The sequence below is a fragment of the Mesorhizobium sp. B2-6-4 genome (assembly GCF_006441495.1).
In the GTDB taxonomy this organism is placed as follows: Bacteria; Pseudomonadota; Alphaproteobacteria; order Rhizobiales; family Rhizobiaceae; genus Mesorhizobium.
On record NZ_VFUE01000022.1, the window covers coordinates 1 to 106,193 of the forward strand.

General features: G+C 64.3%; 122 protein-coding genes, 3 pseudogenes and 1 riboswitch. Of the genes and pseudogenes, 38 read left to right on the forward strand and 87 right to left on the reverse strand.

What is annotated here, in order from left to right:
- From FJ426_RS25255 to FJ426_RS25285, 7 genes are all read right to left on the reverse strand, one after another.
- Nucleotides 1-755 (reverse strand): fatty acid desaturase (locus tag FJ426_RS25255; RefSeq protein WP_140825567.1); only part of this gene is annotated, 755 nt, incomplete at its 3' end.
- Nucleotides 756-840: 85 nt separating this feature from the next.
- Complete coding sequence (locus FJ426_RS25260; RefSeq protein WP_140499885.1) at nucleotides 841-2,022, reverse strand: aldose 1-epimerase family protein; 1,182 nt, start codon at nucleotides 2,020-2,022, stop codon at nucleotides 841-843.
- A 4-nt stretch (nucleotides 2,023-2,026) separates the two neighbouring features.
- Entirely contained in the window at nucleotides 2,027-2,803 is a 777-nt protein-coding gene (locus FJ426_RS25265; protein WP_140499887.1) for an ATP-binding cassette domain-containing protein, read from the reverse strand.
- Between the two features lie 2 nt (nucleotides 2,804-2,805).
- Nucleotides 2,806-3,825: an ABC transporter permease gene (locus FJ426_RS25270; protein ID WP_181172780.1), complete on the reverse strand. Its 1,020-nt coding sequence runs from the start codon at nucleotides 3,823-3,825 to the stop codon at nucleotides 2,806-2,808.
- A gap of 43 nt (nucleotides 3,826-3,868) precedes the next feature.
- On the reverse strand, nucleotides 3,869-4,813 hold the full coding sequence (locus tag FJ426_RS25275) for a substrate-binding domain-containing protein (RefSeq protein ID WP_140561048.1): 945 nt from the start codon (nucleotides 4,811-4,813) through the stop codon (nucleotides 3,869-3,871).
- 55 nt (nucleotides 4,814-4,868) lie between these two features.
- Nucleotides 4,869-5,783 carry a sugar phosphate isomerase/epimerase gene (locus tag FJ426_RS25280; RefSeq protein WP_140561049.1) on the reverse strand — a complete coding sequence of 305 codons (915 nt, stop codon included), beginning with the start codon at nucleotides 5,781-5,783 and terminating at the stop codon, nucleotides 4,869-4,871.
- A 42-nt stretch (nucleotides 5,784-5,825) separates the two neighbouring features.
- Nucleotides 5,826-6,923 (reverse strand): Gfo/Idh/MocA family oxidoreductase, encoded by a 1,098-nt coding sequence (locus tag FJ426_RS25285; RefSeq protein ID WP_140561050.1) that lies wholly within the window; start codon nucleotides 6,921-6,923, stop codon nucleotides 5,826-5,828.
- A gap of 459 nt (nucleotides 6,924-7,382) precedes the next feature.
- Here FJ426_RS25285 and FJ426_RS25290 point away from each other — a divergent pair, with 459 nt between their 5' ends.
- On the forward strand, nucleotides 7,383-8,411 hold the full coding sequence (locus FJ426_RS25290; protein ID WP_140561051.1) for a LacI family DNA-binding transcriptional regulator: 1,029 nt from the start codon (nucleotides 7,383-7,385) through the stop codon (nucleotides 8,409-8,411).
- A gap of 51 nt (nucleotides 8,412-8,462) precedes the next feature.
- Here FJ426_RS25290 and FJ426_RS25295 read toward each other — a convergent pair whose 3' ends face one another.
- The 16 genes from FJ426_RS25295 to FJ426_RS25370 form a co-directional block, all read right to left on the reverse strand.
- Nucleotides 8,463-9,482 carry an aliphatic sulfonate ABC transporter substrate-binding protein gene (locus FJ426_RS25295; RefSeq protein WP_140561052.1) on the reverse strand — a complete coding sequence of 340 codons (1,020 nt, stop codon included), beginning with the start codon at nucleotides 9,480-9,482 and terminating at the stop codon, nucleotides 8,463-8,465.
- 36 nt (nucleotides 9,483-9,518) lie between these two features.
- A complete protein-coding gene (locus FJ426_RS25300) occupies nucleotides 9,519-10,418 on the reverse strand; it encodes an ABC transporter permease (protein ID WP_140561053.1) in 900 nt (299 codons plus the stop codon).
- Nucleotides 10,419-10,430: 12 nt separating this feature from the next.
- Entirely contained in the window at nucleotides 10,431-11,267 is an 837-nt protein-coding gene (locus tag FJ426_RS25305; RefSeq protein ID WP_140499899.1) for an ABC transporter ATP-binding protein, read from the reverse strand.
- A 13-nt stretch (nucleotides 11,268-11,280) separates the two neighbouring features.
- The gene (locus FJ426_RS25310; RefSeq protein ID WP_140561054.1) at nucleotides 11,281-11,607 is read right to left on the reverse strand and encodes a ferredoxin family protein; all 327 of its coding nucleotides are present in this window, start codon (nucleotides 11,605-11,607) and stop codon (nucleotides 11,281-11,283) included.
- Entirely contained in the window at nucleotides 11,604-13,229 is a 1,626-nt protein-coding gene (locus FJ426_RS25315; protein ID WP_140561055.1) for an FAD-binding protein, read from the reverse strand. The genes FJ426_RS25310 and FJ426_RS25315 overlap by 4 nt, the downstream gene beginning before the upstream one ends.
- Before the next feature lie 26 nt (nucleotides 13,230-13,255).
- Nucleotides 13,256-13,852, reverse strand: a complete 597-nt coding sequence (locus FJ426_RS25320; RefSeq protein WP_140515885.1) for a thioredoxin family protein — start codon at nucleotides 13,850-13,852, stop codon at nucleotides 13,256-13,258.
- A gap of 243 nt (nucleotides 13,853-14,095) precedes the next feature.
- Entirely contained in the window at nucleotides 14,096-14,545 is a 450-nt protein-coding gene (locus tag FJ426_RS25325) for a DUF126 domain-containing protein (RefSeq protein ID WP_140561056.1), read from the reverse strand.
- A complete protein-coding gene (locus tag FJ426_RS25330; protein ID WP_140561057.1) occupies nucleotides 14,542-15,792 on the reverse strand; it encodes an aconitase X in 1,251 nt (416 codons plus the stop codon). Before FJ426_RS25330 ends, FJ426_RS25325 begins: the two co-directional genes overlap by 4 nt.
- 58 nt (nucleotides 15,793-15,850) lie before the next feature.
- A complete protein-coding gene (locus tag FJ426_RS25335) occupies nucleotides 15,851-16,915 on the reverse strand; it encodes an ABC transporter ATP-binding protein (RefSeq protein WP_140561058.1) in 1,065 nt (354 codons plus the stop codon).
- Nucleotides 16,915-17,703 (reverse strand): ABC transporter permease, encoded by a 789-nt coding sequence (locus tag FJ426_RS25340; protein WP_140499911.1) that lies wholly within the window; start codon nucleotides 17,701-17,703, stop codon nucleotides 16,915-16,917. Before FJ426_RS25340 ends, FJ426_RS25335 begins: the two co-directional genes overlap by 1 nt.
- On the reverse strand, nucleotides 17,703-18,572 hold the full coding sequence (locus tag FJ426_RS25345) for an ABC transporter permease (protein ID WP_140561059.1): 870 nt from the start codon (nucleotides 18,570-18,572) through the stop codon (nucleotides 17,703-17,705). Before FJ426_RS25345 ends, FJ426_RS25340 begins: the two co-directional genes overlap by 1 nt.
- 65 nt (nucleotides 18,573-18,637) lie before the next feature.
- On the reverse strand, nucleotides 18,638-19,699 hold the full coding sequence (locus FJ426_RS25350; RefSeq protein WP_140561060.1) for an ABC transporter substrate-binding protein: 1,062 nt from the start codon (nucleotides 19,697-19,699) through the stop codon (nucleotides 18,638-18,640).
- Between the two features lie 40 nt (nucleotides 19,700-19,739).
- Entirely contained in the window at nucleotides 19,740-20,723 is a 984-nt protein-coding gene (locus FJ426_RS25355; protein ID WP_140561061.1) for a PfkB family carbohydrate kinase, read from the reverse strand.
- Complete coding sequence (locus FJ426_RS25360) at nucleotides 20,720-21,772, reverse strand: ADP-ribosylglycohydrolase family protein (RefSeq protein ID WP_140561062.1); 1,053 nt, start codon at nucleotides 21,770-21,772, stop codon at nucleotides 20,720-20,722. Before FJ426_RS25360 ends, FJ426_RS25355 begins: the two co-directional genes overlap by 4 nt.
- A 3-nt stretch (nucleotides 21,773-21,775) precedes the next feature.
- Complete coding sequence (locus FJ426_RS25365) at nucleotides 21,776-22,501, reverse strand: GntR family transcriptional regulator (RefSeq protein ID WP_140561063.1); 726 nt, start codon at nucleotides 22,499-22,501, stop codon at nucleotides 21,776-21,778.
- A gap of 480 nt (nucleotides 22,502-22,981) precedes the next feature.
- Nucleotides 22,982-23,146, reverse strand: coding sequence for a DUF3309 family protein (locus tag FJ426_RS25370; RefSeq protein ID WP_023757858.1), 165 nt, complete (start codon nucleotides 23,144-23,146; stop codon nucleotides 22,982-22,984).
- Nucleotides 23,147-23,568: 422 nt separating this feature from the next.
- On the opposite strand from FJ426_RS25370, the gene FJ426_RS25380 reads away from it, so the two are divergent.
- On the forward strand, nucleotides 23,569-25,971 hold the full coding sequence (locus FJ426_RS25380; RefSeq protein ID WP_140561064.1) for a tetratricopeptide repeat protein: 2,403 nt from the start codon (nucleotides 23,569-23,571) through the stop codon (nucleotides 25,969-25,971).
- Nucleotides 25,972-26,138: 167 nt separating this feature from the next.
- On the opposite strand, the gene FJ426_RS25385 is transcribed toward FJ426_RS25380, so the two are convergent.
- From FJ426_RS25385 to FJ426_RS25400, 4 genes are all read right to left on the reverse strand, one after another.
- Nucleotides 26,139-27,161 (reverse strand): ABC transporter substrate-binding protein, encoded by a 1,023-nt coding sequence (locus FJ426_RS25385; RefSeq protein ID WP_140825556.1) that lies wholly within the window; start codon nucleotides 27,159-27,161, stop codon nucleotides 26,139-26,141.
- Entirely contained in the window at nucleotides 27,154-27,921 is a 768-nt protein-coding gene (locus tag FJ426_RS25390; RefSeq protein WP_140500163.1) for an ABC transporter ATP-binding protein, read from the reverse strand. Before FJ426_RS25390 ends, FJ426_RS25385 begins: the two co-directional genes overlap by 8 nt.
- Nucleotides 27,918-28,673: an ABC transporter permease gene (locus tag FJ426_RS25395; RefSeq protein ID WP_140521594.1), complete on the reverse strand. Its 756-nt coding sequence runs from the start codon at nucleotides 28,671-28,673 to the stop codon at nucleotides 27,918-27,920. The genes FJ426_RS25390 and FJ426_RS25395 overlap by 4 nt, the downstream gene beginning before the upstream one ends.
- A gap of 98 nt (nucleotides 28,674-28,771) precedes the next feature.
- On the reverse strand, nucleotides 28,772-29,380 hold the full coding sequence (locus tag FJ426_RS25400; RefSeq protein ID WP_140561066.1) for a YkoF family thiamine/hydroxymethylpyrimidine-binding protein: 609 nt from the start codon (nucleotides 29,378-29,380) through the stop codon (nucleotides 28,772-28,774).
- A riboswitch (TPP riboswitch) is annotated at nucleotides 29,371-29,484 on the reverse strand. Its footprint overlaps the gene before it by 10 nt.
- A 218-nt stretch (nucleotides 29,485-29,702) precedes the next feature.
- On the opposite strand from FJ426_RS25400, the gene FJ426_RS25405 reads away from it, so the two are divergent.
- Nucleotides 29,703-30,020 carry a hypothetical protein gene (locus FJ426_RS25405; RefSeq protein ID WP_140515911.1) on the forward strand — a complete coding sequence of 106 codons (318 nt, stop codon included), beginning with the start codon at nucleotides 29,703-29,705 and terminating at the stop codon, nucleotides 30,018-30,020.
- Between the two features lie 139 nt (nucleotides 30,021-30,159).
- Here the strand turns inward: FJ426_RS25405 and msrA are convergent, their stop codons facing one another.
- From msrA to FJ426_RS25435, 6 genes are all read right to left on the reverse strand, one after another.
- A complete protein-coding gene (gene msrA / locus FJ426_RS25410) occupies nucleotides 30,160-30,678 on the reverse strand; it encodes a peptide-methionine (S)-S-oxide reductase MsrA (RefSeq protein WP_140561067.1) in 519 nt (172 codons plus the stop codon).
- A gap of 182 nt (nucleotides 30,679-30,860) precedes the next feature.
- The gene (locus tag FJ426_RS25415; RefSeq protein WP_140561129.1) at nucleotides 30,861-31,172 is read right to left on the reverse strand and encodes a hypothetical protein; all 312 of its coding nucleotides are present in this window, start codon (nucleotides 31,170-31,172) and stop codon (nucleotides 30,861-30,863) included.
- A 100-nt stretch (nucleotides 31,173-31,272) separates the two neighbouring features.
- The gene (locus FJ426_RS25420) at nucleotides 31,273-31,473 is read right to left on the reverse strand and encodes a hypothetical protein (protein WP_140561068.1); all 201 of its coding nucleotides are present in this window, start codon (nucleotides 31,471-31,473) and stop codon (nucleotides 31,273-31,275) included.
- Complete coding sequence (locus FJ426_RS25425) at nucleotides 31,458-31,697, reverse strand: ABC transporter permease (protein ID WP_140561069.1); 240 nt, start codon at nucleotides 31,695-31,697, stop codon at nucleotides 31,458-31,460. The genes FJ426_RS25420 and FJ426_RS25425 overlap by 16 nt, the downstream gene beginning before the upstream one ends.
- Nucleotides 31,694-31,894: a hypothetical protein gene (locus tag FJ426_RS25430; RefSeq protein WP_140499933.1), complete on the reverse strand. Its 201-nt coding sequence runs from the start codon at nucleotides 31,892-31,894 to the stop codon at nucleotides 31,694-31,696. Before FJ426_RS25430 ends, FJ426_RS25425 begins: the two co-directional genes overlap by 4 nt.
- A gap of 2 nt (nucleotides 31,895-31,896) precedes the next feature.
- A complete protein-coding gene (locus tag FJ426_RS25435; RefSeq protein WP_181172781.1) occupies nucleotides 31,897-32,634 on the reverse strand; it encodes a glycoside hydrolase family 108 protein in 738 nt (245 codons plus the stop codon).
- 182 nt (nucleotides 32,635-32,816) lie between these two features.
- On the opposite strand from FJ426_RS25435, the gene FJ426_RS25440 reads away from it, so the two are divergent.
- The 4 genes from FJ426_RS25440 (at nucleotide 32,817) to FJ426_RS31630 (ending at nucleotide 35,215) form a co-directional block, all read left to right on the forward strand.
- Nucleotides 32,817-33,644, forward strand: a complete 828-nt coding sequence (locus tag FJ426_RS25440; protein WP_140561070.1) for a class I SAM-dependent methyltransferase — start codon at nucleotides 32,817-32,819, stop codon at nucleotides 33,642-33,644.
- 38 nt (nucleotides 33,645-33,682) lie between these two features.
- Nucleotides 33,683-33,805 (forward strand): hypothetical protein, encoded by a 123-nt coding sequence (locus FJ426_RS32080; RefSeq protein WP_263486362.1) that lies wholly within the window; start codon nucleotides 33,683-33,685, stop codon nucleotides 33,803-33,805.
- 349 nt (nucleotides 33,806-34,154) lie between these two features.
- Nucleotides 34,155-35,039: a hypothetical protein gene (locus tag FJ426_RS25445; RefSeq protein WP_140825557.1), complete on the forward strand. Its 885-nt coding sequence runs from the start codon at nucleotides 34,155-34,157 to the stop codon at nucleotides 35,037-35,039.
- On the forward strand, nucleotides 35,039-35,215 hold the full coding sequence (locus FJ426_RS31630) for a hypothetical protein (RefSeq protein ID WP_181173420.1): 177 nt from the start codon (nucleotides 35,039-35,041) through the stop codon (nucleotides 35,213-35,215). Before FJ426_RS25445 ends, FJ426_RS31630 begins: the two co-directional genes overlap by 1 nt.
- Here FJ426_RS31630 and FJ426_RS25450 read toward each other — a convergent pair whose 3' ends face one another.
- Nucleotides 35,216-37,624, reverse strand: a complete 2,409-nt coding sequence (locus FJ426_RS25450; RefSeq protein ID WP_140561072.1) for a hypothetical protein — start codon at nucleotides 37,622-37,624, stop codon at nucleotides 35,216-35,218. It abuts the gene before it with no gap.
- Nucleotides 37,625-37,958: 334 nt separating this feature from the next.
- Here FJ426_RS25450 and FJ426_RS31505 point away from each other — a divergent pair, with 334 nt between their 5' ends.
- Entirely contained in the window at nucleotides 37,959-38,147 is a 189-nt protein-coding gene (locus FJ426_RS31505) for a hypothetical protein (protein ID WP_140557899.1), read from the forward strand.
- 713 nt (nucleotides 38,148-38,860) lie between these two features.
- Entirely contained in the window at nucleotides 38,861-39,031 is a 171-nt protein-coding gene (locus FJ426_RS31885) for a hypothetical protein (RefSeq protein ID WP_246675597.1), read from the forward strand.
- A gap of 160 nt (nucleotides 39,032-39,191) precedes the next feature.
- On the opposite strand, the gene FJ426_RS25460 is transcribed toward FJ426_RS31885, so the two are convergent.
- From FJ426_RS25460 to FJ426_RS25505, 10 genes are all read right to left on the reverse strand, one after another.
- On the reverse strand, nucleotides 39,192-39,716 hold the full coding sequence (locus FJ426_RS25460) for a helix-turn-helix domain-containing protein (protein WP_140561073.1): 525 nt from the start codon (nucleotides 39,714-39,716) through the stop codon (nucleotides 39,192-39,194).
- 338 nt (nucleotides 39,717-40,054) lie between these two features.
- Entirely contained in the window at nucleotides 40,055-40,285 is a 231-nt protein-coding gene (locus FJ426_RS25465) for a hypothetical protein (protein WP_140561074.1), read from the reverse strand.
- 28 nt (nucleotides 40,286-40,313) lie between these two features.
- Nucleotides 40,314-40,787: a hypothetical protein gene (locus FJ426_RS25470; RefSeq protein WP_246675598.1), complete on the reverse strand. Its 474-nt coding sequence runs from the start codon at nucleotides 40,785-40,787 to the stop codon at nucleotides 40,314-40,316.
- Complete coding sequence (locus FJ426_RS31510) at nucleotides 40,784-43,423, reverse strand: hypothetical protein (RefSeq protein ID WP_181172782.1); 2,640 nt, start codon at nucleotides 43,421-43,423, stop codon at nucleotides 40,784-40,786. The genes FJ426_RS25470 and FJ426_RS31510 overlap by 4 nt, the downstream gene beginning before the upstream one ends.
- Complete coding sequence (locus FJ426_RS25480) at nucleotides 43,423-43,926, reverse strand: hypothetical protein (protein WP_140557893.1); 504 nt, start codon at nucleotides 43,924-43,926, stop codon at nucleotides 43,423-43,425. The genes FJ426_RS31510 and FJ426_RS25480 overlap by 1 nt, the downstream gene beginning before the upstream one ends.
- A gap of 2 nt (nucleotides 43,927-43,928) precedes the next feature.
- Complete coding sequence (locus tag FJ426_RS25485; RefSeq protein ID WP_140623034.1) at nucleotides 43,929-44,582, reverse strand: hypothetical protein; 654 nt, start codon at nucleotides 44,580-44,582, stop codon at nucleotides 43,929-43,931.
- Nucleotides 44,583-44,875: 293 nt separating this feature from the next.
- On the reverse strand, nucleotides 44,876-47,332 hold the full coding sequence (locus FJ426_RS25490; protein WP_140561077.1) for a hypothetical protein: 2,457 nt from the start codon (nucleotides 47,330-47,332) through the stop codon (nucleotides 44,876-44,878).
- On the reverse strand, nucleotides 47,332-47,943 hold the full coding sequence (locus tag FJ426_RS25495; protein ID WP_140561078.1) for a hypothetical protein: 612 nt from the start codon (nucleotides 47,941-47,943) through the stop codon (nucleotides 47,332-47,334). The genes FJ426_RS25490 and FJ426_RS25495 overlap by 1 nt, the downstream gene beginning before the upstream one ends.
- A gap of 177 nt (nucleotides 47,944-48,120) precedes the next feature.
- Entirely contained in the window at nucleotides 48,121-49,110 is a 990-nt protein-coding gene (locus FJ426_RS25500) for a Coat protein (RefSeq protein ID WP_140515933.1), read from the reverse strand.
- 45 nt (nucleotides 49,111-49,155) lie between these two features.
- Nucleotides 49,156-50,067, reverse strand: a complete 912-nt coding sequence (locus FJ426_RS25505) for a hypothetical protein (RefSeq protein WP_140561079.1) — start codon at nucleotides 50,065-50,067, stop codon at nucleotides 49,156-49,158.
- Between the two features lie 304 nt (nucleotides 50,068-50,371).
- Between FJ426_RS25505 and FJ426_RS25510 the strand changes: the two genes are divergently transcribed.
- Nucleotides 50,372-50,686, forward strand: a complete 315-nt coding sequence (locus FJ426_RS25510) for a YMGG-like glycine zipper-containing protein (protein ID WP_140521524.1) — start codon at nucleotides 50,372-50,374, stop codon at nucleotides 50,684-50,686.
- A gap of 258 nt (nucleotides 50,687-50,944) precedes the next feature.
- Here FJ426_RS25510 and FJ426_RS25515 read toward each other — a convergent pair whose 3' ends face one another.
- Nucleotides 50,945-51,268: a hypothetical protein gene (locus FJ426_RS25515; protein ID WP_140561080.1), complete on the reverse strand. Its 324-nt coding sequence runs from the start codon at nucleotides 51,266-51,268 to the stop codon at nucleotides 50,945-50,947.
- A complete protein-coding gene (locus FJ426_RS25520) occupies nucleotides 51,265-53,043 on the reverse strand; it encodes a portal protein (RefSeq protein ID WP_140561081.1) in 1,779 nt (592 codons plus the stop codon). Before FJ426_RS25520 ends, FJ426_RS25515 begins: the two co-directional genes overlap by 4 nt.
- Before the next feature lie 259 nt (nucleotides 53,044-53,302).
- Between FJ426_RS25520 and FJ426_RS25525 the strand changes: the two genes are divergently transcribed.
- Nucleotides 53,303-53,917 carry a methyltransferase domain-containing protein gene (locus FJ426_RS25525; protein WP_224519113.1) on the forward strand — a complete coding sequence of 205 codons (615 nt, stop codon included), beginning with the start codon at nucleotides 53,303-53,305 and terminating at the stop codon, nucleotides 53,915-53,917.
- Between the two features lie 143 nt (nucleotides 53,918-54,060).
- Here FJ426_RS25525 and FJ426_RS32085 read toward each other — a convergent pair whose 3' ends face one another.
- Together FJ426_RS32085 and FJ426_RS25535 are read right to left on the reverse strand one after the other, a co-directional pair.
- Nucleotides 54,061-54,186 carry a hypothetical protein gene (locus tag FJ426_RS32085; RefSeq protein ID WP_263486360.1) on the reverse strand — a complete coding sequence of 42 codons (126 nt, stop codon included), beginning with the start codon at nucleotides 54,184-54,186 and terminating at the stop codon, nucleotides 54,061-54,063.
- Between the two features lie 4 nt (nucleotides 54,187-54,190).
- Nucleotides 54,191-54,724 (reverse strand): hypothetical protein, encoded by a 534-nt coding sequence (locus FJ426_RS25535; RefSeq protein WP_140521522.1) that lies wholly within the window; start codon nucleotides 54,722-54,724, stop codon nucleotides 54,191-54,193.
- Between the two features lie 150 nt (nucleotides 54,725-54,874).
- On the opposite strand from FJ426_RS25535, the gene FJ426_RS25540 reads away from it, so the two are divergent.
- Nucleotides 54,875-55,246, forward strand: a complete 372-nt coding sequence (locus FJ426_RS25540) for a nuclear transport factor 2 family protein (protein WP_140521521.1) — start codon at nucleotides 54,875-54,877, stop codon at nucleotides 55,244-55,246.
- Nucleotides 55,247-55,350: 104 nt separating this feature from the next.
- Here FJ426_RS25540 and FJ426_RS25545 read toward each other — a convergent pair whose 3' ends face one another.
- The 5 genes and pseudogenes from FJ426_RS25545 to FJ426_RS25575 form a co-directional block, all read right to left on the reverse strand.
- Nucleotides 55,351-56,106, reverse strand: a complete 756-nt coding sequence (locus FJ426_RS25545) for a terminase family protein (RefSeq protein WP_140561083.1) — start codon at nucleotides 56,104-56,106, stop codon at nucleotides 55,351-55,353.
- 346 nt (nucleotides 56,107-56,452) lie between these two features.
- A pseudogene (locus FJ426_RS25555) lies at nucleotides 56,453-57,112 on the reverse strand (terminase family protein); the annotation flags it as partial.
- Nucleotides 57,069-57,464 (reverse strand): hypothetical protein, encoded by a 396-nt coding sequence (locus FJ426_RS25560; protein WP_140561085.1) that lies wholly within the window; start codon nucleotides 57,462-57,464, stop codon nucleotides 57,069-57,071. The gene FJ426_RS25560 and the pseudogene FJ426_RS25555, both read right to left, overlap by 44 nt.
- Entirely contained in the window at nucleotides 57,457-57,837 is a 381-nt protein-coding gene (locus tag FJ426_RS25565; RefSeq protein WP_140561086.1) for a hypothetical protein, read from the reverse strand. Before FJ426_RS25565 ends, FJ426_RS25560 begins: the two co-directional genes overlap by 8 nt.
- 695 nt (nucleotides 57,838-58,532) lie before the next feature.
- Nucleotides 58,533-59,180, reverse strand: a complete 648-nt coding sequence (locus FJ426_RS25575) for a glutathione S-transferase family protein (RefSeq protein WP_140499977.1) — start codon at nucleotides 59,178-59,180, stop codon at nucleotides 58,533-58,535.
- A gap of 252 nt (nucleotides 59,181-59,432) precedes the next feature.
- Here FJ426_RS25575 and FJ426_RS25580 point away from each other — a divergent pair, with 252 nt between their 5' ends.
- Nucleotides 59,433-59,738, forward strand: coding sequence for a hypothetical protein (locus tag FJ426_RS25580; protein WP_140499979.1), 306 nt, complete (start codon nucleotides 59,433-59,435; stop codon nucleotides 59,736-59,738).
- Here FJ426_RS25580 and FJ426_RS25585 read toward each other — a convergent pair whose 3' ends face one another.
- On the reverse strand, nucleotides 59,739-60,167 hold the full coding sequence (locus FJ426_RS25585; protein ID WP_140499981.1) for a DoxX family protein: 429 nt from the start codon (nucleotides 60,165-60,167) through the stop codon (nucleotides 59,739-59,741).
- 395 nt (nucleotides 60,168-60,562) lie between these two features.
- On the opposite strand from FJ426_RS25585, the gene FJ426_RS25590 reads away from it, so the two are divergent.
- The 3 genes from FJ426_RS25590 (at nucleotide 60,563) to FJ426_RS25600 (ending at nucleotide 61,603) form a co-directional block, all read left to right on the forward strand.
- Nucleotides 60,563-60,742 carry a DUF3606 domain-containing protein gene (locus FJ426_RS25590; RefSeq protein WP_115144153.1) on the forward strand — a complete coding sequence of 60 codons (180 nt, stop codon included), beginning with the start codon at nucleotides 60,563-60,565 and terminating at the stop codon, nucleotides 60,740-60,742.
- A gap of 81 nt (nucleotides 60,743-60,823) precedes the next feature.
- On the forward strand, nucleotides 60,824-61,264 hold the full coding sequence (locus tag FJ426_RS25595; protein ID WP_140499982.1) for a GFA family protein: 441 nt from the start codon (nucleotides 60,824-60,826) through the stop codon (nucleotides 61,262-61,264).
- 87 nt (nucleotides 61,265-61,351) lie between these two features.
- Nucleotides 61,352-61,603 carry a DUF982 domain-containing protein gene (locus FJ426_RS25600; protein WP_140499984.1) on the forward strand — a complete coding sequence of 84 codons (252 nt, stop codon included), beginning with the start codon at nucleotides 61,352-61,354 and terminating at the stop codon, nucleotides 61,601-61,603.
- 60 nt (nucleotides 61,604-61,663) lie between these two features.
- Here the strand turns inward: FJ426_RS25600 and FJ426_RS25605 are convergent, their stop codons facing one another.
- Together FJ426_RS25605 and FJ426_RS25610 are read right to left on the reverse strand one after the other, a co-directional pair.
- Nucleotides 61,664-61,960 carry a hypothetical protein gene (locus tag FJ426_RS25605; RefSeq protein WP_140499986.1) on the reverse strand — a complete coding sequence of 99 codons (297 nt, stop codon included), beginning with the start codon at nucleotides 61,958-61,960 and terminating at the stop codon, nucleotides 61,664-61,666.
- A 74-nt stretch (nucleotides 61,961-62,034) separates the two neighbouring features.
- Nucleotides 62,035-63,012 (reverse strand): SDR family oxidoreductase, encoded by a 978-nt coding sequence (locus FJ426_RS25610; protein WP_140557876.1) that lies wholly within the window; start codon nucleotides 63,010-63,012, stop codon nucleotides 62,035-62,037.
- A gap of 194 nt (nucleotides 63,013-63,206) precedes the next feature.
- Here FJ426_RS25610 and FJ426_RS25615 point away from each other — a divergent pair, with 194 nt between their 5' ends.
- Together FJ426_RS25615 and FJ426_RS25620 are read left to right on the forward strand one after the other, a co-directional pair.
- A complete protein-coding gene (locus FJ426_RS25615; RefSeq protein ID WP_140561087.1) occupies nucleotides 63,207-64,139 on the forward strand; it encodes an alpha/beta hydrolase in 933 nt (310 codons plus the stop codon).
- A 154-nt stretch (nucleotides 64,140-64,293) separates the two neighbouring features.
- Complete coding sequence (locus FJ426_RS25620) at nucleotides 64,294-64,608, forward strand: plasmid stabilization protein (RefSeq protein ID WP_140515975.1); 315 nt, start codon at nucleotides 64,294-64,296, stop codon at nucleotides 64,606-64,608.
- A 27-nt stretch (nucleotides 64,609-64,635) separates the two neighbouring features.
- Here the strand turns inward: FJ426_RS25620 and FJ426_RS31515 are convergent, their stop codons facing one another.
- Entirely contained in the window at nucleotides 64,636-64,788 is a 153-nt protein-coding gene (locus FJ426_RS31515) for a hypothetical protein (RefSeq protein WP_181171916.1), read from the reverse strand.
- A 227-nt stretch (nucleotides 64,789-65,015) separates the two neighbouring features.
- On the opposite strand from FJ426_RS31515, the gene FJ426_RS25625 reads away from it, so the two are divergent.
- Both FJ426_RS25625 and FJ426_RS25630 read left to right on the forward strand, forming a co-directional pair.
- Nucleotides 65,016-65,306, forward strand: a complete 291-nt coding sequence (locus FJ426_RS25625) for a hypothetical protein (protein ID WP_140547516.1) — start codon at nucleotides 65,016-65,018, stop codon at nucleotides 65,304-65,306.
- 109 nt (nucleotides 65,307-65,415) lie between these two features.
- Nucleotides 65,416-65,622, forward strand: coding sequence for a hypothetical protein (locus tag FJ426_RS25630; protein ID WP_140515979.1), 207 nt, complete (start codon nucleotides 65,416-65,418; stop codon nucleotides 65,620-65,622).
- A gap of 58 nt (nucleotides 65,623-65,680) precedes the next feature.
- On the opposite strand, the gene FJ426_RS25635 is transcribed toward FJ426_RS25630, so the two are convergent.
- Nucleotides 65,681-66,745 (reverse strand): PAS domain S-box protein, encoded by a 1,065-nt coding sequence (locus FJ426_RS25635; protein WP_140561088.1) that lies wholly within the window; start codon nucleotides 66,743-66,745, stop codon nucleotides 65,681-65,683.
- 282 nt (nucleotides 66,746-67,027) lie between these two features.
- The gene (locus tag FJ426_RS25640; RefSeq protein WP_140499998.1) at nucleotides 67,028-67,273 is read right to left on the reverse strand and encodes a hypothetical protein; all 246 of its coding nucleotides are present in this window, start codon (nucleotides 67,271-67,273) and stop codon (nucleotides 67,028-67,030) included.
- Between the two features lie 257 nt (nucleotides 67,274-67,530).
- Here FJ426_RS25640 and FJ426_RS25645 point away from each other — a divergent pair, with 257 nt between their 5' ends.
- Both FJ426_RS25645 and FJ426_RS25650 read left to right on the forward strand, forming a co-directional pair.
- Nucleotides 67,531-67,821 carry a hypothetical protein gene (locus FJ426_RS25645; protein ID WP_224519116.1) on the forward strand — a complete coding sequence of 97 codons (291 nt, stop codon included), beginning with the start codon at nucleotides 67,531-67,533 and terminating at the stop codon, nucleotides 67,819-67,821.
- A gap of 144 nt (nucleotides 67,822-67,965) precedes the next feature.
- The gene (locus FJ426_RS25650; protein WP_140500000.1) at nucleotides 67,966-68,973 is read left to right on the forward strand and encodes an aldo/keto reductase; all 1,008 of its coding nucleotides are present in this window, start codon (nucleotides 67,966-67,968) and stop codon (nucleotides 68,971-68,973) included.
- Between the two features lie 26 nt (nucleotides 68,974-68,999).
- On the opposite strand, the gene FJ426_RS25655 is transcribed toward FJ426_RS25650, so the two are convergent.
- The 8 genes from FJ426_RS25655 to FJ426_RS25690 all read right to left on the reverse strand — a co-directional run bounded on the left by FJ426_RS25655 (nucleotide 69,000) and on the right by FJ426_RS25690 (nucleotide 76,531).
- The gene (locus FJ426_RS25655) at nucleotides 69,000-70,151 is read right to left on the reverse strand and encodes a GNAT family N-acetyltransferase (protein WP_140500002.1); all 1,152 of its coding nucleotides are present in this window, start codon (nucleotides 70,149-70,151) and stop codon (nucleotides 69,000-69,002) included.
- Nucleotides 70,148-71,140 carry a sterol desaturase family protein gene (locus tag FJ426_RS25660; RefSeq protein ID WP_140500004.1) on the reverse strand — a complete coding sequence of 331 codons (993 nt, stop codon included), beginning with the start codon at nucleotides 71,138-71,140 and terminating at the stop codon, nucleotides 70,148-70,150. Before FJ426_RS25660 ends, FJ426_RS25655 begins: the two co-directional genes overlap by 4 nt.
- A gap of 326 nt (nucleotides 71,141-71,466) precedes the next feature.
- On the reverse strand, nucleotides 71,467-72,231 hold the full coding sequence (locus FJ426_RS25665) for a slipin family protein (protein ID WP_140500005.1): 765 nt from the start codon (nucleotides 72,229-72,231) through the stop codon (nucleotides 71,467-71,469).
- The gene (locus FJ426_RS25670) at nucleotides 72,228-73,601 is read right to left on the reverse strand and encodes a nodulation protein NfeD (RefSeq protein ID WP_140825558.1); all 1,374 of its coding nucleotides are present in this window, start codon (nucleotides 73,599-73,601) and stop codon (nucleotides 72,228-72,230) included. The genes FJ426_RS25665 and FJ426_RS25670 overlap by 4 nt, the downstream gene beginning before the upstream one ends.
- Nucleotides 73,602-73,791: 190 nt before the next feature.
- Complete coding sequence (locus FJ426_RS25675) at nucleotides 73,792-74,151, reverse strand: SPW repeat protein (protein ID WP_140500009.1); 360 nt, start codon at nucleotides 74,149-74,151, stop codon at nucleotides 73,792-73,794.
- A 149-nt stretch (nucleotides 74,152-74,300) separates the two neighbouring features.
- Nucleotides 74,301-74,723, reverse strand: a complete 423-nt coding sequence (locus FJ426_RS25680; RefSeq protein ID WP_140500011.1) for a VOC family protein — start codon at nucleotides 74,721-74,723, stop codon at nucleotides 74,301-74,303.
- Nucleotides 74,724-74,792: 69 nt separating this feature from the next.
- On the reverse strand, nucleotides 74,793-75,878 hold the full coding sequence (locus FJ426_RS25685) for a D-alanine--D-alanine ligase family protein (RefSeq protein ID WP_140500012.1): 1,086 nt from the start codon (nucleotides 75,876-75,878) through the stop codon (nucleotides 74,793-74,795).
- Between the two features lie 35 nt (nucleotides 75,879-75,913).
- Nucleotides 75,914-76,531, reverse strand: a complete 618-nt coding sequence (locus tag FJ426_RS25690) for a C39 family peptidase (RefSeq protein WP_140500014.1) — start codon at nucleotides 76,529-76,531, stop codon at nucleotides 75,914-75,916.
- 217 nt (nucleotides 76,532-76,748) lie between these two features.
- Here FJ426_RS25690 and FJ426_RS25695 point away from each other — a divergent pair, with 217 nt between their 5' ends.
- The gene (locus FJ426_RS25695; protein ID WP_140500015.1) at nucleotides 76,749-77,219 is read left to right on the forward strand and encodes a nucleoside deaminase; all 471 of its coding nucleotides are present in this window, start codon (nucleotides 76,749-76,751) and stop codon (nucleotides 77,217-77,219) included.
- Nucleotides 77,220-77,352: 133 nt separating this feature from the next.
- Here FJ426_RS25695 and FJ426_RS25700 read toward each other — a convergent pair whose 3' ends face one another.
- From FJ426_RS25700 to FJ426_RS25730, 7 genes and pseudogenes are all read right to left on the reverse strand, one after another.
- Nucleotides 77,353-77,901, reverse strand: coding sequence for a YbhB/YbcL family Raf kinase inhibitor-like protein (locus FJ426_RS25700; protein WP_140500017.1), 549 nt, complete (start codon nucleotides 77,899-77,901; stop codon nucleotides 77,353-77,355).
- Between the two features lie 134 nt (nucleotides 77,902-78,035).
- The gene (locus tag FJ426_RS25705; protein ID WP_140500019.1) at nucleotides 78,036-78,827 is read right to left on the reverse strand and encodes a hypothetical protein; all 792 of its coding nucleotides are present in this window, start codon (nucleotides 78,825-78,827) and stop codon (nucleotides 78,036-78,038) included.
- 114 nt (nucleotides 78,828-78,941) lie between these two features.
- Nucleotides 78,942-79,106: pseudogene (locus FJ426_RS25710) on the reverse strand (PLP-dependent aminotransferase family protein); the annotation flags it as partial.
- A gap of 11 nt (nucleotides 79,107-79,117) precedes the next feature.
- Complete coding sequence (locus tag FJ426_RS25715) at nucleotides 79,118-79,498, reverse strand: ester cyclase (RefSeq protein WP_140500021.1); 381 nt, start codon at nucleotides 79,496-79,498, stop codon at nucleotides 79,118-79,120.
- 110 nt (nucleotides 79,499-79,608) lie between these two features.
- Entirely contained in the window at nucleotides 79,609-80,808 is a 1,200-nt protein-coding gene (locus FJ426_RS25720) for a PLP-dependent aminotransferase family protein (RefSeq protein ID WP_181176990.1), read from the reverse strand.
- 148 nt (nucleotides 80,809-80,956) lie between these two features.
- On the reverse strand, nucleotides 80,957-81,409 hold the full coding sequence (locus FJ426_RS25725; RefSeq protein ID WP_140500024.1) for a GNAT family N-acetyltransferase: 453 nt from the start codon (nucleotides 81,407-81,409) through the stop codon (nucleotides 80,957-80,959).
- A gap of 216 nt (nucleotides 81,410-81,625) precedes the next feature.
- On the reverse strand, nucleotides 81,626-81,913 hold the full coding sequence (locus tag FJ426_RS25730) for a GIY-YIG nuclease family protein (RefSeq protein ID WP_140825560.1): 288 nt from the start codon (nucleotides 81,911-81,913) through the stop codon (nucleotides 81,626-81,628).
- Nucleotides 81,914-82,199: 286 nt separating this feature from the next.
- Between FJ426_RS25730 and FJ426_RS25735 the strand changes: the two genes are divergently transcribed.
- Nucleotides 82,200-82,802, forward strand: coding sequence for a DUF922 domain-containing protein (locus FJ426_RS25735; RefSeq protein ID WP_246675599.1), 603 nt, complete (start codon nucleotides 82,200-82,202; stop codon nucleotides 82,800-82,802).
- 17 nt (nucleotides 82,803-82,819) lie between these two features.
- On the opposite strand, the gene FJ426_RS25740 is transcribed toward FJ426_RS25735, so the two are convergent.
- The 3 genes from FJ426_RS25740 to FJ426_RS25750 all read right to left on the reverse strand — a co-directional run bounded on the left by FJ426_RS25740 (nucleotide 82,820) and on the right by FJ426_RS25750 (nucleotide 85,269).
- Entirely contained in the window at nucleotides 82,820-83,878 is a 1,059-nt protein-coding gene (locus FJ426_RS25740) for a Gfo/Idh/MocA family oxidoreductase (RefSeq protein ID WP_140825561.1), read from the reverse strand.
- 94 nt (nucleotides 83,879-83,972) lie between these two features.
- Nucleotides 83,973-84,677, reverse strand: coding sequence for an SDR family oxidoreductase (locus tag FJ426_RS25745; RefSeq protein ID WP_140500029.1), 705 nt, complete (start codon nucleotides 84,675-84,677; stop codon nucleotides 83,973-83,975).
- A gap of 124 nt (nucleotides 84,678-84,801) precedes the next feature.
- Nucleotides 84,802-85,269, reverse strand: a complete 468-nt coding sequence (locus tag FJ426_RS25750; protein ID WP_140516010.1) for an Lrp/AsnC ligand binding domain-containing protein — start codon at nucleotides 85,267-85,269, stop codon at nucleotides 84,802-84,804.
- 131 nt (nucleotides 85,270-85,400) lie between these two features.
- Here FJ426_RS25750 and FJ426_RS25755 point away from each other — a divergent pair, with 131 nt between their 5' ends.
- Nucleotides 85,401-86,396, forward strand: a complete 996-nt coding sequence (locus FJ426_RS25755; RefSeq protein WP_140516012.1) for an ornithine cyclodeaminase family protein — start codon at nucleotides 85,401-85,403, stop codon at nucleotides 86,394-86,396.
- 44 nt (nucleotides 86,397-86,440) lie between these two features.
- Here FJ426_RS25755 and FJ426_RS25760 read toward each other — a convergent pair whose 3' ends face one another.
- The gene (locus FJ426_RS25760; protein ID WP_140516014.1) at nucleotides 86,441-87,058 is read right to left on the reverse strand and encodes an XRE family transcriptional regulator; all 618 of its coding nucleotides are present in this window, start codon (nucleotides 87,056-87,058) and stop codon (nucleotides 86,441-86,443) included.
- A gap of 131 nt (nucleotides 87,059-87,189) precedes the next feature.
- Between FJ426_RS25760 and FJ426_RS25765 the strand changes: the two genes are divergently transcribed.
- From FJ426_RS25765 to FJ426_RS25780, 3 genes are all read left to right on the forward strand, one after another.
- Complete coding sequence (locus FJ426_RS25765) at nucleotides 87,190-88,323, forward strand: FAD-binding oxidoreductase (protein WP_140557854.1); 1,134 nt, start codon at nucleotides 87,190-87,192, stop codon at nucleotides 88,321-88,323.
- A gap of 50 nt (nucleotides 88,324-88,373) precedes the next feature.
- Nucleotides 88,374-89,978, forward strand: a complete 1,605-nt coding sequence (locus tag FJ426_RS25770; RefSeq protein ID WP_140825562.1) for an ABC transporter substrate-binding protein — start codon at nucleotides 88,374-88,376, stop codon at nucleotides 89,976-89,978.
- A 183-nt stretch (nucleotides 89,979-90,161) separates the two neighbouring features.
- Nucleotides 90,162-91,283, forward strand: a complete 1,122-nt coding sequence (locus tag FJ426_RS25780) for a serine hydrolase domain-containing protein (RefSeq protein WP_140557849.1) — start codon at nucleotides 90,162-90,164, stop codon at nucleotides 91,281-91,283.
- Here FJ426_RS25780 and FJ426_RS25785 read toward each other — a convergent pair.
- Both FJ426_RS25785 and FJ426_RS25790 read right to left on the reverse strand, forming a co-directional pair.
- Complete coding sequence (locus tag FJ426_RS25785) at nucleotides 91,246-91,800, reverse strand: cytochrome b (protein ID WP_140500038.1); 555 nt, start codon at nucleotides 91,798-91,800, stop codon at nucleotides 91,246-91,248. The two genes, FJ426_RS25780 and FJ426_RS25785, sit on opposite strands and share 38 nt — an antisense overlap.
- A 147-nt stretch (nucleotides 91,801-91,947) precedes the next feature.
- Complete coding sequence (locus tag FJ426_RS25790) at nucleotides 91,948-92,667, reverse strand: 3-keto-5-aminohexanoate cleavage protein (protein WP_140825563.1); 720 nt, start codon at nucleotides 92,665-92,667, stop codon at nucleotides 91,948-91,950.
- 205 nt (nucleotides 92,668-92,872) lie between these two features.
- On the opposite strand from FJ426_RS25790, the gene FJ426_RS25795 reads away from it, so the two are divergent.
- Nucleotides 92,873-93,070: a hypothetical protein gene (locus FJ426_RS25795; protein WP_181165267.1), complete on the forward strand. Its 198-nt coding sequence runs from the start codon at nucleotides 92,873-92,875 to the stop codon at nucleotides 93,068-93,070.
- A gap of 121 nt (nucleotides 93,071-93,191) precedes the next feature.
- Here FJ426_RS25795 and FJ426_RS25800 read toward each other — a convergent pair whose 3' ends face one another.
- Nucleotides 93,192-95,288, reverse strand: a complete 2,097-nt coding sequence (locus FJ426_RS25800) for an EAL domain-containing protein (protein WP_140825564.1) — start codon at nucleotides 95,286-95,288, stop codon at nucleotides 93,192-93,194.
- Between the two features lie 216 nt (nucleotides 95,289-95,504).
- Here FJ426_RS25800 and FJ426_RS25805 point away from each other — a divergent pair.
- Together FJ426_RS25805 and FJ426_RS25810 are read left to right on the forward strand one after the other, a co-directional pair.
- Nucleotides 95,505-95,955: pseudogene (locus tag FJ426_RS25805) on the forward strand (ester cyclase).
- 243 nt (nucleotides 95,956-96,198) lie between these two features.
- Entirely contained in the window at nucleotides 96,199-97,290 is a 1,092-nt protein-coding gene (locus tag FJ426_RS25810) for a phosphatase PAP2 family protein (RefSeq protein ID WP_140561097.1), read from the forward strand.
- A 55-nt stretch (nucleotides 97,291-97,345) separates the two neighbouring features.
- Here the strand turns inward: FJ426_RS25810 and FJ426_RS25815 are convergent, their stop codons facing one another.
- Nucleotides 97,346-97,882, reverse strand: a complete 537-nt coding sequence (locus tag FJ426_RS25815; RefSeq protein WP_181172783.1) for a hypothetical protein — start codon at nucleotides 97,880-97,882, stop codon at nucleotides 97,346-97,348.
- A gap of 121 nt (nucleotides 97,883-98,003) precedes the next feature.
- Nucleotides 98,004-98,330, reverse strand: coding sequence for a DUF1330 domain-containing protein (locus FJ426_RS25820; RefSeq protein ID WP_140500048.1), 327 nt, complete (start codon nucleotides 98,328-98,330; stop codon nucleotides 98,004-98,006).
- Between the two features lie 174 nt (nucleotides 98,331-98,504).
- Here FJ426_RS25820 and FJ426_RS25825 point away from each other — a divergent pair, with 174 nt between their 5' ends.
- Nucleotides 98,505-99,197, forward strand: coding sequence for a helix-turn-helix domain-containing protein (locus FJ426_RS25825; RefSeq protein WP_140561098.1), 693 nt, complete (start codon nucleotides 98,505-98,507; stop codon nucleotides 99,195-99,197).
- A gap of 14 nt (nucleotides 99,198-99,211) precedes the next feature.
- Here FJ426_RS25825 and FJ426_RS25830 read toward each other — a convergent pair whose 3' ends face one another.
- Nucleotides 99,212-99,610, reverse strand: coding sequence for a type II toxin-antitoxin system HigA family antitoxin (locus FJ426_RS25830; RefSeq protein WP_140561099.1), 399 nt, complete (start codon nucleotides 99,608-99,610; stop codon nucleotides 99,212-99,214).
- Nucleotides 99,611-99,733: 123 nt separating this feature from the next.
- Here FJ426_RS25830 and ada point away from each other — a divergent pair, with 123 nt between their 5' ends.
- The 4 genes from ada to FJ426_RS25850 all read left to right on the forward strand — a co-directional run bounded on the left by ada (nucleotide 99,734) and on the right by FJ426_RS25850 (nucleotide 102,499).
- On the forward strand, nucleotides 99,734-100,813 hold the full coding sequence (gene ada, locus FJ426_RS25835) for a bifunctional DNA-binding transcriptional regulator/O6-methylguanine-DNA methyltransferase Ada (protein ID WP_181176988.1): 1,080 nt from the start codon (nucleotides 99,734-99,736) through the stop codon (nucleotides 100,811-100,813).
- A gap of 12 nt (nucleotides 100,814-100,825) precedes the next feature.
- The gene (locus FJ426_RS25840) at nucleotides 100,826-101,056 is read left to right on the forward strand and encodes a hypothetical protein (RefSeq protein WP_140500055.1); all 231 of its coding nucleotides are present in this window, start codon (nucleotides 100,826-100,828) and stop codon (nucleotides 101,054-101,056) included.
- 157 nt (nucleotides 101,057-101,213) lie between these two features.
- Complete coding sequence (locus FJ426_RS25845) at nucleotides 101,214-101,759, forward strand: methylated-DNA--[protein]-cysteine S-methyltransferase (protein ID WP_140825566.1); 546 nt, start codon at nucleotides 101,214-101,216, stop codon at nucleotides 101,757-101,759.
- Nucleotides 101,756-102,499, forward strand: a complete 744-nt coding sequence (locus FJ426_RS25850; protein ID WP_140561102.1) for a 2OG-Fe(II) oxygenase — start codon at nucleotides 101,756-101,758, stop codon at nucleotides 102,497-102,499. The genes FJ426_RS25845 and FJ426_RS25850 overlap by 4 nt, the downstream gene beginning before the upstream one ends.
- A 151-nt stretch (nucleotides 102,500-102,650) precedes the next feature.
- Here the strand turns inward: FJ426_RS25850 and FJ426_RS25855 are convergent, their stop codons facing one another.
- Nucleotides 102,651-103,238 (reverse strand): dihydrofolate reductase family protein, encoded by a 588-nt coding sequence (locus FJ426_RS25855; protein WP_140561103.1) that lies wholly within the window; start codon nucleotides 103,236-103,238, stop codon nucleotides 102,651-102,653.
- A gap of 140 nt (nucleotides 103,239-103,378) precedes the next feature.
- Here FJ426_RS25855 and FJ426_RS25860 point away from each other — a divergent pair, with 140 nt between their 5' ends.
- A complete protein-coding gene (locus tag FJ426_RS25860) occupies nucleotides 103,379-103,795 on the forward strand; it encodes a helix-turn-helix domain-containing protein (protein ID WP_140521490.1) in 417 nt (138 codons plus the stop codon).
- A 144-nt stretch (nucleotides 103,796-103,939) separates the two neighbouring features.
- Here the strand turns inward: FJ426_RS25860 and FJ426_RS25865 are convergent, their stop codons facing one another.
- Complete coding sequence (locus FJ426_RS25865; protein ID WP_140500063.1) at nucleotides 103,940-104,176, reverse strand: hypothetical protein; 237 nt, start codon at nucleotides 104,174-104,176, stop codon at nucleotides 103,940-103,942.
- Nucleotides 104,177-104,317: 141 nt separating this feature from the next.
- On the opposite strand from FJ426_RS25865, the gene dinB reads away from it, so the two are divergent.
- The gene (dinB, locus tag FJ426_RS25870; RefSeq protein WP_140500065.1) at nucleotides 104,318-105,559 is read left to right on the forward strand and encodes a DNA polymerase IV; all 1,242 of its coding nucleotides are present in this window, start codon (nucleotides 104,318-104,320) and stop codon (nucleotides 105,557-105,559) included.
- Between the two features lie 47 nt (nucleotides 105,560-105,606).
- On the opposite strand, the gene FJ426_RS25875 is transcribed toward dinB, so the two are convergent.
- Nucleotides 105,607-106,140 carry a sterol desaturase family protein gene (locus FJ426_RS25875; protein WP_140500066.1) on the reverse strand — a complete coding sequence of 178 codons (534 nt, stop codon included), beginning with the start codon at nucleotides 106,138-106,140 and terminating at the stop codon, nucleotides 105,607-105,609.
- Nucleotides 106,141-106,193: the final 53 nt, after the last annotated feature.

Consider the following 106,193-nt stretch of genomic DNA (forward strand, 5'->3'; position numbering starts at 1 on the left):
GCCAGCCCGATATGCTGCAGCAGGCCGGTGGTCACCATGTGCCAGGTGCCGTAGAGGCGCGGCAACCCAATCAGCACCACCGGTATCCATGACCTGAGGACGACCGCGACAGCGATCGTCGCAATGTACACGGCAACATGCCACCGCGCGGCCGTCACGGCCTTTGCCCATTCCATTTCCGGAACATAGCTCTTTTCCTCGTCGGACAGCTTGCCGAACGCCTGGCGCACGAGCGTCGGCAGCGAGTAGCGGAAATCGAGGATGCCGGTGAAGGCCAGCGCCGCCTTCAACAGGTCCGGCGGCCGCATGACGGCGATCTCGGCATCGCGGCCGACGATGATGGTGTCGGTGTGGTGGCGGGCATGGCTCCAGCGCCACTGCACTGGATTGCGCATCAGCATGAAGGAGGCGATGTGGTACACGACATCGTTCATCCAGCGCGTGCGGAAGGCCGTGCCATGGCCGCATTCGTGCCAGCGCGAGTCGCTAGACGAGCCGTAGAGCACGCCGTAGATGAATAGGAACGGCACCACCCACCATGAGCCCCAGAACCATATGATGCCGGCGGCCGAGGCCAGGATCGCAACAACCCAGATGATGGTGTCGCGGATCGCCGGCCCGTCGGAACGCTGCATCAGCTCCTTCATCACCTTGCGGGGGACATCGGTGTGGTACCATTCGGCGGAGGCCAGGCCGGTCTCGATCGCGGCTCTGGTGCTTTCACCGACCAGGCTGTAATCCCGCTTTTTTGCCATCGTCTTCACACGGGCCTCCAAACTTCTCGCACCGCTCGCAATCCGGTCCGCCGGCCGGAGGGCTTGCTTTGAATACATGTCGCGCTCATGCCGGGCCCGCCAGTCTCCGGAAATTGCCGGAAGGCCGAGGATAATCCTGTTCGGGCTGGCGGGCGATCGCCGCAATCCTGGCTTCGGCGCCGGCGATCGCTTCCCTGCCGTCCAGGACCCGGAACACGGCATCGTAGGCGCGGCCTTCGTCATGCTCCAGCCAGATCATCTCGCCGCGTTCGCGCGCGGCGAGATCGCCGAGCACATGATGCGTCGATGGCTCGATGCCCAGCGCATAGTGTCCGGCCTGGAAATTCTGCCATTGATAGGCGCAAGGCAGCTGGTCTTTCCGCGTCACCATTTCGAAGCCGAGGCCGAGCCGGTCGTTGACCACCGCCACTGGTACCTCGCCCTTTCCATCGGCGTCCATTTCATGCTGCCAGACCTGTTCGCTGAACCCCATTCGCGGTTCCGGCACGGTGCGGTAGCCGACCTTCTGCGCCTCATAGCGCTCGCCGGCATGGCCGGCCCACACCACGTCGCGGATTGGCGCGAGGTAGCGTGAGCCCTCGTCAAGCAGGGGATGACTGACATTCACATGGTAGAAATACATATGCGGCGTGCGATTGAAGCCATGGTTCACGACGCGGTCGGACAGCCGGATCTCGTTGCCGCCGACATCCGCCTCGATCCGCCGGATCAGATGCAGATCCTCGCCGAATACCGCCGATTGCTGGACGATGCCTTCGGCCCACAGCACGCAGCGGTCGCCGTCCCACGCCTCACCGTAGCCGGTCAGCCGCGCCGGGATGGTGCCGACACGGCCATGCAGCGAATGGATCACGGTCTTCTTGCCGGGATAGTTGTAGTTCTCGGCCGGCACCTCTTCCCGACCCAGTATATGGTCGAGGCCGCAGGTGACCAGCAAACCGGAAAAGGAGCGCGCCCAGGCCAGCCCCCCTTCCCCCTCATAGTCGTGAAGACCGGGGTTGCGAAAACCGCCCGGCGAGTGCCAGCCGATCGCCTGGCCCTTGAAGTCGCAATCGGCGATGTCGAGCGCGCGGTCGACGAGTGCGGTGAAGCGCAGGCCGGAGCCGGTGCGGAACTCCAGCATGCGGACACCGCGCTCCACCCCGTCGCCGAGCGTCATCAGCCGCACGCCGGCGAACTGCGACAGCATGCCGGAGCGTTCCGAGACCTGCCGGCGCGAGAGCGTCTTGCCGTAAAGCTCTACCATGCCGTCACTGCGCCCTCTTCATCAGAGCCGACAGGTCGGCGCCGGTGATGATGCTTTCCACGGTCAGCAGATCGGTATCGGCGACCGTCTGCTCGGCAACGATCTCGCCGCGGCGCATGACGATGATGCGGTCGGCAACCTCGAACACGTGATGGATGTTGTGGGTGATGAGCAGCACCGAATGGCCGGCCTGACGCATCTCCTTGACGAAGCGCAGCACGCCATGGGTTTCCTCGACGCCGAGATTGTTGGTCGGCTCGTCGAGGATGATCACCTTGGCGGCGAACTGCATGGCCCGCGAAATGGCGATCGACTGGCGCTCGCCGCCCGACAGCGTTGAGACCAGCGCGTCGGCGTCGAGTTTCTTCGAGATGCCGACGCGCTTCAGCAGGGAGGAGGCAGCATCGCGCAGCTTGGCGAGATCGAGCGGCGCAAACACGCCCAACCATTTGAAATTGACCGGTTCGCGGCCGAGGAAGAGGTTGCGCGCGATACTGAGATCCGGCGCCAGCGACGTATCTTGGTGGATGGTCTCGATGCCGAGATCCATCGCGTCGCGCGTCGAGCGGATCGAAACCTTCTGCCCGCGCACATAGATGTCACCGCGATCGACCGGGAAGACGCCGGAGATCGCCTTGATCAGCGTCGATTTGCCGGCGCCATTGTCGCCGAGCAGGGCCACTATCTCGCCTTCTCTCAGCGTCAGCGAGGCATTCTTCAGCGCGCGCACGCTGCCGAAGGATTTTTGCAGGTTCTGCAGCCGAAGCACTTCTTGCATCATAGTCAGCTCCTTGCCGCGTTTTTCTGCAGCAAAGCATGCAGGATGAGCATGGCGAGGATGATCACGCCGACGAAGATGTTGTAGGCGAGGCCGGGCACGCCGACGAGCACGATGCCGTTACGGATGGCGCGCAGCATCAGCGCGCCGACGATGGTGCCCAGGATGGTGCCGCGTCCGCCGGTCAGCGCCGTGCCGCCAACCACCACCATGGCGATCACTTCGAGCTCATAGCCTGTGCCGGCCACCGGCGAAGCGGCCGAAATACGAAAGGCGCTGATCATGCCGGCAAGCCCGGCCAGCACCGAGGTGGCGATGAACAGCCATATCTTGACGGCGTCCGCCGGCACGCCGCGGGCCACTGCCGCGTTGCGGTTGGAACCGATGGCGCTGATCCAGTTGCCGAGCTTGGCATAGCGCAGGACGTAGATTGCCAGCAACGACAGGCCGACGAACCACCACAGCGAGGTGTAGAAGCGGAACGAGCCGATATTGAAGCTGCCGGCAAGCAGCGTCACGAAGAAGCCAGGCTGGTCCCACGACTTCAGCGGGAAACCCTGCGTGATGTAGAGGGCCGCGCCGCGCACGATCAGCAGCATGGACAGGGTCACCAGGAATGACGAGATGCCGATCTTGGTGACGATCACCCCATTGATCGCCCCAATCGCGATGCACAGTAAAAGTCCAGCCAGAAGGGCGACGCCGATATCCACCCCGCCGTTCTGCACCAGAAGCATCACGACCACTGGCGCCAGGCCGAATACGGCACCGACCGACAGGTCGAACTCGCCGGCCGTCAGAAGCAGCGTCATGCCGAGCGCGATGATGCCGAGCTCGGGCAGGAACGCCATCATGTTGGAGATGTTGAGCGGCGACAGGAAATTGCCGTCCGCGACCGCGAACACCACGAGAAGGACGACGAGGATGATGAACGAGGAAAATTGCGGCGAGCGCATCAGCCTCGACCTGCTCCTGGCGCTTGCTGCGCCCTCTTCCGCGGTGACTGCCATGACGTTCTGAACCATGCTGTTTGCAGGCGCCCGCCGCCGGCGCGGCGGGCGTCCATTTTCACTTCTTGTCGTAGAGTTTGAGGATCGGCTCGACGCTCGACGCGTCGTAGAGACCGAAGGTATGGATGTCGTAGCCGATCGGCTCGCCCGAGGCGGCAAGCCCGAGCAGCGCCACCGGCATGAAGCCCTGTGCCGATGGGTACTGCCAGGCGGCCGCGTTGACGAAACCGTCCTTGACGGCTTGCGCCGTCTCCTTCGAATTGCCCCAGCCGACGACCGGGATCTTGCCGGCCGGCACGCCGGCGCCGTCGAAGACCCGCTTGACGCTGGCCGCCACGGAATCGCCGAGCGCGATGATCGCCGGCGGATTGTTGGCAACCATATAGTCGGTCATCTTGGCGATGATGCCGGCCGGATCGGTGCCGCAATCAACCACGTCGTACTTGATGCCGAGCGGATCAAAGACGCTGGCGATGCCTTCGGTCTCGAGCTGCTGATAGCTGGCGCCGGGGACTTCGACCGGCAGGAAGACCTTGTCGCCCTGCTTCACCATCTTGTGGTCGACAAGATACTTTGCCCAGATCGCCCCTGCCTCCTTCAGGTCGGCGCCGACATAGGCCTGCCGCCCCGTCGCCGGGTCGTCGGTGTTGAAGAACACGATCGGGATGCCGGCGGCCTTCGCGGCCTTGACCTCCTCGGTCCACAGGCCGGGCTGCGCCGAGGTGGTGGCAATGCCGTCGGGCTTGGCGGCAAGCGCGGAATTGAAGGCTTCCTTCTGCGCCGCCATGTCGCCGCCGCTGAAGGAGATCTTGCAGGTCACCTTGAGCTGGTCGCAGGCCTTGGTAGCGCCGGCGTTCCAGTCGATCCAGAAAGCGTCCGACGGACCGCCATGCGACAGCAGATAAAAGGTCTTCTGGCCGTCCTGTGCCTGCGCGGCCGACCCGAACGCGATGCCGGCAAGCACAGTCGCGGCGGCCGCCAATTTCAATGCAAATTTCAACATTGCTTTCCTCCTTGTTTGGAGCCGTGCCGCCATGCACAGGCGGCGCGGCCGGCCGTCACAGGCCGTTGGCGCGGAACTTCCCGTCGAGGAATGTCTTGGCGCGCGGCACGTCGTCTTCCGACAGGTGCTCGATGATGACCGGAATGTTCGGGTGCTTCTCGGCAAGTCGCTGAAGATAAAGGTCGTAGTTGAGCGAGCCGAGGCCGGGCGCCGGCAGTTCGATCTCGCCGACGCCGCGGAAGGTGTGGCTTTCCATGGCATCCTCATCGCCGATGTCGGCGTGCTTTTCCGACTTGTCGCTGCCCGAGCGCTTGACGTCCTTGGCATGCGCTATCTTGATTTTGTCCGTCAACGTGTCGAACACCTGGTTCAGGATCTGGTCCATCCTGTCGATGTTGTGCGTCTCGAAGTAGTTGGTCGGGTCCATCAAGAGGCCCAGGCCGGGATGGTCGACCTGCGCGAACATCTTGACCGTCTCCTCGACCGAGCCGACGACGTTGTTGACATAGGTTTCGAGCAGGAAGACCGCGCCATGGTCATAGGCCGTCTGGGCAAGATCTGATATCACCTTGCGGCATTCCTCGAACCCCTCCTCGGTCTTGTTCTTGGGGTGGTGCACCCAGTCGGATTCGGTGTTGTAGGTGCCGGTTTCCGAGATCACGTAGGGCGAGCCGAAATGGCGGGCGTTGCGGATGATCTCCTTGAGGTAGCCGACGCGCTTGTCGCGCTCTGCCTTGTCGGGATGGATGATGTTGGTGTAGCCCGACACGCAGCAGACCGGCAGGTTGTGGTCGCGGAAGACATCGCGCACGGTCTTGGCCTTGTCCTTGGTGATCTGCCCGGCCGACAGGTCGATATCCCTGAAATGCAGGTCGAGCTGCACCGTGTTGAAACCGAGCCCGCGGATCTTCTTCGCCGTCTCTTCGAGGCCGTACGGGAAATAGCCCGTGAAAATACCTGCCTGCATCATGGTGTGAATTCCTCCCTGTAAGCGATTCAGTTACCAGTGATTTCAATTGATCGGGTTTGTCGAGATTTCGGAAAGCTTGACCGTGCGGCCCGAAGCGATCGAGCGATAGCCCGCCTCTACCAGCGCCATGGTCTTGACGTTGTCGGCGACGGAAAGCGCCGGTGGCGTGCCTGTCTTCACGGCGTGCTGGAGTTGTTCCATCACGCCGATGAAAGCATGCGGGAACCACATCGTGTCCCAGCTTGGGCTCACCCACTCGCCATCCGTCGTCTCGGCCGAGGCATAGGTGAGCGTCGAGGCCGCACCGGTCGGCCAGCCGATCGTGCCCTTGGCGACGCCCTTGGTGCCGTCGACGCGCCAGTTGATGTGCTGGTCGTCCTTGTAGCCTTCTTGCCGCGGACCGGACCAGACATCCTCGAGCGACACGGCAAGCACGCCGGACGGGAAGCGCAGCGTCGAGACGGTGATGCCGTCGGTGTGTTCGAAAGTCGTGCGCGGGTCCTTGCGCGTCAGCGTGGTGATCTCATCGGGATCGCCGAACAGGAAACGCAGCACGTCGAGATGATGCACGCTCATATTGGCCAGCGTCAGCCGGTCGTACTCCTCGAGGAAGCCTTGCCAGTGCGGGATCGCATGCATGTCGATCTGCGCGAAGACGACCTCGCCGAGCGCGCCGCTGTCGATGATCTGCTTCAGCACGCGCATCGACTGGTCGTAGCGCATGTTCTGGTTGACCGAGAGGATCTTGCCCGCCTTCGCCGCCTCGTCGCGCAGCTTCACCGCTTCCTCGACCGACAGCGCCAGCGGCTTCTGCGCCAGGATCGCCTTGATGTGCTTCTGCTCCAGCGCGTGGCGGATCAGCGCCGGCTGCTGGTCCGGCGGGAAAGCCAGGTCGATGATCTCGACTTGCGGATCCTCGATTAGTCGTTCCGGCGTGTCGTGGACGGTCGGAATGCCCCAGCGCGTGGCGACCTTCTGCGCATTCGCCCTTGTACGCGAAGCGATCGCCACGACAGGAAAGCCTGCTTCCTTATAGGCCGCGAGATGGCATTCGGCCATGATCATGCCGGCGCCGACGCAGCCGATCTTGAATTCCCTGGTCCGAACCTTCACGTCCGGCTCGAAGCCTTTGCCTGCCATCTCTTCCTCCCAGAATTCTGTCTTCGCGGCCGTCGTCATCTCGCCAACGCGCCTCCAGATGCTGGCAACCGGAGCCGCGGCATGCGGATCGGATCAGGCATTGGAATTCCCTCCCTCGGGGCCAATGTTTCCTCCACGAGCCCATGAGGGATATTGACGGCAGTCACGGAAGGCTGTCAACATCATGAATAATCAAAACACCTCACAATCTAGCAGAAAGGCGAAGGAATGCGTCATACCGGAATCCATACACCGCTCCTGATGCCTCGATTTGATGGGAAATCTATTTTCCCATGCCGACGCGATCCTGCCGGGCGATCTGATTTAGCCTGGCTGCTTGCGCATCGGCCAAGGCCGGATACATCATTTCCCATCAGAATCGCGGATGGCGAAGAGCAGTCGCCACCCGGCCGGCGGTCGGCATTGCGTGATCCTGATGCATTGAGGAGATGAAAGACGGTGCGTTCCACCCTGACTGACATAGCCCGGCAAGCCGGCGTTTCCGCCGCCACCGTCGACCGTGTTCTCAACAACCGTCCGGGGGTGCGGGCGCGCACGCGCGAAATCGTGCTCGAAATGGCGCGGCGTCTTGGCTACATCGCCGAAGGCGCGAACGGGGCGCCTCTCAAGCCCTTGTCCGGCGATGTCATCCGGCTCGACTTCGCGCTGCCGGCCGGCACCAATTCCTTCATCAAGATGCTGCATCGCCACATCGAAGCCCAAGCCTTGGCGCGGCCGGATCTCGATGTCCATATCGCCACCATTGAGGGTTTCAATCCCGACCGGCTCGCACGCCTTTTGCAGGATCTGCGCGGCCAGACGCAGGGCGTTGGGGTCATCGCGCTCGACCATCCAACGGTGCGCGAGGCCATCCGCTCGCTGTCGGCCAACGACGTCAAGGTGGTGACAATCGCCTCCGACATCCTGCATGTGCCAAGGGTCGCGTATATCGGCATCGACAACCGCGCCGCCGGGCGGCTGGCCGGCTACCTGCTCAACCGTTTCATGGGCTCGGAACGTCCTGGCAAGGTGGCGCTGTTCGCCGGCTCGCTCTCCTATCGCGGCCATGAGGAACGCGAGATGGGATTCCGGCACATATTGGCCGAGGAATCGCCCAATCTGGAGATCGTCGAAATGCGCGAGATGCTTGACGACCGCGAAAAGGCCTATTCGGAGGCATCAGCCCTTCTGGAGCGGCACCCCGACCTGGCCGCGATCTACAATGTCGGCGCGGGCAACACCGGCATTGCCCGCGCGCTCAAGGAGCGCGGCCGTGCGATATCGATGGTTTTCCTCGGCCATGAGGTAACCGAAGGCACCAAGGAGCTTCTGCTCGACGGCACGCTCGACGCGGTCATCGACCAGAACCCGCGCGTCGAAGCGCGCGAAGCGCTCAACACCTTGACCCATGCGGTCCGGAGACTGCCTTACGAATTGCACCAGCCGAGGCTCCAGGTGATCTTCAAGGAGAACATCCCGGAGATCTGACACTCTCTGAAATGGAGCGGCGCCGGAACCCCTGCCCGTTCAGCACGCCCGCTACTGGACGGCCGCGACTTCCGCGCCGGCCGCGTCGACAAAGCTCTTGTCGATCCATTTGCCGTAGTCGATCGAGCCCTTCAAAAGCCCGGCACCGGCCATGAATTTCTCTTCGCCCTTGAGCGCCTCGATCGCATCGTCGGTCAGCCTCGGATCCTGGTGGAAAACGCCGTCCGCATAGGTCTTGCGTACCGATTTCTCCGACGACTTGGTCGCCTCGACGAATGTCTTGATCGTCTCGTCGGGATGGGCATCGGCCCAGCGCGAAATCTCGATGTCGACCTTCAGCAGCCGCTTGACCAGGTCGGGATATTTCGCCGCGAAGGCACCGTTGACCGAAATAACGTTCGGCACGTTCCATTCCGGATGGGTGCTGGTGTCGAAGAGCACCCGTGCCTCGCCGGTGTCGACCAGCTTGGCCGCGGTCGAATCCGTTTCGACGAGGGCGTCGATGTCGCCGCGCAGCAGTGCCGGGCCGGATGCCTCGAAAGGCAGGTTCAATCCCTCGACATCACCGGTCGTCAGGCCGACGCTGTTCAGCGCCTTGCTGAAATTCGAGTGCCGCACCGTACCGGTGAGATAGGCGACCTTCTTGCCTTTGAGGTCCTGCAGCGTCTTCAGTGGAGAGTCGGATTTGACCACGATATACGAGCCGCCCGACCGCACATAGCTCGACAGGCCAATCAGCTTGACATCGGCGCCGGAGGCGGCGACGCGCAACGCGGGATTGTTGCCGGTATAGGTGAATTCGATGGCGCCTGTCGCAAGCGCCGTCGTCGCCTCGGAGCCGCCATTGAAGGTGACAAGTTCGACCTTGATGCCGTCCTTGGCGAACTCCTTTTCCCACCAGCCGTCCTTCTGTGCGAGGACGAATTTGAGGTGCCCCGGCGCGGTGCTGCCGATGCGGATGAATTCGGGCTTGTCCTGCGCGAAGGCGGGCATGCCGCCAAGGCCGATGACGACGGCAATGGCGCCCTTCAGGAGCAGCCGGCGAAATCCGTCGAATGCAATGTTGGACATGAGGAAAATCCTTGCTGATTGGAATGAGTGAACGGCTCAGATGAGCGAGGACTCGGACTGGCCTTTCCAGGCGGTCGCCCAGCGCTCGAACCAGACGAGCAAATAGTTGACGGTGAGCCCGATGACGGTCAGCGTCAGGATGCCGGCATACATGTCCGCCGTTTCCATCATCAACTGCGAGTTCTGAATAAGGAAACCGAGGCCGGATTTGGCCGCCAGCATCTCGGCGCCGATCACCGCGAACAGCGACGACTTCACCGCCAGCCTTGCGCCGGCGACAACAGAGGGGATGCTGGCCGGCAGGATAACCTTCCGGAACAGGTCGAAGTCGGACGTACCCATCGAGCGCGCCGCCTTGATCAGCAGCGGATCGACCGACTTGACGCCGCTGATCGTGTTGACCAGCAGAAAGAAAACCGAGGAGTAGAAGGTGATCGCCACCTTCGATTCCTCGCCGATGCCGAGCAAAAGGATGAACACCGGAAGCAGCGCGAATTGCGAGGTGTTGCGCAGCGTCTGCACAAGCAGGTCAGAGACCTTCTCGAACAGCGAGTAGCGCCCCATCAGCAGGCCGAGCGGAATGGCCACCACCACGCCGAAAGCGAAGCCGATCGCAGCGCGCTGCAGGCTGATGCCGATATGTTCGACCAGAACGCCCGAGGCGAGCAGGTTCCACCAAGCGACCAGCACCTCGCTCAGCGGCGGAAAGAAGATGCGGTTCAGCCAGCCGAGCCGTGGCGCGATTTCCCACACGAGAAAGAACAGGCCGAGCAGCGGCAAGCCGTAAAGGAAAGTCCCGTGGCTCGTCCCTTTGCGCCGGACCTTGGCACTGTGGGCGGTGATGGCCGGGACTCTTGCGGCGGCCGCCGTCTCGCCGGCGCCGGCAAACAGATGAAGAGCGCCGGCAGGGCCGAACTTTTCGGTAAGATAAGCCATGGCTCTACCTCCTCAATGACTGAAGGCTGGCGACAGCGTCCAGTCCTTTTGCGCCTTGTTGACCTCATCGCGCAGCGCGTCCCAGACGCGGCCGCGGTATCCGTTGAATCCGGCGCTGGCGCGGATGTCCCCGTCGCGCGGCCGTGGCAGGTCGATGTCTATGATCTCCTTCACCGCGCCCGGCCGCGCCGTCATCACCACCACGCGGTCAGCGAGGAAGATTGCCTCGTCGATCGAATGGGTAACGAAGATCACTGTTGTCTTGATCTTGCCCCAGATCCGCAGCAACTCGCCCTGCAGGAGCTCGCGCGTCTGCTGGTCGAGTGCGGCGAAGGGTTCATCCATCAAAAGCACTTCCGGGTTGCTCGCCAAGGCGCGGGCGATCGCCACGCGCTGCTGCATGCCCCCGGAGAGCTGGTTGGGGAAACGGTCCTCGAAACCGGCAAGACCGAACAACGACAACAAATGGCGCGCCGTCACCGTGCGCTCGGCCTTGGCGACGCCACGCACCTCCAGCGCGTATTCGATGTTGGCCAGCGCCGTGCGCCAGGGAAACAGCGCATATTGTTGGAAGACATAGCCGGTCTTAGGATCCGGCCTGGTGATGCGCCGGCCGTCGAGCTGGACATCGCCGCCGCTCGCCTGCGTCAGCCCGCCGATGATGTCGAGCAGCACAGATTTGCCCGAGCCGCTCGGGCCGACCAAAGTGATGAACTCGCCTTTGCGGATCGAAAGATCGACACCGTCGAGCACGGTGACGCGGTCGGTCTCCTCGCCGTCGACGGTGACGAACTGCCCCGGCTTGAGCAGAAAGGTCTTCTTGATATCGCTGACGACGATGCGGTCCATGTCCTGTCGCTTCCTATTGCGCCACGCGGATGCGGTGCGTCGGGTCGATTTCAGAGCCGCCGGCCTTGCCGCGCTTCCAGCCGAGTGCGCGGGCGTAGCCGCCGAACAGTTGACGTGCCTCGACCTGCGCTTCCGTGATGCCGGTCGGCCCCTCGGCGAACTCGGCCACGTAAAGCGCGTCGGTCGGGCAGTAGATTTCACAGAGAAAGCAGGTCTGGCAGTCGTCCTGACGGGCGATCACAGGCGCGCCGTCCTTGGTGGCGTCGAACACATTGGTCGGGCACACCTTGACGCAGATGTCGCATTCGACGCAGCGCGCGGCCGAGACGATCTCGATCATGACGCCAGCTCCGCCAGGCGCACCGGCGCCCCGGCAATGCGGAAATCGTCGACGCCGGTGATGACCAGCCGATGCGCGAGGGCCGGGTTCTTGCCCGGCTGATCGGTGCGCCGATGCATGCCGCGGCTTTCTGTCCGATGCAGCGCGGCCGCCACCGACCAGCGCCCCGCGGCGACGATCGACGCCGCCTCGCGCGCGCGGACCCGGTCCACCCCTTCGCCCCGCAGATGGTCGCGCACGTCGCGCCAGACACTCTCCAGCCGCCCCCGGCTTTTCTCCAAGCTCTCGCCGTTGCGGAAGAAATTTTTGTCGAGCGGCGTCACCTCGTTGCGCACCGCCTCGATGACCTCGCCTGCAGCGATGTCGGCACGCGGCGAGGCCGCCGGGCGCAGGCCGGCCTGGCCGAGTGGTTCGACGGTGTCGCGGAACGCCCTGCCGCCGCGACGCTTCGAATGGGTCGAGGCGCCCTTGCCCGCCCACCAGCCGCTGGCCAGCGCCCAGGAGGAATTGACGGCGCCGCCGCCCGATACCGCTCCGGTCATGATCTCGCGGCTGGCGGCGTCGCCTGCGACATAGAGGCCGGGCACGCCGGTGGCGCAGTCGTCGGAGACGATGTCGATGCCGCCGGTGCCGCGCACCGTGCCTTCGGCGCGCAGGGTGATGCGGAACAGCTCGGTGAACGGGTCGACACCGGCGCGGTCATAAGGCACGAAGCAGTTCGGCTGCCCTTGGCGCAACCAGCCTTGCAGCGCCGGCTCCGCCTGATCGAGCCGCGCATAGACCGGTCCCTCGATCAATGCGCGCGCCACCTCGTCCTCGCGGTCACCGATACCGTTGCGCAGCGGCTCACCGGTAGGGCCCAGGATCGGCGATCCATCCTCGCGATGGAATGAGGCCCAGCGGAACGGCAGCCCCTTGTTCAGCGAAGACCCAAAGGGCGCCAACGTGTATTTGCCGGTAAACTCCATGCCCGACAGGCTGGCACCGGCCTCCGCCGCCATCAGATAGCCGTCGCCGGTCAGTCCAGTCCCGCCGAGGATGCGCTCACGGAAAGCGCAGCCGCCGGTCGCCAGCACCACTGCGTTGGCGTCGACGCGCCAGTCCTGGCCGGCCTGCCGGCCGATACCGGCCGCGCCTACGACGGCATCGCCATCCGACAGGAGTTCCAGCGCCGGATGATGGTCGAGCACGGTAACGCCAGCCAGAAGCACACGGCGGCGCATGAAGCGCATGTAGTCGGGCCCGCGCAGATTGGCGATGTAGAGCCGGCCGTCATCCTCGCTCGGGAACGGATAGCCCCACTCGGAAAGCCTGAGCAGGTTGCGATAGGCCGTGTCGACGCAGCGCAGCATCCAGCGCTGGTCCGCAAGCTCGCCGGTGCGCTGCCAGCGTCGCTCGACCACCGCATGCCTGTTGTCGCCCGGCGGTACGCACCAGGTACCCGTATTGGACGGCGCGGTGGCGCCGCTGGTGCCGAGATAGCCCTTGTCGGCCAGCACCACCTGCGCGCCGCTTTCGGCAGCGGCGACCGCCGCCCAGGCTGCGGACGGGCCTCCGCCCAGCACGAGCACGTCGGTCTGGAGTTGCAGCCTGTCGGACGCGGATCTTTGAGACATGGACATGGATGCTCTGCGAGGAGTGCGAGGCGCTAAGCAGCGCGCGCAGCGCCCGAGAACCACGCCGGCTCATTGCCGGCGCTCCATTTGATGTTGCAGCCGATCGACGGCACCTGGCCGGCGGCGGGCCTGCCGCCCTCCAGCACCGCGTCGACCGCCGCGCGCAGGTCGTTACCCGTCACCGCCTTGCCATTGCCCGGCCGCGCATCGTCGAACTGGCCATGATAGGCAAGCCGCCGGTCGGCGCCGAACAGGAAGAAGTCGGGTGTACAGGCCGCGCCATAGGCTTTCGCCGTCTGCTGCGAGGCATCCTTGAGATAGGGGAAGGAATAGCCGAATTTCTCCACTTCCTCGCCGATGCGGGCCAGCGTCTCTTCGGGATGCGCCTCATGGTCGTTGGCATTGATGGCCACCACTTGCAGCCCCTTGCCCGCATATTCCCTGGCGAAAGCGGCAAGCTGCTCGCGGATCAGCACGACGAAAGGGCAGCGGTTGGAGATGAAGGCGACGAGCAAGGCGGGCTTTGCATCGAAATCGCCGAGCCGGTGCAGCACGCCTTGTGCGTCGGGCAGCAGGAAATCGGCCGCTTTGGTGCCAAGCTCGATCGAGTTGGATTCTGTCTTCGGCATCGATGCGCTCCCTTCTTGCTGCCGCTCAGACGGACCATGCCGTGCAGCGCCGGACGAAGTTAGTCTATGAATTTAGTAGAATTATAGGCTAGACAACCCGCCTCCGGTCAACCGCGCCGCTTGGAATATCGTGCCAATGTTTCGGGCCGGGCGAAAAGTTTGTTCGAACGGAAGGCCGTTTTGAAAGAAATGAGATTTGGCGGGGAGCGAAGCCGCAACTGCCTTCGTCCGCGTCGAGCTTGGTCAGGAAACGGTTTCCTTGCGGACAATTGCCCTGTCATCCCCGCCGACATCGATCGCGATCCGCTCGCCGGAAACAATGCCGTCAATGTCGCAGACCACCAGCGGCATGCTGATCCCGTAGAGAAATTCCGCGACGATGGCGCCCACTGCCAGGATCGGGTCAGGCCGTTCCAGGAGGATGCCGGCCGGAGCCGTGCCCCTGCGGATTGCCTCGGCCAGCACCGAGGATGAGGACGAGGAGCCGCGCCCGCTCGGCATGATCAGGATTTTCCCGGCGACGTTCTGGCCGAGGCCAGGATGCGAGTGATCCGTTATGTCGCCTGTCGTGGCATCAACGCCGCCCCAGAAGCTCAGCGGTTGCGAGAATACCAACGCCCGGCCCTCGGCACTCCCGGCCAGTTGGAAGGTGCCGGATCGCTGGACGACGCCCGGTTCCACCGGCGCGGTCATGACGCGCCCCGCACGACATGCCCCACCGCGGCGGAGCGGATGCAATCCGCCATATCCGCGAACGCAACCGTCACGCCGATATTGCCCGGAGCGTAATGCGCCCATTTGCCGGAATTAGTCATCACCACGCCGTCGAGCCGTTCCAGAATCGCAGTGACATAGGTGCAGGTGTCGGCGACGGGGATCAGGCCGAACGCCTGTGTGCCATCAAGCGCGCCCTCCTCCTGCAATCGCGTCAGCGTCGCGCGACCGGTGTTGACATAGATCGGGATGCCCCTGCCCGGCGCGATGGCACGCAGCAAGGGCAGCAGGCGCATCCATTCCGCATGCGAGAAATGCGGAGTGCCCAGCGACACGGCCGCCAGCGGCGCCCCGTCGGGTACGCGCGACAGCTTGGCCAGTGCATGATCGATATCGGCGCGCGTGATGCGGATCGTCTCTTCCGGCGCTTGACCATGGAACGCCTCGTCGAGCATTCCCGCTTCGGGCGTGATGCCGACCGCATGGAACAGCGCCACGGCGCCGGTAGTCGCTGCTGCCGCGCCCAGCGCCTTCAGCTGGTCCTCGTCGCGCGGCCGTGGCAGGCCTGTGACAACCGGAACGCGATCGCCGCTGGCTTGCCCGATGATCAGTCCGACGCCGACGAACAGGGCGTCGCTCGGCTCTGGCTCAGCAAAGTCCAGCTCGAACAGGATGCGGCCGCGCCGGTTCTCGCTCAGATGCAGGCCCCAGGCCGGCGCGCGGCCCGTCATGGCGCAGCACAGGTCGATGAAATCGCCATAGCGGTTGGTGCGCGCGCCGATCACCGAATTTGCAAACACGATGGCGTTGGATTCGCCCCAGGCGATCTGCTGCCCGAAACCTGGCCGGAACCGCGTCTGGTAGGGCGCGCAGGTGAAGGTCGCCTGGCAGCCGAGCTCGATATGCGCCTTCATCAGCCGCCGGGCCGGCGCTTCCTCCGCCGCCGGCATCTTCACCATGCCGGGATGGATGAGATCGAATGAGCCGACATTGAGCGTCGTCGGCACCTGCACGCGGCCGCCGCCCTCGACCAGCCGTTCGACGAAATCGAGCCCTGCCGTGCCATGGTAGAGGCAGCCATCGATATGGGCGCCGGCAATGTCGAGGAGGCTGTCCGCTCCGACGGCTTTGGAAAAGGCGACGAGGATCTTCATGGCCGCGGCCGCCGACGGCCCTTGCTCGCCGTCGAGCATGGATTGGTCCTCGGCAGTCAATTCCAACGTCATTGCCGCTCTGGCCCCTACTCGATCTTATGGCGCGAAGGAACGCCAGCAGTTCAGTGAACTACCCCGCAGGGATCAACACCGTGCTCTGCGGCGACCAGCGTAGTACGACATGCTGACCTTCCGCCAGCCTGTCAGCGCCGGTGTTCTGGACGATGACCTTCAGCGTCTGGCCGGCACGCTCGACAAAGTAGGTGCTGTTGTTGCCGGCGAAGATGCGTTTGCAAACCTGGCCCTTCAGTATGTTGGCATCGCCGTCCGAAGTGCCGGCATCCAGGGCAATCCGAATACGCTCCGGACGCACGGCGCAGCTTGCCTTTGCGCCGGCGGCAAGCCTGGCGCCGGCCCCGGCGGCGATCGTCGTGCCGTCCGCCAAGCGGATGCCGTTGCCGGTGGTATCGCCGCGAAAGATGTTGGCATCCCCGAGGAAGATGGCGGCGAATTCGCTTTTCGGCCTGTCGTAGATCTCCTCCGGCGGCCCTTCCTGCACCAGCCGGCCATCGCGCAAGATACCGATGCGGTCGCTCATCGTCAGCGCCTCTTCCTGGTCGTGGGTGACGAAAATGGTTGTGATGCCGATCTCGCGCTGGATGCGCTTGAGCTCGATTTGCATGTCGACGCGCAGCGCCTTGTCGAGCGCGCCGAGCGGCTCGTCGAGCAAAAGCACGCGTGGCTTGGTGACGATGGCGCGCGCCAGCGCGACCCGCTGGCGCTGGCCGCCGGAGAGCTGATGCGGCTTGCGACCGCCGAGCGAGCCGAGCTGAACGAGGTCGAGCGCGCGTTGCACCTCGGTGGCAATCGCCGCCTTGGCCTCGCCGCGCACCGACAGGCCGAAGGCGACATTGTCGGCGACGCTCATATTGGGGAACAGCGCGTAGTTCTGGAACACCATGCCGATGCGCCGCTTCTCGACCGGTACCCGCTCGACGCTCTCGCCGCCGATGGCGATGCGGCCGCTGTCGGGAAAATCGAAGCCGGCGATTTGCCTGAGCAGCGTGGTCTTGCCGCTGCCTGATGGCCCAAGCAGCGCGTAGAAGCCGCCATCGACGAAATCGATCGAGACGTCGTCCAGCGCCTTGTGCGCGCCGAAGCTGCGCGAGACGTTTGATACCTGGACGCCCGCCATTATTTCTCTCCGCCGAATTTGAAGAAGCGTGCTGTGAGCAGCATCAGCGCCATCGACACCACGATTATGATGGTGGAGACCGCGTTGATCTCGGGCGTGAAACCCTTGCGGATCGCGGCGTAGATCTCGACCGGCAGCGTCGTCTGCCCCGGCGTCGCCAGGAAGTAGGACACCACGAATTGGTCGAAGGACACGGCGAACGCAAACAAGCCGCCGGCGATCACACCCGGCATGATCCAGGGCAGCGTAACGCGGTTCGTCACCTGCCACTGGTTGGCCCCCAGCGAGCGCGCCGCCTCTTCCAGCTCCGGTGCGAAAGTTTGCAGCCGGGCCGAGACGACGACGATAACATAGGGCAATGCCAGCGCGACATGGCCGAGCAGGATGGCGAACAGGCCGCGTCCAATGCCGATGCCGAAGAAGAAGATCAGCATCGCCGTGCCGGTGATCAGCCAGGGAATGGCGATCGGTGGGAACAACAGCGCCTGCAGGAATTTCTTGCCGCGGAATTCATTGCGGTAGAGCGCCAGGGACGCGGCCGAGCCGAGCACGGTCGAGATGACCGTGGTGATGACGGCGATCTCGATGCTGTTCCAGGTGGCGGCGATGAGCTGGTCGTTCTGCCACAGCGAGGCGTACCATTCCGTCGTCCACTCGAACGGCAGCTGGTAGAATGGCGAGACGTTGAACGACATCAGCGCCATGATAATGATGGGCAAATACAGGAAGGCGAGCAGCACCGCGATATAGAGGCGGCCGAGCCACTCCAGGATACGCGTCGTCGCCATCACGCCACCCTCCGCAGCACCGGTGCGGCCAGCGCCAGAATGATCAGCACGACGGCCAGCAGAATGAAGGAGAGTGCGGCCCCCAGCGGCCAGTTGAACACGGCGACGAACTGGTCCTCGATCACCGTGCCGTAAAAGGTACCGCTGCGGCCGCCGAGGATCCGCGGCTCCATGAAGGAGCCGACGACGGGCACAAATATGAGGGCCGCGCCCGCCACCAGGCCCGGCATCGATAGCGGGACAATGACCCGCTTCAGCACCTGCAGCCGCGAGGCGCCGAGCGAGCGTCCGGCCTCGAGCAATGAATCGTCGATCGCCTGCAAAGTGAGATAGCAGGTCAGCACCATGTAGGGCACATAGGAGTGCACCAGTCCGATGATGATCGCCGGATAGGAATACATGAGGTCGATGTTGATCTTGAACGGCAGCACAGCGTTGAGCGCGGTGTCGAGAATGCCGCCTTCGCGCAAAACCATCGCCCAGGAGAAGATGCGCACCAGCCCGTTCGACCAGAACGGCAGGATGACGAGCAGGAAGATCGCCTCGCGGCTGCGCCCCTTCAGCACCTTGGCCAGTACATAAGCCGCGGGATAGCCGATGACGATGCACCACAAGGTCACCTCGAGGCCGAGGCGCAGCGAGGCAAGCAGCAGTGTCAGGTACAGGCTTTGCGAGAAGAAGGCGGCGTAGTTGCCAAGCGTGAACGCCCACGGCTTTCCCGTCAGCGGCAGGTCGGTCATGAACGAGAAGAACACCATGGCCGACAACGGCAGGAAGATCGCCAGCGTCAGCCAGAGATAGGCGGGCGCCAGCAGCGGCAGTGCCGACCTCAGCCCGCCGCGCACTGCGACCGCACCCTCTGCTGCCATGCTATCCTCCTCCCCGGATTGGAAGGGCCAACCGGCGCGAACGCCGGCTGGCCCTGGCGCGGGTTTTACTTCACGTCGACCTTGAGCTGCTGCCAGAGCGCCAGATAGGCCTTGCGCTGCGCATCGGTGATCGGAGCCTGGAACTGGATGCGCTTGGCGACTGTGGGATCACCCATCACCTTGCGGTTGAACGAATCCTCGGGCAACGCTTCCACCGCCTTGGTGTTGGCCGACACCGGTGCACCGACCTTGGTGACCCATTCGACATAGAATTTCGGATCGATCATGTAATTGATGAAGGCTTCGGCGCCCGCGACATTCTTGGAGCCAACCGGGATGGAGAAGGCGTCCAGCCAGGCGACGGCGCCTTCCTGCGGGATCACGAGCGAGACCGGCAGCTTGAAATGCGTCTTGGCGCGGTCGGCCGAACCGCTCCAATAGGTGCCGATGTCGATCTGGTTGGAAGCCACCATCTGGTTCCAGTCGTTCTCCGAGCTCCAGAAGGTCTTGATCTGCGGCATTAGCGAGGTGAGCTTCGTCTTGACCGCGTCCATATCCTTGATGTCGTTGATGTTCTGGCCCGTCGCGATGGCGCCGAACTGCACCGCCTCGACGGCGTCGTCGCGGATGACGACGCGGCCCTTGTGGGCGGGGTTCCACATTTCGGCGATCGACGTCGGCGGCTTGTCGAAGGACTTTTCGTTGATGGCAAGGGCGGTCAGGCCCCACACCCACGGCACGCCATAGACCTTGCCGTCATGGTCGAGCATCGGCGAGCTCGCCTTGTCCTTGCTGATGTCGGCATAGTTGGGCAGCTTGGAGGTGTCGATCGGCTGGATCAGCTTTTCAGCCATTGCCTGGTCGTTGAAGGCGGCGTTGATCATGACGACGTCATAGAGGCCGGGATTGGTGCGGATCTTGGTCAGCATTTCCTGTTCGGAATTGAAGAAGTCGTTGACCACCTTATGGCCGGTCGCCTTCTCGAAGGCGGCGATCGCCCATGGCTCGTCGGCGCCGTAGCCCTTCCAGTTGAGCACGTGCACTTCATCGGCCTTGGCGGCAAAAGTAAGTGCGGAGGTGAAGACGGCCGTCGCCGTCAGCAGGGCAGTGAAGTCAGGCATGCGCATGTTCGTTCCTCTCTTTTGTTTGCCCGCTTCCCGGGCTTAGTCAGGCTGTCTGATGGGCCTTCCGGTTCTGGCCTCGCGCGCCGGTCGAGCCACCGTCGGCATGACTCAGGAAAGTCTGGATTTCCGCGTCTGTGGGCGCGGAGGAACCGCCATGGCGAGTGACCGAAATGGCCGCCGCCGCATTGGCGTAGCGCGCCGCCTCGAAAGGCGGCATGCCGCGCGCGAGCGCACTTACGAAGGCGCCAATATGAGTGTCGCCGGCGCCGTTGGTATCGACCGCCGCCACCTTGAAACCGGGAATGGTCCCGGCGGAACCGTCCGCCAGTCGGATATGGCAGCCCCTGGCGCCGCAGCGGATGACGACGCCGTCGGCCTTGGGACAATGATCGGCAAGCAATCGCGCCGCAAGGGCGTCGGCATCGCCCGGGCCGGCAATGTCGGCGGCTTCCGTCGTATTGCAGCTCAGCCAGGTCGTGCGGGCGAGCACCCGCGACAGGGTGGCGCGCGAAATGTCCGAAACGACCGGCGTCGGGTCGAAGACAAGTGGAATGTCCGCCGGCAGCGTCTCGATCCAGTCGGTGAGCGCGTCGCGGCTGCCGGGATAGCTCAGCGTATAGCCTGACGTGAACACCCAATCCTCGGTCGAGACCAGCACCGGAGCCATCATGTCGAGGCTGAGCACGCTCTCCGCCCCCGGCCACGACACGAAGGTGCGTTCGGCATCGCTGGAGATCATGGCGACGCAGTTGCCGCTATCCATCAGAGGCGAAGGCTGCGTCAGAATGTTGATATCTTCGACGGCGAAGGCGGCGCGCAGGAAGTCGCCATTGGGTCCGCTGCCGAGTTGGCCTGCGAATACCACCTTCATCCCGGTGCGGATTGCCGCGACCATCATGTTGAAACCGCCACCGGCGACCTGCGCATAGCTCGAAGCCGTCTTCTCCGTGCCCGGCGCCGGCAAGGCATCGATACGGTAGACATAGTCGACCACCGCGCTGCCGATATGGACGAGACGCGCGCTCATGCCGCCGCGTCCTTGCCGGGGCCGGCCTGCTCCAGGCGGCTGTTCGAAGTCCGCGCCGCGACGAGATCGGCGGCGAGCGCACGAACGCCCGCCATGTCAAAGCCTTTGAGGCGGGCGATGCGGTCCTGCGGCAATCGTGAAAGGCCGGTGCAGGCGCCGGCCATGCCTGCGGCGATGGCGCCGATCGTGTCGGTGTCGCCGCCGAGATTGGCGCTGATGACCGCCGCTTGCCAAGCATCGCCGCCGGCGACCTCCAGCACCGCAAAGGCGGCCGGAACGGACTCCTGGCTGGCAACGCCGGTGCCGACCAGATCGGTGATCAGCCGGACCGCGTCTCGTGGCGCCTTGCCGCGGATCAGATCCTGCGCCCAGGCGACGCGCGCGGCGATGTCGCCGCCGGTCACCCAGTGGCCGTGTGTCGCCCCCCGCCTCGCCGCCGCGACGGCGCTGTCGGACGCGGCGCGCCAGTCGCCGCCGGCGATGCCGCGGCTGACGGCGGCCGCGACCGCCGCGGCGGAGGCAATGGCGATCGAGGTGTTGTGTGTCGCCCGGCAGGTTTCGGCCACCTTGTCGACGAGCGCATCCAGCGGCTCCGGCTGCATCATGATGCCGAGCGGCGCGATGCGCATGGCCGCGCCGTTGGTGTCGCCGCCGCGCCCAGCCTCCTCGGCCGGCACGCCCTTGTTGATGGCGTCGATGGCACGCTTGGTCGACGGTCCCAACAGATCGTAGCTGCCGCGCGCCTTGACCTCGCGCTCCCAGTCGAGCAGCGCGTTGACCCAGCGCGCATGCTCAAAGCGGCCGCCTGAGGCAACCAGGATGCGGCCGAGCAGCAGCGCCTGCTCGGTATCGTCGGTGATAGTCCCGGCCGGCAGCCCTTTCGACACCGGATGATCGGCAAAGGGCGCGACGAAATCCTCGACATGGCCGTAGAGTTCGGCGATGCGCTGAGGCGACAGAAGCTGCGTCGGCATGCCGAGCGCGTCGCCCAGCGCCCCGCCGACGAGCGCACCCATGGCGCGGTCCATCTCAAGCTCGTTCTCCGGCATCGCTCAGAACCTCATATGCAGCGCGAAATGGGCGGGATTGAGCAGGCTGGTGACATATTCGACCGGCCGCTCATCGGCCGCGCGCGTCAGGCGACGGCCACGCAGGAAGGGTGTGCCTTGCGCGCAGCCGAGGATAGCGGCGTCATGGGCGTTCAACATCTCGATGTCGACCCACTCCTCGCCATGGTCGGGTACAAGCCCCGCTTCGCGCAGCGTCTGGTGCAGCGAGCCTTCGCGCAGGCCGCGCAGCGGCACGTCCTCCAGCTCGGGCGACAGCGGCAGGCGGCTGCGTTCGATGGAGATGGCATGGCCGTCGCTGGCATTGGTGCGAACCCGGTCGACGGCGATGAAGAGGGGGCTTTCGATGCCTAACAGCACGGCAAGCTCGGGGTCCTCGATCACCTCCAGTCGCAGCGTCCGGGTATCGGCGTTGGCGCCGGCATTGGCCAGCGCGCGCGACCAGCCGATCGCATCATCGACCGGCTTGCCGTCAAAGGTGACGAAGGAGCCGATACCGACCTTTGTGGTGATCAATCCGCGGCTGGAAAGTTCCTCCAAGCCTTTGCGCACCGTGTTGCGGCTGACGGAGAAACGCTGCACGAGTTCGTTTTCGCTTTGCAGACGGTCGCCGAAACCCAGCACGCCGGAGCGGATCTCGTGTTCCAGAACGGTGGCGATCTGCTCGGGCTTGCCCGTGCCGGGAGACAGTTTGATCGCGCTCCGCTTCATATTCGTACCTGTATAGTGAACCTGTCTAGTCCTGTTTAATCTCTCCTCGTATAGCGGACTTGTCAATGGGACGGGTCATGTGCCCCGATGCACTGCTTTCGACGATCCGCCGGCCGCAGGCGGCAACGAAGAAGGAATTTCCCCAGTGCTGGACGCGTCGCACCGTGTCGCGATCCTGCTGCGGTGACCCTACCGGCAGAAGAACGAAAGCCCGCTCCGGGAACCGGGGCGGGCCTTGGAGGAGGACAAGGGGTGGGACCTCTCCTCTTGCTTTCCACGGGGGGTGTGGACCGAAATCACCTTACGGGAGTTTCGCCAGAGGCCCGATCACAAGCCTGTTTGCCCGCATCACGATCCGGTGCGCACCGGCATCGACATTGGTCACGGGATCGCGATTAGCGACCAATGCATGTCGCCCAAACGATGCATGTCGCCCAAAAGCGGGCTCTCGCCTTGTGAGAACGACGTGCACGACGCGCTTTAGATGCGTCCGAGCACGACCAGAATAATGACGATCAGCAACACAAGCCCCAGCCCGCCGCCACCATAATAACCGGTTCCGTAGAACGGACCGCCGCCGAGGCCGCTGAAGCCGCCGAGCAGGGCGAGGATAAGGATGATGATAAGGATGGTTCCAAGACTCATGGCTTCCACTCCCGCAGGCACTTGCGCGCCGGTTCGGCACTTCTGGGTTGAGAATGTTGCTCACAGACAACGCTTTGAACGCGTTCGCGTTCCACCTAATGCAGGACGTCGAGAAGGCGACGGCGCAATTCGTGCAGCAGTCTTGCCGCAACGGCGGGCTTTCCGACCGGCCACCGCGCAGGATACGATACAGCTGAAGGTACGTGATCACGACGTGGACGGCGAGATTGTAGAAGGAAAAAGCCGACAGCAAAAACAGGCAGTTGAGCGTCAAGATCGGATCCACTTCGACTTATCTCGATCTTGCATCGTCAGATCTGTGAGAGCGGATTTGCAATTCATGCTTGCATTTCTGGAACAAATAAGGAACAGTAGGGAACCTAGCTGCCAAGGCGGATTAAAGTTTTGGGGGGACCAGCGATATGATGAGGTGGAAGGATGCGCGGCTCCTCGCCGCCGCGATCGCGATGACAAGCCTTGCGCCCGACCGGTGGCCCTCAGCCGGGCTTGGCGCCGCTCTCGCCCGGAACACGCCTGCGCTCGCAGCCGAGAAGGATTATGCAACCTGCTTCGGCGAGGACATCGAGCCGGACAAGCGCATTGTTGCCTGCTCCGCGATTGCGGAGGACGCCGCAGAGCCGGCGCGCAGCCGCGCCACAGCCTATTTCCAACGGGGCGTCGCTCTCGGCGACCAGAAGCAATACGACCGATCGATCGCCGACTACAGCGAGGCGATCGCGCTCGATCCGAACGACGCTTCCGCGTATCTCAACCGCGGCGCCGACTGGTTCAGCAATGGAGACGACGACCGTGCGATCGCGGACTTCAACATCGCCATCAGCCTGGAGCCGTCTTCCAGCGATGCCTACAGCAACCGTGGCCTCGCCTTCCTGCACAAGGGCAAGATCGACGCGGCCATCATCGATTTCCAACAGGCAATCGAGGCGGACCCTCAGAATGGCAAGGCGCATGCGGGCCTGGGCATCGCCTGGGACAGGATGGGCGACCCGAAACAGGCCCTGGCCGAGTATGACGAGGCGGTCCGTATCGATCCCAACAACATATTGGCCAATGTCAAACGCGGTATCGCCCGCGCCGCCGAGAGTGAGTTCGATCCCACTGTCACCGATGACGATGCTGAACAGGCGCCCGGCGAGGACTTATCCGCCGCCAAGGATACGACCAGCAATCGCGCAGCCGCAAAGACCTTGATCGAGCGTGCGGGGATGCGGCTGTCGAAGTATGGCCTCGAGGGCGCGCTTCTCGATTTCGACAAGGCGATCAGCCTCGATCCCGACAATGCGGACGCCTATCTCGGGCGCAGCCGCGCAAGGACACTCAAGGGAGACAGCGCCGGAGCGGCGGCGGATTGCCTGCGCGCCATCGAGCTTGATCCGACGCGGGCAGGAAGCTGCGGCGCTCAGCTTGCCGCCGACCAAAGCAAGCCGGCACCGTTGCCGGACACCCAACAGCAAAAGCAGCGAGCCGTCGTTCCGGATATCACTGCCACCCAAGACACGCTGGCCGCAAGGGTTCTGGAGGCGACCGATCCGCGCGCCCTCGAAGCGATCCTTGGCGGCGATGCCTTCCTGGACATGGGCAAGTACGATCAGGCGATCGGCGCCTACAACAAAGCGATTGCGCTCGATCCGAACAACCGGTTCGCCTATTACGGCCGCGGCAAGGCCCAGGCCGCCAAACGCGTTTACGAGCAAGCGATCGCCGATTACGACACGGTCATCCAGCTCGCCCCCAATTTTGCTGCGGCTCATTCTCGCCGGGGCCTCGCCAAGATCACGTCAGGCGATGCCGAAAGCGCTCTTGCCGATTGCAGCCGGGCTTCAACACTCGATCCAAAGGCGCGCGACGCCTACTTCTGCATCGGCATGGCCTGGCACGCCAAGGGCGACGCGGGGCGCGCGATTGCCGCCTATTCGATAGCCATCGAGATCGATCCGAAAGACGACGCCAGCTATTATGGGCGCGGCATGGCGCGTGCTGACATGAAGGACTATGACGAGGCAATCGCCGACTTCGGCCAGGCGATCAAGCTCGATCCCGACAATCGCGATTACGCGGTCGCCCGCAAGGCGGCTGTGGCTGCGAAGGGACAGGGCGATATGGCGGCCGCCACGCTCGGCGCCGTCAGCTCGGCGGCGGCCACCGCCAGTTCAGCCGCCGGTTCGGCCGCACCGAGCGATACTGATTCGGCCGCCAAGGCGCTTTTCGCCAAGGGTCGGAGGCTGTATGAGAAAAATGACTATGACGGCGCCATAGCCCTGTATGGCAAGGCGATCGCACTGGTCCCGGCATTTCATGACGCCTATCTGGCCCGGGCCATGGCTTGGGAGGCGAAGAACGATTATGCTCATGCTGTTGCCGATTACACGCAGGCGATCGCGATCAATCCGAAGATAGCCGAGACCTACTACAGTCGCGGCCAGAACCTCAGTTTCCAGGAGAACTACGACGGGGCGTTTGCCGACTTCGAAAAGGCCATCAATCTCAACCCCGCGGACGCAAGGGTCTATGCCGATCGAGGCCTCCTGTGGATGGGAGGGCACGAGGACGTCGCCGCGCTGCGCGATTTCGAAAAGGCCATCAGCCTCGATCACAAGAACCCCTTTGGCTATTTCGGTCGAGGCGTGATCCGAACCAGCAGAGCGGACTATGAAGGGGCCATCGCGGATTTCAGCCAGGCGATAAGGCTCAAGCCGGATTTCGCAACCGCCTACGAGGCGCGGAGCCGGGCGTGGGAAGCCAAGGGCAACCGCAAGCGTGCTCAGGCCGATCGCAAGAAGGCACTGAGCCTTGGGGTAGATTAGACGGGCTTTTCGGGAGGGTGCGGATTTTTCGTTGGAGTGGTTTGGGCGTAATGGCAGTCGCCGCTCTGTGCTTTATTGCCTTAAAGGTTTGCCTTGGGCGCAGCTCTGACGAGACTGACGAAAGGCAATCAGCTTGAGCAGCGCTGGCGCCCGATGCGGTTTGATCCCTACCCCAGATAGAAGTTACTGAAATAGTTGCCAAAATCCGGTTGCCGGGCAACGGGCTCGCCGTCCCCGTTCCGGAGGATGCCGGCGGCGAAGAGATAGGAACCGATCGCTTCCATCTTGGCCGGGTCCATGCTGCCTATGGCGCCGTTTTGCCGGCGCAGATAGTGCCCGTCGATCAGCGTCTTCAGCGAGGCGTGGATCAATGCCGGATTGGTCAGGGCACCCTTGTTGGCCGCGATCAGCAGTGTGGCCGCTTCTTCGGGATGATCGACGGTGAACTGGTAGCCGCGCCGCGTTGCCCGTATGAAGCCCGACGCCAATTCCGGATTTGCACGCAGATACGCATCGCTAGAGGAGATCAGCGTGGTGTGCTCGTCGGGCACGCCGTAGTCGGCATAGACGAAGCTTCGCTGTTTGACGCCTTTCAGTTCTGCCTCGACGCCTTCCCAGGTCGAGACCTCCAACGTGAAGTCGACCGAACCGTTGGCCAGCGCCTCATAGGCGGACGTGCCGAGCGTCACCGTTTCGAAAGCCCCCTTGCCGCCGTCGTGACGGATGATGGTCGAGATCAGCGCGTTTTCCCAGGCACTGCCGAAACCGCCATAGGTCAGGCCGTCAAGATCCCTGGGGGTTTTGATCTCGTCACGCGCTGCATTGAACACCAGCCGTCCGGTTTCGGACTGCACCACGGCATAGACCGCCTTGAGATCGGCGCCGGCGGTTTTCTGGGTGAAGAGGCCGATGGAGCCGTTGATGCCGAAATCGGCAACGCGGTTGGCAACCAGCGTGCCTGCACCGGTATCGCTGTAGGGCAGGATGTCGACCTCGAGGCCGGCCTCGCTGTAAAACCCTTTGTCGCGAGCGACGAACAGGCCGATATGGTTGGTGTTGACCGTCCAGTCCAGCGCCACCGTTACTTTCCGGGCGGCCGCCTGGGCAAGAGATCGGCCTGGCCGGGCTACAAGGGGAAGGCCGGCAGCGGCAGTAAGCAGCAAGGCTTGCCGGCGCGTCAGGTCAGTCATGGTCCGTGTCCTTCTGGTGGCTCGGGTTGAGGAGGATGTCGAGGATCTCGGCTTCGAGGGTGCCGGCCTGCCGTGCAGCGCCGCCGGCCAGTTCGCGTGGACGCGGCAGCGGCACGGTGATCTCAGCGACGACGCGCGCCGGCCGCGCCGAAAGCACATAGATGCGGTCGGACAGGAACACAGCTTCGCGCACGTCGTGGGTGATCAGCAGCGCCGTCCAGCAGTGGCGCCGCCACATCTGTTCCAACCAGCGTTGCATGGCGGCGCGGGTCAGGGCATCGAGTGCGCCGAATGGCTCGTCGAGCAGCAGCATATCGCGTTCCTGCACCACGGTGCGCAGCAAGGCCGCGCGCTGGCGCATGCCGCCGGAAAGCTGCGCCGGAAAATGCCGTTCGAAACCGGCAAGCCCGAATTCCTCGAACAGCGGAGCAACGCGAGCGCGGGCAGCCTTGCGCCTGACACCTTGCACCTCAAGCCCGAGTGTGGCGTTGTCAAGAATGCGCCGCCAAGGCATCAACGCGTCGCGCTGCGGCATGAAAGCGAAATGCCGGCCGTGGTCATCGAGCGGCTTGCCGTCGAAGAATATCTCGCCCTCGCCGTGAAGCGCGCCGGTCAGAAGCTGGAACAGCGTCGACTTGCCGGCGCCGGAGGGGCCCAGAATGGAGACGAATTCGCCGGCGCCGACGCTGAGCGAAATGTCGGCAAGCACGTCGAGTCCTTCGAAGGCCTTGCGCACATGTCGCAGTTCGAGCCGGTTCATCGCCACGGCCCCTTTCCTGCGGCCCGCCCGCCGGCGGTCCGTTCCCATGGCATGGCAAGGCGCTGGACCAGCATCGTCAGCCCGAACAGGACGAGCGTCAGCACGGCGCTGACGGCGACGGCGGCCAGCACCAGGTCCGGGCGGAAGTTGTTCTTGGCGTTGAGCATGTAGATGCCGAGGCCCTTCGCCGCGCCCGCATATTCGGCGAAGATGGCGCCCACGACAGCATAGGTGATCGAGATCCTGACACCGGCGAAGAAGTAGGGCAGCGCCGAGGGCAGCCGCGCCAGGACGAAGACACGCCAGCGCCCTGCCCCCATGGCGCGCAGCATTTGGCCGATCTCAGCCTCCGTCGCCTCATATCCTTCGGCCAAAGCCACCAACATCGGAAAGAAGGTGACCAGCGCCACCAGCATGATCTTGGGCATCAGCCCAAAGCCGAACCACAGCACCACCAGCGGTGCAATCGCCACCAGCGGCAAGGTCTGGCTGACCACGAAGACCGGAAAAAGGGCGCGCCGCAATGGCTGGGAGAAGTCGATCAATATCGACATCGCAAAGGCACCGCCGAGCGAACAGGCAAAGCCTGCGAGCGTGGCACGGAGGGTTGGCACGGCGTTATCGGCCAGCGCGTGCCGGTTGAGCATTGCCTGAGCGAAGACGCGCGATGGCGCCGGGAGGATTGTCGGCTTGATGCCACCAAAGCGCGCATAGAGTTCCCACGCGGCTAGCAGCAGCCCCACCGAAAGCATCGCCGGAGCGGTTCTGGCGATGAGGTCCACGATCGGACGCGAAGGGGCGGACGGGGAGGACACGCAGGTACCCGGAGCGGATGGCGCGGGGCGCGCCGTCAGACGGCGGTGGGGCTGTTGGCCGAGACGGTGACGTCGAGCGTTACGTGACCGGCACCCGGCCCGAAGCGGCAAAAGGCCTCGTTGAGTGCGGTAAAAATGGCGCCTGCGTCGCCGCGCAACTTTGTGCAGAAATGCTTGGAGCGCTCATATACGCCCGACTGCTTCAGGAAGTCGATGCAGCCATAGATCTCGTCCATGTGGTCGCCGGTGCCCATGACGTAAAGCGAGAACTGCGCCGCCGCCGGCTGGCCGGTGACGGCCACGCCGCGCACGGCGGCGATAGCCGCTTCCTTGCGCGGGCCGAGCGGCCCGGCAGGTCCGCCAAACGCGTCGGAGCGGCAGATCGGATCGTCCGGCTCGCCCGGGCAGCCGCGCGAGATGGCGGCCGAAAGCACGCAATGCTTGCCGCTGCGCGCTGCCGCCACGAACAGGTCGCGCATGGCAGGAAACAGCACCTCGGGCGGCCCGACAAGCAAGGTCGAGATATCGTCGGTCTCGATCCGCAGTCGATCACGATAAGGGTCCAGTGCCCCGAGCGCGCCAAGGATGACGCCGACAAAATCGCCGGACATGGGATATAGGGAAATCTGTGCGCCTGAAAACATCGCCCGCCTCGCTCCGCTGGTATTACCCAGATCAGCTTCTAGGGTCTGTGGGCTTGCCGCCCCCGTCTCAGCCCCGACCGTACGGAGCACCCCTGTGGATGGACGCGTTAAAGCACCAATCGGGCGGCTATGAAAGCTGTTTTTTCAGGACCATCGCCGGAAATGCATTGCGCCAGGCCTGATTTATGGGCGGTTCCGTCGGGCCCGGTCTTGAGGGAAATTTGTCCGGAACCTTAGCCACGACGAGTGGTTGTCCCTATAGTCGCAAACGCGACGAACTTCGTGGAAACGAGCGAAGACTTCACAGAAATGGAGACAAACCATGCTCATGAAAATCCTCGCAGCTTCGGCTCTTACCATTGGTCTCGCGACTTCGGCGATGGCGCAAAGTGCTGGCGGAAACGGCGCCAATAATGGGCCCGGCAGCGGCCAGTCGGTCACGGTCGACCCGAACACGCCGGCATCGCCGAACACGGTGGATCCTGGCACGACCGGCAGCACGACCGTCATGCCCGACGGCATGAATTCGAACGCGGACCGGAACTGTCCGGCCAGCCCACAAGGTGCTCAGCCGGATGCCAGCCACACCGCTCCGGGCACCGCTTCGCCGACCGTCAATGACAAGCATTGCGGCAAGTAGCCATTCGCCGAAACTGCTGGAGAACGCCACGGGGCGTCTGTTCCGTGGCGTTTCCGTCTCTTTATGTTTCACCCTCGCCGAACAGGCAGGCGCCTGAGACGTAAACCGCCATCGGCCTTCGTCTCGGTTCGGGCGCCGTCTACGAAACAGCCTTTTCGCGAACCGGCAGCTTCCAGCCCGGCCTGACGAAATGACAGGTGTAGCCGTTCGGGTATTTCTGCAGATAGTCCTGATGCTCGGGTTCGGCTTCCCAGAACGCGCCGGCCGGAGCCACCTCGGTGACCACCTTGCCGGGCCACAGGTCCGAGGCGTCGACGTCGGCGATAGTGTCTTCGGCGACGCGCTTCTGCTCATCGGTGGTGTAGTAGATCGCCGAACGGTAGCTCATCCCCACATCGTTGCCCTGGCGGTTGCGTGTCGTCGGATCATGAATCTGGAAGAAGAACTCCAGCAGCGTACGGTAGCTCACACTGGCGGGATCGAAATTGATCTCGATGGCTTCGGCATGGGTGCCATGGTTTCGGTAGGTGGCATCAGGCACGTCGCCGCCGCTGTAGCCGACGCGCGTGGACAGGACGCCCGGGATGCGTCGGATCAGATCCTGCATGCCCCAGAAACAGCCGCCGGCAAGCACCGCGCGTTCGCTTGCAGTCGCCATATCAAATCTCCCCAAAGCAACTCCGGGAAAGGTTGTAGCCGTTTCCGTCGGAATTGCGCACGATAAAACTGGAGGCCCGGCGCTATGACAGCCGCTCCAGGATTTCCCATAGATGGGCATTGTCGTCGGCTTCGTCCAGTCGATGGGCGCGTCCTGCTGCCGATCACCACGGACGCGCGGCGTCACTCCCCAGGCTTGAACCTGCGCACCACGACCTCGAATACGATATCCGAGATCCACATCGCGCAGACGCCGATGAGGAATGCGGCCGCCAGCGTCGTGGTGTCGTCATTGGCCATCGGCAGGCCCATGGCGCGGGAATACTGGACCACGGGCAGCGTCAGATAGGCGGCGGCTAGCGCGCCGCAGATCGGCGAGGCCACCATCTCGCGCGGTTTGTAGCGGTGGCGCGACAGCGCGCGCAATATGCCGCCGGAAAGGCCGGCGACCACCACCGGCACCTTGATGCCGAGCAGGTCGAAAATATCATGCATCATTTCATTGTCTCGCGATCAGGAAACAGAATGACCGATCCGGCACCGAAGATGAGCAGTCCCGGGGCAGCAGGGCCCGAATCGAGCGGCAATACGATCGTCATGGTTTCCACCCGCACAGTTTCTCGCCCTTGCGGTTGTGCGCCAGCAGCATCCGGACTTCCGCATCCGACAGCGCTGCAACGGCGGATGCGGACAAGCGCATCGGGCTCGAGACCGCGCAAAATCCGCCGGTGACGGTGGTGCAGCCGGCTACCGCGACAAGTGCTGCGGCCGCTGCGACAATCAATCCCTTGCCCATGACCTGAGCTCCTTTCGGGCAGTGGCGGCGGGCAGCGCGCCGATATCGTTGTCAACCTGATCGGCGACGTCGCGCGCCGCCGCCTCGGCCGCAGCCTGCCGGCTGCGTTCGGCGCGTTCCCCGGCAAGCCGCTGGCGAACACCCCAGCCAAACGCAGCGATGATGGCTGCGCCGATGCCGAAAACGGTCGAATTGCTGAGCAGGAAGGAGAGGAGCGCGCTCATTGGTTTGGCGCGTCCTTGACGAGATAGCCGACGGCAAAGACGGCCAACGGCAGCAGCGTGGCCCATGTCTCGGCATCGTACCAGGACGGCCAGACATTGCGTACGAAGACGCCCGAAATCGAAACGGCGGCGGCGGCGATGGTCGCGGCCGTCAGCTTGTTGGTCGGACGGATGGTCGGCTGGGTTGTCGTGGCCATGATCAGAACATTCTTTGCAAGGCGGCGGCGACGTGGTGCCAGGCGGCGTAGGCGACGAGCAGGCACGCGACAATGATCCCGCCCGCCTTGGCGGCGGCTGGGATGTTGGCGCCGGCAGGCGCCGCCGCGACCGGTTCGACGGCACCTGTGGCAGCAGCGCCGCCCGGCGCCGCCGCAGCAGCGGTCGGCGCAGGATCTGGCCGCGTGGCCGATGCCTCGCCTGCCCCGACAGCCGTCAGCAGCAGCGCCTGTGCGCGGACGGATCCGACCCGGCTCGACCAGCCTTTGCCGAAAGTCGGCCAGGTCGGAAGCCGCTTCAGGAAATCCAGGCGGGCATCGCAGAGATTGTCGATGACGACGGCGGCCGGTCGGGAACCGACGGCCGCGAGCGTCTCGGGCCCGATGCGGCCGTCCTGGGCGGTGCCGACCACTGCTTGAAGATATTTCGCCGCCCTGCTTGGCCCACTGTTCACGGCATAGTCGAACACCGCGTAGTCCACGCCGTCGGGCAACTCGGCGCCAGCCACCGCATCCCAGTAGAAGCGGCGGTACACCGTGGCGAGCTGGGCATCGCTGATCTTCCTGAGATCCGCCTTGACGGCGTCCGCCTTCACGTAGCGGCGGAAATTGGCGAGCGTGACGCCCTTCATGGTGGCGCCGCCCGGATCGGCCGGATTGTCCGACCAGCCGCCTTCGGATTTGAGGACGAGCGCAAGCGCCCACGTAAAATTGCGGTCCATGATATCCCTTTCGATTTCTGGTGGATGGGTGAGTGGGTGATCGCCGGCAGCACAGGAGTGCGGATAGTCGCCGTTGCGCGCGCCTCGGTGCCTACTTGCAGTGCGTCAAAACCGGAGGTCGCCTTGCGCGCCGGCCGGCGCATGGTTAGAAAAAATACAATTTTGGGACGAACAGGTCTGGGATGAGAGACTTTGTTGGCGCCGCGCGGCGCCTGGCCTTCAACAGCCTGTCGGCCGCCATCGATCGCCGCTGGAACGTCGACCCGCTGGGCTCGGCGCCGCGTGCCTCGAAAAAGGAATATCTGAGGCTGTTCGAAGCCACCCGGCGCGTCTCATTCGCTGAGATCGACAGGCTCGAGGCCGAAACCGGCTTTGCCGTCGATCGCGACTGGCTCGACGAACTGGCCCTCCACACCCAGATCACCATCAAGACCAGCGCGCTCGCCTACCCGCACGGGCGGGTGCTCTACAGTCTTCTTCGCCGCCAGCTGGCCGACAGCCCAAGGCCGTTCACCACCGTCGTCGAGACCGGCACCGCGCGTGGTTTCTCCGCGATCTGCATGGCCAAGGCACTCGCCGATGCCGGCGCCTGCGGGCATGTCGTCACGCTCGACGTCCTGCCGCACCATCATCGCTTCTACTGGAATTGCATTGACGACCATGACGGCAGGAAGTCGCGCGCCGAACTGCTTCGGCCGTGGCAGCCGCTGGCCGACCGGATCGTCTTCCTGCAGGGCGATTCACTCCTTCAATTGCCCAGGGTCGGCGTGAACCGGATCCACTTCGCCTTCATCGACGCGCAGCACACCAGGAAGAACGTGCTGGCCGAGCATCGCTGCGTTTCGGGCGTTCAGCGCGAGGGCGACATGGTCGTATTCGACGACGTCACGCCGGGGTCCTTCGACGGCGTGGTCGAAGCGGTCGCCGAGATCGAGCGGCAGGGCCGGTACGAGGTGCGCCGTCTGAACGCGTCCAAGCAAAGAACCTATGCCTGGGGCATCAGGCGGTGACGAGACGACAGCCCGGATAAACCATCGGAGGCGAGACCTTGCTCAGAAATATCGCCCGCAGGCTTTATCTCGGCATGCGCCGGAACATCGATATCAGCCCCACGGCGGCCGATCACTACCTGAAGGTGCCGTACTTCCCGATGGCGACGAAGCATTGCTGATCCTGCGCAAGAAACCGACCTAGCGCGCCACCCAGCGATTGAGCCTGACCGCGCGGCCATGGGTTTCAATCGCCGGCTCGGCTTGGTTTAGGTTGGAAAGCTACCGCTCTGTCGACCAGCGATAATTGTCGATGTGTGTCAAACTTAAGATCGCCTTGCGCGCCTGACCGCACATGGTTAGAAAATTGCAACTCAAGATGAACACTTTGAGAGAAGACTATGCTGGCGCGTCGGGCATGAAATGTGGGTGAACCAATCGTATGCCTCCCAGACTCGTCAGACTATGGGGAAGCTACAAAGACTGACAAAGCCCACGATCGGCGTAGCGGTTGCCCTGTGCATATGGATGGTGAACTGGGTGATGGTCAGAGGAACGCCATTTCCCGATCTGCAGAACTACATCCAGAATTTCGACAAAAGGGCATACTATGTTTCTCCTGATACCGCTTCACTGATCGATTGGTATGCCCAAGAATACCTTTGGCGGAAGGGTATCTACGCTCTCAAAGAGAGCTTCGAACTAGCCAGCATCTTTTCTACCCTGACCTTAATCTCCTTGGTAGTCATCAGCGTCTACGTGTCAGTCAAGGCCTCGTCCCCAGCCTACATCCTTTTGCTAATCCACCCTCAGTTAATCGATCTCGTATTCTCTCAAGTACGGTCGGCTGTCGCCATGGCCGCAATCTATCTGGCCCTCCTATTGCCATGGCGCCTGGTCAAATATGCATTGGTGGGAATTGCACCCTTTATTCATTCTGCGGTTCTGGTCTTTGCCGGCGCGTTCGCAGTGGGCCAAATTATCACGGGCTCCGATATTTGCGGGCGCCGACATGTGCTAATTTCGACATGCTATATAGCGGCCATAGTTGTCGCCGTGACCATCCTCAAAAGCTACCTTCTGGGCTCGATCGGCGACAGGCGAGCGACGATAGAAATTGCTACGAGCGGATTCCTGCTGACGATGATGGTAACGGCGTATGCTGTCCCTTTCCTCTTCTTTGATCACCTGTTCAGCAGGAAGTTTGCCGCGTTTGTTGTAGTTCTCGCTTCATCACTCTGCTTCGGGATGTACCTCTACAATCAGAATGGCATCCGGTTCGTCGCTCTTGCGATTCCAGCGCTTGCGGTTGCAATCTCCAGCATTCCCGATCTTCACTGGCGCCGCCTTACACTAATTGCGGCTCTCGCGTCACAGGTTGTTTTCTTCGGCTATTGGGCCAAAGGTATTCTCTAATGAAAACCTTGCGATGGATGGCCCACCAGTATCTTGCCGAAGGAGATCGTTGGCGGATTGCATGTGTCGAGGTGTTCGGCTTAGTCTGGAGGAACGCGTTTTTCCAAGCCTTCTTCTGGTTGATGGTCGCCGGCAACCTCCTGGCTATGTTCTTTGGTGATTCGTTGATCCGTTGATTAGCCTCCGAACTGCCATTTGCGGACCACAACAGTCATCACGCCGCTGCCAGGGTCCTTCGTTACCCCTGTATCGTTTGCAATGATTATGTCGACAATGTCAGCGGTGACGACCCCGGCGTACTTAATCGTGCAGCCCAGCAGGTCGGCGCTAAATCCAATGCCCGTTACCAAGTCACCACGAACGGCACCTGGTACGGCAACCTGCACAGTCAGACTTGTCCCCGTCGGGATGCCTGGCGTCGGATTGAGGAATACCTGTCCAATGGTGCGGAGCTCGCTTTCAGATATGCCGTTGAAGGGCGTGGTGATCGTGCCCAGGCTAAGGTTCATCGCATTGCCCGCGAGCCAGTTCTTGCCGCCATCGGTGACGTTGGCAAAGCGGATGCCGTTGGTGAACGTCACTCCGTTTGTGGCATCGAAGACGTTGTTAGCAATACGACACCCGATAAGCTTGGCATTCTCCACAAGAATGCCGTTGTCGACGGTGAGGCCGGAGCTCGGTGGGAGGAAGCCGCCAAAGACGTTCCCCTCCACAATCAAGCCGCTGAACAGGCGATTGCCTGAAGGTGCCCCGATGCGAATGAAGGACGAGATACCCATGCCTGGAGAGAACGTAAACTGGTTGCCGCGCACCGATCCGCTCACCGGGTCGTTGGCCTGATCGTTGGTGATCTGAATGCCCTGGTTTTTCTGACTAGCCACATAGGTAGACTGAGACATCGCGAACGTATTGTTGTCGCAAGAGAAGCCAGTCGTCCTATGGATGATGATGCCGTTGTGCGGCACATCGTTGAGCATGTAAACTTGGAGCCAGTTTTTATCGACCTTGATGCCAGCCCCGTGGACGACATAAATCTGGCAGTTGCCACCGGCCCCCTTCGTCTTCACCCCTTCGATGATCGTCCCATTGCCAAAGAAAGAGATAATGTTGGCGCAGGGCATCGCCTCTGGAACGGCCAGATTTGTGCCGTCGCCACAGCAGTCCTGCACGTCGCCGTTCTGAATACGAAGTGATGCCGCACGGTAATCGAGAATGCCGAAACGGTCGATCTGGGAGAAGAGCGGGCTGTCGATGAGGCAATTTTGGGTGTAGCCCATGTACATGCCGCCGCCACACCGAAGTATCTCGATGTCACGGAACGTGCAGCCGAGGCCGCCCTTGTTGTTGACACCACAAGCCGCGATGGTGCCCAAGCTGTCGAGCGGCCCCCCCTCTGGCCCAGTGCCACGGAAGCCGTCGATGCAGATGCGCTCCATGACGACGCCCTGCGGCAGTGCAGAGCCGCTTTGAAAACCATCCGTATCCCATAGCGCGAAGGCATGGCCGTTGCCGGCGGCCCCGGTCAATTGATTGCCAAGCGCTTTAAAATCGCGAAATCCGAGCCGCAATGTGTGGCCGACCAGACGGAACAGCGGCGCGCCATTGATCATTGCGCTTGTGATGGTCGAAACGTCCCGGCCGAAGCCTTCAACATCGAATAGTCCGAGAGCGATGTCGATCGTTTGGTTGATCGTGATATTCGTTGGTGGCAGGCGGATTGTGCCGCGATCCTTGCCGTCGACGATCTGGACCGCCGCAATCAGCGCCGCGGTGTCGGCCGCTGCGTTGCCGAACCCGCTGCCCAGTTGACGTAAGTCAACGACGCTTTCATTCAACACCCAAAACCCGCCATTGACCGCATCGGTCGTCCCGTCCGGCATGAAACGGTCGGCGGAGCGGAAATAGGCCAGCGCCGGGTAGCCGCCGGCGGTGATCGCCGCGCGCGACATGCGGGCATAGTTGGCGCCGCCCACCAGGGTTGCCGGGGTCGTGAAGACCGGGGCGTAGAATTGGGTCCTGATGCTCTTGACGCCGGCAGCAATCGTCGAGCCCGATGCTGTCGCCACGGATGCGTAGATCGGCACGTTGACGCCCGAAACCTGCGCGGCGTCGGCGGCATATTGCTGGGCCAGGTCGCGCGCGAGTTCCGCGATGTGGATGACTGCCGCCAGCGCTCCGCCGATATCCCCGAGCGGATCATCCGACAGATAGTAGGAGATCACGATGTCGCTCGTGCCGATCACCGGGTTGAGGGTCTGGAAAGCGTAGACCAAGCCACCCGAAACAACCCCCTCCTGCACGTGAACGGTCGTTCCCTTCTGCATCGTGCGCGCGGTGCGGGCGTCGGCCGCGCGGTACCAGTAGCCCTCGCTCGCCGTATAGATGCCGTTCAGCTGGGCGTCCGACTGGTTCTTGACCAATACCCGGTCGCCGACGGCGGTCAAAACCCCGTCGATCGTCTTCAGGCCGAGGATCCAGGCAACGCCGTCGACGATGACCGTCTCCAGGTTTGCCGTCGTCGCCAGGCGCACGGGTTCGCGCTCGCCCGTCAGCAGGCGAACGGCGGCAGTTGCGGGTCGGGCCATGAGGCTTGCTCCATAAAAAAAGCCTCGCGAAAGCAAGGCTTGGAATTCGGGTTGGTTGGCGGCTTGGCGATGGGTTCGGAGGGGATAAGCGCTGGCCCGTGCGGCCACGGCGCCACGGTCATTCAGGTTCTTCCTTGAGAAGTTTGGTCACGATCGCTCGGCCAGGCGAGAGACAATTCAGCGGTCGGTTTTCTGTCCTTGGGCACGCACTTCCTGAACAAGCAGCAATGCCGGCTTGCTCCCGGACTGGCTGCCGTGTTAACACCCGCGCACTGCGGTGGCTTGCGCTATGGGAGCGTCAATGTCGCAGCGCTTCCACAAGGTGTGATTTCCGATGAAAAAATCCGCGATTGTCGTCGCTGCAAACGACAACCGCACGGCAGAAGAAAGGCCGTTCGCTTCCCGGTACAAATCCGTTGGAGCGGTAGCGGCGCCGGCGGATTCACAGGCAGCAGGCGAAGAGCCGACCGAGGCCCGCGCCCTGACGGCTTTGCAGATGTTCTGTCGCGTAGCGGGCGTCTAGATCGCCTTTAAGGCGTCATCCAGACGGCAAAGACAGGCTCTAAAGTCCCGACCCGCTGTATCTGGTGGCCTCCTTCCACAATGCGAGCGCAAGGGCGGGTGTCCGCCCCTTCACCGCATATTCGCGGTCCCGGTAGCTTCCGGCCGCAATCCACACCGTTTTCGAGCGTTGATAGATCGTAATGCCCCGCTCGCTCGCCCGCGCGAACAGTTCTGTGTCATTTCGATACATCGGTTCCAACCCCTGTGGCCCCCTTAAGGGGTAAGGTGCAACGAACATGCCAAAGTTTACGCCTAGCTAATATTATACATCGCAGAGCTGCCAGCTGCGCCATCGAAGTGCACTGGCAGCCCTAATGCCAAGGTGTTCCGTGGGTGTTTCCGCTGTATTGCACCTGAACTGCCGCCAGGTAACAGAATAGACCAATCCGGAAACATTTGCTTAAAATTGTATTCTTCGGCATCGGGCGCCGACTGGCCAGAAATTCACCCCACCAGGAATTTGGGTGTCGGAACTAGCTCTCCCGGTGAAGAACGACAAGCCATCGTCGATCGAGGAGTTCGTGGAGCGCCGACTACCTGTTCAACAAGCGCTGGCCGGGCGGCTTCACATGCCCATGCTGCGATTCCGGAAAAGCATGGCGCCTCGAGGCCCGGCCGTGGCTTCGGATGCGCAGGCAAAGGGGACAGGCCTGGGTGCTGGAAACAGCCTCCATGATCGCTGGGACCGTCATGCAGGGCACGCACCCGCCGCTGCGCAAATGGTTCCTGGCGGCGTACCTGAGGGCGACGCACTCCAACTCCATTTCAGCGCTGCAGCTACAGCCTAAGCTGGGTGTCTCCTACAAAACCGTCGGCTGGTGCTCCGCAAGCTCCGGCGGGTAATGGTAAACCGGACACCGCTTTTCGGAACTGTCGACGTGGACGAGTCCGCCATCCCATATCGGCGCAAGGAGGACGCGCTGGAGATGGGTGGCAGCAGCAGCAAAGCCAACCAGATATGGATCGCCGGAGCGGTCGAGACGGTCGGCAACCATGGTTTGGATTACCAGGGAGACGGCGCCGCCACTTCGTCCTCCATGTCGAGCGATTTTTCGACTGCCTCCGGATTCCGGGCGATGGTCCAAAGGAGAGTATTCGCAGCTGCATCCGGTTCCGAGCGGCCTTGCTCCCAGTTTCGAAGCGTTGCCAGATCAAGGCCATACCTCACGGAGAACGCCTCCTGGGACAGCTTCGTGCTATCCCGAACTTCGCGAACGCTTATCGGCCGCGGCGCATGAACCTTCGCGATCACTCCTGCGGACGAGAGTTCGTCCTTTAGTGCTCGCAGGTCGTCGACGCAAGGAACGGTCACGAACGCCTTGCCGTGATCGACCATCTCCGTGAGGACCGCATGGGCCGTCCTCAGCGGCAGATGCCTCCTGACGAGAACCCGAGCAGCTTCAGGAGTATTCGCGCCGTGTAGAAAGCTGAGGCTCAGCCGGACGGGAGAGCCTGACGACACCCGGACGACGTCCCGGGTTCGCACCCGTTGTCCGAACCGCTCCATGAACTTCGATGTAGTCGACATTAAGCTTCTCCGCGATCACTCGACCGAGCCTGCGCAAGTTGGACCAACCCCATTGGACCTGGGCATCGCCCCCAATATGGAGGTCACGGACGACCAGATGGTTGCCGCCCATTTCCACTTCTCCCAATAGCTGAAGCACGCCATCCGGCGTGACGACATCAAAGAGGAGGCATGGGTCCTCCGAGATGTCGGCGTCCAGAATGAGTTCCACGTCATCGGGCTGCAAACGCGATCCCTACGCAACTTGCTTATAGAAAATATGTCCGGTGCTGGCGAGCGTCAAGGCCTGACCGATCTCCGAATTGGCGAGATACTGACAACACCCGAATCGTGCCAACTTAGCCCCAGCCTACGCTAGTCGACCAGGAGAAGGGGACAGACGCAGCACCATATATTGTGGCTACCAAAATTAGGTCGCCTTGATCAACTTCAGCTTCATCTCCGTAGAATTGCCACGACTCATCATCAGCATCATGTGAGGCGTAGGCAATCCAGCCGCCACCACCAAATATTTTTCGGGTCGATATGACGGCCAAATTTTCTGGATCTTCGAACTTCCATTTATCCATATCTTAGGCCCTTCTGCCTGCCGACACATCATTCTTGAAGCAGCGGCAGAATCTTTTCGTCGAGGAATTTAAGCCGTCCACCCAACATCTCGGCGTTGGCGGGATTCGCCGGGACGTTAACGGGGATTAGTTTCGCAACGGATTTCCCTTGCCGGGCGGCTTCAACCCACTCGTCCATTGCACCGATATATCCGTCTAGCGCCTCGTACGGGGTCTCCAAATCGTCGCCGGGCATGTATGCTGGGGGTACATCACCGACGAGCACCCATATCCATCGTGGCACATCTGGTTTCCCGGGTGAAATCTCGAAGAGAAAAATGTATATTATCCCTTCGGCACCATACCCGAAATACTCACCTTCTATTCTCCTTACCCAGTCGTGTGATTTGATATATTCACGAGCCTCCAGAAGAGCGTTGTCAAGGTCACCATCTGCATCTGGGTCGTCTGCTGGTAGAGGAAGGCGGCTTACTTTACTCAGATCCGGGGTAATTTTGTTCACAATTTCTCTCCACTACTTATCTTAGCCCGCAGCCATCGTCTCCTAGCCCAACGCTGAAAATCGCCGGCTTCCATGTGGACCCTTATGTGCTCTTCCCTGGTACGAGCCTTAATATTTGATACGTGATCTAGCCCACCGTCGGCCAGAGCTTTCTCATGGGAAACATCCATATTTCGACCTGTCTTGGGATCTTTGGGCCAGGGTTTGCCGTGCAGTAGTTCCCATTCTTTACGAAGAGCTCTGTTCGTGGTCGTGCGCTTGGTCGCAACAAGCTTTAGATCGTCCTCGTCAGAGATTTTTGCAGCCGGATTCCCTGTGGTAGGAAAGCGTTCCAACGCCTCGACTTCCGTCGCCGTCGGAACGCCTTCATTTCGCAGTGCGTCGGTTGCCTCTTCAGCGGGTCTGCTGTCCACAAATTCAGATGCTGTCGAGCCTTCCAGCGAGCCGGTGAGCCTCGCCGTCACCTGCCTACGGATCTCGCTGAGCCCCTCGGCAAGGACATTGCCGCCGGCCCCCCAAAGGGCCCCAGCGGCTGCACCGCGCAGCATGTCCTCATCCAGGCCGTGCGCATATGTGGCGCCATATATTGCACCCTCGCCGCCGGCGAGGGCGGTTCGTGCGGCCAGGCCGGTCAGGCCCTCCAAGGCTGCGGTGCCCAACCTGCCTGTGAGAGTGATGCCCGAACTCGCCAGACCATGTCCGGCGATGACACCACCAAGGAGTTCCGCCGGCAGGGCTGCCGACCCTGCCCGGTCTTCGGCATCTTCGGTCGCGGCTCGTTCGGCAGCGAGCAACTCCTCGTAGCTTTTGTCGGAAAAAAGCGAACTGAGGCTGGCCGCGGCTTTATCCGCGTGGCCGAGAGTCATCCCTTTGGCCATCAGCCGGGCCACGTCATCGGCGGCTTGGACAGGTTGCAGCCAAAACGACGCAGCATTGTATTGTGATCGAGCCGGATGCAATGCGACGGCCAACAGGGCGGCCGCCAAGGCATCTTCTCGTGCCTGGATATCTGCTGGTGTCAGCTTCGGATCGGTTGCCGCGTTCTGTCGCAGCCGAGGCAAGCCGGAGGCAAACAATTGCTCGGCCATCCCGAAGCGCAGGCGTGGATCGCGGACCGCCAGAAAAATCGTGCTCAGATCGGTCATGCGCTGCCGCCACGGCACGCTTGGATCGATGAATTTCGCAGCAAGGCTTTCCGCGGCAGTCCACGGCAACGGCAATATCTTGTCGAAACCCATCTCCCCCTGGGCTGCAACGACCCAGGTGATGGCGGCTTTATAGCCCTCGGGAGTGGTGATCTTGTCCCAGTCGGGAGCCCGGCCCGGGAGCATTTGGCTGACATAGGCGACAGGGTCGGCCCGCCTGGCGCTCAGAACGAATTCCGCGCCGCCCATCCTTACTTCGTATCGCGCCCACTCTTCCTGCGAGCCATTGGGACCGGGCTCAAAGTCTCGGAGCTGAGCGTGTATCGCCTGGTTCGGCGCGCGGCGCATATCGAAGACCGCAGCGGCAACATTGGATGTCGTGTCGAAGGCCTGGAAGTGCTCGGCGCCCTCCTTGAGGCCATAGATATTGACGAAATCCTGTGCGGTAGGTCTCTCCTCGGGATATTCGCCGGTACTGGCGATGACAGCCGGAGCGTTCTGCTCCGCCAGCTGCACCTTGGCGCGGGCATCGACCAATTGTGCAGCGGTGGCCGTGTTGGCCTGATCCCTTAGTGCTGCAAGATCGCCGGGCTTCAAGTAGGTAATGGCATCCAGGGGGATGGCCGACTTGTCATCCGGGGTCGACGAGATGCTTCGGTCGAACGCCTGCGCACTACTGTTAACCGGCGTCAGCTTGCCAGCACCATCTGCTATAGCTGCATTAGAGATGCCCGAGGCATTAGAGCCATCAACGGCCTCCGCCGTATCATACTTGAGCCGGCTTCCAGCTTGCGCCCCGCCCAACATCTCGGCGGCCCGCTTCGGATCCTGGGCGATCATCGCCTGAACCAGTGCCTTGGCCGTGTTGCTGCGCCAGGTCACTTCCGCCGCTTGCCTGATAACCGGGTTTCCGATCTTGGCGATCAGATCGGACCCGTTCTGCCGGATCGCCTCGAAAGCTCCGATGTCGTTCGGGTCGCCTTTTGCGATGGAGCTGGTGGACATGGTGTCGACCTTCGCCCACTCCGCCAGCTCATACTCATCGCGCTGCTCCTGCTGCCGCTGCGCCATGCGCGGCGAGCCGGCCGCGCGCATCGGCTCCTTCTGCCTGGCGAAAGCGGCCCGCCGGCTCTCGGGTATCTCAGGCAGAGTCTCGTCGAACAGCGTGTCGAACAGGCCGGGCTTGACCACCTGCCCGCTGCGCGGGTCGACCTCGCCATACATCGCATCGTGCAGGCCGCTGCCGTCGGCCGGCGCATTCGCCGCCACCTCGTCTTCCGCCTGCGCGATGCGCTCGGCGAACCGGCGGCGCGCCAGCTCCGCGTCGAACGCTTCCTGCCGCTCCTTCATCTGCCGGTAGCGCTCGGCGACGGCCGAGAGCTCGTCGCCAAGATCCTGCATCGCCCTGCCGGCCGGCGACCCCTCGGGATAGGAAACGCCATTGCCGGCCTCGAGCCGGCGCTGGGCAAGCTGGAGAGGAATCGTCGCCATCAGTAGAGGCCCCCCTTGAAGGCGCCGCCCGGCGCCTGCGGGAAGGCGCCCTTGCCGAAGGTCACGGCCTTGGTCGGGTCGTAGAGACGGGAGAGACCGGACACGAGGCTGCCGCCGGCCTTGAAGATCGACGCCGCCGCGGCCTGCCTGCCGGAGTAGCGCGCGAGCGCCGCCTGGCTGTCGAGAGTGTTCCGGCGCAGCGCCGAGCCGTACTGGATCGCCTTCAGGTCGAGCTGGCCTTGCCTGGCATTGGCCGCCAGCACCTCGGCCGGCGAGCCCGACAGGCCGACGCCGGAGGCGCCCGCCCGGGCCCGCGCCTCCGAAAGCAGCAGATCCTGCCTGTGGCGCTCCTGGCTCTGTTCGAAGGCGGCACTCTGCGCATCGGCCTGCGCCTGCTGCCCGTAGGCCTTGGCCTGGTAACCGGCCGCCTGGTTTTGCTGCCGGCCTTCGATCAATGCGCCACCCACGGAGATGGCCGTGCCGAGAAGGGCTAATGTGCACATGGTCAGCCTCGCTGGGATGCGGCAATGGGGGTTTTCCTGGCCGGGCGCGCACCGAGCGCCGGTCGCGGGTCGAGCGCGCCGCCGGGGTTGGTGAACGACAGAAGCAGCCTGTCGGCCTGGATTGCCGGGCGGCTGAGGCGCGCCGGCGCCGCCGCGCGCGGCCCGGCCATGGCGGCGCGGCGGGCAACGGCCAGGTTCACCTTCAGGTCAGGCATGCCGGCGGCGTCGAAGAGGCCGTTGGCGGTGGCGAGCGCGCGGGCGAGCGCATCGGCCTCGAACAGTTCCTGGCGCAACAGCTCGACCAGGCGGCGCACGGCGCGCCAGCGCTCGGTCAGCACCTCCGCCTTGGCTTTCGCTTGCCCGCCCAGCGCCTCGACGGCGGCGCGCGCCTCTGCCGCGGCGGCCGCGGCACGGCATTTGTCCGCTGCCGCGATGATCTTCTCCAGCAGCGCGACGACGTCGTTGCAGTCGTCCAGCGCGATGCGCGCGGCGGAGAGATCGCCGTCGCCGAAAACGGCGCGGTCCTCGGCCTGTTCGCAGCCGCGCCGGCGGGCGATCGCATCATTGAGGTCGGCATCGAGCAAGGCGATGACGGCAGCATATTCGGCAGCCGTCCGCGCCCTGCCGAGCTGTTCGGCATGGGGGGATGTGGTCACGGGATGGGTTCCTTGTGGTGGGCTGGAGGCGGTGGAGCGCCGATCTCCCCCCCTTGTGGAGGAGATTGGCAGGGCAGAGGTAGGCGCGAAGGATCGCGGCGTTGATTCAGCCTGGGTTCTTCGCCCCACCAAGTGGGGCGAGGTGGCTCGGCGAAGCCGAGACGGAGAGGGGATGGCGCCGAGCTGTGCCGGACTCTCCGGCAGAAGCGCCTGCGCCTTACGAAGGCCCCCTCTCCGACCGCTTCGCGGCCACCTCTCCCCCGCCTCGCGGGGGCGAGGAACGCCAGCTCGCCCTACGGCTCGGCGTCGAACACTGGCGTGAACGCCCGTATCGTGCAGGGCGTCGGGTTGACGTGGCGGATCCGCGCCCGGCCCTGCCCTTCCCAGCTGTCGTCGATGGGCACCTCGACATTGCCGGTGAACAGGCTTGCCTTGCCGTCGGGCGCGACGATGGAGGGCATGCGCACGCTTTCCCAGCGGCCGCGGATCAGCGACTGCACCTGAAGCCCTGTCGTGTCGGTCTCGAGCAGCGACAGGATGACACCCGCCACCTTCTTGCGCCGCCCGAGGATCGAGCCGTCCCGGCCGGCGACGTCGAGCTCCAGCGTGTCGGCCTGCGACTGGAACGCAAGCCCGACCTGCCATCTGGCCGCGACGGCGCCGCCGGGCAGCGTCACCTGGCCGGAGGCGACCGGCAGCCCGCGATAGACCTTGCCGCCGGCCAGCACGTCGACCTTTTCGCCGTTGAGATGGCCAAGCCCGGACACGGTGTTGACGGCGGCGCCCGAATAGGTCAGGCCGCAATCGACCTGGAAGGCGTCCTCCAGCGCCCCATATTCGAACGGCGCCGTCATGATCTCGATATAGCGCCTGGTCACGCCGCCGATGGTGCGCCTGACGATCAGCCAGATGTCGTCGACGCCGTCTTGGCCCGGCGTCACCACAGCGCTTTCGACGGCCGCCCAGCCGGAACCGGCGAAGGTTCCGCCGAGGCGGTGGCGGTGCATGCCGCGCACCTCCTGCGAGGGCTGGTGGGTGTAGCCGCCGAGCTCGCCATTATCGAGCGGAAACCACAGCATCGGGTCGGGGTCGGTCTGGAACGCCAGCTCGACCACGCCACGCTTGGCGATGTGCTCGGAGATCTGGCCGATATCATCGGAGGTGAAGCGGCCGGTCGAAGCCTGCGTCAGCTCGGCGATCGAGCGGCGCGAGCGCGTGACATAGAGGAACGACCGGCCGGCATCGACGGGGCGGATGCGGGCACAGCCCGACGTGCGCGAGCGCCGGTTCTTGAACGAGGAGGGCGTCAATGCCTCGTCGATGCCGGAGCCGGAGAGTGCGCGGATGCCGCCGAGCGTCCCGATCAGCAGCGCGCCGTCCGATTCCGCGATCCACGTGATGTCGTTCGCCTGGCCGCCGCCGGCCTGGAGGAATTCCAGCGCGTCGTCATCCTTCTCGCCCAATGCGAAATTGTTGAAATCCCCCGTTGCCGAGGCGTAGACCGAAAACTTGCGGCTGAAGGCCAGGCGCTCCTCGTAGAGCGATCCGCTTTCGACATATTTCCCCGGCACAAGCGTGCCCAGGCGCCAGCGGGATATCGGGCTGAGGTCCGGCAGGGCAAATCCATGCAGTTGGACTTTCACCGCCGTGGCGCTGGTGCGGCTGGTGATCTTGGCCCAGCGCCAGCGGCCATCGGACGCTAGCAGGCGAATGGCCCGGCCGACGTCAGAAGCCTGGAAGCCGGCGCCGCCATTGATGCCGGCGGTCGATGACGCCGTGAGGTCGAACGGGGTCTGGCTCGCCGCCGCCCGGTTGAGGTTCAGTTCGGAAAACGCGCTGTCCGAAGCGCCGTTGATCGCCTTCCACGTAAAGCGGTGATACTCGAACGCCAGCTTGTTCAGGAATTCATAGTAGCGGGTTTCGCCGCCCGACCAGCCGGTCTCGCCGGTGCGGCTGTCGAGCGTCACCCATGTCGCGCCGTCATTCGATCCTTCAAGCACCCAGATTGTCGGCGTGCGGTCGACCGTTCCGCCGGTGCGTGCGGTCAGATAGTAGTTTTCGACGATGGCCTGCGCGCCACCGGCAAGCTGGTAGGTGACCGAGCCGTTGGTGGCACCGGCGATGCCGCTGTCCGTCTCTGTCGCCTTGTCGAAAAGCTGGAAGGCGTCCCCTGCCCCGCCCATGCCTGAGACCGTGCCGGAAGGCGCGGTGTTCGACGTCATCTTCGGCGTCAGCGCCCCATAGTCCGCAGGCGTCAGCGTGGTCGGCGTATCGTTGATGTCGTCATAGGGCCCGTCGTCGATCGCGTAGTCGTCGAGCGCCCATGCCGTATGGGCGGTGCGCGTCAGCACCTTGAGCGGATAATCCCTGTGGGAAATCCACATCTGGTCCGCGGACTGCACATAGTCGAGATCGAACAGGTCGGCTTCAAGATAGGGCGAGGCCACCTCGACCGTGCCGACACGCGCGCCATAGGCGTAGACGCGGATGTAAAGATTGCCGAACTCCAGCATGTAGGCCTGGTCGGCCGAGAAGATGAACGGGATCGCCCGCGTCGCCTTGGCGGACGTCTTGACTTCGCCGACGAAACAGGTGCCGCCGCGCTTGCGGATGCCGCCATGCGGCAGGGTGACGAAGTTTTCGCATTTCGACAGCGCCGCGCGGTAGAGATCAAGCGAGGCGCGCGCGTGCAGGCGTGGCGAGATCTCGCCGCGGGTGAAGACGTCCTGGACCGGATAGAGCGTCGCCATCAGCGCATGGCCCCCGCATAAAACCGGCTGTCGCCGCGCTGCCGCGCCCAACTCGATGTCGAAAGCCGTCCGCCGCGCTGGATGGCCTGCGCGGTGAAGGCGGCGTCCAGCGCGCGGTCGTAGGCCGAACGGGCAATGTCGATCATGCCGGCCTTGTGCGTCAGCGGATGCGCGATCTTGACGGCGAGTGCCGCCACCAGCACTTCGGTGAACGGCGCGTCCCAGTCGTTGGGGTCGGTGAGGTTCGCGACATAGCGGATGGTGAGCGGTCCCGCCCGGTCGCTGTAGACCAACCCCGCCTCCTGCCGCCACGAGATCGCGATGCCGTCCGGCTCGCCATTGTGGGTCAGCGGCAGCGGGCGAAGGCAATCGACGGGGAGTTCATAGACCCAGTTCAGCGTGCAATCGCCGGAACCGGTATCGCTGCCGGCCAGGGATGCCGAAAGGATGGCGAACACCCAGGCGTATTTCGTCAACTCGGCCTCGCGGGTCAGGTCGAAATGCATGTTGAGCAAGCGCGCGGCCTTGATGTCCTCGTCAAGGCTGTCGATCGGCGCCTCGTCGAGGACGGCCAGCGCCATATTGGCGATGTCGGTCGGGGTTATGGCCATGGGTAAGGCCTCCGTGGGTTGTGATTGGGGGAAGTGCGTCTTTCTCCCCGTTCACGGGGAGAAATGCCCGGCAGGGCAATGAGGGGCAGCGCCGGCATCGACGGTTGGCGTCAATGTTCAAGCGCCGGCGCTCGCAGGAAGGAGGTGGGCCTGGCCCACCTCCCGGGAGACGAAACCCTATGCCTCGGTCGTCTTCAGAGCGATGAACGTCATGGTCTTGACGCTCGACGCGGTGCGGTCCCAGTTCGCCGCCAGCGCCAGCTCCGCGTCGGTGGCGAATTCGCCGGCGGTGGAGGCGTCGAGGAAGCGGGTGCCCGGCACATGCGGCACGAAATGCCGGCGGCCGACCATTTCCGTCACCCCGCCGCCATGGCCCTGGCGCGGCTTGCGGTCGAACTCGAGCGGCCCGCCTTCGGTGTTCACGGGCAGCTCGTTCCACAGGATCGCCTTGTCCTTGAACATGAACGCGGTGTAGACGCCCGCCGCCTGCGGGATGTCGTCGTCGACCACGCAGCGCAGCCCCATGTAATAGGGGATGAGCGGCCCGCCCTGCTGCGAGGACGGCACATAGTCGATGAGGTCGGCGAGCTTCAGCGCTTTCATCTGCTTGGAATGGATCCAGAGGGTGCGGAACTTGTCGGCGCGGTCGCCCATCAGGTAGGCCGCCTCGATGATGTCGGTGTCGACGATGGAGGCGCCGGTGGCGCGCACCAGGTCGCCGCCGTCATTGGCCAGATTGTCGGCGACGACGCCCTTGAGCATGCCGATGAGGGTCAGCTTGTTGGCGCGCTGCCAGTACTCGGTCTGCCGCTTGACGATCAGCTTCTGCGGATCGTCGCCCGCCAGGATGGAGGTCAGGTCGGGAACGCCCCACGCCTGGGCGCGGACATTGCGGGCGGCGACCTCGCGGCGCGAGCCGATCTTCTTCATCTCGATGGAATCGGCCGGGTCGTCATTGACCGGCTCGGACGGATCGTTGCCGAGGTCCTTCCAGCCGGGCATGTCGACGGAACGGCCGCCCATCGACAGTTTCGAGGAGATGGCCGGATCGGAAAACAGGATGCCGGCCTGGTAGATTTCGAGCGACTGGACGTGCTCCTCGAAAGCGTATTGGGCATAAACGGACGGAACGATCGCGTCCGCGATACGGGTATAGGCGTCTGCCATTTTGTCTTTCCTTTGAGAGATTGATCGGCGGCTGATGCGTCGGGATCAGAGCGGGTTGTTCGGCATCCAGAGATCCGGGTTTTCGCCCGCTTCCCTGGCCAGCCGCCGGGCGCGTTGAGGGTCGCTTTTGACAAGGGCTGAAATGGCCGAAACGTTGCGCTCGCCGGCGGCGTTGCGCCGGAAGGGGTTTTGCCCCCGCGGCGCCGCGTCGGCGTCGATCGTGTCTTCGCGGAACATCGCCTCGCCGATCGCCTGGAAGGCCCTGGCGATCTGCGGATCGGTCAGGGCGCCGTCGGGCAGAAGGATGCCTTTCTGCTTGTAGGCATCGACCAGGCCGAGCTTCTTCATCGCCCGGTTGGCCACCTCCAGCTTCTGGCGAAAGCCATCGCTGTCGGTAGGCCCCCAATCCCTGACAAGATCGTCATGGGTGGCTTCGACCGAGCGGGCGAGCGCTGCCTGCTGGGCCGCCGCCTGCTCGGCCATGTAGCCGACGAACCTGTCATGATAGGCCTGGGCGATCTTCGGCGTGGCGCCGGCTTCGACCGCCCACGCCTTGGACGCCTGGGCGAGTTCGTCCGAATAGGCGAAGGTTTCCGGCAGGCCGTCAGGCCGCCGGTATTCGACCTTTTCGGGCGATGTCAGCGGACGCATCGCCTCGGGCAGCCGGGCATGGAATTTGTCCCAGTCTTCCTTCGGCGCGTCCCTGGCTGGAACGCGCAGGCTTTCGCCCTGCCGCCGCTCCAGCTCCGCATAGGATGTGAAAACCCGATCGAGGCTTTCAGGCTTGGTCCAGCCCTTGGCTTCAGCAAGCTTGCGGTTGCCTTCGGAAAGACCGTCAAACCAACTTTTGCCGGCAAGCCCGGCGGACCCGTTATCCGCGCCTGCCGGTGGCCGTTCCGGGTTGCCCGCCGGCTGCGACGAGGCAGCCACGGACCCGGCATCTGCCAGATCTGTCATGTGATGTTCCTTTTGAGGGTTAGGTTGGAAGTGAACTGGTGGCGCCGCCAATCGTCCTTGTGTGAGGGAGAGGAGCGGTCTACGCGGCAGGAAGGGCGGCCAGACACGGCCGGGACCGCTCAGGCTGAATCATTTTGACAGGCATCGGCGCTAGCGCCTTGTTCGAAAGAGGTGTTTCGCCTCCCGGTTCATCAACGCCCGAGAAACCATGTCTTATATCGTGACAGCCTGTGCCGCCGTTCCGCCGCAATGCGGCCGCACGGGACGATCGATAGGGATTTCAAATCTTTAAGGGAGACGTCACATGAACCTTCACAAAACAACTGCCGCCGTTTTGATGATCGCCGCGCTGGCGGGCTGCGCGCAGACGGAAGGCCAGCAGCGGGCCGGAACCGGTGCGCTGATCGGCGGCGCCGGCGGCGCCCTCGTCGGCCAGGCCATCGGCGGCAACACCAAGAGCACGGTCATCGGCGCGGCCAGCGGCGCCTTGCTCGGCGCCGTCGTCGGCTCGGCCACCACCCCGCAGCGCCGCGGCGACCAGCTCTGCCGCTACCAGGACCGCTACGGCCGCATCTACACCGCGCCTTGCGACGACCGGTACTACAACGGCAATTATTGAATCACCGGCGGCCAGACCGCCGATCTCCCCCCTCGTGGGGGAGATGTCCGGCAGGACAGAGGGGGGCGCCGTAGAGCGCCGACCTCGGTCGCTGCCGAACTTTGAACATGGCCATATGTTTGTCGTCTAGGGCCCGGCTTGAGCGACCGCTCGTGATTTGATCGCCGTGCGATGAACACGGCAAGGCCGGCGGGACAGCGCCCCCCTCTGCCCTGCCGGGCATCCCCCCGCAAGGGGGGAGATCGGCGCTTCAGCGCCTCACCTCTCCTCCTCCCGTGCCGCCTTTTCCAGCGCCACGAGCTGCGCCTCGTCCAGCGTCAGGAACCCCATAATGTGCTGCACCACTTCGGCGCGCGCGTTGCTGAGCGCGCTGTGCAGCTCGAAGCCATTGGGGGTTCTGGTCCGCGCCATCCACTCGCCGTATGACGGGCGCCTGAAATAGCCGACCGTCGCCGCGAGATCGGCCAGCACCATTTCGCCGTCCTCGCCGGAGAACACGCGCAGATACGCCTTGGCCAGCGCCTCGCGTGCTTTGGCGGGGCCGCCGTTTTGCGACGCGTGGGCGAAGCGTTTGCGGCTCATGCGCGCTGTCCGGCCGGCATCGCGCCCTGGGCGCCGGCATCAGGTGCCGGCCCATCGGCGGTGCCGCCCTGCAGCATGCCTTGCAGGCCTTCGAGCAGGCCGCTGTCGCGCGCCTGCACGGCCGCCGGCACGGTATCCTTGGCCACCTTGCCGGCGGTGGCGATCGCCGCCATGCCGGCCTGCGCCTGGCTGGCCTTGGCCCTCGCGTCGCGCAGGCCCGCCACCTCATCCTTGCGGCGGAAGATGCGCTGCGGGCTGCGGCCGGCGCTCTGCACGATCTTGAGCGCCTCGTCGCTGTCGATATTGTCCATCACATCAGGGTCGAACTGCGCCATCTGCATGGCCGTGGTCACCAGCTGGATGGTGTCGCGCGCTTCCGCCGAGCGGCGCAAGACATCGAGCGGACCGGTGAAGGTCGGCCGCACCGCCTTGCCCGCCAGGCTCGCCGGCGGCAGGAACCGGCTGTCCTCGTCATAGAGGCCCTTGTCCTCCAATATGCCGAGCTCGCGGTCGAGATTGGTGGCAAAGCCCGCCTGGATGATCGAGCCCGACGGCCCCAGCAGCGCGCCCTTCTCCTCCTGGCGGATCAGCGCCTCGGTGGCGGTCATCTGCGGGTTCTGCACCAGGGTCTGGAACAGGTTGACGAACATCATGTCGCGGATCTCCTCCGCCCGGCTCGCCGCATAGTCGAAGGCGTAGCTCGGGTTCTGCCCGGTGGTGATCGGCGCGATCAGCGGCCTTCCATTGTCGTCGATGAGGCCAGGATAATTCTCGCCCGGATCGAGCACCGGCACATAGTCGAGCCTGGCCTTCGACGCCGTCGGTGGATCGGTGATCTGTTGCAGCGCGCGCAGGCCCGAGCGGCGGACCGCGTTTTCCTCGCGCACGGTCGTCAAGGCTTCGATGGTCGGCGAGATGCCATAGGCGTCGCCCTCGTAGCGGCGCCAGTTGAAGGCCGACACCGGGAAGGTGCGAAAACCGCTCTCGCGCACGATCTCCTCCTCGTCCTCGATGACATGGTAGGAGGCGAAGGCGGCGTCGAGATAGCGGTAGCTTCCGCCCGAGCGGTACATGCGGCGCTCGTCACGCGGCTGGATGCACTGGATGAGCGCGATCTTCTCCTCGCATTTGGCGGGATCGTCGACCAGCGTCCTGATGCGCGCCGGCAGTTTTTCGTAGCCGAGCAGCTGCGCCGCCTGGCGCGCGGTGCGTTCGTAGCGGCGGTGGAAGATGTCGACCTGGCCCCAGCGGTTGCGCGAGAGATAGCCTTCCACCACCGGGATCGAGGCGTAGCGGATCAGCGTCGAACCGAAACCTTCCTCGGCATAGAGATAGGCCGGACCGTAGCGCACGACATTGCGCAGGCAGGCTTGCGTCGCCGGCACGAAATTGGAATTGGCGGAGTAGCGCAGCGAAAACAGGAAGTCGCGCAGGTTTTCCGCCCATTCCTTTTCCTCGTCGGTCTCCTCGTCGTCCATCTCGGCGGTGGTCAGCCCGTGCCATTTCTCCGACTGCGGGATGATCAGGCTTTCCAGCCCGGCGGCCAGCCGGTTGGCGGCCGAGTTGATGGTGTTGGCGTAGACACGGGCGCCGCGCCGCTCCTGCCGCTCGGCCTGGCTGTCGCCGCGGCGGGCACCGCGCCCGGAGCGGATATCGGGCCCATCGGGATCGCAGAACTCCGCCACCGCCTCCCATACGGGCTCGTAGGCGGCGCGCTCGCTCTCGAGCTCGGACTGGCGGGAAAGAATATCGCGGGCGCGGGAATCGCTGGTCATGGGGGCCTCGTTAAAACTGGGGGATCTCCCCCCTTGAGGGGGAGATGGCCGCAAAGCGGCCAGAGGGGGTCGGATCGACCGGGTTCGGCCTTCTGCAACAGAAGGAGGTTAGCGCTTCATGCGAGGCGACCCCCTCTGTCGCCTCCGGCGACATCTCCCCCTCAAGGGGGGAGATCGGCAGCTTCAGCCGACGATGTCATTCTTTTGCGCGGTTCTTGGTCTAGGAACGTCTCGCGGCGGGGTTTTGCAGGAGGTCGATGTGACGACGACAAGCCTTGCCGCCCTGAAGAACCAGAGCAAACGTACCGTTAAACGGCTCATCGGCTATGATTCCCGCAACTGGCTGCGCATCCGCCAGATCGAAGCCTTCACCACTTTCCTGACGGCCGCCAACCGCAAATCGCGCGACGTGATCGAGATCTCGCCCGGCTGGAACCGCTACTGGAAGGCGATGTGCCCCAACTATCGCTCGGTCGACTTCCCCGATTTCGACATCTGCAAGGATCGCACCGACGAGCAATATTCCATCGTCATCGCCGACCAGGTGCTGGAACATGTGCAGCGGCCGCAGGCGGCGGCGCGGAACATCCACGCCATGACCCGCGAGGGCGGCTGGGCGATGGTGGCGACGCCCTTCCTGTTTCGCGTACACGCCAGGCCGCACGACTACAACAGGTGGACGCCGGCCGGCCTGAAGCAGCTGATGGTCGACGGCGGCTTCGCCGAGGACAACGTCCAGGCGTTCGGCTGGGGCAACAAGGCCTGCGCCCGCGCCCACATAGGCGGCCCGGTCCGCGCCTACGGCCTGTGGCGGGACCTCAGCAACGACGAGGAATACCCGATGATGGTCTGGGCGTTCGCGAAGAAGGGATGAGCGGTGGAAGCTGCCAATCTCCCCCCTCGTGGGGGAGATTGGCAGCGTTCACCCGCCACGCCGCTTCACCAACCTTGCATGCCGTCTCCAATACCACCAGTCCAGCACGCGCCGGCGAAAACTGCGCTTCATCGCGGTCATGGTTACACCCCCAAAAGCACGCGGCGCTGGCCGGCGAGGCTGCCGGGCGCCAGATCGGTCTTTATGGTGCTGGCCGTGCCCTGGCGTTGTTCGAGCTCAGCCCGAAGTGCTGCTTCGCGCGCCTGCACGTCCTTATCCCCGGCCGTCGGCACTGCCGGCAGCGGCTTCAGTTCCGGTGGTTTTTGAAACAGACACATGGTTCCAGCCTTCTCTTGTCCAGTCGTAGAGGAAAAAATCTTCGCCGTTCCGGCCATATCCGGGCAGCAGGCAACGTTGCGTGGCGCCCAGCCGCGCAAGCCAGCGCAGCGCCAGTTCATTGCCGGCCAGCGCCCGCGCCTCGACCCGCCAGGCACCGCGGGCGGAAACTTGCGGACCGAGCACCGCGTGAAAGAACTCCGTAATCCCGGGCACGCAGCGCCTCATGCGGCGCGTGCCCCAGCTCCAGGCGATCCAAAGCCCGCTCCGCTGTTCGGCCGCGCCGAAGCCGACCTCCGGATTGCCGCCGAGCTCGGCCACATAGGCAAACCCTTGCAGCGCGGTGAGCGCCAGCAGCGCCGGCGACCAGTAGTCGAGCTGGCAATCGATCTCGGCGCGATCCTCGGGCCGCAAATTGGCGGCGATATAGGAGAGATCGCGCAGGGTCGCGGGGATGATGCGGAGGGTCATGCGAATGCCAGAGCCCGGGGGATAAGGTTCATCTGTGTGAGTGCCGCGTGAAAAATTCACGCCCTTGACCGGTCTCCTCTCCGGTGACCTACTTCGACCATAGAATGCGGGAGCAAAACATCGGTCATCCAATTGAAGGGAGACGGGCGAATGGACATTCGATCGGCGCTGACGCAGATATCTGAGGCCTTCAACGCGCACGATCTCGATCGGATCATGGCGTTCTTTTCCGACGACTGCATCCTGGAGATGCCGAGGGGAGGCAATCCTTGGGGCTCTCGTTTCGAGGGCAAGGAAAACGTACGGCAAGCACTGGCGACACGCTTTGAAGGCTTGCCCGATGTCCACTACGGCAACGCCGAGCATTTTGTGGATTCGACCGCCAATACCGGCATCTCGAAATGGATCCTCACAGGTACCACCCGCGAGGGGGAGAAAAAGGAGGTCAGGGGTTGCGACTTCTACACGTTTCGCGACGGCAAGGTGATCCGCAAGGATTCATATTGGAAAATCGTGGAGTAGGCCCCGCAGGGACATCGCAGCGCGGGCTATCGGGCCGGCGCCGGAGCGCCCGTTTCCTCCAGCGGGAATTGCGCTGCCGCGACGCTCCGAAGAGCCCTCCGCCCTCACCTGAACGCCCCCAGCGGATCGCTCTGCCCCTTCGCCCGTCTCGCAGTCCTGAACTCCGCCGGATTGACCACCGCTTCCCTGAGCATCATCACGCCATAACGCGTCGCCGCCATCAAATCGTCGCGAAGTTTGACCACCTGGCCGTCCTTGCGATGATAGAGCCGGAACTCCTCGAACCAGGGGACAAGCGTCGAAAACACCTTGAACCGGCCGGACTGCATGCGGTCGAGCATCTCCATCAGCCCGGCCTCGACCGAGACCGAACCGTCGGGGAATTGCGCGTGGCGCGACAGCATGTTCAGCCCGTGCGCGGCATATTGCTTGGCGAGCGCGGTGCCCGCCCCTTCCAGCGTTTCGCGGCGGCCGTCGCGCGGCCACGCCCAGGGCAGCCATTCGCCCCAAGGCTTCAGGGTCAGCGCCTGCATGGCGGGAGTCTGCTGCGAGGCGCGCGCGGCCCTGGCGACATAGACGACGTCGGCCTCCGTATCCCAGGCGAGCTCGACCGCGGCGGAAGGGTGGTCCCAGCCGAAATCGAGCGCCCCGATGCGCGGCCAGTAGCGCGGCAGCCGGAACGGCGCGCAGGCAATCAGCTCCTCCGCCACCGGAAAGATGCGGCCGGACCCCAGCACCGGAATGCCCCGGGCGCGGGCCTCGCGCTCATGCGCGGGATAGGCGGCAACGATCGCCGCGCGCTCCTCGGGCGAATAATGCTCGGCGCCGTCGATGGTCATGAAGGTGACGTGACGGGACATGGGGGATCCTGAATCACTTTCGAGATAATCGATGTAGCGTCTTGTGAAGGCTACGTTTTTCGGACCAACGTCGCGCCGCCCTCACCTGCCTGCCGGCATCCTCTCCCCGTATAGTGACGGGGAGAGGGGTGCTGTTGTCGACGATTTCGCCAATCGCGAACGTTCAAGAATCGGCGCCGAGATTGCGGCCAGCTCCCTTCTCCCCGTCATTACGGGGAGAAGGTGGCGGCAGCCGGATGAGGGGCAGCGCCGACGAAGGGGAGCAAGCGCCAAGTGCGATGCCGCTCGTCCCCAATCAGTTTCTTCTCCATCACCCCTTCCCCATCCCCTCCACCTTCGCCGCCGACAAAAACAGCAGCACCACATCGGACATGCCGAGCAGCGGCGTGAAGGTGACGATGGTGATGCCGCCGGTGGCGTTGGTGCGGGTGAGGCCCTCGGAATAAATGTCGAGCGGCGGTTCCTCGTCGAACCAGACGCCGTGCAGCGTTTCGCCCTGCCATTTCTCGCGGCCTTTCTCGAAACTCTTGAACGACAGCACGCTCTCGCCGGCCTGAACATCGCCGCCGCCGCCATGGCGCACCACGACGCTGTCGAGCGCGCCCGGCGCGCCACGACCCATCATGGTGTCGACGATGGCATCGGCCGGGATCATGCCGGTGCCCCATTGCGCCTGCTGCTGCGGCGGGCCGACCAGCACGCGCTGCGGATTGTCGCGCGTGCCCTCGCCGGTAACGCCGGCGGCCCACAGCCGCACCGGCGCATCGAAAATCTTGCCTTGCCACCACGCGGGATAGCGGCCCGTCAGGTGCATGGCCCATTCGGCGCCGCCGGCGCGGGTCTTGCCGAGCTGGTTGCCGGCCATGAACAGCCGCTCGCGGTTGGCGGCGCCTGCCGCGTGAAACGCCGCCTGCCTGGCATAGGGCCGGTAGGCGGCAAGCTGGTTGGTACGACGCCTGCGGTCAAGCTCCGCCAGCAGCGCCAGATATTCCGTCCTCGCCGCCACCGGCGATGTCTTCGAGGAACGGTTTGACCGCGGCTTCGAGCGCGCGGATGCGGCTGCGGATCTCTTCATCGCTCAGGGCATCCAGATGGTTGACGGCGACATCGAAATCCTTGGGCAGCACCGAAAGCACGATCTTCAGATACTGGTCAGGCTTGTCGGCCCGCACTTCGGCGATGACGCCGGCGCCATGGGCGCGGAAATCGGCGCGCACGGCGGCGAGAAAGTGGTCGCCCAGCGTTTTCTTCGGGCGATTGCGGCGGGTCTCCGGCGCGGCCTCCGGGCTTGCGCTCCGGCTGGCGGCCGGCTTGCGCTCTTTGCCGCGCGCCGGCACTGCGGCGGTTTCGTCAGCCATGGCCCGTCACCGCCTCGGCATCGCCGGCCTTGGCCTTCGACGGCACGGACTTGACCGACCGGACCCGCTTCTTCTTCGAGCGGGTGGATTTCTTCCTGACGTTCCTGGCGCCCTTCGGCCGCCGGGCAGGTTTTGCGACGCCCGGCAGATCCTTCAGGCCCGCCATGGCGAGGCCGATGGCGCCGCTATGAATTGTCGCCTGCGGGAAAGCGAAGCCGCCGGCCGCGTCTCGAACCATGCCGATCAGCACGCCGGTTGCGACCTGCTCGATCCGGCCGAGCCGCGTCTGCGGCGCCGCACCCTCGAATTCGCCAATGGCGCTGACGACCTCAAGGCCGTCATCCCCGGTGATGATGGTGGCATAGCGTGGCATGGGATTTCTCGCGGATAATCGTCAGGTTCGAAACGTCGCATTCCTTCCGCCCCCCTCTGTCCTGCCGGACATCTCCCCCACGAGGGGAGAGATCGCAGCTTCGGCGCCTCGCTTTTTTCTACAACGTTGGCGATTGGCGAAAGCCGGGACAACAGCCGATCTCCCCACCCGTGGGGGAGATGGCCGGCAGGCCAGAGGGGGGCGCCGTAGAGCGCCATCATTCGAGGAGAAAAGCAAAACCAGAAACACAAAACCCGCCTCGGCGGCGGGTCATCGGCGCAACTCAGCACCATAGATAAAAACTTAGCATAGTTGCCTTCACCCCGTCAACAGCTTTTAGGAAAAAATTCCTTATCGGCTTTAGGCATCCCCGCGCAGCGAATGCACGCCTTCACGGCATGGGCGAACAGGATCAGCCCAACTAATGAACCGGGGCTTCGTCACAATCTCGCTGTGAAGGTCGCTAAGCGCGTTGAATGAAGATCCGCTTGAATATCGCGCCAATACCCAGCACGACCGGCGCTCTTGTTTCGGCGCGCCAGAATCAAAAACCCGCCTCGGGGGCGGGTCATCGGCGCAACTCAGCACCATAGATAAAAACATAGCATAGTTGCCTTCACCCCGTCAACAGTCTTTAAGAAAAAAATCCTATCTTGCCCGTCCCAGCGTGATCCTCCCCCGGCCTATCCGCTTTGTCAGTTGGGTGCTGGAGCATTGACCGCGAATTGCGCGGCGAACGCCCTGCCATAGGCGGGCCGGGCTTCGCCGCGGGCCACATAGGCAGCCAGGTTTTGATATTCGTCCAGAATGCCCGACATTCTGAGCCGCAGCAGCACAGATACCATCAACAGATCGCCCGCGCTGAACGCGCCGTCGAGCCAGTCGGCGCCGCCCAGATGGGCCGAGAGCCTGTCCAGCCGGGCGCGAACGCGGTCCTTCACCAATGGCAGGCGCTCCTCGCTCCAGGGCTTGTCGGCCTCGAATATTTTTGCCGTCGTCAGTTCGAGGATCGGCAGCTCGACGGTGTTGAGCGCGGCAAACATCCAGGTGATGGCGCGGGCGCGGGCATCGCGATCCTCCGGCAGCAGCCCCGGATACCGCTCGGCAAGGTGGAAGACGATCGAGCCGGTCTCGAACAGGCAGAGCGAACCGTCCTCGTAGGTGGGGATCTGGCCGAAGGGCTGAATGGCCAGATGGTCGGGCGCCTTCATCTCGGCATGGGAAACAAGACGAACCTCATACGGCTGGCCCACTTCCTCGAGCGCCCAGCGAACGCGCGTGTCGCGCGCCAGTCCCTTGCCGCCGTCGGGCGACCGTTTGAATGCCGTAATGGTGATTGTCATTGCATCCGCTTCCTTGCCTGTTTCCGGGCTTCCTGGCGATGACGAACAAGCCTGCGCGGCAGCCCGACATCGGTCTTGAACTATTTTCCTTGCCGGGCGCGGATCGCGAATGGATGTCCGCGCGTTCTGAACGCCTATGCACGCCGCCTCAAAGTGACCTCGGTTTTGGGCGACATGCGTAGGCCGATACCTGCAAGTGCGTCGCACGGGCCCTGTTCAGCGTGACGCGCCTCACCGATGGGAGCAACCGCCATGAACGTCGCCAACCTGCAACTCGAGGGCCTGCTGATGGCCGTCGCATCGATCAACCACGTCCTGGTCAGGAAGGGCGTGCTGACATCAGAGGAGATCGACATCGCCCTGCGCAAGGCCGAAGCCGGCGAAACCAGCGAGGAGCGGTCCGAGGGCATGTCGGCGTCGAGCCGCGACGCCGTCAATTTCCCGATCCGGCTGCTGGAGCTCGCCAACCAGTGCCAGCCCGAAGCTGACATGCCGTCCTTTTCGAAACTGGCGCGCATGGTCGGCCAGATGAAGGAACCCTACAACGACCAGATGTAGCTACGCCCTGCCCGGCCATCCCGGATTGAACGAAAGCACGCGGCCCGGCCCGTGCACGGCGGCGAACAGCAGCCCGGCCAGGAAGGAAAAATGGTCGACGAAGAAGCCGAATTCCGCCTGGTTGCCGGCCCAGTGGCTCGGTCCGTGGAAGGCGAAGCCGAGGAACAGCACGTAGACCGCCGCGACCAGCGCGGCCGGCGTGAAGAAGGCGCCGGTGAGGAAAGCGATCACCAGCAGCACCTCCAGTATCGCCGCGCACCAGGCCAGGAACAGCGGAAACGGAAAGCCGGCGGCGGCGATATAGCCGGCGGTGGCGCCCATGCCCATGAACTTGAACGTCACCGCCATCAGGAAGACGGCCGCGAAGATCAGGCGGGCGATGAGCAAGGCGGCGGTCTGCCACGGCGATTGGACGGTTGGCGACGGCATGGTTGTTCTCCCGTTTCGTTTGCTTGTCTTACCCAATTCCGGATGGAAACCGAACTTTCCTGGAATTGCTCCTAGGACGCGCCACGCGCCGCGCATCCGACATGTCTGCCGAAGTTTTTTCCGGATGTCGCGATCGGCGCCGCTCGATCGGGCCCGCTGTCGCAAAACCGGATTCCGGTTTGCCGGCTCCTGGATAGAGGGGGCCGCATCGTCCCTGATGTATCTCGCCGCCATGCGCCTGGAGCCGGCCTGAGGCGGCGGAGCCGATATTCCGGTCGGTGTTCGCCAAAGCCTGCAAAAGCCGCTATGGAACCAGCGGCGTCAAATGCTGTTATGTATGACCGCAGGGTCGCGCCGCGACGGCGGCGCGCCGGGGGTGGAAAGTGAGGCTCGGCATGGCGGACGACAAATCGAAGATCAAGCAGGATCGCAAGCTGGTTTCGAGCGAGGAAACCTATGAGGTTGCCGCTTTCGCCCGCAAATACGGCATCCCGCAGAGCGAGGCCCAGACCATCATCAAGCGCTACGGGCCCTCGAGGAAGAAGCTCGACAACCACATGGCCGCGCGCGGATAGCTCGGCGCGACCGGCTTTGGAAGCGTTGCCCGGGGCAGGACCCGGGCGCATTGCGGCACCGAATGGTTGGAGGCCACGGCCATGCCCGACACCGCGCGCAGAACCGGCAGTTGCCTTTGCGGCGGCGTGCAGTTCACCGTCAGCGGTCCGCCCCTGCGGGTGGGTCTCTGCCATTGCAAGGATTGCCGCAAGACCAGCGGCTCCGCCTTTGCCGCCTTCGCCATCTGGCCGCGCCAGGCGTTCGAGACATCGGGCATTCTCGGCACCTATGCCGGCCGCGGCTTCTGCCCGACCTGCGGCAGCCGTGTCGCCTCGCTCAGCGACGACGAAGCCGAGGTGATGATCGGCAGCCTGGACGTGGCGCCGACCGATCTCATGCCGGAGTACGAATTGTGGATCGGCCGGCGCGAATCCTGGCTGCATGCCTTGCCCGATACGCGGCAGTTCGAGCACGACCGGCCCGCCGCGCAGGCTCCCGGCCCGCCGCCGAGGCCGCTGTCGGACGCAGCTCCCGGCGGCTGAAAATTAGTCGAAAAGTTTAGCGGCCGCGACGGAACCCCGGAACGGCGGCCGGCGTTATCGGGCGCCTCAGTTTCAATGGAGATCGCCGTGAACGACAAGTTCTTTCCCCGTCCGGTCAGGCTGAAGGTCGGACCGGCCCGCGAGCGCGTGGTGCGCAGCGCCTGGGAAGGCCTGGAATGCCTGCGCGACTGGCCCGGCAAGCACGGCCGGCGCTACCGCGCCGCATGGCGCAGCTGCCGCGATGCCCTCGATGGCTGGACCCCGGCCGAGAAGGCGATGCGGGCCATGATCGATGCCGGGCGCGAGGCGGAATTTCTGCCCGGCAACGGCAAATCCTGAAAGCCTGCCGCCTCAAGGGGCGGTCCGGAACCCGATAGCTGCATCGCGGCAAGCCGCCGGCTACTGTTTCGGCGGCTGCGGCGGCACTTCACCCGGTTTGATCACCGGCGTCTTGCCTTCGTTGGGCGCCGGCGCGGCCATGCCCTGGTCGCCTGTCGGCGGCGGCTTCAGCACGCCGCCGCAATCGTTCAGCGTCTCGGTCAGCGTGTTGTCGGTCGGCTGCTGGTTGCCGTCGGGCTTGGCCCGGCATTTTTCGCTGGGCGCCTGCTTGTCGGGGTTCTGCTGCTCGGCCTGTGCCAGCGCCGCGGCGGGCGCGGCGAGCATCAGGCTGACGGACATGATGGCGAGAAGTCTCATCTCGGCCTCCTTTCCGGGTTGGGCCGCCCTCACCGGCCGCCCAATGGTCGATGGCTTGCCTTCGATGGCTTGCCTCAATAACCGCCGACGATCGGCAGGATTTCGCCGGTGATGTAGCTGGAGCATTGCGGCGAGGCCAGGAACACATAGGCGGGCGCGATTTCCTCCGGCTGGGCGGGCCGCTTCATCGGCGTCTTGGCGCCGAACTGCGATACGTCCTGCGCCTCCTTCTCCGACGGATTGAGCGGCGTCCACACCGGCCCCGGCGCCACAGCGTTGACGCGGATGCCCTTGCCGACGAGGTTGCCCGACAGCGCCCGGGTGAAGGCATGGATGCCGCCCTTGGTCATGGAGTAGTCGACCAGGTCCTTCGATCCCTCGATGCCGGTGACCGAACCGGTATTGATGATGGCCGAACCCGGCTTCATGTGCGCCACCGCCTCCTGCGCCATATGGAAGTAGCCGTAGAGGTTGGTCTTCAGCGTGGTGTCGAAATGCTCTTCGGTCAGGTCGGCGAAATCGGTGGAATGGATCTGGAAGGCGGCGTTGTTGACCAGCACGTCGAGCCGCCCAAGTTCCTTCACGACCCTTGCCACGGCCTTGGCGCAGAAGGCGCGATTGCCGACATCGCCGCGCAAGGCGAGGCAGCGGCGGCCCTCCGCCTCGACCGCTTGCTTGGTCGCCTCCGCGTCGCGGTCCTCGCTGAGATAGACGATGGCGATATCGGCGCCCTCGCGCGCGAACAGCACCGCCACCGCCCGGCCGATCCCGGAATCGCCGCCGGTGATCAACGCCGCCTTGCCTTCCAGCTTTCCCGAACCGCGCCAGAACGGCGCGTCATAGAGCGGCGCCGGCTCGATGGCCCATTCCTCGCCGGGTTTGGGATGATGCTGGGCGGGAAAAGGCGGCGCGGGATATTTTCGCGCGCCGGCCTGCATGGCGCCGTCGCCCTTGGGCTTGGCCTTGGCGCGGTCCTTGGCGTCGACCTTGCGCTGGATGCTGCGCTGCTTGCTGGTTGCTTTCGAACTGTCGCTCTGGGTGTTGGTCGGCATGGTCATCTCCTCTGTGTTTGGACCGGAGACATCCCGAACCTCCTCGCGCAACGCGCGGAACTGTTCGCGATGTCTTCGGTCCAAACGCTCTGCTCGCAGGGACAACGCATGTCGGCGGAAAAAGTTGGCGGCTTTCGCAGGCGCGCATTGCAACCGCTCGCGTCCTGCCGCCGTTTCGCCTGCCGGAGGCAATCATGTTCGAAGGTTTTCAGACCCTCGAGGTCGACTGCGGCGACGCCCGCATCTTCGCCCGGCGCGCCGGCGACGGGCCCGCCGTCCTTCTGCTGCACGGCTTTCCGCAGACGCATCTGATGTGGCGCGACGTGGCGCCACGCCTGGCGGACCGGTTCACCGTCATATGCGCCGACCTGCGCGGCTATGGCGCCAGCTCATGCCCGGCGTCGAGCGCCGATCACGCCCCTTACGCCAAGCGCGCCATGGCCCGCGACATGGTGGCGCTGATGGCCGAGCTCGGCTTTTCCAGCTTCATGGTCGCCGGCCATGATCGCGGCGGACGTGTCGCCTACCGCCTCGCGCTCGACCATCCCGACCGCGTCGAAAGGCTTGCCGTGCTCGACATCGTGCCCACCGCCGACGCCTGGGACCGGGCCGACGCCAGGCTGGCGCTCGGCTATTGGCCGTGGTCGTTGCTGGCCCAACCCGAGCCATTGCCGGAAAAGCTCCTGGCCAGTGCGGCCGACGCGATCGTCGATGATGCCCTGGGCGGCTGGGGCTCGTCGCCAGAGACATTTTCCGCCGGCGTGCGCCAGGCCTATGTCGAGGCCCTGCGCGATCCCGCCCATGCCCATGCGATCTGCGAGGAGTACCGGGCGGCCACGATGCTCGACCGCGAGCACGACCATGCCGACAGCGCCGCCGGCCGGCGCATAGCCTGCGCGGTGCTGGCGCTGTGGAGCGGGCAAGGCGCGCTCGCCGAATGGTATGCCGGCGAAGGCGGACCGCTGGCTTTGTGGCGCGGCTGGGCCGGCGATCTGCGCGGCCATGCGGTCCAAGGCGGGCATTTCTTTCCCGAAGAAGCACCCGCGCAAACGGCCGCCGAATTGAGCGCTTTCTTCGCCGGCCCCGAGACCGCAGCCCGAGAGGGCAATGTCAGGAAAAGTGCCTAGCGGTTTCCCACGTACCACTTTCCCTGGGGAATCGCGTCGAAACGTCTGGAGCGGTTCAGCGGGAACCTTCCCAGCCGGCCGCGACCAGGGGAATTGGAACCACATCCTTGGCTGCGCAGTTGCAGGGGCATCGAATGAACCCGGGAGCAGAACCATGCCACGCGGAGAAAAATCCAAATACACCGACAAGCAGGAGCGCAAGGCAGACCACATCGCCGAGGGCTACGAGCATCGCGGCGTGTCCGAGAAGGAAGCCGAGCGCCGCGCCTGGGCCACCGTCAACAAGGATGATGGCGGCGGCAAGAAGGAGGGCGGCTCCGGCCGCGGCAAGCACACCGGCCATCCCGCCGCGCATAAGGGCGGCGAAAAGGGCGGCAAGGCTTCCGCCTCGCGTTCGGCCGCCAGCCGGTCGGCATCGGCCAGGAAGGCAGCCGCGACCCGCAAGCGCAACGAAGCGCACGCCCATTGATGCGCGGGCGACCGGGTCACGAAGTTCCTATGCGCCTTGCCTGCCCTCGCCCGGGCTGCTCTTGATCAGATCGTCGCCCGGCGGATCATCGAAGTTGGGCTCGGCCGGATTGTCGGACGGCGGCCTTTGCGGACAGTCCTCGTAGCCGTGGTCGCGGCCGCCGCAGAACGAACAGCACATGGCCTCGCGATCCCTGTTCCCGGGCGGCCATCGCGGGGTTTGGTAAGGCTTCCTGCCGAGCATGCCCAGCAATGCGCGAGGCGCGATTTGGTTGCGCGCCCGCGCCGCCCCTCGCAAGAGAAGACGCCGGCTGTTGCGCAACCGCCAGACAAAGTGCGAATCTCCCCGGCATGCCGCAACCAAGCTTGATCGCCCGGCGTTGCGGATCATGCCTTGGAGAGACCGCCATGTCCGTTCGAATCCTGTTGCCGACCGTGGCTGCCATGCTTGCCGCCACCGGCCTGGCCGAAGCCCGGCCCGACAGCCGCGCCATGAGCTGCGCGCAGATCCGCGCCATGATCCACAGCCACCGCGCCGTCGTGCTGACCACCGGCCCCAACACCTATGACCGCTATGTCAGGCAGTTCGGCAATGAATGCGATTGGCCCGAAGTGCCGATGTCGGCCTATATCCCGGCCCGTGACGGGCACTGTCCGGTCTACCGCTGCGAGGAGCCGGTCAACAATTTCCCGAATTGACCGGTCGGCCAGGCGCCGGCATCGACGTTCGGGGATTGCCGCATCCCTGCCTGAAACCATTCCGAGGGGCCGGCGTTGACGCGTGGGGTGGCCGCCACAGGAGATGCCCATGACCGTCAACTGCCGCGTATCGATCGACAACCGGCCTCAATCGATCGAGGCCGTTTTCCAGGCCGTGCCCCGGATCGGCGAGAGCGTTTCGCTGTCCGTCGACGGAAACGCCCAGGACCTGCGCGTTTCGCGTGTCGTGCATGTGCCCGACGGCTCGCTCGAAGGGGCTGCGATCATCGTCGAGGTGACGGGCAACATCCTGTAGTCGCCTGAATCCGCAAATGCGGCGCGCCTTGGCCACGGCGGATCGGCAGCGGCAGCTTTCAGATGCCTAAGCCGATCGTCTGGCCGGCGTCTTCCATAGGGTGCTGCGGCACGATGATCGACGCCAGCGGCGCATTCAGCGTCCATCTGAAATAGCCGGGCGAGCGCTCGATCACGGCGGACCCGCCGAGCGACTGCGGCGCCACCCTTTGCAGGACAACGGTGCCGAACCCCTTGCGCGTGGTGTCGTCGCGCTCGTCGCCGCCGCTATAGGGGGGCGACCGCTCCTCCCAGACAAGTTGGAATTCGCGTTCGGCCAGAGCGTCGTCGCTCATGCTCCAGGTCACCTCGACCCGGCCGGAATCGCTGGCGAGCGCTCCATACTTGGACGAATTGGTGCCGAGCTCGTGGAAAGCCATGCCGAGATTCTGCACCGCATTCGACTGCAAGGTCAGCAGCGGTCCCGAAAGCAGTATCTGCTCCTCGCGGCCGAACGGTTTGAGATGTTCCTGGACCAGGTCGAACAGGCTGGCTCCCGCCCAGTTCGAGGTGACCAGCAGATCGTGCGAGCGTGACAGCGCCATGATGCGGGCGCGGATCATCTCCTCGAACTCGCGCGGGTCCTGCGAGCGCTTGCTGGTTTCCCTGACCATCGACAGGATCACCGCAAACTGGTTCTTGACGCGATGGTTGACCTCGCGCATCAGCATCTTGATCCGGCGCTCGTTCTCCCTGCTGGCGCTGATGTCGCGGGCGATCTTCGAGGCGCCGACGATCTCGCCGCTGCCGTTCCTGATCGGCGACACCGTCAGCGAAACGGCAATGAAGGTGCCGTCCTTGCGCTTTCGCGTCGTCTCGTAGCTCGCCAGGCGCTCGCCGCGGCGGACCTTGGCGATGATCTCGGTCTCCTCGTTCTTGAGGTGGTCGGGGATGAGCATCAGGATCGACTGGCCCACCGCTTCTTGCGCGCTGTAGCCGAACATGCGTTCGGCCGCCTGGTTCCAGCTTTTGATGATGCTGTTCAGGTCCTTGCTGATGATGGCGTCGAAGGAGGAATCGACGATCGCCGCCAGCTGCGCATCGGCCGTTGCGTCCTGTTTTTCACCGCTTGCTATGTCAGCCATTGCCCCGCCAGGTGTCAGCCTATAGCCACTAGATAACGCGTGCGCCGGACAAGGCAATCACCTTGAAGCGGCCTGCTGCTTCAACTTCATCGAAATCGCCTCGCCGGCTGGAGTGATCGAGGGGAAGGTCGTTCCGCAGATCAGGGCGGCCGGCATCGGAGACGCCAGCGACCATACAAAATGGTTTTCGAGCACCAGGACAGAGCGGACATTCAAGTCCATGGGCACCGGAAGCGCGGAACCCGTCCTTGCGGGCCGGCATCACCTGAATGTCACCGCGCCTCAGTCAGAATGGCCGTCGCCCACATTGCCGTTGCCGCCCGGGGTGGACAGCAGTCCGAAGTCCTGGGACTTGACGCCCTGCTCCGCCGCCAGGAATCCGTCCGAGGCGAGGCCACGCCGCAAGAGCTCCCTGACCGCGGCCGAGCGGCTCGGCATGCGCTTGTCGAAGCGCCAGTTCTCCAGTGCCGCCAGTTCGTCGGCGGTCAGCATGACCTGCAAGCGTTCAGGACGTTCCAGTTCAGTCACGGCACTTCCTCGCACAACCGAATACGCGAATGAGTATCTGTCTCATTCCACTAATAATTAGGATAGCAATCCTAACACGTCAAGGTCGGCAAATACGCGACCTCCCCATCCTGCTCATGATGACTATAAAGCGTCGGGTGCGCCTTTGCGTAACCATGCTAACTAACTGATATACATCGAGTATTTTCAGATTTCCGCTTGCCACACACCGATGCGAGGCGCATGCTACAAAGGCAAAACCAGTCCAGGAGGTTTCCATGCGGTATGACTACTCGACGCGGTTGCGCGATGACGTTCAATCCGCGGTCACCACGGCTTTCAGGACGTACGGCATCGTCAACATCACCGCGGTGGCCGAACGGATCAGGCTCAGGAACCTCGACGAAAACGTTGCTCTCGAGGACGTCGAGCACCTGGTCCTGGCGGCCGCCCAACTGCTTGGCGCCGCCATCGAATTCGAGGGCCTGACCATGATCGACCGCTTGCCGGACGCTCATGTCAACGGCCGCCCCGGCGGACCGGCCCCTGCCCTGAAGCGCCTCGTCTGAACAGATTTGAGGCGACGCGCTAAGTCATTTCGGGCGACCTGCATCAGGGCTCCGGTGGCCGGGCGAGCCCGCTGGACGCGGCCTACCTGTGGAAATTGAGCGCGCGCGCTATATGGTGTTGAATTCCCCTCCGGAGAACACGCCATGACGCTCGACACACGCAAGCTCGGCAGCCAGGGGCTGCGGGTTTCTGCCATCGGCCTCGGCTGCATGGGCATGAGCCAGTCCTACGGCCCGGCCGACGAAGCCGAATCCATCGCCACGCTGCACCGCGCGATCGAACTCGGCTGCACCTTCCTCGACACCGCCGAGGTGTATGGCCCTTACGCCAATGAGGCGCTGCTCGGCCGCGCCTTGAAGGGCAAGCGCGACCAGGTGACCATCGCCACCAAATTCGGCTTTCGCATCGAAAATGGCCGGCAGGTCGGCACCGAACGCGACAGCAGGCCGCAAACCATCAGGGCGGCGGTTGAAGGGTCGTTGAAGCGGCTCGCCACCGACCATATCGACCTTCTCTACCAGCACCGTGTCGACCCAGCCGTGCCGGCCGAGGATGTCGCCGGCACGGTCGGCGAACTGGTCAAACAGGGCAAGGTCCGCTTCTTCGGCCTGTCGGAGGCGGGAGCCGCGAACATCCAGCGGGCGCACGCCGTGTTTCCGGTCTCGGCGCTGCAGAGCGAGTACTCGCTGTGGGAGCGCAATCTCGAGCCGGAAATCATTCCCCTGCTGCGGCAAACCGGCATCGGCCTGGTGCCGTTCTCACCGCTCGGCCGCGGCTTCCTGACCGGCGGCGCCAAGCGCGCCGAGGACTATCCGGAAGGTGATTACCGCCGCGGCGACCCGCGCTACCAGGGTGCGAACTATGACGCCAATGTCGAGGCCGCCGCAAAGGTCCGCGACATCGCCGCCGCCAAAGGCGTCAAGCCAGGGCAGATCGCGCTGGCCTGGCTCCTGGAGAAGGGCAACGTCTTCGGTGTCGACATCGTGCCGATCCCCGGCACCAAGCGGATCAAATATCTGGAAGAAAATGTCGCCGCTGCGTCGCTGAAACTGGAGGCCGCCGAGATGGCGGCGCTCGACGACGCGCTGGCCCCGGGGAAGGTCTCCGGCCCGCGCTACGGCGACCGCACCATGATGATGATCGACCGATAGGTTCGCACGTCGCCGGTGAATCGGGCCTATTCCACCGGTGCGGGCTTTTGCCGAGGATCGGGCCGCAACCGCTGGTGAAGTTCCCTGCCGGCGTGCAGGGTCCGGTCCGCCAGCGCGGCGAGTGTTCCGCGCAAGGTCCTTGTTCCCAGCACCGAATCCAGCGTCACCGACTGGGTCGCGAAGCGCCGCTTGAAGTCCTCGCCGCCGCACAGGAAGTCGACCATCGTCAGCCCTCTGTCGATCGACCACTGGATGTAGTCCATCATCAGCACCATGCCGGGAGACGCCCGTTCGACATCCGGATCGTAGGTCGTGACGAAGGCCATCATCGTGTTGTGCTGGACGAAATTGATCGAGACCGCCACCACCATCCCGGCGCATTCCAGCACGAAGACATGCAGGAGTCCTTCCCTGGCCAGCACCGCGACCAGCGCGGCCAGGGCCGGCGACCCCTCATCGAACAGGTTGGATTCGTGTCCGCGCGCGGCGAGCCATTTGCGCTTGAACTCGGCGAGCCTGTCGAGGACGGGCTGCATCGGCTCGTCCGGCGACATGAGGCGGAACCGCACTTCGCCGCCTTCCTCGAGGAATTTGCGGCCACGGCGATAATTCTGGCGCATCTTCTTCGTTTGTTCCCCGAACCAGTCCGCGCCCGTACGCCATGGCCCGGCGACCCGGAAGCTGGTTTCGCTGCGGCGGTTCGGGCGCAGCGCCATCTTGGGCGCCGAAGCGGGAGCAAGCAGCGTGCGCATCGCGGCGTCCGGCAGCAGGCGGTTCAGATAGACGAGATCGAAGCCGCCCGCGGCCGAAATTTCCTGCCATAGCGCCGCGACCGCCGCCGGATCGCAGTCCGGCGCGACCAGCACGTCGCCATAGTCGCTGTGGTCCTTGGCAGCCCATTCCAGGACGTTGACGCCCTTGCGCCGCACCGTCGCCAGCGGGATGACGGCGTCGATCCGGTCACCGTTCCAGACGAGGCCGATCCTGAGACCACGCAGCTCCCGGTCCGGGGCCGTCTGCCACCACGCCGTGACCCAGGCGTGGCTTTGAAAGATCAGCCCCTCCGCCCGGCGCCACAGCTCCGTCCAGGCCGGCCCGACCGACGCGAGGCGCTCCTCGGAGGTGACGATCTCCAAAGCGCCGGCCTTCGGGCCCTCGATCGCGGCGTGAGCGTTCATGGCTGCGGGCTCCGTGTCGGCTCGGACGAAGCGCGGCGGCGAAACCGCCGGGCGATGTGCCCCCACATCTTCTTGAGCGGCAGCACGTAAAGCCCCGACAGGGATTGATAGTCGCGCGCGCCGCGTTCCATCAATCCGAACCTGAAATCCTCATCGGGCTTGGGCACGCACAACGTTCCGAATAGCCGGTCCCAGAACGAGAACAGCAAGCCGAAATTCTTGTCGTAGTGCCTTGGATCGACGCTGTGGTGCAGTTGGTGCCAATGCGGGCACAGCACGATGTTGTTGAGCGGCCCGAACGATATCTTGAAATGGGTGTGCCTGACGAAATCCATCATCAGGATATTGCGCATGACGTATACGTTGACGCCGAAGATCGTCACTTCGACGAGGTTAAGCGACAAAAGGGTCCAGATGCCGAAGCAGATCCCGGGTATGACGCCGTCCCAGGCGCGGTTCATGAGCTCGTCGAGCGGATGAACCCTGTCCTTGGTGATCCCGACCATCACCTCCGCCGAGTGATGCACCTTGTGCAGTTCCCACAGGAACGGGAAGCGGTGCTGGGCCACATGGTACAGGTAATAGGATATGTCGTAGGCGATCAGCATCGTCACCGTGAAGATGACGATCGTCACCGCTCCCGGCGGTCCCGGCAGCAGCGGCGGCTCGATCTGGAGGAGTGCCGCCAGCGTCCGATTCGTCGCGTAACCGACGGCGACGACGAAGGTCACGCCCGCGGGCAGCATCAGGAAGGGCATAATCGCCTTGCGGGTGATCCAGAAAAGCAGGTCCGCCCGCGCCGAGGGATGCGTGACGATCTCGTTGGGAAAGACGAAATCGAAGAATTCCCTGAAGCTCTTGCGCTCCGCCGTCCGCCAATAGGCGATCAGGGCGCTGCCCAGCGCGGTCAGCAGCAAGAGGCCGGCCGCAAGCAGGCTGGAGCCGGACAACTTGTCCAGGATCCTTTCGATGATGCCGGCAATCGACATGGGCCCACTCATTTATGCAACCGAAGCTTGACTTGCAGGAGGCGATTGACCTGACTGGCCGGGCAAGCCGCCACGCCGTCAGGGCTCTCGATCATTTCGCCGTCACCCTAGTCGAGAATCCATAGCGAAAGCTTAAGCTAATTAAAAACAATGAATCCGCTAAAAAGCCCGCTATATATTGCCGAATTCTGAATAAAACTCCTAAAATTGACAGCAAAGGACCGGCAGCGCTTGGCGTGGAGATCGCAACTTCGGGGAATCGCCGGGTGATCGTGCCGGTCCCGAGCTCGCCGGCCCGCGGCCGGGCTGCCAAACCCCTCCCAAGCTTATTTCCCGGCGCCCGGCTGCTTGTTGAAAATCGTGAGCAGGTCCATCGGCAGCGGAAACACCACCGTCGACGAGCGCTCGCCGGCGATGTCGTGCAGCGCCTCGAAATAGCGCAGTTGCATGGCCTGTGGCTCCTGCGCCAGCATCTTGCCGGCCTCGACCAGCTTTGCCGCCGCCTGCTGCTCGCCATCGGCGTTGATCACCTTCGCGCGCCGCAGCCTTTCAGCCTCGGCCTGCTTGGCGATGGCGCGGACCATGTTCTCGTTAAGGTCGACATGCTTGATCTCGACATTGGACACCTTGATGCCCCATGCGTCGGTCCGCTGGTCCAGGATCTCCTGGATGTCGCTGTTCAACTTGTCGCGCTCGGCCAGCATCTCGTCGAGTTCGTGCTTGCCGAGAACCGAGCGCAACGTGGTCTGCGCGAGCTGGTTTGTCGCGGCCATGAAGTCCTCGACCTGGATGACGGCCCGCTCGGCGTCGACGATGCGGAAATACAGCACCGCGTTCACCTTCACCGAGACATTGTCGCGCGAGATCACGTCCTGCGGCGGCACGTCCTGGACCACCACGCGCAGGTCGACCCGCACCATCTGCTGGACGAAGGGGATGAGAAGGATGAGGCCGGGGCCCTTCACCCCGGTGAAGCGGCCGAGCGTGAAGACCACGCCGCGCTCATATTCCCGCAGGATGCGAATGGCGGAGGACAGGAAGATCAGCACGATGAGGGCGAGTAGCAGATAGGCGACGTAACCGATGATCATTGCCTTGCTCCATTGTTCCTGCGCCGGACCGTCAGCACGAGATCCCTGACATCGGCCACCTCGACGCTGTCGCCGGGGGCGAGCGGTTCATCGGCTTTCGCCCGCCAGCGCTCGCCCTGCGCGAGCACATGGCCCTCGCTGCCCGACCAGTCGAGGATCCTGGCCGGCAGCCCGTGCATGGCCTGCGCGCCGACACGCGGCAGGCTCCTGCGCGCCCTCCACAGATAGCTGCCGGCCAGCAGCGCCAGGCCAAGCGTCAGCGCCGCGGCGGTGCCGATGAGCGCCCACGACATCTCGAAGCCCGGGCCCTCGACCTTGAGCAGCATGGCGGCGCCGAGCAGGAAGGCTGCCACGCCTCCAAGCCCGAGCACCACGGTCGGGTTGAAGGCCTCGATGACGAGGAAGGCGATGCCAAGCAGCATCAGGGCGAGGCCGGTATAGCTGATCGGCAGTAGATTGAGGGCATAGAGCCCGAGCAGCAGGCAGATGGTCCCGATCACGCCGGGCGCCACGGCGCCTGGGCTGGTGAACTCGAAGACGAGGCCGTAGACGCCGGCCAGCATCAGGACGACGGCGATGTTGGGATCGGTGATGACGGCGAGAAGCCGGATCAGCCAGCCGGGATCGAGCGTCTCGACCGCCACGCCCTTGGTCGCCAGCACCTGTTGCTTGCCGGCCACCTCGACCGTGCGGCCGTCGGCAAGCTGGAGCAGTTCGGCGGTGTTGCGGGCGACGAGGTCGACTACATGTGCCTGAAGTGCCGCATTGGCGGAAAGGCTGGCTGCCTCGCGCACCGCCTTTTCGCCCCAGTCGGCATCGCGGCCGCGCAGTTCGGCGAGCGAACGGATCAAGGCGACCGCGTCGTTCGTCACCTTTGTCATCATCGGGTCGCCGGCCGGAGGCCCGGTGGCATTCTTCTGGTCGCCCTTGTCCTTCTCGTCGCCACCGGGAAGGGGCGGCAACCCGCCAAGCTCGACCGGCGTGGCGGCGCCCAGATTGGTGCCGGGCGCCATCGCCGCGACATGGGTGGCATAAAGGATATAGGTTCCGGCACTTGCCGCATGCGCGCCGGCGGGCGCGACATAGCCGATGACGGGAACCGGCGAGGCAAGGATATCGGCGATCATTTCGCGCATCGAGGTGACCAGCCCGCCCGGCGTGTCGATCTCGAGGACAACGGCTTCGGCGTGCCGCTCGGCGGCTTTGGCCAGCGCTTCGTTGAGCTGCCTGGCGCTCGCCGGGCCGATGGCGCCGTCGATCACGACGCGCAACGCGACCTTCTCCGTAGCCTCCGCGGTCACGGAAGAGTGACTGGCGGCCGCGGCGGCCATGAAGGCCGCTGCCAGAACCGCCATCCGCGCGAGGGTCACGCTCAAAACTCCCTGAATTACGCAGGATATGCTGTGCAGGATATGGCGTTCGGTCCGTCGAGATCCATGGCCTGGCCTCAGATTGCAAGCCGGCGACCCTGCCCTTCGCAGCCGGCGGCAAACGCAATGGGCAGACGTTCAAAGCCGGAAGGGGCCCCGCTCGCGCGCCGGCCCCGTCCTTGGTCAGCGGTCACGCATGTGCGTGCGGGTGACGGACGTCCCAGACGGCCCAACCCGATACGGCAACCACCAGCACGCCGAGAATGACGTGGGTGGCCATCGCATTCGTGTTCGCCATGAATTTGAGCAGCCAGGGCGACACGATCAGCCAGAGCCCGAGAACGACACCTACCCATTCCTCCCACTCGGCGAAGGCGGCAAGCGCCGCCACGGCCACCGCGCCCAGCACGACGCCGACAATCCAGGCGTTCCATGCGGGAGCGGTTTCAGCAGCGAAGCCGATTATCCAGGGTGAGATAAACAGGCAGACGGCAAGGACCAGATTGAGCCAGTCCTGGCCTTTCTTTCCTTCCATGAGTGTATTTGCCATGACAACCTCCATAGATGAAGCTTGGCCAAAGCGTTGTATTCGCGTGCAAACGCACGCTTAATGGTTGATGTAACTATGCCTCACATGGCCTTCAAGGCCTGCCCCACGGACGGGTCGCCTCCGCGCCACCCGCCTCTTGTCGGCGCATTCTAGAACGTGATCTTCACCGAGGCAGCACTGCGGTTGGCCGCCCCGTGATGCACCGCTTCGATGTTGTTGCCGTCCGGGTCGAGAAGGAAAGCGGCGTAGTAGCCGGGGTGGTACCGGCGTTCACCCGGCCCGCCATTGTCCCTGCCGCCGCCGTCCAGCCCGGCCTTGTAGAACGCATCGACCATGGCGCGATCCTTCGCCTGGAATGCCAGGTGATGGCGACCGGTCAACTCTCCCCGAGCCGCGCGGCTGTCGGCGGTTGAAATGAAAAGCTCGTCGGCCCAGAAATAATCGGCGGCGCTGCCGCCGATCGGAATATCGAGCACTCGAAATACTGCTTCGTAAAAGCGGCGGCTGGCGGCGATGTCCCTGACCACTAGCTGGATATGATCGATGAGCCGGCCGCGATGCAGTTCTTCCATGCAAGCTCTCCTCTCGCCAAGGGCTCGAATCTAGCTTCGCATGATCCGGCGTCAATGCCCCGCCGAACGTCAGGACTTTCGCGCGGCATGCCGCGCCAGTGCGTGCTCGATCAGCACGTCGATGACCTTGCTGTAGCCGATGCCGATCGCCGCCAGCGCCTTGGCATACATCGAAATGTCGGTGAAGCCTGGCAGCGTGTTGACCTCGTTGACCAGCAGCGAGCCGTCGGCGCGCAGGAAGAAGTCGACGCGGGCCATCGCCTCGCAGCCGAGCGCCTGGAAAGCCCGCGCGGCCATCTCCCTTGCCACGTCGGCGACGGCGGCCGGGACATCGGCGGGCACGTTCACCACGGCGCCGTCGGCGTCCAGATATTTGGCTTCATAGGTGTAGAAGCCGTGCTTGCCGGCCGGGATGATCTCGCCGGGCAGCGATACGGTCAGCGTTCCGTCGGCCCGCTCCAGCACCGAGCATTCGATCTCGCGGCCGTCGACGAACTCTTCGATCAGGACCTTGCCGTCGTAGCGGAAAGCCGTCTCGACGGCCCGTTCGAAGCCGTCCCGGTCGTTCACCTTGCTGACGCCGAAGGAGGAGCCCTGGCGCGCCGGCTTGGCGAAGAAAGGCAGGCCGAGCGCGCCGGCGATCTCCTGGAACGGCCCGACATCGTTTCGATGCACGGTGACGGAACGGGCAACCGGCAGCCCGGCCTCGCGCAGCAGCCGCTTGGCGACATCCTTGTCCATGGCGGCGGCCGAGGCGAGAATGCCGCAGCCGACATAGGCGACGTCGGCGACCTCGGCATAGCCCTGCACCGAGCCGTCCTCGCCGAAAGGACCGTGCAGCACGGGAAAGACGACGTCGACCGGCGGCAGGTCGGGCTGTGCTCCGCCGCCCCGTGCGGCCACCAGCCTGCCTCTACCACCGGGCAACAATGCGACCTCCACGCCGTCCTCAGACACCGGTGCCCCGGCTCCGTCGTCGCCGGCTTCGGATGAAGATTGCAGCAGCCATCTTCCGTCCCTGGAAATGGCGATCGGGACCACCTCGTAAAGCGTCCGGTCGATGGCCTTCAGCACATTGGCGGCCGAAAGGCGCGATACGTCATGCTCGGCCGAACGTCCGCCATAGAGGACGGCGACCCTAATCTTGTTCTTCATTGAAAAGCCTTGTCCTTCATCGAAATCCCACAAGATCAAATGCTGACGGCAATGCCGCGATTGGCAAAGAAGCGATCGAAATCGGCGGCCGCCAACACTGCATTCGCCTGTGTGGCGCCGGTATGGCCGGACGGATTGTGAAAGCGAAAACCTTCATCCGATGCCGACATGACCAGCACCAGATGGCCGCCCTTGGACGGCGGCTCGCGCTCGGGCCAGCGGATCGAACTGCTGACCGAGGCGATGAAGAAGCGCGACTGCCCGAGGATCGCCGGAATATCCGATGTAGCGACACTGGTCATCACCTTCGCTTCCAGGCCGAATTCCGCCTTCACGAAGCTGACAAAGGGGGCGTAGATCAGGCCCTTGATCGATCGTTCGGTGACGACATAACCGCCATATCCGGTGCAGCGCCTGGCCAGTTCGATGGTCGGCACGATCTGGCCGCGCGCCGCCAGGATCATCTTGAGGCACGCCATGCCGCAGACATTGGCGGCCCACAGCGCGTATTCGTCCAGTGTCCGCGCGCCCGAATTCTCCCACAGCGCATCGCGCCGCAGCGCCACCTCGGCGCCATCGGCAAGCACGGCCAAGGTCATGTCGGGCGTCTCCCACTGGCTGAAAAACGGCACGGTCCCAGGCGGTGGACTCATCAATTCCTCACGCGGATGGCTTCAATTTCGTATACAAGGATACGAGTGCGGGGAACAGTGCTTCAAACCTCATTCGCCTGATCAGCGATGGCCCGCGCTCGGGTTTTGCCCGCCGGGCGAAGCTTGCCAATGCCCGCCGATCGGCGCACTCTCCGCCCTACCAAGCCGGTCGCCGGGTGTCGGTTCCTCTCCTCGCCCGTCGTGTTAGGATTGCGCAATGACCCGCGACCAGATGCTCGCCCACCTTCGCGCCGCCGACGCCGTCGCTCGCGAGGCGGCCGTGCACGGACATCATCCGTTCGGCTGCGTGCTGGTCGGGCCGGACGATCGCTTGCTTATGCGCCAGGGAAATCTCGACACGGTGCGCCATGCCGAGACGGAGCTCGCCCGGCGCGCCGCGGCTGCCTACGAGCCGGATTTCCTCTGGTCCTGCACGCTGGTCTCGACCGGCGAACCCTGTGCGATGTGCGCCGGAACACTCTACTGGGCCAATATCGGCCGCCTGGTCTACGGCTTCGAGGAGACGAAGCTCCTGGCGCTCACCGGCGATCACGCCGAGAATCCGACGATGAGCCTGCCCTCGCGCACAGTGCTCGCCTCGGGCCAGAAGAAGATCGAGGTCTTTGGCCCCTTCCCCGAGATCGAGGACGAGCTGATCGCGCCGCATCGCGATTTCTGGACGCGCTGACGCGCCGGCCGAGGCCGCGCGCAAAGCCGCCAGATGGCCACCGGAACGGAATTCAAACGATCTCTTGGAACGTGTTTGCCAACAGCGTCGTCAATGCGCTGGTGGCCCGGGCGACTGCCTGAACCGGTCATGCTTACCGCCCATAGGTGTACGTCACGCTGGTCTCGCCGAGCGCCTGGCTCTTCGCGGCCACTGCCACCATTTCCGGAGAGGGATTCTCCGGCGCGCGCAGCTTCGGCGCGCCGAGCGCATAGAGCGTGAAGACATAGTGATGCGTGCCGCTGCCGGGCGGCGGGCATGGCCCGAAATAGCCTGCGCGGCCGATGCCACCCTTGCCGAGCACCGTACCCTTGGGCAAGCCTTTGCCGCGCTTCGAGCCAGCCCCTTCGGCCAGGCCCTTCGCGCTTGCCGGGATGTTCCAGGCCAGCCAGTGCCAGAAACCCTTGCCGCCGCCGGCGTCGGGGTCGAACATGGTGAGCGCGTAGCTCTTGGTGCCTGCCGGCGGGTCCTTCCATCTCAAGGCGATCGATACGCTTTGCCCGCTGCAGCCGCCGGCCTTGTCGCCGAGATATTTTTCGGCCCATTTGCCGTTGGAAACCGACGGGCTTGAAATCTCGAAAGCCGCCGCCTGATTGGCGAGGCCGAACAGCACCAGCACGGCGAAACCGAGGCGCAAGCTCATGGCTTCCTCCACTTCCAGCCAAGATGCCGACGAGTTTAGCCGAAAAGCGGCCCGAAATTAGGCAATTTGGCGCGAAACTGCTGGTGGGAGCCGCGGGAATTGCTGGTCCCTGCAACAAAAGCTGCCGGACGGCGCTATTCCGCCGCGCTGCATTCTTCGGTCGGCTCAGCCGGACCGATCGCCGAGATCCAGAGCCGGTCGATGTCGGCTAGCTGCGCGCGGTCGATTTCGTCGAGATGGTTCCAGTACATGCCATCCTCGTAGAAATAGCCGAGCTCGCGCTCGATTTGCTCGGCCACTTCGACCCTATGGTGATGGATGCCCGCACGCGCATCCATCTTCATGCCGGCGAGGCGCTCGGGGGACAGTAACCGCAATTCCTCGAAGGACAGCCTTGGGAAGACCAGGCGGCTTTGCGGCAGGTCCGACAGGTTGATGCAGAGCGTGCCGCGTCGCAGCGCATGAATGAGCAGGCGGGCGGATTTGGCCTCGAGGCTCTGCAGCGTGACATCGTCGCGCAGCGGGTCGGCGCGGCCGATGCCGTAGAAATGGGTGTCGCCGGCCGTGTCGTAGATCATGTCGCAGCCGAGGAAGGCGAGCACGTCCGGCCTCTGGCTGTGGACGGCCCAATAGGCCGCTGTCAGCGACATGGTGGCGCCGGCATAGACGAAGCCGCCGAAAGTATTCTGGGCCGGCACGTAATGCGCGGCGCTGAAGATCTCGGCCTGCCGCAGCGGTTCCAGAGGCGGCATCCGGTTGGACGGGAAATCGCCGGCATGCACCAGCACGTCCCAGTCGGGGCGCACGCGCCAGGCATTGTTGATGGCGACGATGCTGGCGAAGGTCTCCTTCGGCCAGGCGGCGCAGCGCACGACATCGGGCGCGCTGCCGAGAAGCAGCGTCACTCTGGGCGTTGCGGAGACCATGACATCCTCATTCGCCCGGCAAAGGCACGCCCGCATTTACCGCACGCCTTGCCAGGCGCACAAGGGCTGCCGACAAGCCGGCCTGACGCCCCGGGGCCAGGAATCCGGTCGGTGCTAGTTCCTCAGCAGCTTGGCCAATCTGGGAATGCCCTCGGTCACCGCGCCGCGGTCGGCCAAGGTGAAGGACAGCCGCAGCGTGTTGCGCCCGGTGCCATCGGCGAAGAAGGCGCTGCCGGGCACGAAGGCGACACGCGCTTCCTTCACCGAGCACGCCAGGAGAGGTTCGTGGTTCAAAGCTGGGCTTCGATGGCGGCCTTGTCGATGATGGACCACACGAGCCGGATCTTCGCGCCGCGAAATTCATAGAAGACGTTCTCGGCGAAGGACACTTTCCGGCCGTCTACGGCAAGCCCGAGGAAATTTCCCCTGGGCGTGCAGTCGAACATCAGGCGGCTCGCGACATGAGGCGGATCGCAGACCAGCAGCCGGATATCGAAACGAAGATCCGGAATGTCGTCGAAATCCTTCTCCAGCATCGCACGGTAGCCGGAGAGACCGATCCGCCTGCCATTGTGGGACACGTCATCGTCGACGAACTGCCCGAGGTTCGGCCAGTCCTGCCGGTTGAGGCAGGCAATGTAGTCGCGGTAGATACCGGAAAGGTCGGTCATGGCGCATGAACCCGCGTTCGTGGACACAAGGCTATTTTGCACCAGCAACAAGTCAGGGCAACCCGGGTTTGTTCGCCGCTGGGGCGATGCGCCGTCGTTTGGCCGGCGCCTTAAGCCTTGAGCAGCGCCGCCAGCCGCGGAATGCCCTCGCTCACCGCGCGCCGGTCAGCGAGCGTGAAGGACAGCCGCAGCGTGTTGCGCCCGGTGCCATCGGCGAAGAAGGCGCTGCCGGGCACGAAGGCGACACGCGCCTCCTTCACCGAGCGCGCCAGGAGCGTGGTGGCGTCAGCGCCTTCCGGCAGCGTCACCCAGACGAACATGCCGCCTTCCGGGCGGCTCCAGGTCACGCCTTCCGGCATGTTGGCCGCGAGCGCGCCGAGCAGGCCGTCGCGGCGTTCGCGATAGGCGCCGATCAGCTTTTCGACCTGGGCCTCGAACACCGCTTCGGCCGCCCGGTGCATCACCATCTGGTTGATCGACGGGCTGTGCAGGTCGGAAGCCTGCTTCATCAGCACCAGCTTCTCCACCACGTGACGCGGCGCGCAGACCCAGCCGACGCGCATGCCCGGCGACAGGATCTTCGAGAACGAGCCGCAATAGAGCGTGCGCGCCTTGTCGATGCCGCCGGATCGGGCGCAGTCCAGCGCCAGGATCGGCGGCACGCTTTCGCCATCATAGCGCAGCGCCCGGTAGGCGGCGTCCTCGACGATTGCGATGTCGAGCTCGCCGGCAAGGTCGAGCACCGCCTCGCGCTGCTGCCTGTTCAGCGTGTTGCCGGTCGGGTTGGCGAAATCCGGCACCAGATAGGCGAACTTGACCCGGCCGCCATTCGCCGCCGCCGCCGCGCGATAGGCATCCGGCGTCATGTTACCGCCTTCCGGCCGCAGCCGGTCGTAGCGCGGTTCATAGGCGTTGAAGGCTTGCAGCGCGCCGAGATAGGTCGGCCACGTCACCAGTGCGGTGTCGCCGGGCGACAGCAGCAGCTTGCCGATATAATCGAGCGCCTGCTGCGAGCCCGAAGTGATGAAGATGTTGGCTTCCTCGCAGGCGACGCCGAGCTTGCCCATCTGCCCGGCGATCCATCGCCGCAGCGGCAGATAGCCCTCGCTCACCTGGTACTGAAGCGCGGCCCCCGCCTCGCCGCCGCCGAGCACGTCGGCATAGGCGTCGCGGATCGCCTCGGCCGGAAACAGCGCCGGATCGGGAATGCCGCCTGCGAAGGAGATGATGTCCGGCTGGTCGAGCAGCTTCAGCAGCTCGCGGATTTCCGAGGCCTTCATGCGCGACGAGCGCGACGCCAACAGGTTCATAAGGGTCAAGCACGCCTCCCCGGACGCATCGAATATAGGTCAACTTAGCTGACCTATATCTGGTCTCGCCGCAAATTGAATAGGGCCTGCTAGCCTTCCCGCATGCGCCAGCCGCCCGCCTTAGCGGAAAGCGACGGCCCCGCCTGCGCTACAAGGTCTTCTTGTAGCCGAGATGGGTGCCGGTGAAGCCGAGGCTTTCATAGAAGCGGTGCGCGTCCGCTCTGGTCTTGTCGGTGGTGAGCTGGACGAGGCCGCAACCGCGCGCCCGGCATTGATCAACAGCCCATTCGATCATCAGCCTGCCTATGCCTTCGGAACGGCGGTGCCCGGCGACCCGCACCGCCTCGATCTGACCGCGCCAGGCGCCCTTCCGCGACAGCCCGGCAAGGAAGCTGATCTGCAAGGTGCCGACCACGTCGGCGCCATCGACCGCCACCGCCAGCAACTGGTTGGGGTCGGCATCGATGGCGTTGAAGGCATCGACATAGCCCTGCGCCAGCGGCAGCGAGGCATCCTCTCTGGCCGCGCCAAGCGGATCGTCCGCCAGCATGGCCACGAGGGCAGGCAGGTCGGAGGCCAGGGCCTTGCGGAAGGTGATCATGAGCACGACTTACGGCGACGCGCCGGCGCCGGCAAGGCCGTTGGTTTGGAAGCCTCACCCTATCTTCGTCATCCTAGGGCGAAGCAGGAGCGAAGCTCCGTCGCGGAGACCCTGGGATCCATGCCGTGACATGGGAGCGCCGCTACCGTGCGGAATTTCGATCACCGAGCCCCGCGACATGCCCCGAGTCAAACCCGAGGACGAAGTGGCCAATGGCTACCATCCTGTTCCACAAAACAGCTCGAACCATTCAGGATTGGCCTTTTCGATCAGTTCGACCTTCCATTGCCGCCGCCAGCGCTTGAGCGATTTCTCGCGCTGGATGGCGTCCGTGATATCAAAATACTCCTCGTACCAGACCAGTCGCTGCACGCCATATTGGCTGGTGAAGCGCGAACCCTGGCCCGACTTGTGTTCTGGCATACGACGACCGAGATCGTTTGTGACGCCGATGTAAATGGTGCCGGCCTTCTGGCTGGCGGTCATGTAGACATAGCCGGTCATGTGTCGGGGCTATCGGGCCATGCGTTGGGAGAACATCCTGATTCGCTGCATTCTTCGGCAGGTGTCACGGCATGGATCCTAGGGTCTGCGCCGCGTCGCTTCGCTCCTTGCTCCGCCCTAGGATGACGAACCGAGGGAACTTCTTCAACCCCATACCCATCCTGGTCTTGCCGCACGGCGCCAGCGCCTCCCTCCAACACATTTGCAGCACCCGCCGGCAGCATATAGGAAAAGCCACAAGATGGCATTGGCGTCGGCGCCGGTCCTGGTTTCGCGGAGAGCGGTGTTGAGAGCGTGTGTTCGTCTGTGCCTGTCGCTGGTCGCGGTGCTCGCCTTGCCGCTTGTCGCCCATGCCCAATGGAAGCCGGTCGAGACGATCGAGCCCTACGCCATCTCGGGCCGGACCGGACAGGAGCTCTACCGGTCGATCGGCGAGAACGGACCGCTGATCCGCGGCGCCAAAACGCGCACCATCGCCTACACCAATTTCAAGCTGACCTGGACCAGGGACTACCAGAACAAGGGCGGCGATTGCGTGCTGGCATCGGCCAGGCCGAAACTCATCATCACCTATGCCTTGCCGAAGCCGTCAGGCTCCCTGCCGCCGGTCGTGCAGAAGAGCTGGGAGAGCTTCATCGCCGGCGTCGCCGCCCATGAGAAGGTGCATGGCGCCGATATCATCGCCATGGTGCGCAAGATCGAGGCGGCGACCGTCGGCCTCAGGGTTGCCGACGATCCCAAATGCGCCAAGATCCGGACCGAGATGACCAGGCGCCTCTCCGAATTGTCGCGGGCGCAGCGGCAGGCAAGCCGCGATTTCGACCGCGTCGAATTCGGCAATGGCGGCAATTTGCAAAAACTGGTTTTTGGCCTCGTGACCGGTCCCTGAGAGGGAAGGCGCCACCCTTACCGCGTCTGCGCGCTCGCCGCGAGCTCCGCCCGCTTCTCGTCCGACACCACGGCCAGATCCAGCACCTTCTGCAAGTCGGCGGCGTGGCGGAAGGACGGTTCGGCCTGCACGCCGGTCCGCACCGCGTCGGCGAAACGCCGGTAGTTGGTCGCCACCGTGCCGGCGTCGAGCTCTTCCCATATCCCGTCGTCGACATTTTCGCCGAGGCAAGCCTTGAGCGACGAGCCGTCGAGATTGTGCACCACTTCGAGACCGCCTCTGTCGCCATAGATGCGCAGGCGCAATTCGTTGAGATGGCCGGTCGCCCAGCGGCTGGCATGCACCACGCCGAAGGCGCCGTTGGAGAAATCCACCGTCATGGCGAAACTGTCATTGGCGTCGAGCCCGTAGTCGCCGATGCGGTTGCCCGGCGCCTTGTCGAAGGAACGCAGCCGGCAGAACACATGATCGATGCCGAGGGCCGCGCCATAGCTGGCGAAATCGAGGATGTGGATGCCGACATCGCCAAGCACGCCGTTGGAGCCGTGGCCGCGCGACAGCCGCCAGAGCCATTTCGGGTCGCTGCGCCAGTCGCCCCAGAATTTCGACACCAGCCAGCTCTGCAGATAGGACGCCTCGACATGCCGGACCGTGCCGATCTCACCGGCCTGCACCATCCGGCGGGCTTTCTGCAGCGCAGCGACATTGCGGTAGGTGAGGTTCACCATGTTGACGATGCCGGCTTTCTCGGCGGCCTCGGCCATCTCGATCGCCTTGCCGAAATTCTCGGCCAGCGGCTTCTCGCACAGCACCGGTTTGCCGGCGGCGATCAGCTGCATGGTGGTCGGGTGGTGGATGCGGTCCGGCGTGACATTGGCCACGGCGTCGAAAGCGCCCCATTTGAGCGCCTCGTCCAGCGCGGTGAAGCGGTTGGGGATGTTGAAGCCGTCGGCGAATTCGCCGACGCGCGCCGGATCGAGGTCGACGGCCCCGACAATGTCGACGCCATCGATGGCGCTGAATTGCCGTGCATGTTCCTGCGCCATCCAGCCGGTGCCAAGTATCAGAAGCCGCATTTTTCCTCCTTGGTGCGAGATGTCGTCGCGCCAGGCGGGATGCCGGACCCCCTCCGCGGCGCGCGTCGGACAGGCCTCCCCTCCCGGACCCGCCTCAAATAGCGCGAATGATCCCGCCGTCGACGCGGATGTTCTGGCCGGTGATGTAGCCAGCGCCGTCCGAAGCCAGGAAGGCGATGGTCGCGGCGATCTCTTCCGACGTGCCGTAGCGCTGCATGGGCACGGAGTCGCGGCGTTCTTCCGTCGCCGGCAGGCTGTCGATCCAGCCGGGCAGCACATTGTTCATGCGCACATTGTCCGCTGCATAAGTGTTGGCGAATATCTTGGTATAGGCGGCAAGGCCGGCGCGGAACACGGCCGAGGTCGGGAACATCGGGCTCGGCTCCACCACCCAGGCGGTCGAGATGTTGATGATGGCGCCGGCCTTCTGCTTGACCATCTGCGGCGCCACGATGCGCACTGGCCGGATGACGTTGAGCAGGTAGACGTCCATGCCGGCGTGCCACTGTTCGTCCGTGATCTCCAGGATCGGCGCGCGCGGCCCGTGGCCGCCGCTGTTGACCAGAACGTCGATGCGGCCATAGTGCTCCAGCGTCAGGTCCGCGAGGCGCCGCAGATCCTCGTTCGACTGGTTGGAACCGGTGACGCCGATGCCGCCCAGTTCCTTGGCCAGCGCCTCGCCCTTGCCGGACGAAGACAGGATGGCGACCTTGAACCCGTCCGCCGCCAGCCGCTTGGCCGCTGCCGCCCCCATGCCGCTGCCGCCCGCCACGATGACAGCCACTTTTTCTGAACTCATTGGGTTTTCCTTCTCGGGTTGGCGGGAATTTCGGTCTCAGCGGTCATATAGCCGGTTTCGCCGGCCGGTTCGAACCAGAAAGGCTGAACCGACCTGCAGAAAAACGCGAACATGTCACTCGACTTCAAGGAGCGACGGGCAGCAAAGCATCCGGCTTTACATTGGCGATCGAGGCGTAGGTGTGCGTTTCCCGAACGCCGGGCAGCGGCAGGATGACACGCTGCAGAAAATCCTGGAACATCGCCATGTCGGCGATCCGTGCCTTGACCAGATAGTCGAAGCCACCAACCACCATGTGGCACTCGATGATCTCGGGCGCCCGCAGCACCGCTTCGGCGAAGCGGTCGAAGACATGCGGCGCCGTGTGGTCGAGCCGCACCTCGATGAAGACGAGCTGTGCCTGCCCGATCCTGGCCGGATCGAGAACGGCTCGCACCGCGCGGATGAAACCTTCGGCGAACAGCCGCTTGACGCGCTGCGCAGCTCCCGTCGGCGACAGGCCGACGCGGCGGGCCAGATCGAGCGTCGTGCGGCGGCCATCCTCCTGCAACAAGCGCAGCAGCGAGCGGTCGATGCGGTCGAGATCGTCCATTTCAGGATTCACACTTTCGAACGGGAGCAAACGCGATAATCACGCCGAAATAGCCAAAACAGCATATTTCATCACGCCCATGGATCGCAATACCGTTGCCGTGCACTCCAGCCACCAACGAAAGCGTATCCATGACGACAGCCCTATCGATCTCCCGCAGCGCCCAGGCCAAGGGCGACACACCGGTGCTCGTCCTGAGCGAGGCCGAGGTGAAGACATGCGTCGATCTTCGCCAGCTTCTCAACGCGCTGGCCAGCGGCTTCAAGGCGCTGTCCGGCGGCAAAGTCGTCAATCCGGCCCGGCCGCAGCTCGACATTCCGCAGGCCGGCTATTCGCTGGCGATGCCCGCCTGGATGGCGGGCATGCACCTGACGGTGAAGATCGTCAACGTGTTCGAGGGCAATATCGCCGACGGCATCCCAAGCCACCTTGCCACCATCCATCTGTTCGACCCTGCGACGGGCATGCCGGTCTGTGTCATGGACGGCACCTACATCACCGCCGTGCGCACTTCCGGCTCAGCCGTGCTTTCGGTGCGCGAACTCGCCCGCCCCGACGCAAGGATCGCGACCGTGGTCGGCGCCGGTGTGCAGGCCGGCCAACATCTCAATCTCCTGCCGCTGGTGCGCGACTTCGCCGAGATCCGCGTGGTCTCGAAGGAATTCGCCGATGCGCAAGCGCTTGCCGCCCGGCATGTCGGCGTCGTCGCCGTCGACGATCTCGAGGCCGCGATACGCTCGTCGGATGTTGTCTGCCTGGCAACGCACTCCTACGAGCCGGTGATCTCGGCCGACTGGGTGCGGCCCGGCACCCATGTCTCGTCGGTCGGCGTCGCTCCGCCCGGCGGCGAACTGCCTGTTTCGCTTATCGGTAGGGGCAGTCTGTTCGTCGAGACGGCCGATGCCTTCGCCCCTACTCCGGTCGGCTCTTGCGAACTTGACGGCCTCGATCCGCAAACCGGAACCGAACTCGGCGAGATGCTGCTGGGGCTCAGGCCAGGGCGGGTCAGCGCCGAACAGATCACCATCTACAAGGCCATGGGTGTGGCCATGGAGGACATGGTGGCAGCCGACCTCGCCTATCGCGAGGCGGTGCGGCAGGGATTGGGGCAAACCGTTTCGTTATAGCGAGGAGTGAGAAGGTCGTGCAGCTTTGCCCCGGCCTTTCCGCCCTATCCTTCCACCGTCTCCAGCACGCTGAGCAGCGTGCCTTCCATGTCGGGCTCGTCGCCGGAGCAGACGCACAGCATTTCGGCGTCGCCGTCGCCCACAGAGAGGTAGGCGTGGCCCATGGTGGAATCGATATAGACGCTCTCGCCCTGTTTCAGCCGCACCGGCGCGTACTGGTCGGTGTGCAGCTCGATCTCGCCCTTGAGCACGATCAAAAATTCCTCGCCGGCATGTTTCGTCAGCGGCCCGAACTCCTCGGGCGTGCGGGCGCGCGCATAGGCGTGGATCGGCACCATGCGCTTGCGCACCAGGTCGGTGGCCAGGTACCGGTAGTCGTAATTGCGGGTCAGTTGGCGCAGTGTGTTGGACGGTGACGTCACGGAGCGGCGGGTGCGCGCCGCCGGCTGCTTGCGGTCGCCGCTGAGCAGTTCCGTTACATGGATGCCGAGCCCTTCGCAGATCTGCAGCAGCTTGTCGTAACTCAGCGACATCTGGTCGTTCTCGACCTTGGACAGCGTCGACACCGCGACACCGGTGAGCCTGCTCACCTCCTGGAGGGTCCAGCCATGCGTCTTCCTCAAGCCGCGCAGGCAATCACCCAGCTTCGGTTGCTCCGACATATCAGCTCCATGCCGCGGGATCGCGCCGCTCCATCCTAGGTAATTGAACTTCCCGCCGTCATCAACAACGCCAACAATTTTCTTATACGCTAAATATTGACTGGATAAGAAATTATTTTTACGACTGGACGATGCAGTCGAATTCACTCCCGAAAATCGTCGTCATCGGCGGCGGCATTGCCGGCCTCTCGCTTGCCGCCGAGGTGGCGGACTGGGCCGACGTCACCCTCATCGAGCGCGAGAGCCAGCCGGGCTATCATGCCAGCGGCCGCTCGGCCGCCCTGTTCACCGAGACTTATGGCAACCGCCTGGTGCGCGCGCTGACGCTGGCGAGCCGCCGGGCGATCTTCGACGGCGGCTTCGTCGCGCATCAACGTGGCGCGCTGCATGTCGGCCGCGCCGATGACGGCGCGGCCGTCGACCGGCTGGCCGGCGAATTGCAGGCCATGGTGCCGAGCGTACGCCGCCTCTCCGCCGCTGAGCTGCATGCGCTGGTTCCCGTCATCGATCCGCAAACCACATGCGGCGGTGTCCATGAACCGGGTGCGGTGGACGTCGATACCGGCAAGATGCTTGCGGCCTGCGCTTCGGCACTGAAGGCCAGGGGCGGCATCATGCGCACGAGCGAAGAGGTGCGCGAGGTCGCGCCCGCCGGCAATGGCTTGCGCGTCGCCACCAGTGCCGGCGCCTATCCCGCCGACATCGTCGTCAACGCCGCCGGCGCCTGGGTCGATGTCGTGGCCGGCCTGGCGGGGCTCACCGGCCTCGGCTTCCAGCCCAAGCGGCGCACCGCCTTCCTGTTCGACCCGCCCGCGGGCGCCGACATTGCCGGCTGGCCGCTGGTGGTCGATCTGCACGAACAATTCTACTTCAAGCCAGACGCGGGCAGGCTGATCGGCTCGCTGGCCGACGAAACCGATTCCGAGCCTTGCGACGCCTGGCCGGAAGACATCGACGTCGCCATCGCCGTCGACCGGATCGAGCAGGCAACGTCCATGCGCATAGGCCGCCCGTCGACGCCCTGGGCCGGCCTGCGCACCTTCGCGCCCGACCGCACGCCGGTCGCCGGCTTCGACCCGCGCCTGCCCGGCCTCTTCTGGCTCGGCGGCCAGGGCGGCTATGGTTTCCAGGTGTCGCTGACATTGGCGCGGCTCGGCTCGGCGCTGATGCGCGGCCAACCCTTGCCCGACGATGTCACCGCGCTTGGCGTCACCGCCGCGGGGCTGGCGCCCGACCGCTTCCTGGCCCCGGCGGCGAAGCCATGAATTTCATGCCCTTCCCTCAACCAGAAAAAGTGTCATCAGGAGCGTTTGCGATGAAATCCACCGTTCTGCGCACAGTGCTTGGCTCGACCCTTCTGGCCTCGTCCGTCCTTCTCGGCGGGCAGGCTCATGCCAAGACGCTCGTCTATTGCTCGGAGGCCAATCCCGAGACCTTCAACCCGGCGATCGGCATCGCCGACTCCACCATGGATGCCGCCGCCAAGACGATCTTCAACCGGCTGGTGGAGTTCAAGCCGGGCACGACCGAAGTCGGACCGGCGCTGGCCGAGAGCTGGGATGTCTCGCCGGACGGCAAGACCTACACATTCCACCTGCGCCAAGGCGTGAAATTCCAGTCGAACGAGCATTTCACGCCGACGCGCGAGTTCAACGCGGACGACGTCCTTTACACGTTCAACCGCCAGCGCGACGCCAACAATCCCTACCACAAGCTCGGCGGCGGCTCTTACGAATACTTCAACGCGCTGGGCATGGGCACGCTGATCGACAAAATAGACAAGGTCGACGATTACACCGTGCGCTTCACGCTGACGGCCCCCAACGTCACCTTCCTGGCCGGGCTGGCGCTCGACTACCTCTCGATCTTGTCGCTGGAGCAGACCGAAAAGATGGTGGCCGCCGGCACGCCGGAGCTGATCGACAGCCAGCCGGTCGGGACCGGCCCGTTCATGCTCGAGGCCTATGTGCCCGACAGCCAGGTGCGCTACGCCGCCAACAAGGATTACTGGCGCGGCGCGCCGAAGATCGACACGCTGGTCTTCGCCGTCACGCCCGAGCCGACCACCCGCGTCGAGCGCCTCAAGGCCAATGAATGCCAGGTGGCGGCCCCGCCCCCGCCCAGTGCCGTCGCCGAATTGCGCGCCGATCCAGACATCACGGTCCTCGACCTCAAGGGCCAGAATATCGGCATCCTCGGCTTCAACGTCGAACATCAGCCGCTGGGCGATGTCCGCGTGCGCACCGCGCTTGCCAAGGCCGTCGACCGCAAGGCAATCGTCGATGCCGTCTATGCCGGCGCCGGCACGGTTGCCGGCAGCGTCGTGCCGCCGGCGCAGCTCGGCGCCGTCACCGATGCCGGCATCGACTACGATCCCGACGGCGCGAAGAAACTGCTGAAGGAAGCAGGCCACGAAAGCGGCCTCAAGATCAGCCTATGGGCGTTGCCGGTGTCGCGCCCCTACAACCCCAACGCCAAGCGCATGGCCGAGATGATCCAGGCCGACTGGGCGAAGGTCGGCGTGCAGTCCGAGATCGTCAGCTTCGAATGGGGCGAATATCTCAAGCGCACCGCCGCGGGCGAGCAGGACGCTTTCCTGCTCGGCGGCAGCAGCGACAATGGCGATCCCGACAACATGCTGAGCTATCTCCTGTCCTGCGACGGCGTGAAGGGTGGCTCGAACCGGTCGCGCTGGTGCGACAAGGATTTCGAGAAGCTGCTGGATGAAGGCCGCGTCGCCGCCGACCCGAAAGAACGCGCCGCGATCTACGGCAGGGCGCAGGCAATCCTGAAGGCCGAGGTGCCGGTGGCGCCGATCGCCCATTCGCTGGTGGCGATCCCGATCCGCAAGAGCGTGCTCAACTACATCCTCGACCCCTTCGGCCGGCAGAATTTCGCGGCGGTCGATGTGGCTGAGTGAGGGCAGGCGCTCCCTGTCCTTCCCCCCTTGTGGGGGAAGGTGGATCGGCGCGCAGCGCCGAGACGGTTGAGGGGTGTTCCAGCGGAATGAGACGTTGGTGTTCCCTGGAGCACCCCTCATCCGACCTCGCTTCGCGAGGCCACCTTCTCCCACAGGGGAGAAGGAAAAAAGAAAGCGATATCAATGCCGAAAGACCTGACCTCCCTCCTCAACAGCTACCTCGCCGACGGCGCGGTGGGTGCCTCGCTGGCCTATTCGACAGGCGCCGCGCCAATCGCCCTCACCGCGGGCCTAGCCGATCGCGCACATGGCACATCAGTCACACCGGACCAGTTGTTCAAGATCGGCAGCTGCACCAAGACCTTCGTCGCCGCCGCCCTGGTCAAGCTCGCCGAGACCGGCAAGCTCGAGCTCGGCGCGCCGATCTCCTCCTGGTTCCCGGATCTGCCGGGCGCAGGGAATATTTCGGTGCGCCAGCTGATCAACCATCGCAGCGGCCTGCCGGAATTCGAATATTACATACCGATGGATCCGGGCCGGCAATGGACGCCGCAGCAGCTGGTCGACATCGCCTTCGCCTCCGACAAACAGAAGGCACCGGGCGGACCCGCTGTCTACAACAACACCGGCTATGTGTTGGCCGGCATGGTGATCGAGGCCGTCACCGGCCAGTCGCTCGGCGCCTATGTCAGAAGCGCGGTCCTGCGGCCGCTCGCCCTGGAAAACACCTGGTCGCCAGCCACCGAAGCATTCCCGGAAAGGTCGATGGTGCGCGGCTACTACCACCGGCCGCCGCTGGCGCCGGGCGCACCGACAGACATCGCTTCCGGCGGCGAGATGTGGCGCATGGACGGCGTGCTGCCCTACTCCGACGAATTGCAGGATTCTTCCGATTCCTTCCCATTCGGCGCCGCCTATGGCTGCGGCGACATGGTGTCGACGCCGTCCGACATGGTGAGCTTCATGCGCAGCCTGTTCTCCGGCAAGCTCTTGTCGCCGCCTTTCTTCGCCGAGATGTTCGAACGCCGCGTGCCGGCGAGCTTCCCGGGCACCCGCATGCGCGAGACCGGCGCCGGCATGTTCCAGAGCGCCTATGCCGACCGCGCCTTCTACGGCCATCAGGGCAGCATTCCGGGCTATGTCGCGGTCATGCTGCATGATCCGGCGACCGGTCTTACCATCGCCATGGCCAGCAATGTCGGCTCCGGCAACCGCCTGTCCTTCCAGGCCAGCGGCCTGCATCCCGTGGTGGATCAGGCGATCCGGATCATTCTGGAGCAGCCAAGCCGGGCAGCATCTGGCTGAGCACGCGATCTCGCAGAAGAACGTGGTGGAAGACGGCCGCCGCGGCGTGCAGGCCGGCCAACCACATGAGGATGTCCCCAAGCGTGCCGTGGATTTCCGCCAGCGAAGCGCCGACGTCCCATGGGGCGAAAAGCGGACCGATCGGACCGAAGCCGTACACCGTGACCGGATGGCCGCCAAACCATGCGCCGAGCATGGCGGTCACCGGCACAGCGAACATCAACGCGTAGAGCGCCCAATGTACCGCCTTCGACCCGACATACATCCAGGCGGGCATGGACGGAGCGTCGGGAATGCGATCGAACAGCCGCCAGGCCAGGCGGATCACCAGCAGCCAGAAAACCGCGAAGCCGAGCGATTCATGAAGCAGCAGCATCGAGGCCCTGGGCGCTGAATAAACGCGTGTAGGAGGACCGCCTGCCGAGACCAGGAAGGCGATGAGCACGAGCAGTGCCGTCAACCAGTGGAATGCCTGGGCAAGGCTTCCGTAGCGAGTTGTGGTACCGGACAGTGACATGCAGGAACTCCGCGGCAGTTGCACAAGGCTCCCCGCGCCAGGCCGAATTTGCCTTTATTTAGTGCGCCTCGAGTGAGAACGATTTATGGCGGAGCAGGTCGGGTCGGCTTGTCGCACCGGCTGCACAGCCAAGGCGCTTGAGACCCTTCAGGTTTTCGACCAAAACACCGCCGCCGTCGCCGCGACGATCTCCGCATTGTCCAGCGCCACCTTTCCATCGGGAAGCGTCCTGCCGTCTTCCAGTCCGACCCGCGTCGACCAGCGCCTTCGACGCGCGAGCTCCACGAACGGCCAGACCGTGGCATCGGCGCCGTGCAGCAGGATCGGCCGCCGCACCCCGGCGCGGTCCAGCGCGGCGGCGATGCCGTGCGCCTCGGCGAGTGCGGCGGGCAATTCCTGTATGTCGATCTCGATCAGGATGCGCAGCACCCGGCCGTGATCGGCAAGACTGACGAACCGCTGGCCATCTTCCGTTGTGGCAAGGCCGGCCTCGATGCCGACGCCGCGCTGGCGCAAAAGCTCCATCACGGCGGGCGCGTCGGCCTCCGAAAGATTGACCGAAGCATAATCGGGCAGTTCGCGCCAGCCGGCGATCGCGGCGCGGGTGCGCTCGACGTCATTCTCGATCCAGGCGCCTGTCGACACGCCGATCAGCGTGCCGGGACAGGCCCGGCGCACCGCCAGCACGGTCGCGTCGACGGCGGCCAGACTCTCGCGCCCGTCCACGCCGCGCGGATGGATGTGCAGCTCGGCCGCGCCCGCGGCGATGCAGGCGGCCGCATCGCTCGCCATCGCCTGCGCCGTCAGCGGCAATTTCGGATGAAAATCGCGCGGTCGTGCGCCATTGATGCAGGCCTGGACGATCATGGCTGCCATCCTCGGACAAGGGAGTAGCATTCTAGCCGCGTGGCAAGGCATGGCAAAGGGGTTGGGCGTTGTCTCTCCTGACAGCCACCGCCTCGCCCTTCTTGCCGGAATCCCCCGGCATTTGAATAAAATCCGCCTGTGGATATTTACCCTGCGTTCCGCCGGACCGGCCAAGGTATATTAGGGCGAGGTAATGGAGGGATCATTGACCAGCGATTTTTCAGCCGCCCGGGTGCATCTCGAACGCGCCTATCACTATTTGCGCGGCGACGACGAGACAAGCCGCTCGGCATGCGAAGCCCTCGACCTGCTGATCGAAGCGGTCGCGGAGGCGCAGCACAGGCGATCGGAGGCAGAGGTGTTGGAGTTTCCGCGATCGGCACGGTTCGCCGACCGCCAGTGATCGTTCCACCGCGCCCGGCCGACCTCCCGGAGCCGTTCCAGGGCCGTGCTTAACAGCTCTTCGGGATTGCCTAATGGAGTGTTGGAGTGGCTCGGCGATTCTGGCGGGCGGCTTGCCCGCTTCAGGCGCGCCGCCTGCCGGGCGTTCCGGCCGTCGCGCGCGAAACGATCGCCTCCAGCGGCTCGGGACGATGCAGAAAGAAGCCCTGGCCGTAGGCGACCCCCATGTCCTGGAGCATCGCCAGCGTATCGTGCCGTTCGATCTTCTCGCCTACCACGGCGAAGTCGAGGCTCCTGGCAATGCCGGTCATCGCCAGCACGATCTCGCGGTCGAAGCGGCTGTCGGTGATATGTTCGATGAACGAGCCGTCGATCTTGATCGCATCGACGGGAAAGCGCCTGAGATACTCGAACGAGCTCATGCCGGCGCCGAAATCGTCGAGGCTGACCCGGCAGCGTCGCTCGCGCGCCTTGCGCACGAAGTCCTCGGCGGCGTCGAAATTGGTGACGGCCGCGGTTTCGGTGATCTCGAATCCGATGCCGGAATGCGGCGCACCGGTTTCCTCGATGGTGTTGTCGACGAAATCCCACAGCCCCGGATCGCTCAATGTCTGAGCCGACAGGTTGAAGCCCAGCGTCAGCGCCCCGGCACGCAGCGCCGGTCCGTGCCGCAAAAGCGCCGTGCGAATGATCCAGCGGTCGAGTTTCGAGGCGATGCCGAAACGCTCGGCCACCGGGATGAATTCGCTCGGCGGCACCAGCCGCCCGTTGCGCGCGGCGAGCCTCGCCAGCACTTCGACGTGCCGGCACTCTTGCCATGGCTTTCCCAGGAGATGGATTTCCTGGCCGAACAGTTTCAGCCGCCCGTCGTCCATGGCATCGACGGTGTCGGCTGCGATGCGCGCCGCATTGAGGCCGGCGGCCCCAGATCGCGCCGCGGCCGAAAACACCGCGAAGCGGTTGCGCCCCGCCGCCTTGGCCGCGTAGCAGGCGTCGTCGGCGCAAGCCAGCGCATCGGCCACGGTGGTCGCGGCGTCATCGATGAAGGCGATGCCGATCGAGGCCGCCAGTCGGCGCGATGACGCGGCCGGGCCGAGATCGGCCTCGCGCACCGCCCCAAGCACGGCGCCGGCGATCCGCTCGGCCTGCACCGCGTCGCAATGCGGCACCAGCAGCGCGAACTCGTCGCCGCCCAGGCGCGCCGCATGCGCCGACGGCGGCAGGCAGCCGCGCATGCCCCCCGCGACGCTCTTCAGCGCCAGGTCGCCGGCGGCATGCCCGGCGAAGTCGTTGAGCGCCTTGAAATAATCGAGATCGACATAGAACACCGCCAGCGGCGCTCCCGCCGCGATATGCTCGCCAAGCAGCCTGTCGAAGGCGGCGCGGTTCCACAGGCCGGTCAGCGCGTCGTGGCGGGCGGCATGGGCCAGTTCCTGTTCGCGCAGCTTGTCTTCGGTGATGTCGCGCACCGTGCCGAGGATCTGGCCGGCGGCACCGGCGGCGGCGACGAAACGCACCAGCGATTCGACATGACGGATATCGCCGTCGCGCCTGATGATGCGATATTGCGCGGCAATGACGCCGTCGGTTTCCAGCGGCGCCCTGTGGGCGCGTTCGGCCGCCTGCTTGTCGTCGGGATGCAGGTAGCTGTGCCATAGGTCGGCCGTCACCTCGTCGGTAACGGCGACAAGGCCGAAAATTTCCCTGGTGCGGGAATCCCAATAGCTTTTGTTGCTGGCGATGTCGTAGTGCCAGATGCCGGTGCCGCTGGCCGCGAGCGCCAGGCGGAAGCGGATGTTGACCCGTTCCAGCGCGGCCTCTGCCGCCTTCTGTTTCGAAATATCGGTCTGCACGCCCATCAGCCGGATCGGTTGGCCATCGCCGTCGCGCTCGACGATGCCGCCGCGGTCGAGCACCCAGACCCAGTGGCCTTGCTTGTGCCGGAGCCTGAGCTCGGTCTCGATGGTGTCGGTCAGGCCGGCGATGTGACGGTCGCCGCTGGCCAGCGCCTGCTCGCGATCGTCGGGATGGGTAAGCCGCAGCCAGAGGTCGCTGCTGTTGGCAAGCTCGCTTTCGTCATAGCCCAGCATCCGCGCCCAGGTGGCGGAATAGAAACACTCGCCTGTCCGAAGGTCCCAGTCCCAGACACCAAGTTGGGCGCGCTCCAGGGCCTTCTCCCAGAACGTTCCATTACGGCTTTTCTTGTCCTGACCCGCCATCTTCCGTTTCGTCCAACCCCGCCGGGGGCAATCTGCGGCAAAACCAGAGAAGAAAGCGTTACCACGCCGGTGGCTCTGCCGCGTTCCTCGCTTGCGGTCCCGACTTTCGATTGGCGGGCAAGAAGCGGAGTTTGCCCGCCCGCCGATCCTCCTAGTGTTTGCGCGGGGTCGCCGCCCGCCCTGGCGATCTCGTGCAAACACAAGAGGACTTTTCCCATGACCAAACAGGAAGACAACAAGGCCGTCGTCGTTAGATGGTTCACTGATTTCTGGGGTGAAACCTTGCGATCTTTCCGTCGTCGACGCCATCGCCGCGCCCGACATGCTGCTCAAATATTCGCTGCATGAACCGCGCCGCGGCCGCGAGGACATCAAGGCCTTCATGACCGATTTCCGCGCTGCCTTCCCGGACCTCAACTTCTGGGCCACCGCCGACCTCATCGCCGAAGGCGACTATGTCGTCGGCCAGTGGGAAGGCGGCGGCACCCATGCCGGTCCGGCCTTCAGCGATTTTCTCGTCGGTTCGCTGCCCGCCGCCACCGGCCGCACCATGCGCTTCACCGGCACCACGGTGCTGAAGGTGATCGACGGCAGGATCGTCGAGGAGATCGGCCTCGACGACGGCGTCGCGGCGTTGACCCAGCTCGGCCTGATCAAGGCGGCTTGAATGAGAGGGACCATCGCCGTCCAGGCAGTGGTCCCTCTCGATTGCACGTGCGTGACGAAAGGCCTCTTGGCAGCAACCCAACACAGGGCCAGCACCGCCATCGACCTCAGCCCGTATTTGAATACAATACTACACTATTGAGTATTATATTGGAAACCAGACACCATTACGGGTGCAACAAGATATTAATACGTTGCCGCCAGAACAATCATAACAAGTTCGAAAGCTGGCGGGACCTCCCTGATGAGTGGGCACACCGGAACACAGGGCGGCGATCTCCGATCGGTTTCCACTGTTGATCTTGGCGTGGCGACAACCAGAAGCAGCTGGCTGCTGACGGGCCTGTGCCTGGTCTGCGTCGCGACGGCGCTTTGCCTGCGGCCTGAGCGATATCTTCTGCTGTCCATAAAGTACTTCGGGACATTCCTCGGCTTGCTGCCGGTGCTGCTGGTGGTTGGCCTCGGGTTGACGGCATTGGTGTATGGCGGGCCCAGGCCGACAAGATTCATGGTGCACATACTCAAGGAACGCGGGCCGGCGGCCGCGCGGGTCGTCTTGCTATTCTTTCTCGGCATCATCGCTTTCACGACATTCAGGATCACCATACCGGAGATCGTGCCTTACTATGCCGATCCCATGCTGGCCGACCTCGATCGTTGGCTGCACGGCGTCGATCCTTGGGTATGGACGCACGGCATCGTTTCAGAGCCCGCCTCCATGCTGGTTTTCAAGGCCTATATGTCCTGGTGGTTCATGCAATGGCTTGGCGTCGTGCTCTTCGTCGCCTTCTGGAACAGTCCCGCCCGGCGCATCCGCTATCTCTGGGCGTTCGCGCTCACCATGGTGTTGTGTGGCACCGTTCTTCCAATCATGCTGTCATCCAGCGGGCCGATATTCTACGACCGGTTCTATGGCGGCAGCCGATTTGCCGGGGTGCTCGCAGCGCTGATGGCAGACCCGTATGCCTTGCCGGTGCGGTTCGCCGCCAGCTATCTGCTCGATGCACACGACAGCGGCAGCTCCGCGCTGGGCAGCGGCATCACGGCGATGCCAAGCATGCATGTCGCCATCGTCACGCTCAATGCCTTCTTCCTCACCGGCTTTGGTCGCCGCTGGGCCGTTGCAGGCTGGTCGTTCGCCGCACTCATCCTGTTCGGCTCGGTCTATACCGGCTGGCACTATGCCGTGGACGGCTACCTGTCGATCATCGTGGTCTCTCTGCTCTGGTACCTGACCGGACGCTTCGTTCTACCGGCATCGGGGCAGCAGGCTTCCGACGTGGTCCAACAGTCTTCCGATACGGGATCGGCGGCCCCTAATCCCGCGCCGCGATAACGGGCCGGAGCGGACAGCGTCGAGCCAGGCGGCCTTCACCGCCCGGCTTCATTGCTTACTGGCTGGGCGCCACCGCGTGTTCGCACGACACTTTCGGGTTCATGTCGGCGAAGGTGCCGGTCGGGTTGCCCTTCCAGGCCCAGACATGCAGCTCGTAGAATTCGCCCAGGCCGTAACGGTTGGGCGCACTGTTGAAGTTGAACAATTGGCCGTCCAGTGACGCCGGCCCCTTGGCGGTGATGTATTCGACCGCCACCAGCTTCAGTGTGCCGTCGGCCATCGGCTCGTACATCACGGCCTCGGGACGGGCGATGTCGATCTTGTCGTCCTTCAGGTATTGCCCGTTGACATAGTGAATGCCCATCGCGCCGCCGGTGATGCCGCTGGCGCAGGGAATGGGCGCATAGCCTTCGTCCGTGGCGACCTTGACGTCGAGGAACCGGCCGTTCGCCGCCCGCACCTTACCGGCCAGTGGATTCGCGCCGGATGTAGATGCGACCTCGTCCTGATGGGCCTGGGCGAAAGTGGCGCAGACGGCCAGCATGGCCCCCGCCATGAGAAGCCCGTTGTGGAATTTGCGTATCATGTTCATTCCATTCTTCTTGAAAAGGCCCAGCGCGCCGGCCGCCGGAAATACGGAGGCGCGGCAGGCAAGCGCCGTGATTGTCGTTGCTCGGAGCACCCGCAAGCGATGCGACGGATGGAGGAAAGCTTCATCCCTTCGGCAGATACGGGATCGTCCCCGCCAGGTCGGTGTTGTCGATCATCTGGAAGCGGCTGTCGCTGCCATCCTGGCGGGCCGAGACGAAGGGCGCGTAGGCCGGATCGTTGGCGAAGGCGCGCGCCGCCGCTTCCGACGGGAATGCCATCAGCGCGATCAGAGTGGTGTCGAGCGGCTTGCCTTCAAGCGTCTTCACATTGCCGCTGCGCGACAAATACTTGCCGCCATGCTTGTGGACGAGGTCGTGCACCGATGCGGCGTAGGCCGGCATCCACTGCGGGTTCTTCACCTTGATGTCTGCAATGACGTATGTGGTCATGGTCTTCTCCCTGTTACGGCGCACAGGGGAGATCCCCGCGGCCGGTCAAAGGGCTCGCATGGCAGAGCCCGCGCCGGCCAGTCCGCGATCTGTACCGGGCCGGTACAGTTTCCGTACTGGCCGCTTCCTTCATGAAGGCCTAATGTTCAGCCCAGTTTCGAGGGAGGACGTCGGATCATGGTCCACGGATACAAGCAGTTCTGCCCGCTATCGATGGCCGCCGAGGTGCTGTGCACCCGCTGGACGATGGTGCTGATGCGCGAATTGGTGGCGGGTTCGACCCGTTTCAACGACCTGCGCCGCGGCGTTCCCAAAATGTCGCCCAGCCTTCTGTCGCAACGGCTGAAAGAGCTCGAGCTCGCCGGGATCGTCGAGCGCAAGGAGGTGCCGGGCGAGAAGGGCATCTCCGAATACCGGCTGACGGAGGCCGGCCGGGATTTGCGCCCCGTCGTCGAGGCGATGGGCTTTTGGGGACAGAAATGGGTCGAGTCCCGGCTGTCCCTCAAGAACCTCGATCCGTCGCTGCTGATGTGGGACATGCGGCGCAATCTGAACCCCTCGCCGCTGCCCGACGGGCGCACCGTGATACAATTCCTGTACCAGGAGCTGCCGGCGTCCAAACGGTCGTGGTGGCTGATCGTCGAAAAGCATGGCGAGGTCGATCTGTGCTGGTACGATCCGGGCTTCGATATCGACCTCTACGTCTCAACCGACCTGCACACGATGACGGCGATCTGGATGGGATTGATCACCGTCGAGAAGGCCGGCGCGAAGGTCGCCTTGACCGGAGATCAGCACATCGCAAGGAAGATGCAGACCTGGCTCGGCCTCAGCCCGTTCGCGGTCGAGCCCAAACGGGCGGCGTAGGATTCTGGAGCCCGTTAGGCGCGCTTTCGACCCCGATCATTTGCAAGATGATAGGGTTGCACGAGGATTTCGGCCGGAATGTTCCATTCCTTGTTCAGTTTGAAGACCATGTCCAGGGTCAAGGCCCGCTTCCTGTTCAGCACCTCCGTTGCCCGGGGTGATGATCCGATCACCTCGGCCAGAGCCTTTCGCGGCAAGTTGAACAACTCCATGTGGGATTGAATGGCTTCAACGGGATCGGGTGCTTCAATGGGATAGTGCTTGTCCTCATAGGCCTCGATCAGGGTTGCGAGAACATCAAATCGGTCGCCATCGGGAGAGCCGATTTCCGGCTCGTTCTCGAAATATTGGGTGATTTCGGCAATTGCCCAATCGTAATCGGCTTCGGTCTTAAGAGGTCGAATGTTTTCCATCACACCTTCTCCGGATCAATCTTGTCATACTCTTTGTGTGTCCCGACGAATAGGCTCGCGTCCACCTCTCAGTTGGCAGGAAACGGGTGGCGACGCGGGTCGTCTGCGGCTTCAATGCCGGCCATGTTCATCACCCTTGCCAAGGATCTCAAACCCGCGCCGCTGCCGGTCGCCGACGATCCGCGCTGGACGCAAGTCGTGGCGCGCGACAAATCGGCCGATGGCAGCTTCTGGTATTCGGTGGCCACGACCGGCGTCTATTGCCGGCCCTCCTGCCCGTCGCGGCGCGCCAACCCGAAGAACGTGCAGCTCCACGACACGCTGGACGAGGCCAGGGCGACCGGCTTTCGCGCCTGCCGGCGCTGCAATCCCGACGGACCTTCGCTCGAGGCCGGCAACGCCGCGATGGTGGCCGAGGCCTGCCGCAGGATCGAACAGAGCGAGGAGGAACCGTCGCTCGGTGAACTGGCCGCCGCCGCCGGCCGCAGCGCCGGCTATTTCCACCGCACCTTCAAGGCCGTCACCGGCCTGACGCCAAAGGACTACGCGGCCGCCCGGCGCGCCGAAAGGGTGCGCCGGGGCCTGGAAGACGGCGCCAGCGTGACAGCGGCGATCTACGATGCCGGCTTCAATTCGAGCGGACGCTTCTATGAGAAGTCGGCCGGCATGCTCGGCATGACGCCGACGCGCTCCCGCGCCGGCGGCGCCAGCGAGGAGATCCGCTTCGCCGTCGGCGAATGCTCGCTCGGCGCCATCCTTATCGCATCGAGCAGGAAGGGGGTCGCCGCGATCCTGCTCGGCGACGACCCGGACGCGCTGGTGCGCGACCTGCAGGACCGTTTCCCCAAGGCGCGCCTGATCGGCGCCGACCGCGATTATGAGGCGCTCGTCGCCCGCGTCGTCGGTTTCGTCGAGGCTCCAAGGCTTGGTCTCGACCTGCCGCTCGACCTGCGCGGCACCGCGTTCCGGCAGCGCGTCTGGCAGGCCCTGCGGGACATCCCGGCCGGCCGCACCGTCTCCTATGCCGAGATAGCAGGGCGCATCGGCGCGCCGAAGGCGACCCGCGCCGTTGCCGGCGCCTGCGCCGCCAACGCGCTCGCGGTCGCCATTCCCTGCCACCGCGTGATCCGCAAGGACGGCGCCCTGTCCGGCTACGCCTGGGGCGCGGAGCGCAAGCGCGCGCTGCTCGGCCGCGAGGCCTGAGGAGGAGCGGCAATGGGCGCGATGGCAAGGTCTTCCACCACCGATGCGGACATTGGGATCCCCCATCGCGGCGCCGTCAGACGCGCCAAAGATGCGCGGTCGCTGGTGATGGCTGCGCTCGGGGAGCTTGTCGAGAGCGGCAAGGCCGAGTGGAGCCGTGGCGCGACCGGCGAGATCGAACTGCGGCTGTTATCAGGCGAGGTTTTTTTGCTTGGCGAGGTTGCTGTCATTCGTATCGCATAAATCAGCGCTCTACGGCGCCCCCCTCTGTCCTGCCGGAGGGGGGCGCCGTAGGGTACTTACCTCCGCACCGTTCCGGAAATTGAATTTGAAAGCAAGCATCGGAGTGAGGAACGGAAGGCACGCGGCTAGGGTTCAGGCACACAGAAGGAGTGAAGCAATGAACCTCATGCAAACCCACACGCCGGCGACAGCCTCCGGCGCCGACACCATCACCTACGCCATCGCCCAATCCGCGATCGGCAAAATCCTCGCCGCGCGCGGTTCCCTCGGCGTCTGCACCATCCTGATCGGCGACGACGCAGAGGCGCTGGCGCAGGACCTCGCCAGCCGCTTTCCCGGCAAGATGCTGGTCGAGAACGAGACCGCCTTGCATGACGATCTCGCGGCGATAGCATGTTTCATCGAAACGCCCGCCGCCGGCCTGGACCTGCCGCTCGACATCAGCCACGGCACGCCGTTCCAGCAAAAAGTTTGGGGCGAGCTTCGCAGCATCCGCCGCGGCGCAACCATCACCTACGCCGCCCTTGCCCAGCGTCTCGGCCAATCGAACGGCGCCCGCGCCGTGGCGACGGCCTGCGCCGCCAACGCGATCGCGCTCGGCATTCCCTGCCACCGCGTCGTCCGCGCCGACGGCACGCCCTCCGGCTACCGCTGGGGCACTGAGTGCAAGCACGCTTTGCTCGACAAAGAGGCCGCAATATGAACGCCCATGCCAAGGTTGCGGCATCGGTGGTGAAAGCCGCCGAGGAACGCGTTGCCGCTTACGACTGGCCAGCCCTAGCCGCCGAACTCGACGGCTTCGGCTGTGCGGTGATGGAAAAGCTGCTCACGCCGCAGGAGTGCCGGCAACTCGCCGGGCTCTATCCGCATGAAGAACATTTCCGCAGCCATATCCACATGGCCAGGCACGGCTTCGGCAAGGGCGAATACCGCTATTTCCGCTACCCCTTGCCAGACCTGATCGGCGGGCTTCGCACGGCGCTCTATCCCAGGCTCGCCGAGGTCGCCAACCGGTGGAACGAACGCATGGGCATCGCCACGCGCTATCCCGAAACGCATGCCGCCTTTCTCGAGCAGTGCCACGCCGCCGGCCAGGTCAGGCCGACGCCACTTCTGCTGCAATATGTGCCCGGCGACTTCAACTGCCTGCACCAGGACCTCTATGGCGACCTCGCCTTTCCGCTGCAGGTGGCGGTTCTGCTTTCAGAACCCGGCGAGGATTTCACCGGCGGCGAGTTCGCCCTGACCGAACAGCGGCCGCGCATGCAGAGCCGGGTGGAAGTGGTGCCCTTGCGCCAGGGCGATGCCGTCTCCTTCGCCGTCCACAATCGGCCGGTGCAGGGCACCAAGGGCAATTACCGCGTCAATCTGCGCCACGGCGTCAGCCGCCTGCGCTCGGGCATGCGGCACACGGTGGGCATCATTTTTCATGATGCGAAGTGAATTGGTGAGGCCAAGGTGTTGACCAAGAGTACATCGAGGCGCGTGTTCCCTTCGCCCCTGGGGGCTAAGGCACAACCGCGCTTGGTGCTGCATCGCCGACTGCCATGCCCAAGCTCAACGGCAGGCATGATATCAGTGCAATGCCTTTCGATTAGCCGGCCGGCGCGTAGCGACTCACCACCATGCCGCTCGCATAGGATTTCGAGCCGAGCAGCCGCAGCCTGCCGAACCCGCCTTGGTCGAAGATGCGGCGGCCGGCGCCCAGCACGGCCGGGTTGATGAACAGCTGGAACTCGTCGACCAGCCTGGCCGCGATCAGCGCCGAGGCGAAGCCGGCGCCGCCGAACACCGCGATGTCGCCGCCCTCACCCCTCTTCAGCAAGTCGACCTCCCGCGGCAGGTCGCCGCTGACCACTGTCGTGCGCTCCCATCGCGAGGCCTTGAGCCTGTCGCTCGGCACCACCTTCCTCGCCTCGACGATGCGCTGGGCGAAAGCATAGAACGGGTCGCGCGGATATCTCTTCGCCGCATTGCCCCAATGGGTGAGGTAGCCTTCCTCGGCCATCTTGCGGCTCAAGAGGATGGTATCGATGCCGGCGAAGACGGCGTTGAAGTCCCGCTTCAGCTCCTCGTCCCAGGCGCTGTCGTCGCCCCATTCCCAGAGCTGCCAGCGATGATCCCCGGCGGCGCCGACAAAACCGTCGACCGACATCTGCATCTGGAGGATCAGCTTTTTCATCATGGTTCTCCCAGTCAAGGGCCGAGCGGCTCGTTTTACCCGTCCGGCCGGCACGGTTGCCGATGGTTTACATTTGGAACTATTGACCTGAGATGAAAACGATATCAATAGTAAAGCGATTTAAAAATGGAACCATACACATGTCGACACGGGACCGGTCTGGCTGCCCCATCAACCTGTCGCTCGAACTGCTCGGCGACCGCTGGACGCTGCTCATCATCCGCGACCTGGTCTTCGCCGGAAAAAAGCACTTTCGCGAATTCCTGCAATCCGATGAGGGCATTTCCTCGCGTACGCTGGCCGAGCGCCTCCAGACATTGCAGGACGAAGGCATCCTCACCCGCAGCGGTGATCCCACGCATGGGCTGAAGGCGATCTATCGCCTGACCGAGGCCGGCATCGACCTTTTGCCCGTGCTGGCCACGCTCGGCGCCTGGGGCAGCAAGCACCGCAAGGCCGACGATGATCTGGCAAGGATCGCCGATAAGCTCGCTGCCGACGGCGAGCCGGCGCTGGAGCGCCTCAAGCAGGCGCTGCGGGCGGAGCATCTCGGTTGATGGATGTCGCCAAGGTGGCCTCGGGGACAACGACCCGCACAGGCAACGCGCGTTAGAAAGTGCGTCACGGCCCTCTGTTCGGAATAGCGCAAAAACAAGCAATTGGAACGGTTGCGTGATGCATTGCAGCACGCCGGCGACGAGCTATGGCGTGCGCAATATGTCGGCGCCCGCCTGCTCATCGAACAGCACGGCGCAGCCGCACTGCAGCGCGACTTCACTCAGCGCATTCGCGACTGTTTCGTCGGCCGAGACGAAATCGCCGGTCAGCACCCGCAATTCCTCCACGGCCTTGGCCATCGAAACCAGCCGCCCCGCGGCGCGGTCGGTCGAGCAGGCGTTGACGACGCAAACCAGATCGATCATTTCAAAGTTGCCCATGCCAGCCTCCGCACGCGGCGCCCTTCGGCCGTCAACGCGATTGTGAGCGACAATGTTCCGGCGGATCGCGACCTCGCTTGACAGCGAGCAATGTTTGTTCTCTTTATGTTCCATACTCTACAACGTCGCGAGGAACCGGGGATGGAGCCCACCATCCTGCATGCCGATCTCGACGCTTTCTACGCCTCGGTCGAGCAGCTTCTCGACCCCTCGCTGCGCGGCAAGCCGATCGCGGTCGGCGGCGGCGTCGTGCTCGCCGCCTCCTACGAAGCCCGCGCCTTCGGCGTGCGCGGCGGCATGCCGGGGCGCAAGGCGCGCGAGCTCTGCCCGCAGTTGATTTTCGTCGGCGGAAATTTCCGCGACTACCAGCGGCTCGGCGACGCCGCGATGAAGGTGCTCGACGATTTCACGCCGCTGGTCGAGCGCATCTCCATCGACGAGGCCTTCGCCGATGTCGCCGGTTGCACGCATCTGTTCGGCCAGCCGCGGGAGATCGCCTCGACCATTCGCCGCCGCGTGCGAAGCGAACTCGGCCTGCCGATCTCGATCGGCGTGGCGCGCACCAAGCACCTGGCCAAGATCGCCTCGCAGGTGGCCAAGCCCGATGGGCTGGTGGTGGTCGAGCCCGGCACCGAGATCGCCTTCCTGCATGACCTGCCGGTCTCCCTGATGTGGGGCGTCGGCCCGGCGACCAGCGCGCGGCTGGCCGAGATCGGCGTCCAGACAATCGGCGAACTGGCCAGGACGCACAGCGGCGCGCTGGCGCGGCTGCTCGGCCCTGCCGCCGGCGAAAAGCTTGCCGCCTTGTCGTGGAACCGCGATCCGCGCAAATTGGAAACACGTCGCCGCGCCCATTCGGCCGGTGCCCAGTCGGCGCTTGGCCGCAAGCCGGCACTGGAATGCGTCTACATACCCGTCCTGCTGCATCTGGCCGACCGGGTCGCCAGCCGGCTGCGCGCCAAGGCGCGCCCCGGCCGCACGGTGACGGTGCGCGTGCGCTTCGCCGACCTCAGCGCCGTCACCCGCTCGATCACGCTCGACCAGCCGATCTCGGCGACGGTGATGCTGGCCGAGATCGCGACAGACCTGGTGCGGGGCGTGCTTGCCGATCATCCGCATGACAGGACGATTTCGCTGCTGGCGATCTCGGTCTCGCATCTGGAGGAAAGTGCCGAATTGCAGCTCGAACTGCCGCTCGGCCTCGCCGACGAAAAGCGCCGCCCCGGCACCAGGAAGGGCCTCGCACGCTTCGGCGCCGACCGCGCCATCGACAAGATCCGCGAGCGTTTCGGCAAACAGGCCGTCGGCTACGGCACCGTGGCGCTGGAGGCGGCCCGCTCGGTGCCCGACGAGTTCAGGGAATTGGCGCAGAAGGAATTGTAAGCGGGAATGGCTGTCTGCGCTTCCCGAATGGCGCACACCAGTTGGCTTCAGAGCCGCATCGTGCCGAAGACCCGATCCCAGAACAGCGACGTCACGCCGAAATTGACGTTTTCGTCGACATGATGATGCAGCGCGTGGCGGCGCTTCAGCGTGTAGAGATAGCTCGGATGAGTGGGATGCCAGTGATGGATCACATGGTGGATGCTGACGTACCATAGGTAGCCCAGCATCAGCCCGCAGCTCGCCGCGCTGGCGACCGCGAAATCCGAGACCATCCATACGGGAAAGAACGCGACAAGCGCATGCACGCCGAGGCTGAGCCAGGTCGGCGTGCCCACCGGACTGCGCTCCTCGACATGATGGCGGGCGTGCAGATCCCTGATCCAGGGAATGTGGTGAAGGACGAAGCGGTGCATGACGTATTCGATCAGCGTCCACAGACACAGGCACGCCAGCGCCGTCGCCAGCCAGCCTGGCGCGCTCTCTTCGCCGGCCTCGATAAGCCCGGCCACAGCCAGCAGGGCGATCGCCAGGGGGTAAACCACGAAGTCGCTGTAGTATCCAATGAGACCGAGTTCCATCGGAGCAAGCCTTCAACGCCGAAGAAGCGACAGATTGCCGAATGCGCGGGCGG

What these genes read in the sequence shown, in the direction of transcription:
- FJ426_RS25615 (WP_140561087.1), top strand. Translation starts at nt 63,207, where the DNA reads ATGTTCGAAGGTTTTCAGACCCTCGAGGTCGACTGCGGCGACGCCCGC.
- FJ426_RS25350 (WP_140561060.1), bottom strand. Translation starts at nt 19,699, where the DNA reads ATGCGCATGCCTGACTTCACTGCCCTGCTGACGGCGACGGCCGTCTTC.
- FJ426_RS25620 (WP_140515975.1), top strand. Translation starts at nt 64,294, where the DNA reads ATGCCACGCGGAGAAAAATCCAAATACACCGACAAGCAGGAGCGCAAG.
- FJ426_RS25360 (WP_140561062.1), bottom strand. Translation starts at nt 21,772, where the DNA reads ATGCCGGAGAACGAGCTTGAGATGGACCGCGCCATGGGTGCGCTCGTC.
- FJ426_RS25865 (WP_140500063.1), bottom strand. Translation starts at nt 104,176, where the DNA reads ATGGGCAACTTTGAAATGATCGATCTGGTTTGCGTCGTCAACGCCTGC.
- FJ426_RS25450 (WP_140561072.1), bottom strand. Translation starts at nt 37,624, where the DNA reads ATGGCCCGACCCGCAACTGCCGCCGTTCGCCTGCTGACGGGCGAGCGC.
- FJ426_RS25400 (WP_140561066.1), bottom strand. Translation starts at nt 29,380, where the DNA reads ATGTTTTCAGGCGCACAGATTTCCCTATATCCCATGTCCGGCGATTTT.
- FJ426_RS25575 (WP_140499977.1), bottom strand. Translation starts at nt 59,180, where the DNA reads ATGACAATCACCATTACGGCATTCAAACGGTCGCCCGACGGCGGCAAG.
- FJ426_RS25415 (WP_140561129.1), bottom strand. Translation starts at nt 31,172, where the DNA reads ATGCATGATATTTTCGACCTGCTCGGCATCAAGGTGCCGGTGGTGGTC.
- FJ426_RS25505 (WP_140561079.1), bottom strand. Translation starts at nt 50,067, where the DNA reads ATGACAGATCTGGCAGATGCCGGGTCCGTGGCTGCCTCGTCGCAGCCG.
- msrA (WP_140561067.1), bottom strand. Translation starts at nt 30,678, where the DNA reads ATGGCGACTGCAAGCGAACGCGCGGTGCTTGCCGGCGGCTGTTTCTGG.
- FJ426_RS25355 (WP_140561061.1), bottom strand. Translation starts at nt 20,723, where the DNA reads ATGAGCGCGCGTCTCGTCCATATCGGCAGCGCGGTGGTCGACTATGTC.
- FJ426_RS25800 (WP_140825564.1), bottom strand. Translation starts at nt 95,288, where the DNA reads ATGGCGGGTCAGGACAAGAAAAGCCGTAATGGAACGTTCTGGGAGAAG.
- FJ426_RS25730 (WP_140825560.1), bottom strand. Translation starts at nt 81,913, where the DNA reads ATGACCGGCTATGTCTACATGACCGCCAGCCAGAAGGCCGGCACCATT.
- FJ426_RS25460 (WP_140561073.1), bottom strand. Translation starts at nt 39,716, where the DNA reads ATGTCGACTACATCGAAGTTCATGGAGCGGTTCGGACAACGGGTGCGA.
- FJ426_RS25675 (WP_140500009.1), bottom strand. Translation starts at nt 74,151, where the DNA reads ATGGCAAATACACTCATGGAAGGAAAGAAAGGCCAGGACTGGCTCAAT.
- FJ426_RS25335 (WP_140561058.1), bottom strand. Translation starts at nt 16,915, where the DNA reads ATGGCGGGCGTCCAGGTATCAAACGTCTCGCGCAGCTTCGGCGCGCAC.
- FJ426_RS25605 (WP_140499986.1), bottom strand. Translation starts at nt 61,960, where the DNA reads ATGAGACTTCTCGCCATCATGTCCGTCAGCCTGATGCTCGCCGCGCCC.
- FJ426_RS25315 (WP_140561055.1), bottom strand. Translation starts at nt 13,229, where the DNA reads ATGTCCATGTCTCAAAGATCCGCGTCCGACAGGCTGCAACTCCAGACC.
- FJ426_RS25725 (WP_140500024.1), bottom strand. Translation starts at nt 81,409, where the DNA reads ATGATCACCTTCCGCAAGGCCCTGGCCTCCGACCTGCCTGCCCTCGTG.
- FJ426_RS25380 (WP_140561064.1), top strand. Translation starts at nt 23,569, where the DNA reads ATGATGAGGTGGAAGGATGCGCGGCTCCTCGCCGCCGCGATCGCGATG.
- FJ426_RS25340 (WP_140499911.1), bottom strand. Translation starts at nt 17,703, where the DNA reads ATGGCGACGACGCGTATCCTGGAGTGGCTCGGCCGCCTCTATATCGCG.
- FJ426_RS25830 (WP_140561099.1), bottom strand. Translation starts at nt 99,610, where the DNA reads ATGGAAAACATTCGACCTCTTAAGACCGAAGCCGATTACGATTGGGCA.
- FJ426_RS25815 (WP_181172783.1), bottom strand. Translation starts at nt 97,882, where the DNA reads ATGAACATGATACGCAAATTCCACAACGGGCTTCTCATGGCGGGGGCC.
- FJ426_RS25430 (WP_140499933.1), bottom strand. Translation starts at nt 31,894, where the DNA reads ATGGCCACGACAACCCAGCCGACCATCCGTCCGACCAACAAGCTGACG.
- FJ426_RS25285 (WP_140561050.1), bottom strand. Translation starts at nt 6,923, where the DNA reads ATGGCAGGCAAAGGCTTCGAGCCGGACGTGAAGGTTCGGACCAGGGAA.
- FJ426_RS25750 (WP_140516010.1), bottom strand. Translation starts at nt 85,269, where the DNA reads ATGGACGATCTCGACCGCATCGACCGCTCGCTGCTGCGCTTGTTGCAG.
- FJ426_RS25875 (WP_140500066.1), bottom strand. Translation starts at nt 106,140, where the DNA reads ATGGAACTCGGTCTCATTGGATACTACAGCGACTTCGTGGTTTACCCC.
- FJ426_RS25585 (WP_140499981.1), bottom strand. Translation starts at nt 60,167, where the DNA reads ATGCCGTCGCCAACCGTCCAATCGCCGTGGCAGACCGCCGCCTTGCTC.
- FJ426_RS25495 (WP_140561078.1), bottom strand. Translation starts at nt 47,943, where the DNA reads ATGGCCATAACCCCGACCGACATCGCCAATATGGCGCTGGCCGTCCTC.
- FJ426_RS25645 (WP_224519116.1), top strand. Translation starts at nt 67,531, where the DNA reads ATGCGGTATGACTACTCGACGCGGTTGCGCGATGACGTTCAATCCGCG.
- FJ426_RS31515 (WP_181171916.1), bottom strand. Translation starts at nt 64,788, where the DNA reads ATGTGCTGTTCGTTCTGCGGCGGCCGCGACCACGGCTACGAGGACTGT.
- FJ426_RS25745 (WP_140500029.1), bottom strand. Translation starts at nt 84,677, where the DNA reads ATGAGTTCAGAAAAAGTGGCTGTCATCGTGGCGGGCGGCAGCGGCATG.
- FJ426_RS25580 (WP_140499979.1), top strand. Translation starts at nt 59,433, where the DNA reads ATGAACGTCGCCAACCTGCAACTCGAGGGCCTGCTGATGGCCGTCGCA.
- FJ426_RS25840 (WP_140500055.1), top strand. Translation starts at nt 100,826, where the DNA reads ATGGGCGCGATGGCAAGGTCTTCCACCACCGATGCGGACATTGGGATC.
- FJ426_RS25720 (WP_181176990.1), bottom strand. Translation starts at nt 80,808, where the DNA reads ATGAACCTGTTGGCGTCGCGCTCGTCGCGCATGAAGGCCTCGGAAATC.
- FJ426_RS25635 (WP_140561088.1), bottom strand. Translation starts at nt 66,745, where the DNA reads ATGGCTGACATAGCAAGCGGTGAAAAACAGGACGCAACGGCCGATGCG.
- FJ426_RS25695 (WP_140500015.1), top strand. Translation starts at nt 76,749, where the DNA reads ATGACCCGCGACCAGATGCTCGCCCACCTTCGCGCCGCCGACGCCGTC.
- FJ426_RS25705 (WP_140500019.1), bottom strand. Translation starts at nt 78,827, where the DNA reads ATGGTCTCCGCAACGCCCAGAGTGACGCTGCTTCTCGGCAGCGCGCCC.
- FJ426_RS25655 (WP_140500002.1), bottom strand. Translation starts at nt 70,151, where the DNA reads ATGAACGCTCACGCCGCGATCGAGGGCCCGAAGGCCGGCGCTTTGGAG.
- FJ426_RS31885 (WP_246675597.1), top strand. Translation starts at nt 38,861, where the DNA reads ATGATCGCTGGGACCGTCATGCAGGGCACGCACCCGCCGCTGCGCAAA.
- FJ426_RS25715 (WP_140500021.1), bottom strand. Translation starts at nt 79,498, where the DNA reads ATGACCGACCTTTCCGGTATCTACCGCGACTACATTGCCTGCCTCAAC.
- FJ426_RS25515 (WP_140561080.1), bottom strand. Translation starts at nt 51,268, where the DNA reads ATGAGCCGCAAACGCTTCGCCCACGCGTCGCAAAACGGCGGCCCCGCC.
- FJ426_RS25280 (WP_140561049.1), bottom strand. Translation starts at nt 5,783, where the DNA reads ATGATGCAGGCAGGTATTTTCACGGGCTATTTCCCGTACGGCCTCGAA.
- FJ426_RS25545 (WP_140561083.1), bottom strand. Translation starts at nt 56,106, where the DNA reads ATGTCCCGTCACGTCACCTTCATGACCATCGACGGCGCCGAGCATTAT.
- FJ426_RS31510 (WP_181172782.1), bottom strand. Translation starts at nt 43,423, where the DNA reads ATGGCGACGATTCCTCTCCAGCTTGCCCAGCGCCGGCTCGAGGCCGGC.
- FJ426_RS25855 (WP_140561103.1), bottom strand. Translation starts at nt 103,238, where the DNA reads ATGAAAAAGCTGATCCTCCAGATGCAGATGTCGGTCGACGGTTTTGTC.
- FJ426_RS25325 (WP_140561056.1), bottom strand. Translation starts at nt 14,545, where the DNA reads ATGACCGCGCCGGTGGAACCGGGCGTCGTCCAGCGATCCGGCACCTTC.
- FJ426_RS25500 (WP_140515933.1), bottom strand. Translation starts at nt 49,110, where the DNA reads ATGGCAGACGCCTATACCCGTATCGCGGACGCGATCGTTCCGTCCGTT.
- FJ426_RS25345 (WP_140561059.1), bottom strand. Translation starts at nt 18,572, where the DNA reads ATGGCAGCAGAGGGTGCGGTCGCAGTGCGCGGCGGGCTGAGGTCGGCA.
- FJ426_RS25755 (WP_140516012.1), top strand. Translation starts at nt 85,401, where the DNA reads ATGACGACAGCCCTATCGATCTCCCGCAGCGCCCAGGCCAAGGGCGAC.
- FJ426_RS25845 (WP_140825566.1), top strand. Translation starts at nt 101,214, where the DNA reads ATGAACCTCATGCAAACCCACACGCCGGCGACAGCCTCCGGCGCCGAC.
- FJ426_RS25660 (WP_140500004.1), bottom strand. Translation starts at nt 71,140, where the DNA reads ATGTCGATTGCCGGCATCATCGAAAGGATCCTGGACAAGTTGTCCGGC.
- FJ426_RS25425 (WP_140561069.1), bottom strand. Translation starts at nt 31,697, where the DNA reads ATGAGCGCGCTCCTCTCCTTCCTGCTCAGCAATTCGACCGTTTTCGGC.
- FJ426_RS25765 (WP_140557854.1), top strand. Translation starts at nt 87,190, where the DNA reads ATGCAGTCGAATTCACTCCCGAAAATCGTCGTCATCGGCGGCGGCATT.
- FJ426_RS25780 (WP_140557849.1), top strand. Translation starts at nt 90,162, where the DNA reads ATGCCGAAAGACCTGACCTCCCTCCTCAACAGCTACCTCGCCGACGGC.
- FJ426_RS25275 (WP_140561048.1), bottom strand. Translation starts at nt 4,813, where the DNA reads ATGTTGAAATTTGCATTGAAATTGGCGGCCGCCGCGACTGTGCTTGCC.
- FJ426_RS25785 (WP_140500038.1), bottom strand. Translation starts at nt 91,800, where the DNA reads ATGTCACTGTCCGGTACCACAACTCGCTACGGAAGCCTTGCCCAGGCA.
- FJ426_RS25560 (WP_140561085.1), bottom strand. Translation starts at nt 57,464, where the DNA reads ATGGCTGACGAAACCGCCGCAGTGCCGGCGCGCGGCAAAGAGCGCAAG.
- FJ426_RS25540 (WP_140521521.1), top strand. Translation starts at nt 54,875, where the DNA reads ATGGACATTCGATCGGCGCTGACGCAGATATCTGAGGCCTTCAACGCG.
- FJ426_RS25770 (WP_140825562.1), top strand. Translation starts at nt 88,374, where the DNA reads ATGAAATCCACCGTTCTGCGCACAGTGCTTGGCTCGACCCTTCTGGCC.
- FJ426_RS25535 (WP_140521522.1), bottom strand. Translation starts at nt 54,724, where the DNA reads ATGACCCTCCGCATCATCCCCGCGACCCTGCGCGATCTCTCCTATATC.
- FJ426_RS25405 (WP_140515911.1), top strand. Translation starts at nt 29,703, where the DNA reads ATGCTCATGAAAATCCTCGCAGCTTCGGCTCTTACCATTGGTCTCGCG.
- FJ426_RS25390 (WP_140500163.1), bottom strand. Translation starts at nt 27,921, where the DNA reads ATGAACCGGCTCGAACTGCGACATGTGCGCAAGGCCTTCGAAGGACTC.
- FJ426_RS25465 (WP_140561074.1), bottom strand. Translation starts at nt 40,285, where the DNA reads ATGGATAAATGGAAGTTCGAAGATCCAGAAAATTTGGCCGTCATATCG.
- FJ426_RS25490 (WP_140561077.1), bottom strand. Translation starts at nt 47,332, where the DNA reads ATGGCGACGCTCTATCCGGTCCAGGACGTCTTCACCCGCGGCGAGATC.
- FJ426_RS25300 (WP_140561053.1), bottom strand. Translation starts at nt 10,418, where the DNA reads ATGGCTTATCTTACCGAAAAGTTCGGCCCTGCCGGCGCTCTTCATCTG.
- FJ426_RS25435 (WP_181172781.1), bottom strand. Translation starts at nt 32,634, where the DNA reads ATGGACCGCAATTTTACGTGGGCGCTTGCGCTCGTCCTCAAATCCGAA.
- FJ426_RS25565 (WP_140561086.1), bottom strand. Translation starts at nt 57,837, where the DNA reads ATGCCACGCTATGCCACCATCATCACCGGGGATGACGGCCTTGAGGTC.
- FJ426_RS25630 (WP_140515979.1), top strand. Translation starts at nt 65,416, where the DNA reads ATGACCGTCAACTGCCGCGTATCGATCGACAACCGGCCTCAATCGATC.
- FJ426_RS25310 (WP_140561054.1), bottom strand. Translation starts at nt 11,607, where the DNA reads ATGATCGAGATCGTCTCGGCCGCGCGCTGCGTCGAATGCGACATCTGC.
- FJ426_RS25265 (WP_140499887.1), bottom strand. Translation starts at nt 2,803, where the DNA reads ATGATGCAAGAAGTGCTTCGGCTGCAGAACCTGCAAAAATCCTTCGGC.
- ada (WP_181176988.1), top strand. Translation starts at nt 99,734, where the DNA reads ATGTTCATCACCCTTGCCAAGGATCTCAAACCCGCGCCGCTGCCGGTC.
- FJ426_RS25440 (WP_140561070.1), top strand. Translation starts at nt 32,817, where the DNA reads ATGAGAGACTTTGTTGGCGCCGCGCGGCGCCTGGCCTTCAACAGCCTG.
- FJ426_RS25810 (WP_140561097.1), top strand. Translation starts at nt 96,199, where the DNA reads ATGAGTGGGCACACCGGAACACAGGGCGGCGATCTCCGATCGGTTTCC.
- FJ426_RS25395 (WP_140521594.1), bottom strand. Translation starts at nt 28,673, where the DNA reads ATGCTTTCGGTGGGGCTGCTGCTAGCCGCGTGGGAACTCTATGCGCGC.
- FJ426_RS25790 (WP_140825563.1), bottom strand. Translation starts at nt 92,667, where the DNA reads ATGATCGTCCAGGCCTGCATCAATGGCGCACGACCGCGCGATTTTCAT.
- FJ426_RS25590 (WP_115144153.1), top strand. Translation starts at nt 60,563, where the DNA reads ATGGCGGACGACAAATCGAAGATCAAGCAGGATCGCAAGCTGGTTTCG.
- FJ426_RS25850 (WP_140561102.1), top strand. Translation starts at nt 101,756, where the DNA reads ATGAACGCCCATGCCAAGGTTGCGGCATCGGTGGTGAAAGCCGCCGAG.
- FJ426_RS25385 (WP_140825556.1), bottom strand. Translation starts at nt 27,161, where the DNA reads ATGACTGACCTGACGCGCCGGCAAGCCTTGCTGCTTACTGCCGCTGCC.
- FJ426_RS25520 (WP_140561081.1), bottom strand. Translation starts at nt 53,043, where the DNA reads ATGACCAGCGATTCCCGCGCCCGCGATATTCTTTCCCGCCAGTCCGAG.
- FJ426_RS25370 (WP_023757858.1), bottom strand. Translation starts at nt 23,146, where the DNA reads ATGAGTCTTGGAACCATCCTTATCATCATCCTTATCCTCGCCCTGCTC.
- FJ426_RS31505 (WP_140557899.1), top strand. Translation starts at nt 37,959, where the DNA reads ATGAAAAAATCCGCGATTGTCGTCGCTGCAAACGACAACCGCACGGCA.
- dinB (WP_140500065.1), top strand. Translation starts at nt 104,318, where the DNA reads ATGGAGCCCACCATCCTGCATGCCGATCTCGACGCTTTCTACGCCTCG.
- FJ426_RS25760 (WP_140516014.1), bottom strand. Translation starts at nt 87,058, where the DNA reads ATGTCGGAGCAACCGAAGCTGGGTGATTGCCTGCGCGGCTTGAGGAAG.
- FJ426_RS25740 (WP_140825561.1), bottom strand. Translation starts at nt 83,878, where the DNA reads ATGCGGCTTCTGATACTTGGCACCGGCTGGATGGCGCAGGAACATGCA.
- FJ426_RS25480 (WP_140557893.1), bottom strand. Translation starts at nt 43,926, where the DNA reads ATGTGCACATTAGCCCTTCTCGGCACGGCCATCTCCGTGGGTGGCGCA.
- FJ426_RS25260 (WP_140499885.1), bottom strand. Translation starts at nt 2,022, where the DNA reads ATGGTAGAGCTTTACGGCAAGACGCTCTCGCGCCGGCAGGTCTCGGAA.
- FJ426_RS25595 (WP_140499982.1), top strand. Translation starts at nt 60,824, where the DNA reads ATGCCCGACACCGCGCGCAGAACCGGCAGTTGCCTTTGCGGCGGCGTG.
- FJ426_RS25295 (WP_140561052.1), bottom strand. Translation starts at nt 9,482, where the DNA reads ATGTCCAACATTGCATTCGACGGATTTCGCCGGCTGCTCCTGAAGGGC.
- FJ426_RS25700 (WP_140500017.1), bottom strand. Translation starts at nt 77,901, where the DNA reads ATGAGCTTGCGCCTCGGTTTCGCCGTGCTGGTGCTGTTCGGCCTCGCC.
- FJ426_RS25365 (WP_140561063.1), bottom strand. Translation starts at nt 22,501, where the DNA reads ATGAAGCGGAGCGCGATCAAACTGTCTCCCGGCACGGGCAAGCCCGAG.
- FJ426_RS25330 (WP_140561057.1), bottom strand. Translation starts at nt 15,792, where the DNA reads ATGACGTTGGAATTGACTGCCGAGGACCAATCCATGCTCGACGGCGAG.
- FJ426_RS25610 (WP_140557876.1), bottom strand. Translation starts at nt 63,012, where the DNA reads ATGCCGACCAACACCCAGAGCGACAGTTCGAAAGCAACCAGCAAGCAG.
- FJ426_RS25690 (WP_140500014.1), bottom strand. Translation starts at nt 76,531, where the DNA reads ATGAGTCCACCGCCTGGGACCGTGCCGTTTTTCAGCCAGTGGGAGACG.
- FJ426_RS25665 (WP_140500005.1), bottom strand. Translation starts at nt 72,231, where the DNA reads ATGATCATCGGTTACGTCGCCTATCTGCTACTCGCCCTCATCGTGCTG.
- FJ426_RS25625 (WP_140547516.1), top strand. Translation starts at nt 65,016, where the DNA reads ATGTCCGTTCGAATCCTGTTGCCGACCGTGGCTGCCATGCTTGCCGCC.
- FJ426_RS25420 (WP_140561068.1), bottom strand. Translation starts at nt 31,473, where the DNA reads ATGGGCAAGGGATTGATTGTCGCAGCGGCCGCAGCACTTGTCGCGGTA.
- FJ426_RS31630 (WP_181173420.1), top strand. Translation starts at nt 35,039, where the DNA reads ATGAAAACCTTGCGATGGATGGCCCACCAGTATCTTGCCGAAGGAGAT.
- FJ426_RS25680 (WP_140500011.1), bottom strand. Translation starts at nt 74,723, where the DNA reads ATGGAAGAACTGCATCGCGGCCGGCTCATCGATCATATCCAGCTAGTG.
- FJ426_RS25650 (WP_140500000.1), top strand. Translation starts at nt 67,966, where the DNA reads ATGACGCTCGACACACGCAAGCTCGGCAGCCAGGGGCTGCGGGTTTCT.
- FJ426_RS25820 (WP_140500048.1), bottom strand. Translation starts at nt 98,330, where the DNA reads ATGACCACATACGTCATTGCAGACATCAAGGTGAAGAACCCGCAGTGG.
- FJ426_RS25320 (WP_140515885.1), bottom strand. Translation starts at nt 13,852, where the DNA reads ATGCCGAAGACAGAATCCAACTCGATCGAGCTTGGCACCAAAGCGGCC.
- FJ426_RS25860 (WP_140521490.1), top strand. Translation starts at nt 103,379, where the DNA reads ATGTCGACACGGGACCGGTCTGGCTGCCCCATCAACCTGTCGCTCGAA.
- FJ426_RS25510 (WP_140521524.1), top strand. Translation starts at nt 50,372, where the DNA reads ATGAACCTTCACAAAACAACTGCCGCCGTTTTGATGATCGCCGCGCTG.
- FJ426_RS25305 (WP_140499899.1), bottom strand. Translation starts at nt 11,267, where the DNA reads ATGGACCGCATCGTCGTCAGCGATATCAAGAAGACCTTTCTGCTCAAG.
- FJ426_RS25270 (WP_181172780.1), bottom strand. Translation starts at nt 3,825, where the DNA reads ATGGTTCAGAACGTCATGGCAGTCACCGCGGAAGAGGGCGCAGCAAGC.
- FJ426_RS25685 (WP_140500012.1), bottom strand. Translation starts at nt 75,878, where the DNA reads ATGAAGAACAAGATTAGGGTCGCCGTCCTCTATGGCGGACGTTCGGCC.